The sequence below is a fragment of the Bradyrhizobium sp. 195 genome, from assembly GCF_023101665.1.
Taxonomy (GTDB): domain Bacteria; phylum Pseudomonadota; class Alphaproteobacteria; order Rhizobiales; family Xanthobacteraceae; genus Bradyrhizobium.
The window spans coordinates 6706718-6820933 of record NZ_CP082161.1 but is presented as its reverse complement, the minus strand read 5'-3'; the positions used below and the strand labels follow the sequence as shown (position 1 = coordinate 6820933).

Annotated in this window: 108 protein-coding genes, 1 tRNA gene and 2 pseudogenes (2 of these 111 only partly in view); 61 read left to right on the top strand and 50 right to left on the bottom strand. The window is 63.8% G+C overall.

The features are described 5' to 3' along the window. A protein-coding gene (locus IVB26_RS31810; protein WP_247968968.1) for a L,D-transpeptidase crosses the window boundary here: on the top strand, window positions 1-80 show its 3' end. The gene continues 1477 nt to the left of window position 1, outside the view; 80 of the gene's 1557 nt are visible here — the last part of the coding sequence; its start codon lies beyond the left edge, outside the window; the stop codon is at window positions 78-80. Window positions 81-348: 268 nt separating this feature from the next. On the opposite strand, the gene IVB26_RS31805 is transcribed toward IVB26_RS31810, so the two are convergent. The 3 genes and pseudogenes from IVB26_RS31805 to IVB26_RS31795 all read right to left on the bottom strand — a co-directional run bounded on the left by IVB26_RS31805 (window position 349) and on the right by IVB26_RS31795 (window position 2195). Continuing rightward, a complete protein-coding gene (locus tag IVB26_RS31805) occupies window positions 349-1161 on the bottom strand; it encodes a class I SAM-dependent methyltransferase (RefSeq protein ID WP_247968967.1) in 813 nt (270 codons plus the stop codon). Window positions 1162-1347: 186 nt separating this feature from the next. Then, a pseudogene (locus IVB26_RS31800) lies at window positions 1348-1481 on the bottom strand (VOC family protein); the annotation flags it as partial. 189 nt (window positions 1482-1670) lie between these two features. Beyond that, window positions 1671-2195 carry a MarR family winged helix-turn-helix transcriptional regulator gene (locus IVB26_RS31795; protein WP_247968966.1) on the bottom strand — a complete coding sequence of 175 codons (525 nt, stop codon included), beginning with the start codon at window positions 2193-2195 and terminating at the stop codon, window positions 1671-1673. 92 nt (window positions 2196-2287) lie between these two features. Between IVB26_RS31795 and IVB26_RS31790 the strand changes: the two genes are divergently transcribed. The 5 genes from IVB26_RS31790 (at window position 2288) to IVB26_RS31770 (ending at window position 7375) form a co-directional block, all read left to right on the top strand. Then, window positions 2288-3235 (top strand): alpha/beta fold hydrolase, encoded by a 948-nt coding sequence (locus tag IVB26_RS31790; RefSeq protein ID WP_247968965.1) that lies wholly within the window; start codon window positions 2288-2290, stop codon window positions 3233-3235. Between the two features lie 25 nt (window positions 3236-3260). Further along, window positions 3261-4469: an ABC transporter substrate-binding protein gene (locus IVB26_RS31785; RefSeq protein WP_247968964.1), complete on the top strand. Its 1209-nt coding sequence runs from the start codon at window positions 3261-3263 to the stop codon at window positions 4467-4469. A 79-nt stretch (window positions 4470-4548) separates the two neighbouring features. Next, window positions 4549-5133, top strand: a complete 585-nt coding sequence (locus IVB26_RS31780) for a HutD/Ves family protein (RefSeq protein ID WP_247968963.1) — start codon at window positions 4549-4551, stop codon at window positions 5131-5133. A 115-nt stretch (window positions 5134-5248) separates the two neighbouring features. Then, window positions 5249-6439 (top strand): adenylate/guanylate cyclase domain-containing protein, encoded by a 1191-nt coding sequence (locus tag IVB26_RS31775; protein ID WP_247968962.1) that lies wholly within the window; start codon window positions 5249-5251, stop codon window positions 6437-6439. 141 nt (window positions 6440-6580) lie between these two features. Next, complete coding sequence (locus IVB26_RS31770; protein ID WP_247968961.1) at window positions 6581-7375, top strand: adenylate/guanylate cyclase domain-containing protein; 795 nt, start codon at window positions 6581-6583, stop codon at window positions 7373-7375. Between the two features lie 27 nt (window positions 7376-7402). Here IVB26_RS31770 and IVB26_RS31765 read toward each other — a convergent pair whose 3' ends face one another. Both IVB26_RS31765 and IVB26_RS31760 read right to left on the bottom strand, forming a co-directional pair. Further along, window positions 7403-7678, bottom strand: coding sequence for a hypothetical protein (locus IVB26_RS31765; RefSeq protein WP_247968960.1), 276 nt, complete (start codon window positions 7676-7678; stop codon window positions 7403-7405). Between the two features lie 870 nt (window positions 7679-8548). Further along, entirely contained in the window at window positions 8549-8752 is a 204-nt protein-coding gene (locus IVB26_RS31760; RefSeq protein WP_246931114.1) for a hypothetical protein, read from the bottom strand. Between the two features lie 37 nt (window positions 8753-8789). Between IVB26_RS31760 and IVB26_RS31755 the strand changes: the two genes are divergently transcribed. Beyond that, window positions 8790-9476 (top strand): hypothetical protein, encoded by a 687-nt coding sequence (locus IVB26_RS31755; RefSeq protein WP_247968959.1) that lies wholly within the window; start codon window positions 8790-8792, stop codon window positions 9474-9476. A 39-nt stretch (window positions 9477-9515) separates the two neighbouring features. On the opposite strand, the gene IVB26_RS31750 is transcribed toward IVB26_RS31755, so the two are convergent. The 3 genes from IVB26_RS31750 to IVB26_RS31745 all read right to left on the bottom strand — a co-directional run bounded on the left by IVB26_RS31750 (window position 9516) and on the right by IVB26_RS31745 (window position 10640). After that, window positions 9516-9884 carry a rhodanese-like domain-containing protein gene (locus IVB26_RS31750; protein WP_247968958.1) on the bottom strand — a complete coding sequence of 123 codons (369 nt, stop codon included), beginning with the start codon at window positions 9882-9884 and terminating at the stop codon, window positions 9516-9518. Window positions 9885-9972: 88 nt separating this feature from the next. Beyond that, entirely contained in the window at window positions 9973-10101 is a 129-nt protein-coding gene (locus IVB26_RS43055) for a hypothetical protein (protein WP_007600646.1), read from the bottom strand. A gap of 77 nt (window positions 10102-10178) precedes the next feature. Beyond that, window positions 10179-10640 carry a universal stress protein gene (locus IVB26_RS31745; protein WP_247968957.1) on the bottom strand — a complete coding sequence of 154 codons (462 nt, stop codon included), beginning with the start codon at window positions 10638-10640 and terminating at the stop codon, window positions 10179-10181. 312 nt (window positions 10641-10952) lie between these two features. Here IVB26_RS31745 and ku point away from each other — a divergent pair, with 312 nt between their 5' ends. Then, complete coding sequence (ku, locus tag IVB26_RS31740) at window positions 10953-11879, top strand: non-homologous end joining protein Ku (protein ID WP_247968956.1); 927 nt, start codon at window positions 10953-10955, stop codon at window positions 11877-11879. A gap of 2 nt (window positions 11880-11881) precedes the next feature. After that, window positions 11882-12220 (top strand): hypothetical protein, encoded by a 339-nt coding sequence (locus IVB26_RS31735; RefSeq protein WP_247973323.1) that lies wholly within the window; start codon window positions 11882-11884, stop codon window positions 12218-12220. A 144-nt stretch (window positions 12221-12364) separates the two neighbouring features. Here IVB26_RS31735 and IVB26_RS31730 read toward each other — a convergent pair whose 3' ends face one another. The 8 genes and pseudogenes from IVB26_RS31730 to IVB26_RS31695 all read right to left on the bottom strand — a co-directional run. Then, window positions 12365-12634 (bottom strand): hypothetical protein, encoded by a 270-nt coding sequence (locus tag IVB26_RS31730; protein WP_247968955.1) that lies wholly within the window; start codon window positions 12632-12634, stop codon window positions 12365-12367. Between the two features lie 207 nt (window positions 12635-12841). Continuing rightward, on the bottom strand, window positions 12842-15979 hold the full coding sequence (locus IVB26_RS31725; protein ID WP_247968954.1) for an efflux RND transporter permease subunit: 3138 nt from the start codon (window positions 15977-15979) through the stop codon (window positions 12842-12844). A 256-nt stretch (window positions 15980-16235) separates the two neighbouring features. Next, complete coding sequence (locus IVB26_RS31720) at window positions 16236-17345, bottom strand: efflux RND transporter periplasmic adaptor subunit (protein WP_247968953.1); 1110 nt, start codon at window positions 17343-17345, stop codon at window positions 16236-16238. A 155-nt stretch (window positions 17346-17500) separates the two neighbouring features. Next, window positions 17501-18364 (bottom strand): class I SAM-dependent methyltransferase, encoded by an 864-nt coding sequence (locus IVB26_RS31715; RefSeq protein ID WP_247968952.1) that lies wholly within the window; start codon window positions 18362-18364, stop codon window positions 17501-17503. A gap of 59 nt (window positions 18365-18423) precedes the next feature. Continuing rightward, on the bottom strand, window positions 18424-18960 hold the full coding sequence (locus IVB26_RS31710; RefSeq protein ID WP_247968951.1) for a DUF302 domain-containing protein: 537 nt from the start codon (window positions 18958-18960) through the stop codon (window positions 18424-18426). Window positions 18961-19027: 67 nt separating this feature from the next. Continuing rightward, window positions 19028-19921, bottom strand: coding sequence for an NAD(P)/FAD-dependent oxidoreductase (locus tag IVB26_RS31705; protein ID WP_247968950.1), 894 nt, complete (start codon window positions 19919-19921; stop codon window positions 19028-19030). A 285-nt stretch (window positions 19922-20206) separates the two neighbouring features. Continuing rightward, window positions 20207-21403 carry a multidrug effflux MFS transporter gene (locus tag IVB26_RS31700; protein ID WP_247968949.1) on the bottom strand — a complete coding sequence of 399 codons (1197 nt, stop codon included), beginning with the start codon at window positions 21401-21403 and terminating at the stop codon, window positions 20207-20209. Between the two features lie 60 nt (window positions 21404-21463). Beyond that, window positions 21464-21625 (bottom strand): annotated as a pseudogene (locus IVB26_RS31695) (NAD(P)/FAD-dependent oxidoreductase); the annotation flags it as partial. 109 nt (window positions 21626-21734) lie between these two features. On the opposite strand from IVB26_RS31695, the gene IVB26_RS31690 reads away from it, so the two are divergent. Continuing rightward, window positions 21735-22418 (top strand): TetR/AcrR family transcriptional regulator, encoded by a 684-nt coding sequence (locus IVB26_RS31690; RefSeq protein ID WP_247968948.1) that lies wholly within the window; start codon window positions 21735-21737, stop codon window positions 22416-22418. Between the two features lie 244 nt (window positions 22419-22662). Here IVB26_RS31690 and IVB26_RS31685 read toward each other — a convergent pair whose 3' ends face one another. From IVB26_RS31685 to IVB26_RS31675, 3 genes are all read right to left on the bottom strand, one after another. Next, a complete protein-coding gene (locus tag IVB26_RS31685; protein ID WP_247968947.1) occupies window positions 22663-23430 on the bottom strand; it encodes an LssY C-terminal domain-containing protein in 768 nt (255 codons plus the stop codon). A 124-nt stretch (window positions 23431-23554) separates the two neighbouring features. Beyond that, window positions 23555-24556, bottom strand: a complete 1002-nt coding sequence (locus tag IVB26_RS31680; protein WP_247973322.1) for a SphA family protein — start codon at window positions 24554-24556, stop codon at window positions 23555-23557. A 727-nt stretch (window positions 24557-25283) separates the two neighbouring features. Next, window positions 25284-26393, bottom strand: coding sequence for an HlyD family secretion protein (locus tag IVB26_RS31675; RefSeq protein WP_247968946.1), 1110 nt, complete (start codon window positions 26391-26393; stop codon window positions 25284-25286). Window positions 26394-27002: 609 nt separating this feature from the next. Here IVB26_RS31675 and IVB26_RS31670 point away from each other — a divergent pair. Next, entirely contained in the window at window positions 27003-27995 is a 993-nt protein-coding gene (locus IVB26_RS31670) for a formylglycine-generating enzyme family protein (protein WP_247968945.1), read from the top strand. Next, entirely contained in the window at window positions 27985-30501 is a 2517-nt protein-coding gene (locus IVB26_RS31665) for an arylsulfatase (protein WP_247968944.1), read from the top strand. Before IVB26_RS31670 ends, IVB26_RS31665 begins: the two co-directional genes overlap by 11 nt. A gap of 45 nt (window positions 30502-30546) precedes the next feature. Here the strand turns inward: IVB26_RS31665 and IVB26_RS31660 are convergent, their stop codons facing one another. From IVB26_RS31660 to IVB26_RS31650, 3 genes are all read right to left on the bottom strand, one after another. After that, on the bottom strand, window positions 30547-30693 hold the full coding sequence (locus IVB26_RS31660; RefSeq protein ID WP_247968943.1) for a hypothetical protein: 147 nt from the start codon (window positions 30691-30693) through the stop codon (window positions 30547-30549). Window positions 30694-30986: 293 nt separating this feature from the next. Then, a tRNA-Ile gene (locus IVB26_RS31655) sits at window positions 30987-31062 on the bottom strand. 343 nt (window positions 31063-31405) lie between these two features. Next, the gene (locus IVB26_RS31650) at window positions 31406-32380 is read right to left on the bottom strand and encodes a Bug family tripartite tricarboxylate transporter substrate binding protein (protein WP_247968942.1); all 975 of its coding nucleotides are present in this window, start codon (window positions 32378-32380) and stop codon (window positions 31406-31408) included. A gap of 108 nt (window positions 32381-32488) precedes the next feature. Between IVB26_RS31650 and IVB26_RS31645 the strand changes: the two genes are divergently transcribed. Then, entirely contained in the window at window positions 32489-33451 is a 963-nt protein-coding gene (locus tag IVB26_RS31645; protein ID WP_247968941.1) for a TAXI family TRAP transporter solute-binding subunit, read from the top strand. Window positions 33452-33567: 116 nt separating this feature from the next. Here IVB26_RS31645 and IVB26_RS31640 read toward each other — a convergent pair whose 3' ends face one another. Both IVB26_RS31640 and IVB26_RS31635 read right to left on the bottom strand, forming a co-directional pair. Beyond that, window positions 33568-34782, bottom strand: a complete 1215-nt coding sequence (locus IVB26_RS31640) for an ABC transporter substrate-binding protein (RefSeq protein ID WP_247968940.1) — start codon at window positions 34780-34782, stop codon at window positions 33568-33570. Window positions 34783-34884: 102 nt separating this feature from the next. Then, the gene (locus tag IVB26_RS31635) at window positions 34885-35778 is read right to left on the bottom strand and encodes a helix-turn-helix transcriptional regulator (protein WP_247968939.1); all 894 of its coding nucleotides are present in this window, start codon (window positions 35776-35778) and stop codon (window positions 34885-34887) included. 271 nt (window positions 35779-36049) lie between these two features. Here IVB26_RS31635 and IVB26_RS31630 point away from each other — a divergent pair, with 271 nt between their 5' ends. Genes IVB26_RS31630 through IVB26_RS31620 form a run of 3 tightly spaced genes read left to right on the top strand, consistent with a single transcriptional unit; the run spans window position 36050 to window position 40007 of the window. Further along, complete coding sequence (locus IVB26_RS31630) at window positions 36050-36883, top strand: ABC transporter substrate-binding protein (RefSeq protein ID WP_247968938.1); 834 nt, start codon at window positions 36050-36052, stop codon at window positions 36881-36883. Window positions 36884-36937: 54 nt separating this feature from the next. Then, window positions 36938-38044: a molybdopterin-binding protein gene (locus IVB26_RS31625; protein ID WP_247968937.1), complete on the top strand. Its 1107-nt coding sequence runs from the start codon at window positions 36938-36940 to the stop codon at window positions 38042-38044. A 13-nt stretch (window positions 38045-38057) separates the two neighbouring features. Further along, complete coding sequence (locus IVB26_RS31620) at window positions 38058-40007, top strand: molybdopterin biosynthesis protein (protein WP_247968936.1); 1950 nt, start codon at window positions 38058-38060, stop codon at window positions 40005-40007. A 12-nt stretch (window positions 40008-40019) separates the two neighbouring features. Here IVB26_RS31620 and IVB26_RS31615 read toward each other — a convergent pair whose 3' ends face one another. From IVB26_RS31615 to fdhD, 3 genes are all read right to left on the bottom strand, one after another. After that, window positions 40020-40244 carry a hypothetical protein gene (locus IVB26_RS31615; protein WP_247968935.1) on the bottom strand — a complete coding sequence of 75 codons (225 nt, stop codon included), beginning with the start codon at window positions 40242-40244 and terminating at the stop codon, window positions 40020-40022. A 94-nt stretch (window positions 40245-40338) separates the two neighbouring features. Further along, complete coding sequence (mobA, locus tag IVB26_RS31610; RefSeq protein WP_247968934.1) at window positions 40339-40980, bottom strand: molybdenum cofactor guanylyltransferase MobA; 642 nt, start codon at window positions 40978-40980, stop codon at window positions 40339-40341. Beyond that, window positions 40961-41851, bottom strand: a complete 891-nt coding sequence (gene fdhD, locus IVB26_RS31605) for a formate dehydrogenase accessory sulfurtransferase FdhD (RefSeq protein WP_247973321.1) — start codon at window positions 41849-41851, stop codon at window positions 40961-40963. Before fdhD ends, mobA begins: the two co-directional genes overlap by 20 nt. Before the next feature lie 207 nt (window positions 41852-42058). Here fdhD and mobB point away from each other — a divergent pair, with 207 nt between their 5' ends. From mobB to IVB26_RS31550, 11 genes are all read left to right on the top strand, one after another. Then, window positions 42059-42586 (top strand): molybdopterin-guanine dinucleotide biosynthesis protein B, encoded by a 528-nt coding sequence (gene mobB / locus IVB26_RS31600; RefSeq protein WP_246932157.1) that lies wholly within the window; start codon window positions 42059-42061, stop codon window positions 42584-42586. Window positions 42587-42595: 9 nt separating this feature from the next. Continuing rightward, a complete protein-coding gene (locus IVB26_RS31595; RefSeq protein WP_247968933.1) occupies window positions 42596-43852 on the top strand; it encodes a molybdopterin molybdotransferase MoeA in 1257 nt (418 codons plus the stop codon). A gap of 45 nt (window positions 43853-43897) precedes the next feature. After that, the gene (locus tag IVB26_RS31590; RefSeq protein WP_246923987.1) at window positions 43898-44131 is read left to right on the top strand and encodes a sulfurtransferase TusA family protein; all 234 of its coding nucleotides are present in this window, start codon (window positions 43898-43900) and stop codon (window positions 44129-44131) included. Between the two features lie 127 nt (window positions 44132-44258). Then, window positions 44259-45692: a sigma-54-dependent transcriptional regulator gene (locus IVB26_RS31585; RefSeq protein ID WP_247968932.1), complete on the top strand. Its 1434-nt coding sequence runs from the start codon at window positions 44259-44261 to the stop codon at window positions 45690-45692. Next, window positions 45685-47709: a cache domain-containing protein gene (locus IVB26_RS31580; protein ID WP_247968931.1), complete on the top strand. Its 2025-nt coding sequence runs from the start codon at window positions 45685-45687 to the stop codon at window positions 47707-47709. The genes IVB26_RS31585 and IVB26_RS31580 overlap by 8 nt, the downstream gene beginning before the upstream one ends. 342 nt (window positions 47710-48051) lie before the next feature. Next, window positions 48052-49704 (top strand): OFA family MFS transporter, encoded by a 1653-nt coding sequence (locus IVB26_RS31575; protein WP_246923996.1) that lies wholly within the window; start codon window positions 48052-48054, stop codon window positions 49702-49704. Window positions 49705-49790: 86 nt separating this feature from the next. After that, window positions 49791-50072, top strand: a complete 282-nt coding sequence (locus IVB26_RS31570; RefSeq protein WP_247968930.1) for a hypothetical protein — start codon at window positions 49791-49793, stop codon at window positions 50070-50072. Between the two features lie 279 nt (window positions 50073-50351). Beyond that, entirely contained in the window at window positions 50352-52055 is a 1704-nt protein-coding gene (locus IVB26_RS31565) for an NADH-ubiquinone oxidoreductase-F iron-sulfur binding region domain-containing protein (protein ID WP_247968929.1), read from the top strand. Further along, window positions 52052-54820, top strand: coding sequence for a formate dehydrogenase subunit alpha (gene fdhF, locus IVB26_RS31560; protein ID WP_247968928.1), 2769 nt, complete (start codon window positions 52052-52054; stop codon window positions 54818-54820). The genes IVB26_RS31565 and fdhF overlap by 4 nt, the downstream gene beginning before the upstream one ends. A 212-nt stretch (window positions 54821-55032) precedes the next feature. Beyond that, window positions 55033-55506 carry a Cys-tRNA(Pro) deacylase gene (gene ybaK / locus IVB26_RS31555; protein ID WP_247968927.1) on the top strand — a complete coding sequence of 158 codons (474 nt, stop codon included), beginning with the start codon at window positions 55033-55035 and terminating at the stop codon, window positions 55504-55506. A gap of 18 nt (window positions 55507-55524) precedes the next feature. Next, a complete protein-coding gene (locus IVB26_RS31550; RefSeq protein WP_247968926.1) occupies window positions 55525-56610 on the top strand; it encodes a HupE/UreJ family protein in 1086 nt (361 codons plus the stop codon). Window positions 56611-56618: 8 nt separating this feature from the next. Here the strand turns inward: IVB26_RS31550 and IVB26_RS31545 are convergent, their stop codons facing one another. Further along, window positions 56619-57314 carry a GntR family transcriptional regulator gene (locus IVB26_RS31545; protein WP_247968925.1) on the bottom strand — a complete coding sequence of 232 codons (696 nt, stop codon included), beginning with the start codon at window positions 57312-57314 and terminating at the stop codon, window positions 56619-56621. A gap of 147 nt (window positions 57315-57461) precedes the next feature. On the opposite strand from IVB26_RS31545, the gene tcuA reads away from it, so the two are divergent. From tcuA to IVB26_RS31525, 4 genes are all read left to right on the top strand, one after another. Beyond that, a complete protein-coding gene (gene tcuA / locus IVB26_RS31540) occupies window positions 57462-58853 on the top strand; it encodes an FAD-dependent tricarballylate dehydrogenase TcuA (protein ID WP_247968924.1) in 1392 nt (463 codons plus the stop codon). After that, window positions 58840-59946: a tricarballylate utilization 4Fe-4S protein TcuB gene (gene tcuB, locus IVB26_RS31535; RefSeq protein WP_247968923.1), complete on the top strand. Its 1107-nt coding sequence runs from the start codon at window positions 58840-58842 to the stop codon at window positions 59944-59946. Before tcuA ends, tcuB begins: the two co-directional genes overlap by 14 nt. A 71-nt stretch (window positions 59947-60017) precedes the next feature. Next, the gene (locus tag IVB26_RS31530) at window positions 60018-60176 is read left to right on the top strand and encodes a DUF5993 family protein (protein WP_247968922.1); all 159 of its coding nucleotides are present in this window, start codon (window positions 60018-60020) and stop codon (window positions 60174-60176) included. Between the two features lie 25 nt (window positions 60177-60201). After that, a complete protein-coding gene (locus IVB26_RS31525; RefSeq protein WP_247968921.1) occupies window positions 60202-60753 on the top strand; it encodes a disulfide bond formation protein B in 552 nt (183 codons plus the stop codon). A 44-nt stretch (window positions 60754-60797) separates the two neighbouring features. Here the strand turns inward: IVB26_RS31525 and IVB26_RS31520 are convergent, their stop codons facing one another. Continuing rightward, entirely contained in the window at window positions 60798-64202 is a 3405-nt protein-coding gene (locus IVB26_RS31520) for an acyl-[ACP]--phospholipid O-acyltransferase (RefSeq protein ID WP_247968920.1), read from the bottom strand. A 344-nt stretch (window positions 64203-64546) separates the two neighbouring features. Then, entirely contained in the window at window positions 64547-64813 is a 267-nt protein-coding gene (locus IVB26_RS31515; RefSeq protein ID WP_247968919.1) for a hypothetical protein, read from the bottom strand. A 51-nt stretch (window positions 64814-64864) separates the two neighbouring features. Here IVB26_RS31515 and IVB26_RS31510 point away from each other — a divergent pair, with 51 nt between their 5' ends. Next, window positions 64865-65500: a TetR/AcrR family transcriptional regulator gene (locus IVB26_RS31510; protein WP_247973320.1), complete on the top strand. Its 636-nt coding sequence runs from the start codon at window positions 64865-64867 to the stop codon at window positions 65498-65500. A gap of 10 nt (window positions 65501-65510) precedes the next feature. Here IVB26_RS31510 and IVB26_RS31505 read toward each other — a convergent pair whose 3' ends face one another. Continuing rightward, complete coding sequence (locus IVB26_RS31505; protein WP_247968918.1) at window positions 65511-67601, bottom strand: autotransporter outer membrane beta-barrel domain-containing protein; 2091 nt, start codon at window positions 67599-67601, stop codon at window positions 65511-65513. 61 nt (window positions 67602-67662) lie between these two features. Here IVB26_RS31505 and IVB26_RS31500 point away from each other — a divergent pair, with 61 nt between their 5' ends. Further along, window positions 67663-68244 (top strand): hypothetical protein, encoded by a 582-nt coding sequence (locus tag IVB26_RS31500; protein ID WP_247968917.1) that lies wholly within the window; start codon window positions 67663-67665, stop codon window positions 68242-68244. 120 nt (window positions 68245-68364) lie between these two features. On the opposite strand, the gene IVB26_RS31495 is transcribed toward IVB26_RS31500, so the two are convergent. The 3 genes from IVB26_RS31495 to IVB26_RS31485 form a co-directional block, all read right to left on the bottom strand. Further along, window positions 68365-69678, bottom strand: a complete 1314-nt coding sequence (locus IVB26_RS31495; RefSeq protein ID WP_247968916.1) for a GGDEF domain-containing protein — start codon at window positions 69676-69678, stop codon at window positions 68365-68367. 247 nt (window positions 69679-69925) lie between these two features. Continuing rightward, window positions 69926-71230, bottom strand: coding sequence for a nicotinate phosphoribosyltransferase (pncB, locus tag IVB26_RS31490; protein ID WP_247968915.1), 1305 nt, complete (start codon window positions 71228-71230; stop codon window positions 69926-69928). A 179-nt stretch (window positions 71231-71409) separates the two neighbouring features. After that, entirely contained in the window at window positions 71410-72330 is a 921-nt protein-coding gene (locus IVB26_RS31485) for a LysR family transcriptional regulator (RefSeq protein WP_247968914.1), read from the bottom strand. Between the two features lie 100 nt (window positions 72331-72430). Between IVB26_RS31485 and pcaH the strand changes: the two genes are divergently transcribed. Together pcaH and pcaG are read left to right on the top strand one after the other, a co-directional pair. After that, window positions 72431-73219, top strand: a complete 789-nt coding sequence (pcaH, locus tag IVB26_RS31480; RefSeq protein WP_247968913.1) for a protocatechuate 3,4-dioxygenase subunit beta — start codon at window positions 72431-72433, stop codon at window positions 73217-73219. A gap of 4 nt (window positions 73220-73223) precedes the next feature. Then, window positions 73224-73850 carry a protocatechuate 3,4-dioxygenase subunit alpha gene (pcaG, locus tag IVB26_RS31475; protein WP_247968912.1) on the top strand — a complete coding sequence of 209 codons (627 nt, stop codon included), beginning with the start codon at window positions 73224-73226 and terminating at the stop codon, window positions 73848-73850. Between the two features lie 19 nt (window positions 73851-73869). Here pcaG and IVB26_RS31470 read toward each other — a convergent pair whose 3' ends face one another. After that, window positions 73870-74481 (bottom strand): LabA-like NYN domain-containing protein, encoded by a 612-nt coding sequence (locus IVB26_RS31470; protein ID WP_247968911.1) that lies wholly within the window; start codon window positions 74479-74481, stop codon window positions 73870-73872. A gap of 349 nt (window positions 74482-74830) precedes the next feature. Beyond that, the gene (locus IVB26_RS31465) at window positions 74831-75730 is read right to left on the bottom strand and encodes a helix-turn-helix domain-containing protein (RefSeq protein WP_247968910.1); all 900 of its coding nucleotides are present in this window, start codon (window positions 75728-75730) and stop codon (window positions 74831-74833) included. A gap of 50 nt (window positions 75731-75780) precedes the next feature. On the opposite strand from IVB26_RS31465, the gene pobA reads away from it, so the two are divergent. Beyond that, window positions 75781-76953, top strand: a complete 1173-nt coding sequence (gene pobA / locus IVB26_RS31460; RefSeq protein ID WP_247968909.1) for a 4-hydroxybenzoate 3-monooxygenase — start codon at window positions 75781-75783, stop codon at window positions 76951-76953. A gap of 44 nt (window positions 76954-76997) precedes the next feature. On the opposite strand, the gene IVB26_RS31455 is transcribed toward pobA, so the two are convergent. The 3 genes from IVB26_RS31455 to IVB26_RS31445 form a co-directional block, all read right to left on the bottom strand. Next, window positions 76998-79148, bottom strand: coding sequence for an adenylate/guanylate cyclase domain-containing protein (locus IVB26_RS31455; RefSeq protein WP_247968908.1), 2151 nt, complete (start codon window positions 79146-79148; stop codon window positions 76998-77000). Between the two features lie 19 nt (window positions 79149-79167). Beyond that, window positions 79168-79836 (bottom strand): hypothetical protein, encoded by a 669-nt coding sequence (locus IVB26_RS31450; RefSeq protein WP_247968907.1) that lies wholly within the window; start codon window positions 79834-79836, stop codon window positions 79168-79170. Between the two features lie 102 nt (window positions 79837-79938). Next, entirely contained in the window at window positions 79939-81144 is a 1206-nt protein-coding gene (locus tag IVB26_RS31445; protein WP_247968906.1) for an HD domain-containing phosphohydrolase, read from the bottom strand. Window positions 81145-81393: 249 nt separating this feature from the next. Here IVB26_RS31445 and IVB26_RS31440 point away from each other — a divergent pair, with 249 nt between their 5' ends. The 13 genes from IVB26_RS31440 to IVB26_RS31380 all read left to right on the top strand — a co-directional run bounded on the left by IVB26_RS31440 (window position 81394) and on the right by IVB26_RS31380 (window position 94188). Next, a complete protein-coding gene (locus tag IVB26_RS31440; protein WP_028178231.1) occupies window positions 81394-81717 on the top strand; it encodes an STAS domain-containing protein in 324 nt (107 codons plus the stop codon). Then, window positions 81717-82082, top strand: a complete 366-nt coding sequence (locus IVB26_RS31435; RefSeq protein WP_018317043.1) for a response regulator — start codon at window positions 81717-81719, stop codon at window positions 82080-82082. Before IVB26_RS31440 ends, IVB26_RS31435 begins: the two co-directional genes overlap by 1 nt. Then, the gene (locus IVB26_RS31430) at window positions 82079-84154 is read left to right on the top strand and encodes a chemotaxis protein CheA (protein WP_247968905.1); all 2076 of its coding nucleotides are present in this window, start codon (window positions 82079-82081) and stop codon (window positions 84152-84154) included. The genes IVB26_RS31435 and IVB26_RS31430 overlap by 4 nt, the downstream gene beginning before the upstream one ends. After that, window positions 84154-84615: a chemotaxis protein CheW gene (locus tag IVB26_RS31425; protein ID WP_247968904.1), complete on the top strand. Its 462-nt coding sequence runs from the start codon at window positions 84154-84156 to the stop codon at window positions 84613-84615. Before IVB26_RS31430 ends, IVB26_RS31425 begins: the two co-directional genes overlap by 1 nt. Window positions 84616-84652: 37 nt before the next feature. Next, window positions 84653-86350: a methyl-accepting chemotaxis protein gene (locus IVB26_RS31420; protein WP_247968903.1), complete on the top strand. Its 1698-nt coding sequence runs from the start codon at window positions 84653-84655 to the stop codon at window positions 86348-86350. A gap of 62 nt (window positions 86351-86412) precedes the next feature. Continuing rightward, window positions 86413-86901 carry a chemotaxis protein CheW gene (locus tag IVB26_RS31415; RefSeq protein WP_246932285.1) on the top strand — a complete coding sequence of 163 codons (489 nt, stop codon included), beginning with the start codon at window positions 86413-86415 and terminating at the stop codon, window positions 86899-86901. A gap of 60 nt (window positions 86902-86961) precedes the next feature. After that, window positions 86962-88761, top strand: a complete 1800-nt coding sequence (locus IVB26_RS31410; RefSeq protein WP_247968902.1) for a methyl-accepting chemotaxis protein — start codon at window positions 86962-86964, stop codon at window positions 88759-88761. A gap of 146 nt (window positions 88762-88907) precedes the next feature. Continuing rightward, window positions 88908-89762 (top strand): CheR family methyltransferase, encoded by an 855-nt coding sequence (locus IVB26_RS31405; protein WP_247968901.1) that lies wholly within the window; start codon window positions 88908-88910, stop codon window positions 89760-89762. A gap of 15 nt (window positions 89763-89777) precedes the next feature. Then, window positions 89778-90869, top strand: a complete 1092-nt coding sequence (locus IVB26_RS31400; protein WP_247968900.1) for a protein-glutamate methylesterase/protein-glutamine glutaminase — start codon at window positions 89778-89780, stop codon at window positions 90867-90869. Window positions 90870-90874: 5 nt separating this feature from the next. After that, window positions 90875-92596, top strand: a complete 1722-nt coding sequence (locus IVB26_RS31395) for a chemotaxis protein (protein ID WP_247968899.1) — start codon at window positions 90875-90877, stop codon at window positions 92594-92596. Between the two features lie 150 nt (window positions 92597-92746). After that, complete coding sequence (locus IVB26_RS31390) at window positions 92747-93193, top strand: hypothetical protein (RefSeq protein ID WP_247973319.1); 447 nt, start codon at window positions 92747-92749, stop codon at window positions 93191-93193. 108 nt (window positions 93194-93301) lie between these two features. Beyond that, the gene (locus IVB26_RS31385) at window positions 93302-93583 is read left to right on the top strand and encodes a hypothetical protein (protein WP_309486793.1); all 282 of its coding nucleotides are present in this window, start codon (window positions 93302-93304) and stop codon (window positions 93581-93583) included. A gap of 158 nt (window positions 93584-93741) precedes the next feature. After that, window positions 93742-94188 (top strand): CHRD domain-containing protein, encoded by a 447-nt coding sequence (locus IVB26_RS31380; RefSeq protein WP_247968898.1) that lies wholly within the window; start codon window positions 93742-93744, stop codon window positions 94186-94188. 47 nt (window positions 94189-94235) lie between these two features. On the opposite strand, the gene IVB26_RS31375 is transcribed toward IVB26_RS31380, so the two are convergent. The 3 genes from IVB26_RS31375 to IVB26_RS43050 form a co-directional block, all read right to left on the bottom strand. Beyond that, entirely contained in the window at window positions 94236-94601 is a 366-nt protein-coding gene (locus IVB26_RS31375) for a VanZ family protein (protein ID WP_246921177.1), read from the bottom strand. A 162-nt stretch (window positions 94602-94763) separates the two neighbouring features. Then, entirely contained in the window at window positions 94764-96350 is a 1587-nt protein-coding gene (locus IVB26_RS31370) for an EAL domain-containing protein (protein ID WP_458309296.1), read from the bottom strand. Between the two features lie 866 nt (window positions 96351-97216). Continuing rightward, complete coding sequence (locus IVB26_RS43050) at window positions 97217-97348, bottom strand: hypothetical protein (protein WP_256468928.1); 132 nt, start codon at window positions 97346-97348, stop codon at window positions 97217-97219. Between the two features lie 1081 nt (window positions 97349-98429). On the opposite strand from IVB26_RS43050, the gene IVB26_RS31365 reads away from it, so the two are divergent. The 3 genes from IVB26_RS31365 to IVB26_RS31355 all read left to right on the top strand — a co-directional run bounded on the left by IVB26_RS31365 (window position 98430) and on the right by IVB26_RS31355 (window position 99974). Further along, window positions 98430-98720, top strand: coding sequence for a hypothetical protein (locus tag IVB26_RS31365; protein ID WP_247968896.1), 291 nt, complete (start codon window positions 98430-98432; stop codon window positions 98718-98720). A 42-nt stretch (window positions 98721-98762) separates the two neighbouring features. Then, window positions 98763-99179, top strand: a complete 417-nt coding sequence (locus tag IVB26_RS31360; RefSeq protein ID WP_246921122.1) for a hypothetical protein — start codon at window positions 98763-98765, stop codon at window positions 99177-99179. Between the two features lie 519 nt (window positions 99180-99698). Further along, window positions 99699-99974: a hypothetical protein gene (locus tag IVB26_RS31355; RefSeq protein ID WP_247968895.1), complete on the top strand. Its 276-nt coding sequence runs from the start codon at window positions 99699-99701 to the stop codon at window positions 99972-99974. Between the two features lie 15 nt (window positions 99975-99989). Here IVB26_RS31355 and IVB26_RS31350 read toward each other — a convergent pair whose 3' ends face one another. Further along, window positions 99990-101201 carry a hypothetical protein gene (locus IVB26_RS31350; protein WP_247973318.1) on the bottom strand — a complete coding sequence of 404 codons (1212 nt, stop codon included), beginning with the start codon at window positions 101199-101201 and terminating at the stop codon, window positions 99990-99992. Window positions 101202-101385: 184 nt separating this feature from the next. Here IVB26_RS31350 and IVB26_RS31345 point away from each other — a divergent pair, with 184 nt between their 5' ends. Both IVB26_RS31345 and IVB26_RS31340 read left to right on the top strand, forming a co-directional pair. Further along, window positions 101386-101631 carry a hypothetical protein gene (locus IVB26_RS31345; protein WP_247968894.1) on the top strand — a complete coding sequence of 82 codons (246 nt, stop codon included), beginning with the start codon at window positions 101386-101388 and terminating at the stop codon, window positions 101629-101631. 69 nt (window positions 101632-101700) lie between these two features. Next, complete coding sequence (locus IVB26_RS31340) at window positions 101701-101940, top strand: hypothetical protein (RefSeq protein WP_247968893.1); 240 nt, start codon at window positions 101701-101703, stop codon at window positions 101938-101940. A gap of 33 nt (window positions 101941-101973) precedes the next feature. Here the strand turns inward: IVB26_RS31340 and IVB26_RS31335 are convergent, their stop codons facing one another. Next, window positions 101974-102351, bottom strand: coding sequence for an Ig-like domain-containing protein (locus tag IVB26_RS31335; RefSeq protein WP_247968892.1), 378 nt, complete (start codon window positions 102349-102351; stop codon window positions 101974-101976). A 290-nt stretch (window positions 102352-102641) separates the two neighbouring features. Continuing rightward, on the bottom strand, window positions 102642-103034 hold the full coding sequence (locus IVB26_RS31330) for a hypothetical protein (RefSeq protein ID WP_247968891.1): 393 nt from the start codon (window positions 103032-103034) through the stop codon (window positions 102642-102644). Window positions 103035-103167: 133 nt separating this feature from the next. On the opposite strand from IVB26_RS31330, the gene IVB26_RS31325 reads away from it, so the two are divergent. Further along, on the top strand, window positions 103168-103617 hold the full coding sequence (locus tag IVB26_RS31325; protein ID WP_247968890.1) for a hypothetical protein: 450 nt from the start codon (window positions 103168-103170) through the stop codon (window positions 103615-103617). Between the two features lie 3 nt (window positions 103618-103620). Here IVB26_RS31325 and IVB26_RS31320 read toward each other — a convergent pair whose 3' ends face one another. After that, window positions 103621-104280, bottom strand: a complete 660-nt coding sequence (locus IVB26_RS31320; protein WP_247968889.1) for a hypothetical protein — start codon at window positions 104278-104280, stop codon at window positions 103621-103623. A gap of 61 nt (window positions 104281-104341) precedes the next feature. Further along, window positions 104342-105079: a metallophosphoesterase family protein gene (locus IVB26_RS31315; protein ID WP_247968888.1), complete on the bottom strand. Its 738-nt coding sequence runs from the start codon at window positions 105077-105079 to the stop codon at window positions 104342-104344. A 193-nt stretch (window positions 105080-105272) separates the two neighbouring features. On the opposite strand from IVB26_RS31315, the gene IVB26_RS31310 reads away from it, so the two are divergent. Then, window positions 105273-105899 (top strand): transglutaminase-like cysteine peptidase, encoded by a 627-nt coding sequence (locus IVB26_RS31310; protein WP_247968887.1) that lies wholly within the window; start codon window positions 105273-105275, stop codon window positions 105897-105899. A gap of 12 nt (window positions 105900-105911) precedes the next feature. Here the strand turns inward: IVB26_RS31310 and IVB26_RS31305 are convergent, their stop codons facing one another. The 3 genes from IVB26_RS31305 to IVB26_RS31295 form a co-directional block, all read right to left on the bottom strand. Next, the gene (locus IVB26_RS31305) at window positions 105912-107093 is read right to left on the bottom strand and encodes a hypothetical protein (RefSeq protein ID WP_247968886.1); all 1182 of its coding nucleotides are present in this window, start codon (window positions 107091-107093) and stop codon (window positions 105912-105914) included. Between the two features lie 237 nt (window positions 107094-107330). Then, window positions 107331-107606, bottom strand: a complete 276-nt coding sequence (locus IVB26_RS31300) for a hypothetical protein (protein ID WP_247325186.1) — start codon at window positions 107604-107606, stop codon at window positions 107331-107333. A gap of 74 nt (window positions 107607-107680) precedes the next feature. Then, window positions 107681-108250: a hypothetical protein gene (locus tag IVB26_RS31295; protein ID WP_247968885.1), complete on the bottom strand. Its 570-nt coding sequence runs from the start codon at window positions 108248-108250 to the stop codon at window positions 107681-107683. Between the two features lie 278 nt (window positions 108251-108528). Here IVB26_RS31295 and IVB26_RS31290 point away from each other — a divergent pair, with 278 nt between their 5' ends. The 5 genes from IVB26_RS31290 to IVB26_RS31270 all read left to right on the top strand — a co-directional run. Beyond that, window positions 108529-109731 (top strand): polysaccharide biosynthesis/export family protein, encoded by a 1203-nt coding sequence (locus IVB26_RS31290; protein WP_247968884.1) that lies wholly within the window; start codon window positions 108529-108531, stop codon window positions 109729-109731. 168 nt (window positions 109732-109899) lie between these two features. After that, window positions 109900-110481, top strand: coding sequence for a hypothetical protein (locus IVB26_RS31285; protein ID WP_247968883.1), 582 nt, complete (start codon window positions 109900-109902; stop codon window positions 110479-110481). 82 nt (window positions 110482-110563) lie between these two features. After that, window positions 110564-112012 carry an O-antigen ligase family protein gene (locus tag IVB26_RS31280; RefSeq protein WP_247968882.1) on the top strand — a complete coding sequence of 483 codons (1449 nt, stop codon included), beginning with the start codon at window positions 110564-110566 and terminating at the stop codon, window positions 112010-112012. A 140-nt stretch (window positions 112013-112152) separates the two neighbouring features. Continuing rightward, the gene (locus IVB26_RS31275; protein ID WP_247968881.1) at window positions 112153-112773 is read left to right on the top strand and encodes a hypothetical protein; all 621 of its coding nucleotides are present in this window, start codon (window positions 112153-112155) and stop codon (window positions 112771-112773) included. A 266-nt stretch (window positions 112774-113039) separates the two neighbouring features. Continuing rightward, window positions 113040-114216: the 5' portion of a polysaccharide biosynthesis tyrosine autokinase gene (locus IVB26_RS31270; RefSeq protein ID WP_247968880.1), read on the top strand. It continues 1079 nt past the right edge of the window; 1177 of the gene's 2256 nt are visible here — the first part of the coding sequence; its start codon is at window positions 113040-113042; its stop codon lies beyond the right edge, outside the window.

The window sequence follows — 114216 nt, the reverse complement described above, 5'->3', positions numbered from 1 at the left end:
AGCCGGCCAATCCGCGCCGGCAGCGTGGCCAGTACCAATATTATCAGTCGACGCAGCCGATGCAGCGGAGCTGGTGGTAGGACGCAGGGCGCGCCCGCCGCGGCGCGGCCCAAAGCATGGCGGGACGAGTCCCAATCGTAGCAACGACCGAGGTGCACTCCCTCTCCCGCTTGCGGGAGAGGGTCGGGGAGAGGGGTTGTCCGCAATGGGACAATCCCCAAGAGGAGAAAGCCCTCACCCGCGCGCGGAACGATGCTTCGCATCGCCCGGGGCGCGACCTCTCCCGCAAGCGGGAGAGGTGAACGAGCCGCGACGATCGATTCAAGGTAAAGCCATTCCGCCTGGCAGCTACGGTCGCGCTTCGATCACGATAGCCTGAATCTTGCCTTCCACCGGTCCGGCGCCATGACGCGAACGGATCGTCTCGGCGACGATGTCGGTCGCAGCCTGCAGCTTGCTGGCATCCCTTGCCTCGATCTCGCTGCGCAGCGGCGTGCCCTGGCAGAGGGCGAGCGCGACGTATTCGGGCGACGGCGCGCGACTGATTTCAGATCGCGTCTCGATCGAGATGTCGCGGAAGCCGGCGCGTTCGAGGTCGGTTCTGATGACGGTCTTGTCGTAATAGCCGTGCGGCGTGCGGACCATGAATCGCGGCGGGTCGTCGGGAAACAATTTTTCCAGCGCGATCGTGGCTTCATGCGTGAGCAAATTGTCCTCGATCCGATCCCAGACATTGAATACGAATGTGCCGTCGCGCTTCAGCACGCGCTTGACCTCTCCGTAGGCCTTGACGCGGTCGGGAAAGAACATCGCGCCGAACTGGCAGCAGACCACGTCGAACTCGGCGTCGCCGAAGGGCAGGGCCATTGCGTCCGCCTGGCGCCAGGTGATGCGATCGTCATCCGCCTGGCGCTGTGCGGCGACCGCGAGCATGGGCTCGTTGAGGTCGGTCGCGACATAACGGATGCCGCGCGGCAGCGCCGCCGCCACGGCGCGCGTCACTGCGCCGGTGCCCGCGGCGATCTCGAGCAGCGCGGAGGGAGTGCGGGCGGCGACGCGCCGTGCGATGTCCTCCGCGTAGACGGAGAAGATCATCGGGACGAGATACTCGTCGTAGATTTTCGGAATCGAGCCGGCGAAAACCTTGTCAGTGTCGGACATGTTGCCTCGCTGCAGGTTCGAATGCGGGGCTCACCTTACCATGGATTGCCGTCTACCGCGCCAGCAATGACGTGAACCCCGCCCGTTCCTGCATCGCCTTGCGCGCTCTCGGACAGCATTGGCGAGGTCCGTGATGGCGCCTTACGATTTTGCCCCGCTGACCTCGCGGATCGGCCGCGTGCCGTCCTAGCTCATCGCGGCCTGCCGGACCTTCTCGAAAACGGCCCCTTGGTGCCACTGACGTCAGAGATCTCGATCACCGTGCCCGGATGGGCCTGGGTGTCGAAATAGGCAAAGCGCCCCTTGTCGCCGCCGATCTGGCGTCTCGAAGGATGGCCGCAAGCGAGACACCAGCCATGCTCGTCTTCATATGCGATGGCCCGCCTTGCTCACTTGACCTCAATGCCCGCGTCCGAGATCGTCGACGGCAAGCAGAAGTTCGTCGAGACGCTGCCGAAGCTGAAGGGCGGCAAGGGCGAGTGACGCGTAGTCGGCTCTGTTGCTCCACCTCAGAGTTCGTCGAGCGCGGCCCATTGCGGGACGTGCGCGGCGAGCTTGTCGAGCAGGCGCTCGAATTCGCTGCGTTCGGTGCGCGTGAGGCAGGCCAGCATGGCTTGCTCCCGCTCGCGCAGGGTCGGGATGTATTTTGCGTAGAGCGCGCGGCCGGCCGCCGTCCTGAACAATTGCTGGCGGCGGCTGTCGGTCTTGTCGGCGGCGCGCCGTATCAGCTTCTTCTTCTCCAGCGCGATGATGCCGCGGCTGATATTGGCCTTGAGATGGCCGGAGAATTCGCAGATCTCGCTCGCCGTCACGCCTTCGCGATAATTCAGGAAGATCAGTGTGACGATCTCCGGTCGCGTCAGGTCGAGCTCCATCTCGATCCGTCGAAACGACGGCTCGCGGTAGAAGTTCAGCACGTAGCCCATCCTGTAGGCGATCTGGAGTTCGGTGCCGCCGACCACTGCGGAGAGCGGCTCCCGCTCCGGTGAAACGCTCTTTTGCGTGCCGCGCGTCGACTTTCGAGATAGTCTCATATGTGACTTTCTGGTTGATTCCGGTTCAGCATGATCTTAGCATCGGCGTATGGCCGCAAGAACGGCCGCCGTCGATGGTTGTGGAGGATCGAATGGAGGTGGCGGCCGCCGGCCGGAAGGCGATGGACCGGTCGTGCGAGCGCGAGGTTCGGTGCTTCTATGCGGGAACGCCGGCTCATCCGGTCTATGTCGACCATTTGCAATCGCCGCGGCCTGCCACGGGCAGGGCGCCGGTCGTCATGATCCATGGCGCCGGCCACACCGGGACCTGCTATCTCGCCACGCCGGACGGACGGCCGGGCTGGGCGCCGCGTTTCGCGGCGGCAGGCCGGGACGTGTTCGTGCCGGATTGGCCCGGTCACGGCCGTTCGCCGCAACCGGCGGATTTTCCGCGGCTGGGGACCGCTGACGTCGCGACCTCGCTGCTGGCGCTGATCGAGCAGATCGGCCCTTCCGTGCTGCTGGTGCATTCGGCGAGCGGGCCGATGGCATGGTGGATGGCGGAGCGGCGCCCCGATCTCGTTCGCGCGGTGATCGGCATCGCGCCGGGACCGCCGGCCAACCTGCTGCGCGACCTGCCCGACGATCCCGCGGCGATTCTCGCTCTGCGCGATGACGCCGGCGTCGGTCATCCCGTCTATTCGGATGAGACGAGGCCAGTGCGGCTGACGGCGGAATTCGCTGCGGCCTATTGGGCGGGCACGCCGCGCTTTCCGCAGCGAGCCTTTGAAAACTACTGCCGCTCGTTCGCGCCGGAGAGCGCGCGAATCCTGAATGAGCGCTTCAACATCGGCGGGCGCGGGCTCAGGATCGACGATCCCGAACGTCTGCGTGACACGCCGGTCATGATCGTGACCGGGGACTGCGATCCGCGGCACCCGCGCGACGTCGATGCGGCGACGGCCGGCTATCTCGGCGCGGAGTTCGTCTGGCTTCCGGATCGCGACATCGAGGGGAACGGTCACATGATGATGATCGAGGACAACAGCGACGATCTCGCGGCCCTGATCCTGGCCTGGCTCGACGCCCTCAAGTGCTGAGACCTCGCATCGAAAGGGACGACAGATGAAATGGATTGCGCGCGCTCTGTTGCTGTTTGCGCTTCCCGTGGCCGCACAGGCGCAAGTCAGCGGCGACGTCGTCAAGCTCGGTGTCTTGACCGACATGGCCGGCGTCACCGCCGACATTACCGGCAAGGGCTCCCTGGTCGCCGCGGAGATGGCCGCGGACGAAATCGGCGGCAAGGTCCTGGGCAAGCCGATCCAGATCATCTCGGCCGATCACCAGCACAAGGCCGATGTCGGTACGGCCATTGCGCGCCGCTGGTTTGATGTCGAGGATGTCGATGCGATCGTCGACGTACCCAATTCCGGCGTCGCGCTCGCGGTGCAGGGCCTTGCTCGCGAGAAGAAGCGGATCGTCCTCTATTCCGGTCCCGGCACGACGGCGCTCACCAACGAGCAGTGCTCGCCTTACGGCTTTCACTGGACTTACGACACCTACGCCGTGTCGCACGGCACCGCATCCGCAGTTGTCAAGGCCGGCGGCAGCAGCTGGTTCATCCTGGCCTCGGACTATGCCTTCGGTCATCAGCTCCAGCAGGACGCGACCAGCGTGATTACCTCCTCGGGCGGCAAAGTACTGGGCGCCGTGCGCCATCCGCTCAATACGCCGGATTTTTCATCGTTCCTGCTGAGCGCGCAGTCCTCGGGCGCCAAGGTGATCGGCCTAGCCAATGCCGGGAACGATACGGTCAACGCGATGCGGCAGGCCGGCGAGTTCGGGCTGGTGCAGGGCGGCCAAAACCTCGCCGCACTGATCCTCTTTCTCCAGGATGTGCACGCGCTCGGCCTCAAGGACGCGCAAGGCACCTACCTGACCACGGCGTCCTACTGGGACATGAACGAGGCGACGCGTGCCTGGTCGAAAGCGTTCATGGCGAAGACCGGCATGATGCCGTCGATGCTGCACGCCGGCGTCTACGGCGCGGTGCGTCACTATCTCAAAGCCATCGCCAGCGCCGGCACCGATGACGCTGACCGGGTTGCGGCGGCCATGAAGGCGCTTCCGATCGAGGACGTCTTCTCGGAGGATGCCCGAATCCGCGAGGACGGGCGCGTCATCCGGACCATGTATCTGGTCCGCGTCAAGAAGCCGTCGGATTCGAAATACCCCTGGGACTATTTCGAGATCGTGCGCAAAATTCCGCCCGAAGAGACGGTCTGGCCGCTCGCGGACAGCAAATGTTCGCAGGCCAGTCGCGTGAGCCGCTGAGCCGGACAAACCCGTTGGCAAGCCGGCCGATCCCGCGCATGATGCGCAACCACATGCTTTTCCGGGGGCCTCAAAACACTTGAAAACCACGCTGCTCAAACCTGAAGACTACACCCGCTCGCCCTGGAAGAACGGCGGCGGCATCTTCACCGACATTGCGGGCGCCTGGCGCGAAGATGCGCCGGCGAAGGATTGGAGCAGCCTGCTCTGGCGCTTTGCGAGCACGCCGATCGTGGCGCCCGGTCCGTTCTCCCATATGCCCGGCATCAACCGCTTGCAGATGGTCGTCAATGGCCGCGGGCTGGTGCTGAAGTCGCCCGCGCAGGATTTTGACGAGCGTGAACCTTTTACGACGGTGCGCTTCACCGGCGAGACGGAGATCGTGACCGCACTCGAGGCAGGGCCCGTCGAGGTCGTGAACCTGATGGCGCGGCGCGGGGCTGCCGAGATCGCGCTCGTGGCGCTGCGCGAGCCCGGCGAGCGGCCGCTTGCCGCCGGCACGCATCTGGTTTACGCAGCCCGCGGCGATTGCCGCATTCGCCTCGGGCTTAAGGATTTTTCACTTTCGCACGAAGACACGCTGAAGGTGGAGCTCACCGCGGCCTCAAGGCTCACGCTCGTCTCGGGTCTGGCCGTGCTGGCGTCGATCCGGCTCAGCGGCTAGGCGGCAGCAGCGCCGGTTGCGCGGGTGCGCACGATCCATGCAACTGGCTAGGTTGACGTGGCGGAGCCGGGGCACGATATGTGCAGCGATGCAGACCGCCGCTGAAGGGCAGGATATGAACGCGCCAGACAACAATGCCCCCACGCAAGCAGACGGCGTCGTCGATTGGCTGACCAACGGCACGCGCGACGAGCGCTTCATCGACGACATCTTCGCGCAAATGTGCATCCGCCTCCAGCAGGTGGGCATTCCGCTCAAGCGGTCGACGCTTCACATCCTCATCAATCACCCGCAATGGCTTGGCGCCCGGTTCATCTGGTCCGACGGAATGCGGGAGGCGGAGATTGCACTGGTCGACTACGACGTTCGCGAGCGGTCCGAATATATCGGCAGCGCCGCCAACGAGATGCAGGAGGGCGCGACCGAGGTGCGGGAGAATCTCGAACGGGACCCCTCGCTCGGCCGCAAGCACGCGCTCTACGACGAGATGCGATCGCTGGGCCTTACCGACTATGTGGCATGGCCGCTCTACCATACGCTCGGCAAGCGGCATCTCATCACTTTCGCGACCGACCGGCCCGGCGGCTTCGATCACGCGCATATCGCCGCCCTCAAGAAGCTCCTGCCGGTGCTTTCGCTGGTCAGCGAGATCCGCATCAAGAACCGCTTCGCGCGCACCCTGCTCGAGACCTATGTCGGCTCCCATGCCGCCGAGCTCATCCTGGCAGGCGCGACCCGGCGCGGCACCGGCACGACGGTCCGTGCCGCGATCATGATCTGCGACTTGCGTGATTTCACCAAAATCTCCGACAATTGGCCGCGCGACGACGTCATTGATCTGCTCAACGATTATTTCGACGCGATGTCCGAACCGATCGCGCGGCACGGCGGCGAGATCCTGAAATTCATCGGCGACGGCCTGCTCGCGATCTTTCCGCTTCAAGCGCCCGACGCCTGCGCAAATCTGCTCCATGCCGTGACGGAAGCCCGTCAGGCCATGGCCGCCCTGAATGAAAGAAACAGTGCGACCAGCCGCGCGCCGCTGAACTACGGCATCGGCGTCCATGTCGGCGACGTCATGTACGGCAATATCGGATCAACCAGCCGGCTCGACTTCACCGTGATCGGTCCTGCCGTCAACATGGCCTCCCGCCTCGAAGCCCTCACCAAGCAGTTGGGACGAACGGTGCTGCTGTCACGCGACTTCGCGGAACTGGTGGAGCCGAAGTTCGAGCTGGAGCACGTCGGCAAGCACGAGGTGCGCGGCTTCAGCGATCCGATCGAGCTGTTCGCCTATCAGGGGTGACGCACGTGAAAAGCCGCCCGGCGGCGGCCACGGGCCAAAGGTCAGCCTTCCAGCCGAAGCTTGGCTTGTTGCCAACGCGGGAACGGATGACTACGCTTTGTCCCAGCCAGTCCAGACGTTCCTTCGATCGGCCGCACGTACATGCCCAAATTCCTTCGCATCGGAGTCCATCAGTCGAATGTGTCGGGGTACACGTCGAAGGCGTGGTGCGTCAGGCGGGTTGGCCCGGCGGTCTTCCTGAAGTGGGGCGCCGTGGAGGTTCAGGGCGCCGGCGATGGGCGAAGGGTCTACTGGACACGTCTGCCGCAGGAGAAGACGGTTCGCTGCGGCACCGTGCAACGGGCCCAGGACTATGCCAAGGCCGCGATCGCCCGGCGCCGTAACCATCGCTATGAACCGATGGCCGGATCGATCGTGCTTCAGCGCCGATCGGCCGAGCGCAGCGCCGAGCTCAAGCAGGCGCTGGCCACGATCCTGATCGTCGACATCGTCGGCTCCACCGCAAAAGCCGCAAAGCTCGGCGATGCGCGCTGGACCAAAATCATGGGCCACTATTACGCCGCCGTGCGCAAGGAGCTGAAGAGCTCGCGCGGCAAGGAAGTCGTGACCACGGGCGACGGCATATTGGCGACGTTCAAGGCGCCGGCGGCCGGGGTCGGCTGCGCGACCGCGATCCGCCAGGCGGTGCGTACATTGGGGCTCGACATCAGGGTCGGGCTGCATGCGGGCGAATACAAGGTGAGCGGGGGCGAGATGGTGGGCCTTGCCTTTCACATCGGCACGCGCGTCGCCGCCAAAGCGCGCGCCGGCGAGGTCTTGGTCTCGAGCGCGGTCAGGGACCTGATGGCGCAGTCAGAGATCCGGTTCAGGGATCACGGCGTGCACCAGCTCAAGGGCGTGCCGGCGCGATGGCGCCTGTTCCGGGTGGAGGATTGAGCGGGTTTGAACGCGGCGCCGCGCGCCTTAGCGGGCCGGATCGGTCCGGTCGCATTTCGGGCATCGCCCGTCCGCGGCGATGGCGAGTTGGCGGCCGATCTCTTCCTTCAGAGCGTTGCCGTCGAAAGCCGTGCCGTCACTCGCCAGGATTCGCTTGGCGCGCTCGTAAGCATGGCTCTCGGCGGCGTCGTCGCCCACGCGGATGATGACATCGTCGTGAAAAGGGCAGACCGCGGTGGCGCGCGTCGTCTCGAGCGCGTAGCGCACCAGCGCGGTGAGATCATCGAGATTGGCGGATATCATGGCTGCTCTCCTGATCGAGGCGGTCACGATGGTGGCCTGTGCCCGGCGGCGGGTCGTGCCAACCGTACGGCGCCGTCGGGCCGGTTCCATCGAACCTGCCATCGAAGCCGCTCGTGGCCGGCTCCCTGATCGTGATCGCCTGTCATCGAAGCGGCGCCCGGAGTGCCTAGGAGTCCGGGCTCCGCTTCGTTCGGCACCGGAGCGACAGCGCGCCCGATGCCATCCAGAGCCTAGCGGTTCGCAAACCGTTCGCCTTGACCCATCGCAAACATAGGGAGGGCCCCTAAGGAATCGTCCGCAATTTCGGCGGCGGCGGTTCGGGCGCATGAATCAGGACATGCAGCGCCAGATCCTCTTCAGGTGCCCGCGCACCGGCATGAACGTCCAGCATCGGATCGACGATGAGCGGTCCGAGAGTTCCGGGCCGGCGGATAGTACGTGGCCGTGAGGTGCCCGGCCTGCATGTCGCTGCACTTCGCCAACAGCAACACCGGCAAGCTGCTGGGGGAACGAACCGCGCAACCCGTCGCCATGCCGCGTTCCGCTTGATCGGCCCGCTCGATGTCTTGGACGGCGACAAAAACGAGTTCTCGAATGACGCGACAGGCGACCTCGGCGCTGGTCAGGGGGCGGGACTTTGAGCCGAGGCCGCCATTTGCCGGAATTGTGAAACGCCGGCGCGGCCTAATGCCCGGCAACGTTGCTCCGTTCCTATTCCAGGTTCCTATTCCTGATTCCTATTGTTGGGCGTTGCGCCGGCAGGAGGTGCCTGAAGCACGATCCGGAAAAGTGCGCAGCGCTTCTCCGATACATCATGCTTGAACGAGTAAGCTGAAGCACGACGGCCATTCATTCTCGTCGCATCGCGCCTCACGCCGACCAGCGGTCCTGCTCTTCCTGGTGAGCATGCTCGTTGAGCCGTTCGGCCATCTGGTCCGCAATCTGCTCCGACTCGGCCGAGGCCACTGGCTCGCCCTTGTGAGTCCTGAGCTTGTCCTTGTCGGCTTCGATCGGGAAATCGTCCGGTGTCAGTCCGGTATCCTTGCCGGTGTCCTTGCCGCGATCCTTGTCCATGGCGCGCCTCGCTGTATCCCAATCGGGAAAAACATGCGTGAAGGCTGATCGTTTCAAAGAGGATGAAGCTCCATCGAGAGGCCCAAGCTGGTCTGAAGGCTTGAGCCCCGCCAACTGCTTTGATGACGTCGGAACCGCCTTGCATGTTTTTCCCGGGTCGGAACAGGTGCAGGATTCGCGCGTTCGTTCGGTGAATTTTGGAGACGCGGTCATGCCATCGAACGGAAGCATTTTTTTCGCCGGAGTCGGAACCACCTTCCTGATCCTGGGCGTGGGTTTCGGCAGCGGGCTGATGATGGCGAATTCCGCTCTGAAGGATCCGGGCCGCGCCGAGTCGAGAGCGTCCGCGCAAGCGCCGTCACCTCTTCGCGTGGTCCTGCCGGCCTCAGCCGAGGCGGCCGAACCGAAGGCGCCGCCGCAACAACAAGCCGCATCCGCTCCGGAGGCCGCTGCAACCCCGCCGATGCCGCCCGCAAGGGAGACCCAGGCCTCGCCCGACAAGCGGCAAGCGTCGTCCGACAAGGCAGAGAAAGCCGACACGGGGAAGGCCGAGGCCGACCAACGCGATCGCCGCAAGCGCGCTGCGGAACGGAAGGCAAAGCGGCTCGCTGCCGCAAGGCGCAATTCGCAACCGCAAGCGGAGCAGCGCGCCGAAGCGCCAGTGATGGCATTCGGCGGCGACGAGCCCCGGCAGGGCGGCGCCGTCAACCTGTTCGGAAACTGACCGATTGGACGACTGGTTCGCTCAAGGGAACGATGGCCGCTATTTCTCGACCGCGCCCGTCCAGTCCTTGAAGCCGCCGACATTGTAGACCTTCTCGTAGCCCATATCCTTCAGTAGCTTGCCGGCCAGCGCCGACCTGCCGCCGGACGCGCAGTAAAGGATCACGCTCTTGCTCCTGTCGAACGCCTTGTCGTGATAGGGCGATTCCGGATCCGCGCGAAACTCCAGCATCCCCCGCGACACATGCACTGCGCCTTCGATCTTGCCGCTGGCGGCGACCTCCGGCGCATCACGAACGTCGACCACCAGCGTGTTGCCGCTCTTGATCATCTCCGCCGCCTGTTCCGACGTGATCTTGGGGATCGCTGCGTTGGCGGCTTCGAGCATTTGCTTGACGCTGGTCGGCATTGGGTTTCCTCCGTTGTTGCTCCCGGGGAGGATAGCACATTGGTTCGTGTTGTGCCTCCTCCTGGCTACAGCGGTCATCAACGCAACGTCACCGCACGCCCGTGCCTTTGCAGCGCTGGCACTTCACGACCTTGTCGCCCTTCTTGAGCAAGCCTTTGCCCTCGCAATTCTTGCATTTCTGCTTCTTCTTGATGTTCGGGCCTTTTTCACTGGTCATGAAAGTCTCCTGCCGCCAGGCGGCGTCTGTGCGGGTGCTCGGCGGACCAGCCGAGCGGTGCGAAGTAAGCCCTACACTCATGCCGGCTTCGGCACCACCAGCACCGGCACGCTTCCGTCCACCAGGACCTCGGATGTCTGGCTGCCCAGAAACAGCTTCCTGAGGCCGCGACGCCCATGAGAGGCCATGACGATCAGGTCGCATCCCCTGGACTTGGCCGTTTCGATAATCGCAGTCGCCGGGTGCGCATTCGGAACATGCAGGAGTTCTGCAGGCGTGCCGATCTGCTCCGACATCGCGCGCGCGTCATCGAGCACCTTGCCCGCACGGGCCTTGCAGGCTGCGTCAAAACTGTCGGTCTCTTCCTGGGTCGGAATCCATCCCGAGGCGTGTCCGCTGCCATAGTCGACCGGCAGCGCTTCCGTCACGGTGATGATCGTCAGCCTGGCGTTCAAGGCCTTCGCCAGGGTGATGCCATGCTCGACGCCTTTTCTCGCGACGTCCGATCCATCCGTGCTCAAGAGAATGTTGGCGTACATGCGGGTGGCTCCTTTGTTCGGAGAACAAGGTGATGCCTGGGGAGTATGGGACGATGGGGGCGCTGGGTCCATGATTGCGGTGGGCGCTGCACTTAGTTCTTGAGCTTTCGAAGCCGCATGCGGGCGGCATTAAGTTCACTGTTACCGGAATCTTTAAGCAATGACTGAAGGTCGCGACGCCTGGGCGTTATCCTGTGAGGCGAGATTCGGTCGGTCCGCGGATGTTCTGCCATTTTCTTCACAAGCCATGTCGGAACCCCGGCCCGCCGTTCGTCTTGAATCCGAGACGCCTCGAACCGGAGTTTTGCGTAAATGGCCCCGCGCGCCAATTGGAAAGGCTTCCTGAGACTGTCCCTCGTCACCTGTCCCGTGGCGCTTTATCCGGCCACATCGGAGAGCGAGAAGATTTCATTCAACCAGCTCAACCGGCAGACCGGCCACCGCATCAAATATGTGAAGGTGGACGTGGATACCGGCGACGAGGTGCCGAACGAGGACATCGTCAAGGGCTACGAGCTCGAGAAGGGCCAGTACATCGAGGTCTCAAAGGACGAGCTGGAGGAGATCGCGCTCGAGTCCACCCGCACCATCGAGATCGACGAGTTCGTCGCCAGGTCCGACATCGACCCGCGCTACCTGATCCGCCCCTACTACATCCGGCCGGACGGCAAGGTCGGCCACGACGCCTTCGCGGTGATCCGCGAGACCATCCGCGAGATGGACAAGGTCGCGATCGGGCGTGTGGTGCTGACCAACCGCGAGCATATCATCGCGCTGGAGCCGATGGACAAGGGCCTCGTCGGCACCTTGCTGCGCTACCCCTACGAGGTGCGCAGCGAGCAGGAATATTTCGACGATATCCAGGACGTGAAGGTCACCAAGGACATGCTCGATCTCGCAAGGCACATCGTCAATCAGAAGGCCGGACGCTTTGAGCCGGGCAAGTTCGAGGATCACTATGAGACTGCGCTGGTCGACCTGATCAACCAGAAGCGCGCCGGGAAGATCATCCAGCCGAAGGACCGGCCGAAGGGCGAGAACGTCGTCGACCTCATGGAGGCGCTGCGGCGGAGCGTCGGCAAGGAAGCCGCGCCTGCGAAGGCGGACAAACCCGCCAAGAAGCCGAAGAAGACGGCGGCAGGCCAGAAGGAGATGCTGATGCCGATCGCTGGCAAGAAGCAACCAAAGGAAGCGGCGACGAAAAAGCCGGCCGCGGGGGCGCGGCGGAAGTCGGCTTGAGCGTGAAACATCCGGTGACGCCGGACGGCCGATACTTCGTCGTCCGCGGACGCCTGTGGCGGATGGCGAATCCGCACCTCGGAGAGCGGGAAAAGTCGGAGCTGGTCAAGCGCCTGATGACGGCGAGGCGCGCCGTCCGCGACGCCAAGGCGGCTGCCGATTCCGAGTCAGAAGCGGCGGCCCATCGCGCCGTCGACGACGCGAAGCGCGCCCTCGGCGAGCGCGGCCCGGTGGGGTGGTCGGCCGGCGCTCCCGACCTCAACCGGCACATGGCGAAGAACACGCCCTACGCCGAATGGTATGCCGAGGTGCGGCGGCGAAGAGGTGCCGCCGAGGATTAGCCATCTAATTGGAAGCCGGCGGTCCAGTTTCCACGGACCGTTCAAATACTCCCAGACCAGCAGTCTGCAAACCGCGCCGGCGCGCGGCGCGAATTTGGCTCGAAGCTCGTCGTAAAGACTGCGCGCTGCAGCGGCCGTGCCGCTTCAGCAATCTCCGTCCCGACATTCCGGACACATGTCTCCGATCGAATCCAGGACCTCGCGTATCTCCGCGATCGCTTCGTCCGGAGAAACGCCGGCGGGCGGAACCTCGCGTGCGAGATCGATGGCGCGTGCGCGGGCGTGAGGGTCGGCCCGGTCCTTTGCCCAGCCATGCTCCTCGCATTCGTGGATGGCGCCAGCCTCCTGCAGCACGCTGAGCGCCCATCCGCGCAGCGTGCGGATCGCCGGCCGTCTTTCCTTCGTCATCAGCATCGAAGATCGCTCCTGCCGGGACGAATCCGTTCGCCCGCCTGCTCGTTCCCAGCGGTTAGCACGGGTCAGGGATTCCCAAACGGCAGGGCAGGGCTTGTCCACGTGTTCCGGAGGGCTGTGGAGAATGCGAGGTTTCGGGGCGGCGTCTTCTTTCATGCGGGGGGCGAGGATGCGGTGCAATCAGTGTCGTCCGTCAGGACTCGTCAATCAGCGTTGCTTCTCAGCAAGCGGAATTGCGTGGGGGTCATCACTCCCATGCTGCTGCGCGGCAGGCTGCTCGGGCGTGCCGGCCTCGTCCAGGCTCTTCCTGAACCAGAGGGCGTAGAGGCCGGGCAGGTACAGCAGCGTCAGGAACGTCGCGACGAACAGGCCGCCCATGATGGTGATCGCCATCGGACCCCAGAAGGCCGAGCGCGACAGCGGGATCATGGCGAGGATAGCGGCGAGTGCAGTCAGCACCACCGGACGGGCGCGGCGGACGGTCGCCTCAACGATCGCCTCGCGCCTGGTGAGGCCGTGCGAAACATCGGTCTCAATCTGATCGACCAGGATGACCGTGTTGCGCATGATCATGCCGGCGAGCGCGATCAGGCCGAGCAGCGCCACGAAGCCGAACGGGGCGTTGGCGACGTTGAGCCCGAGGGAAGCGCCGACGATGCCGAGCGGCGCGGTGAGGAACACCAGGATCAGGCGCGAGAAGCTCTGGAGCTGGATCATCAGCAGCGTCAGCATCACCATGACCATCAGCGGGAAGAGGACGAAGATCGAGGCGTTGCCCTTGGCGGATTCCTCGAACGCGCCGCCCGGCTCGATCCGGTAGGCCGGCTCGAGGTGGTCAATGATCGGCTGGAGCTTCGGCGTGATCTGGCTGGTGACATCAGGCGCCTGCACGTCGTCGACGACGTCCGAGCGCACGGTGATGGCCATGTCGCGGTTGCGTCGCCACATAATCGGGTCCTCGTGAGAGTACTCGATCCTGGCGATCTGCTGCAGCGGCACGGCCACGCCATTGCGCGAGGTGATGGTGAGATCACCGACGCCGCCGAGGTCGAGCCGTTCGGACGGAATTGCGCGCGCGACCACGGCCACCTTCTCGATGCCGTCGCGGATGGTCGTAACCTGCGCGCCCGAGATCAGCATCGCGAGCGCCTGTGAGACCTCCTGCGGGGTCAGGCCCATGGCACGGGCACGATCCTGGTCGACGACAAGCTTGAGATAAGGCGACTGCTCGTTCCAGTCGAGCTGGACGTCCTTGACGTTCTTGTTCTGCCGCATGACGTCGCGAACCTGGTAGGCGATCTCGCGCACCTTGTTGGCGTCGGGGCCGATCACACGGAACTGCACGGGGAAGCCGACGGGCGGGCCGAAATTGAAGCGGTCGACGCGCACGCGCGCCTCGGTCAGCATGCCGTCGGCGACCGCGTTCTCGATCTTGGCCTTGACCCGCTCGCGCGCCTCGACGCCCTTGGCGACGATGACGATCTCGGCAAAGGCCTCGTTCGGCAGCTGCGGATTGAGGCCGAGCCAGAAGCGCGGTGAGCCCTGGCCGACATAGGCGGTATAGGTCTCGATGTCCTTGTCGTCCTTGAGCAGCGTCTCTGCCTGCTTCACCGCCTTTTCGGTGACGTTGAAGGCGGTGCCCTCGGGCAGACGCAGTTGGAGGAACAACTCGGGCCGCTCCGACAGTGGGAAGAACTGCTGCTGGACCTGACCGAAGCCGACGACCGAGGCGACGAAGACGCCGACGGTCGCGGCCACCACGGTGATGCGGTGATTGACGCACCATTGCACGACCGCGCGCAAGCCTCTGTACATGCGGGTCTCGTAGACCGCGTGCGGATCGTGGTTCTGATGCACCTTCATCTGGGGCAGCAGCTTGACGCCGATATAGGGCGTGAAGATCACCGCCACGAACCAGGAGGCAACCAGCGCGATCGCCACGATCCAGAAGATGCTGCCGGCGTATTCGCCGACCGCGGAATTGGCAAAGCCGATGGGGAGGAAGCCAGCGGCCGTGACCAGCGTTCCCGTGAGCATCGGAAACGCAGTCGATTCCCAGGCAAATGACGCCGCGCGCATGCGGTCCCAGCCCTGCTCCATCTTCACCACCATCATCTCGACTGCGATGATGGCGTCGTCGACGAGCAGGCCGAGCGCGATGATCAGCGCACCCAGCGTGATGCGGTGCAGGTCGAGCGACATCATGTTCATCACGATGAAGACGATGCCGAGCACCAGCGGCACGGAGAGCGCGACCACGATGCCGGTGCGCCAGCCCAGCGCCAGGAACGAGACGAACAGCACGATGACGAGCGCTTCCATGAACGAATGCACGAACTCGCCGACGGCATGCTCGACCACCTTCGGCTGGTCGGCGATCTGCTTGACGTCGATGCCCTGCGGCACCGCCTTCATGAACTCCGCGGTCGCCTTCTCGACCTCCTTGCCGAGCTCGAGAATGTTGGCGCCTTTGGCGGTGACGAGGCCGATGCCGATCGCGGCCTTGCCTTCCTGGCGGACGACGAAGCTCGGCGGATCGACATAGCCGTGAGTGACGGTGGCGATATCGCCGAGGCGGAACACGCGACCGTTGCTCTCGACCGGGGTTTCGGCGACGGCCTTGGCGCCGTCGAGCGCGCCGGTGACGCGCAGCGGAACGCGCTGCGAGGAGGTCTCGACCGTGCCGGCGGGCGTCACGTTGTTCTGCTTGGCGAGCGAATCGAACAGCGCCTGCGGCGTGATGCCGAGAGTCGCGAGCTTGGCGTGGCTGAACTCGACGAAGATGCGCTCGTCCTGATTGCCGTAGACGTCGACCTTGGTCACCCCCGGCACCTTCAGCAGACGCTGGCGAAAGCCTTCGGAGACTTTCTTGAGCTGGGCATAGTCGGCGCCGTCGCCGGTCATCATGTAGAGGATGGAGTCGACGTCGGAGAACTCGTCATTGACGACTGGCCCGAGGATGCCCGACGGCAGCTGGCCCTGTACGTCGATCAGCTTCTTGCGCAGCAGATAGAAGAGATGGGGCACGTCCTTCGGCGGCGTATCGTCGCGGAAGGTCACCTGGAGCGCGGCGAAGCCCGGCTTGGAATAGGTCTGCACCTTCTCGAAATAAGGCAGCTCCTGGATCTTCTTCTCGATGGGGTCGGCGACCTGGGCCTGCATCTCCTGCGCGGTCGCGCCGGGCCAAAGCACGGAGACGTTGACCACCTTCACCGTGAAGAACGGATCCTCGGCCCGGCCGAGCTTCTCATAGGAGAAGAAGCCGGCGACGCCGAGCATCAGCATCAGGAACAGGACCAGCGTCGGATGGCTGACGGCCCAGGCCGAAAGGTTGAAGCGCTTCATCGCTCTCTCCGAAGACGATCCAGTTGCAAAAAAACGACAGCCACTCTGGTCAAACCGTCGTCGCGAGGCAGCGAAGCAACCCAGGGGGCTGGGCAGGTTCTGGATCGCTTCGCCGCTTCAGCCCAGGCATTTGCGCCGGGGCCCAAACTCTTCTCGCAAGGACGAACTCACTTTTCTTGTCATTCCGGGATGGCCGAAGGACCAGACCCGGAATCTCGAGATTCCGGGTTCGCTTCGTGGCCCGGAATGACGAAAGTTAAAACGACAGTGACGACACGACCCGCACCTTCAGGCTGGGATCGAGCTTCTGCACACCGAGGGCGACGATCTTGGCGCCCTCTTCGACACCACCGGTGATGATGACGTCGCTGCTGTCGTAGGACTTCACCGTCACCTGCTTCAACGTGAGCGCACCGTTGTCGTCGACGACGTAGAAGGACGGCTTGCCGCCTTCATTGAACAGCGCCGACAGCGGCAGCCGCGCGACGCGCTCGGTCGCGGCGTCCGACAGTGTCAGCGTCGCGGTCATGCCGAGCGCCACCTTGTCGTCGGCCTCGGGCAGCGAGAACTTTGCGAGGTAAGTGCGCGTGGCCGGATCGGCCGCCGGCGCGATCTCGCGCAGCTTCGCCGTGTACTTCTTGTCCGGCTCGGACCAGAGAGTGACGCTGGCGACACCCGACTTGGCGCGTCCGACCAGCGTCTCAGGGATCGCGACGACCGCTTCCTTTTCGGCAAAGCGGGCGACGCGGATCGAAGCCTGGCCCGCGGCGACCACCTGGCCGGGCTCGATCAGCGTTGTGGTGACGACGCCCCGGGCGTCGGCAACAAGCGTCGCGTAGGAAAGGGAATTTTTGCTCAGCTCGAGCGCGCGCTCGGCGCGGTTCAGGCGCGCGCGGGCCTCGTCGGCAGCGGCGCGGCTCGAATCCATCTGCGCATCCGTGGTCCAGCCCTTGGCCTTCAGGTCCTTGGCGCGCTGCTCGGCGGCAGCGGCCTGGGCCAGCACGCCGGTAGCGGCGGTCTGCTCAGCGACGGCCTGCTCGGCCTGAAGCTTCAGATCGACTTCATCCAGGGTCGCGAGTGCCTGACCGACTTCGACGGTCTGGCCGACCTCAACGAGGCGTTTTGCAACCTTGCCGGCAACGCGAAAGCCAAGATCGCTCTCGATCCGCGGCCGGATGGTGCCGACGAAGCTGCGCTCCGGCGTCTCGGCATCATAATGCGCGGTTGCGACCAGGACCGGCCGCGGCGGCTCGGTCTTTTCGGCGACGATATCATTGCACCCAGCCAGGGCCGCGGCCATCAGGGCGAGCGACACGCCTGCCAACAGCCTGGAATAGGGAGCGGCATCGATAAGCCGGTGACTCATGTCAGCACCCATCTCTTCTGCGTACCCTGACCGATTGGCCAACTAACTAACTCTCTACTCTCCGAGACCGCCGGCGAATACGCCCTCATCTGGTCCCGCTGACCGGCCAAAGACGCCCCCTCCACCGAGCGGGGCGTCTCCCCTGCTCATCGCTATCAGCTTGCGGGATTGCGCGCCGTGACGATCCACGTCGCGCTGTCGAATATCACCGACCGCTCGCCGGCGCGGCCCGCGAAGGCGGCACGAACCGCAGCCGAGGCGCGGGCGCGGATGTCGTCGGGCTGATCAGCGAGCGCGCGCGACAGCGGGCCGACCTCGAGCGTCATCTTCACCGCGTCGTCGATCGCCGCGTCCCGCGTCGCGCCCTCGCCAAGCGGGACGGAAGCATCGAAGGGCGCGAAAGCGATATCAGTGAAGCCGGCCGCCGTCAGGATCCGAGCCACCCGCCCCGGGTCGCCGAACGAGAATGGACCGGGCGCTTCGGGATCGGGCGGCGCCGTCGGCGGGACGATGCCCTTGATCGCGCCCATCGGCAGGCGCATCCAATCGTTCTCGGCCACGCCGCGCCAGCAGACGAAAGCGACCCGGCCGCCCGGTTGGAGCGCACGGCGCATATGCGCGAACGCCTTTGTCGGATCGTCGAAGAACATCACTCCGAAACGCGAGAACAGGATGTCGAACGCGCCCTCGGGCAGCTCGGCGCTGCTGGCGTCGGCTACCCGGAACAGGGCCGACGTATCGTGTGGCGCACGCGCGCGCGCTCGGCTGATCAGCGGTTCGGAGATATCCACGCCCAGCACTTGGCCCCCCGCGCCGACGCGGGCGGCCAGAGCCAGACTCGATGCGCCCGCGCCGCAGCCGACATCCAGCACGCGCTCGCCCGTCGCGGGCGCGGCGGCTTCGATCGCGGCCTGGCCGAACACCTCCAGCCTGGCGTCGAGCCGGGCCTGGTGGACGACCCAGCGCTCCCCGCTTTGGCCCTTCCAGTCGGTGACCTGATCCGCATTGTACTGTGCCATGCCAGATCCTTGTTCCGATTTGTTCTTCGAATTCATCGCGAGCGGCGTCGAGGGGGCCATCAATTGCCAATGTCCATCAAGATGTTCTGCAATGTCATGTCGAGTTGCTTGGCCACTACGTCGATGCTGGGATCGCCGAACAACGCGAATGTCGAAGAGGGTCGGTCGTATTCGATGATGGCGGTGCCGTCGTCCGCGCCATACAAGACCACGCGTATTGGCGCGTAGAGGCCCGCGGCCAAGTTGTGTTTCGTTATGGACGTGGCCACCAGGAAATTGCCGATCCCATAGGCGACCGCCGGCCGAGGACTGCCTAGTTCCACGGAGAGCCCCACCCCATGTTCAAGCGTGTACATGATCGTCAGGCCCGCAGGCGATGCCTGCCTTTCCAATTCGGCCCGTGCTCCGGCCATGTCCCCTTTTTTGATGAGCGGAACCACGCGGTCGAGAGCCAGGGCCTGCACCCGCGATTCGAGCGCTGCCCTCACATCGCCGAACGACCGCGTGGATCTGATGCGGATGTGCTCCACCGTGAACATTTGTGTCGTGACCCGATCTTCCTTGCGCGCGTCGGCGGATTCCGTAGCTGTTGCCATTGCTGCATTCTCCTTGCCGGTCCGATCGGCGCATGTCGATGAAAACACTCGTCGGTTGAAAGCTTGGTCAAACCACCATCGACTGCTGGGCGAAGATGCCCGCCATCGCGCCCTGCGATGATGCCTGGGTGACCGAGGGCAAGAAGACCGTGGTGAGGTCGCCGGCGGCGTAGATGCCGGGCATGCTGGTTTGGCGGCGCTCGTCGACCTTCAGGGCGATGCCGCCGGGCGTATCGACCGTGGCGAGGCCCAGTGATTCATGCAGGCTAGCGGACGGCTTGGTGCGCGGATGCGCGAACAGGATGTCGACCGCGACATTGGTGTCGGTATCGAGCTTGACGGTGGCGTTATGGCCCCCGTGATGGCCGATCCCGGTGATCCGGCCATCGACGACAGGTATTTTGCGGCGCGCCAGATCGGCCCGGATATCGGGCGGAATGTCGTGACCATCGGCGAAGAGCGTCAACTTGTCGGTCCAATCGAGGAACAGCCTGGCCTGATTGTGCGACTGCGGGCCGGACCAGACGAGGCCCCAATGTCGGCCGGCGACTTCAAAGCCGTCGCAATAGGGGCAGGGCACGATGGACGTGCCCCAGCTTTCGGCGTAGCCCGGCACGTTAGGCATCTGGTCCACGATGCCATAGCTCAGGATCAGGCGGCGCGCTCCAAGGCTTTCGCCATCGCCAGTGAGGATGGAGAATTTGTCGATGTTGCCAGAGATGCTGTCGGCCCTGGCATTGACCAGTCTGACCGTGGGATAACGCGCCAGTTGCTGCCGCGCCTCGGCCAGAATGTCCAATGGTGGCTTATGATCGTGACCGAGCAGACCATGCGAGTGGCCGGCGAAGCGGTTGCGCGGCAGGCCCGTATCTAGAACGGTGACCTTGCGGCGGGCACGGCCGAGTTGCAGGGCGCCGGCGAGACCGGCAAAGCTGCCGCCGATAATGATGACGTCATCCATGGTGATAAGCTCCGTTGGAGGACAGGTTGAAACCTGCCCATTGGCTTGCATATTTCGGACACTGCATGGTATCGTAATTCAGGAATTAGGATACTGTCAAGTACTTGAATTGCGGTGACCGAAAACTGACAGGGCTGGCGCGGCCGGCCCGCCGACGCCGGCGGGCTCGGGAGAAGGCACAATCGTCAAACTGGCGAAGTTTTGCCGCGTTTGCCCGACGCGTAAGCCGGACTTCGCAAAGCTGACGAGCGATTGAAAAGAAACGCGCGCGGAGTCATGCGCCAGTCAAGATCCCGGGCCCCGCGCGTACAGGCCAAGAGCCAGCAGGGAAAACGCGCTCATCACGATGCCCAGCGCCAACATTGCTTCATGTGACACTGCGGCAGCAAGCCATACGCCGATCGCGGCGATCATCATCTGCAAGAAACCCAGCAGCGCCGAGGCGGCGCCGGCCTTCTCCCCGAATGGAGAAAGCGCCCGCGCAGTGGCCAGTGGAATGACAACACCCATCCCGAGAAGAACAACGCACATCGCGGCCAGAAAAGGCAGGAAAGTCGGGCTTATTATCGAGATGAGCAGGATCGCAAGGTTGCTGGCGGCCGCCGCGCACAAGCCGGCCCGGATCGGGCCATCGAGCCCGTAGCGTGGTGCCAATCTCGATGCAAGCATACCCGCGGCGGATACGATGAAGACGGTGCCGGCGAAAAAGAGGCCTAGCTGGATCGGCGTGAAGTGCAGCGCTTCGATGAATAGGCGCGGTGCAGCGGAAAACAATGAGAACATGCCCCCTATGCAGAGGCTCGAGGTGGTCGCGGGAATCGCGAAGCGACGGTCGCCAATCAAGCCGGCATAGGTCCTGCCGATGGCAACTGGGTTGAGCGGCGTGCGGGTTGAATTGTGGGTTTCGCCGAGAACGATGCTGTAGGCAACGGCGCTGACGGCAGCAAAGGCCGCGACCAGCGCGAATTGGGCGCGCCAGCCCAGACTGTGGTCGAGTGCGCCGCCAAGCAGTGGCGAGAACCCGGCAGCAGCGGACATCACCATTATGATGAGCGCCATCGCGCGTGCCAGCGCTGCGCCGCTAAACAAGTCGCGGGCGATGGCGCGAGACAGCACTGCCGTCGCGCAAGCACCTGTTGCCTGCACGACGCGGCCGACAAGGAGATTAGGCAGGTCGGTCGCCAGACCGCACCAGACGCTGCCCGCGAAGAACACGGCAAATCCGATCAGGACCGGCCAACGTCTTCCGTAGCGATCCGAAAGCGGTCCGACCAGGAGCTGGCCCAATCCGAACACCGCAAGAAAAACGGTGATGGCGGACGTGACCGCCGCAGTCGTGACATTCAATGAGATCGCAATGTGCGGCAGAGACGGCAGCAAGATGTTGGTCGCCAGCGTTCCCATCGCGGTGAGGACGGAAAGGACGGCGATGGGCAGGGCGCTGGAGGTGGGCATGCGCAGGGGATTGACCAGGTCAGCCATCGGAGCTTTCCGGTATGAGGGATAGGTACGTTAAGGCGGCGAGTGAGGCGGTGCGCGCCGCGGTGGCTTGTGATCGTGGCCGAGCAGCCCATGCGAGTGGCCGGCGAAGCGGTTGCGCGGCAGGCCGGTATCGAGAACGGTGACCTTGCGGAGGGCACGGCCGAGCTGCAGGGCGCCGAGGAGACCGGCAAAGCTGCCGCCGATGATGATGACGTCATCCATAGGGAGGCTCCGTGGGAGGACAGGAAACCTGCCCATTGGCTTGCCTATTTCGAAAACTTCATGGTATCGTAATTCAGGAATTAGAATACTGTCAAGTACTGGAATTGTGGTGACCGAAAACAGACAGGGACGGCGCGGTCGGCCCGCCAACCAGGCGCTTGGCCAAACGATCGTCGACGCCGCGCGCGAACTCTTTGTGGAGTTGGGTTTTCAAGCGACGACGTTGGACAAGGTCGCCCGGCGGGCGAAGATATCCAAGCTCAGCATCTATCGGCACTTCGAGAACAAGGAGGCGCTGTTCGGCGCGGCCATGGCGGCCGGCTGCCAGCAGTTGTTTGCACCACAGACCCTTCTTGAAGGCGACGGCGGTTCGGTCGAAGACCAGCTCATGGCGGTGGGATCATTACTGCTTCGCACGCTGTTGCGATCAGACGTCCGCAGTGTCGAAGCCATGGTCATGGCCGACAAGACGAGTCAAAACGCGTTAAGCAAGCTCCATTACGAAGGCGGCCCCGCCCATGTCATCGCCCAAATCGAGGCCCTGTTGCGTCAGTTGCACGCGAAAGCGGTTCTGAACGTGCCCGATCCTCTCCGGTCCGCCCGCTTGTTTGCCGCGCTTTTCAAAGGATCCGATCTCCTGACGATCGCACGCTTCGATCAGGCGAGAGCAGAGGACGACAACGAAATCGAATCCTATTGCCGGTCGGCCGTCGCCATGTTCATCGCCGCGCACGGCGGCAACGACCACGCGGGCGGATATTTGCCTGCCCCAAGGTCAAAAAACAAAATTTGAATCGTGCGTGATCGATGTCGTCAAAATAACCGAGACCGGTTTGAAAATCATGGAGGCTGAAGAGCTTCCGATTGGCGACAAGATCGCGGAAAACTACGCTTGTTGAACTATCGGTTGCGATACCGGTCCGCCGATGATTCCCGCGCGCCCACCCGCCCTTGTCAGTCGAGAAAATAGCTCCGCAATCGCAAAGCACCGGCAACCAGGGAAGTTGCGGAAGCCGAATAGTTCGCCTGCGGAACGATCATCGGGCCTGCGAAATCCAGGAAAACGCCGCATCCTTTATCTGAATCAAAGCGGGCGCCGGCAGCATCTTAGTGACTTTCTCTGCTTTCTCCCCTCGACGGACAAGCCTGGCCACCCAGATCTCTCCGTCGGTGTGATAGGGGTCCCCTTCGCCATTCCGGCCGTTGAGTGTGGGGCCGATCCCTCGCATTTGATAAATGCCCGTGACCACCCGCGCCTGGTTGAACTCGCCAATCAACTGGTCTCGCTCTTCATCAATGTTTGGTGCGATCCTATGAGTAATCTGGCCGGTATCGCGGCTCAGTGTGACCCCTTTGTCGAAAGTTGCGGATCCAAGCCAGACGGGACTTCCATCGGTCCCGTTGGTAAGGACTAACCATAGCCGGACGTGTTGGCGGCGGTCAGCGCTCACTCCGTCCGGCTTTTCAAAGGCCAAATCCTCGCGCCGTCCCTCGAAGAAGAGCGGACTGACAGGCGCATCCTTGTAAGGCCGATCAAACAGGACGCTGCCCACGATTTCGGCGCTGGTCCGCAACGTAATCGGGTCTGCGGGAAACCAGGCGGCAACATGAAACGCAGAAATGACGTCTTCACGGCTTCCGACGAGGCCAACGTTAATGGGACCGCCTGGAATTCCCTGCGCCGTCGAAGTCAGCATGGGCAGATGCGAGAGCCCAGGCTCGTGTTCGACCCGCGACCAGGTGGCTGGTAGAACCAGGTAACTAATTATGACGTAGCAAGCGATCACCGCTGCGAAGATCAGCAAATAGCGGCGTCTGCGTACTCCTAGACTCACTCGACCGCCTCCGCACGACGTTTGATCGTGGCGAATAGACGCAAATATCTGCGGGCCCGCGATGGATCACGCCGGCCTCGCTCGGCGCGATTCCCTATTTCGTCACGATCCGTCGTGTCGGCGTCACGGTGCTGGTCGGCGCCATCGGCGAGATCGAGAACGTCAGCCACGTATTCCAGCCTGCTGGCCGGTTCTCCGCAGCGAATTCGCCATATCCTTTCAGATTCAGATAGCCCTGCATGTCGCCAACCGGAAACAGAAATCCGATCTGCGGACCGACGGCAAGGACACGTGAGCGGAAACCACCCAGGATGGGGTGCTGCCCGGAATCGTCGGTGATCTGCTGATACGCATATCCGACGAGTCCGACAAAGAGCTGCTTTGAAAGAAACTGGGAGGCACCCCAGTCGACATGGAAGTCAACGCCGCTCTGGTACTGCGTGTCCGGATTCTTGAAATTGTAGGTGAACCCCGCGACCGCTGAAAATTCGTGTCCCGCCTGCGGATTGAAATAGGTGTAGCCGCCGCCGCCATCGATCGCGCCATGACCGATGCCGAGATTGGCCAGGCGGTTTGGATTGTAGGCCCCGACGGGAATGTCTCCCGTCATATAGGTCATGAAGTTATGGACCCCTTGATTCCATTTCAGTGTCACCTGCGGATAGAGGTCGCCGACGGAGGTGACGGAGTCGCCGATGCTTCCGATGCGCGTGGTCGCAAGCGGTCCGAACCCGGTTGTCAGGGTCCCGCTGAGGTCGGCGGCCGACCGCCCGAACAGGCCCGTGACACCGACAGCCAATTGTCCGCCCAGCACCGGCGTCGCAAAGGTGTAGGTGGGGTTGAGCAGCACCAGATCGGCCTGCGCGTTCAGATGCAGATCCAAGTTGACGTTGACGGCCGCCGGAAATCGGCCGATCTGAATTTCTCTTGACGCGGCCGCGGCGCCGAATGCCGATACGGAGGTGTGATAGTAAACCTCAGCCATTGACCATCCCGGCACCGCGGGCGTTGCGGCAAGGCTGCTGAAGCGTCCGGGAAGCCAGTAGGAAACGCCGCTTTCGTCGGCGTATGCGGCGTCGGATACGGACGAGGACATCACCAAGATTGTGCCGATCACCGAGCAGATCAGCCGACGACCAGAGTTGCGTTCGGGTATGCAGCGCGTCATGTGCTCCCCCAATGTCCGTTCACAACAGTATGTCAGCGAGATTGTGAATGTCTCGCCTTAAAGTGGCTAGCCACGAAATTGCGCCGCCGTGTTGCCTTGGAGGCACGTTATCTGCATCGAGGCGTTCGCATAACTCCCTGTGCAATGTTGCCTGCGTCAAAGCCTGATGCAGTGCGTCGAGCACCGTTCGTCGGCGCTAAAAAAGACGAGCGTCGCGCTTGTGGTGTCCAGTAAAGATTCATTCCCTACGCGCATTGCGCGTGAAACAGTGGCCTGTATGGGCGTTGCTGGTATTCAACCATTCCAACGGCTGCACCTTCGCTGCCATATCCGGAGCGCGGCTGACCCTGTAGGTGGCGTTGCTGCATTTCAGGACCCAGACGGCATGATCGGCCCTTGAGCGCCTTGCATCTCTCGTAGCACCGAGCGCCTTCTCACAGACAAAGCCCTGCGTCCGGATCTGCGCAGCAAGCACCTCCTCGGCATTTCTTCCGCGGCTTTTGCGACGGATACCGTCAGGTCGGTATGAGACACACTTCCTGTCAGGAGCGATGCTGCGAGGAAAACAGCGCCAGCAAACAGATGGACAGGCGTAACGACGTGGCGATCATCGCACTGCATGTAAACCTTCTCCCCGGTTTGAACCTGTCGGTTGCTAGAGATAGGCCGTGTAAGAGCTCACCCATACGAGGATCGAGGCGAGGAGACCGATCACGCCGGCATTGTCGGCAAAGGCGGTGGCGCTGCCGGACATGCCCAGCCGAAGCCCGTCACGATCCATCCCGTCGGGGATAGAGATTTCTGCGGGAAACATCGTTGCGCCGCCGAACGTGTTGGTGCGGGCGAGCGTCCCGGATACGGCGATCTGCCCTTGCCCGATGCCCCTGGGAATGCCGATGATTTTGGCGTGATAAATGCGGCCGGGCACGTTGTCGAAAACGATGTCAACGACGGCACCTTCCTTGATCACCTGGAAGCCGTTTTGAGAGAACACGCCAACAAGCGCGATCTCCTTCTCGACAATGAACGACATCGCCGAGCGCGCCTGCAGCGCCCGGTCGCCGACGGTCAAGGCAACGACGGTGACATAGCCGTCTTCAGGCGCGCGAACCGTTGTCTGCGACAATTCCCAATTTGCGTTCTCGAGTTGCGCCTGAATCTGTGCGACCGTGGTGTTGACACCGCCGATCTCGGAATTCAGCGCAAGCTTGGCGCTCTGCTGGGCCGCTTGCGCAGCCGTGAGCTGCGCCGACACGGTTTCGTACTGAACCTGCTTGTCCTGCGCCTGAAATTGCGTGTTGGCATCGTCGGAGGCCAGCGTCTCAATGTCGGCGAGACGCTTCTTGTTGTAAGCGGCCTGCGCGGTGAGTCCCGCCACATTCGCGCTCGCCTGCTCATAATTCGATTTCAGGATCTCGGTCTGCTGCTTTGCCGCCGCGAGCGAGGCCTGCAATTGCGAGACCTTGTACTGAAACGGCGCCGGGTCGATCTGAAACAGCACGTCATCCTTCTTCACCGGCACGTTCGGCTTGACCGGTATTGCGACAATTTGTCCCGTCACATTCGGAGTCACCTCTACCACGCGGCCGGTCACAGTCACGCGGCCCGACGGCGTGAGATAATTAAAAAGCGCAAGAAACGTCGCGAGAATGAACCCGCCGATCAACAGCGCGATCGTCCCCGACAACCAGCCCCAGCGCACGAGTTTGAATTTCGAGAATACGATCCATAGCGCAACGAGGTAGAGGCACAGAACGATAACCATGGCTGGTCCTCATTCTCTGATTATGCTATCGTGATGCTCGTGGAGGTAGCTGAAGCATCACTCTTCGAGATTCTGTCAGACTACAAGTCCGTCAATTTTAATTCCAGCGCGCGTTTTTGATTCTGCAGACGCCATGCGGTGTTAACTGCAGTCGATGTTGCACGGCCTCTCGCTCGGAAGCGGGAGCACTACGTCGGCGATCGTTGTTTTGCAGCACGTTTTTTGGCAGCAAAGGAATCTATGGTCATGCGCATCACAAGCTTGAATCAGATTCTCGGTGCGGCGGCATATGGCCCCTATGCTGCGCCTTACTACGCACGTCCGGCCTGCGGCTACTATCCGTATCCGCCCTGCTATTGAGAGATCGACGAAAGGAAGGCTTCGAGACGCAGGCATCAGCGCTTGAAGTCGCGTTGCGCGCCTGGATCGCGGACGGCGCAGCGGTGGCTTGATTTAGGTCAACGAATGCGTCCCGCTGCTGGTTCATCCAGCATCGGATGAGGGTTAGGCCAAGTCGTCGGGCGTCGCTTCTCAATGTCTCAGACGAGAGTCGCTTAAGTTTCAGCTCGGACCGGTGACTGGCAATAGGGATGCGTCTTCGGAGAAGTCATGACCCTTGCCAATGCGAATTCGTCATCTGATCAACAGCTGCAGCAGCAGTCTGCCGACGGCGCCATGCTCTACGTTCCCAGCGGCACGTTTCGCATGGGTTCGGATCGACACTATCCCGAGGAAGCGCCCGTTCATCGCGTGACCGTCGATGGATTCTGGATGGACCGCGCGCCCGTGACCAACCGGCAATTCCGGCAGTTCGTTGAAGCAACCGGCCATGTCACTCTTGCCGAAACGGCACCGGACCCGAAGGACTATCCGGGCGCGCTGCCGCATATGCTCAAAGCGGGTTCTCTCGCGTTTGTCGCGCCGGAACGGCGCGTCGATCTGCGCAATTGGGGCGAATGGTGGACGTTCAGGTTTGGCGCCAACTGGCGACAGCCTTACGGACCCGGCAGCTCGATTCGCGGACTGGACGAGCACCCGGTCGTGCATGTCGCCTTTAGGGATGCCGAAGCCTATGCCAGGTGGGCGGGCAAGGAGCTGCCGACTGAGGCCGAGTGGGAATTCGCGGCACGCGGCGGCCTTGACGGAGCCGAGTTCGCCTGGGGCGACATGTTCGCGCCCGGCGGGCGTCAGTTGGCCAACACCTGGCAGGGTGAGTTTCCGCACGAAAATTTGGCGATCGACGGCTATGCAGGCACTTCGCCGGTGACGGCGTTTCCGCCGAACGGTTATGGCCTCTACGACATGATCGGCAATGTCTGGGAGTGGACCACCGATTGGTACACGGCGAAGCACGAAGCCGATGCGCAAAAGGCCTGCTGCATCCCCGAGAATCCGCGCGGTGGTCGCGAAGACCAGAGCTACGACCCGTGCACGCCCGACATCAGGATTCCGCGCAAGGTGCTCAAGGGTGGATCGCATCTGTGCGCTCCCAATTATTGCCGCCGCTACCGGCCGGCGGCACGCCATGCCGAGCCGGTTGATACGTCGACCAGTCACGTTGGATTCCGCTGCATCAAACGGGAGAAACGTCATGAACGATGAACGGAGCAGTTGGCGACCGAGCCCAAAATTGCTGTTGGCCACCGGGCTTGCGACATTGCTCGTCGCTTTGCCGGGGCTTCTCGCTGCGCCGGCGGCGGCGCAACAGATCACCGGCACGCCGGGCACGCCCGGCGCTACGATGACACTCGATGGCAAGCAGCTTCCGCCCGAACCTCCGAAGTTCGGCGGCGTGATCGAGGAAACCGCAAAGGACTCAAAGCCATACTGGCCACCGTCCGTCGTCCCGCCCAAGGGCGCGCCAAACGTGCTGCTGATCATGACCGACGACCAGGGTTACGGTGTGTCCGGCACTTTCGGTGGTGTTGTTCCGACCCCGGCGATGGATCGCGTCGCCAAGGCGGGTCTGCGCTATACACAATTTCACTCGACGGCGCTCTGCTCCCCGACGCGGGCGGCGCTGATCACCGGCCGCAACCACCACTCGGTCGGGTTCGGCGTGATCGGTGAAATGTCGACCGGCTATCCCGGCTACAATTCCGTCATTGGCCAGGAGAGCGCGACGGTCGGGACTATTCTGCGGGACAACGGATTTGCCACCTCGTGGTTCGGCAAGAACCACAACACGCCAACCTATGTGTACAGTTCGGCCGGCCCGTTCGACCAATGGCCGATCGGTATGGGATTTGAATACTTCTACGGCTTCATGGGGGGCGAGACCGATCAGTGGACGCCCTATCTTTTCAAGAACACGACTCAGATTTTTCCGTGGGTTGGCAAGTCCGGCTACAACCTCATCACCGACATGGCGGATGAGGCCATCAACTACATGAACGGCTTGAACGCGTCCGCTCCCGACAAGCCGTTCTTCGTCTATTACGTGCCTGGCGGCACCCATTCGCCGCATCAGCCGAAGAAGGAATGGATCGACAAGTTCAAGGGCAAGTTCGACATGGGCTGGGAGAAGCTGCGCGAGCAGATCTTCGCCAACCAGAAGCGCCTCGGGGTCGTCCCCGCGAACACGGAGCTCACTCCCTGGCCGGATACCCTGCCGAAGTGGGACTCGCTCTCGCTCATCCAGAAGAAGCTGTATGCGCGCGAAGCCGAGGTGTTTGCCGCCTACGCGGCCTACACCGACAATGAGATTGGCCGCGTCATCCAGGCGGTCGAGGATATGGGCAAGCTCGACAACACGCTGATCATCTACATCAGCGGCGACAACGGCACCAGCGCGGAAGGCACGCTCGAGGGCACTCCGAACCAGATGACCGCCTATAACGGCGTTCTGAAACTGCCGGAAGCCGAGCTGATGCTGCACTACGAGAATTGGGGTTCCGACAAGACCTATCCGCATATGTCCGTGGCGTGGTCGTGGGCCTTCGATACGCCGTTCAAGTGGACCAAGCAGGTTGCATCGCATTTCGGTGGGACCCGGCAAGGCATGGCTATCTCATGGCCCGGCCACATCAAGGACGTCGGCGGCATCCGCAGCCAATTTCATCACATTGTCGATATCGTGCCGACGATTCTTGAAGCCACTGGCATTCCCGCACCCGCGACGGTCAATGGCATCAAGCAAAAGCCCATCGAAGGCGTTAGCATGGCCTATACGTTCGACCAGGCCAACGCCAACGCGCCGTCAAAGCGCGACACGCAATACTTCGAGATGTTCGCGAACCGCGGCATCTACCATGATGGCTGGTATGCGTGCACGACGCCGCCCGCTGCCCCCTGGCTTTTGGGAACGGCAAAGCTGCCCGAGATCAGCGAATACAAGTGGGAACTCTACAATATCGCCGAAGACTTTTCGCAAGCCAACGACCTCGCAGCCAGGAATCCCGACAAGCTCAAGGAGCTGCAGGCACTGTTCATGACGGAGGCGGGGAAATACCAGGTCCTGCCGCTGGACAACTCGGTGCTGCCGCGCCTGACTACGCCGCGGCCGAGCGCGACCGCCGGACGAACCGAATTCACCTACAAGGGAGTAAATCCCGGTATCCCCGTCGATAATGCACCCAACATCATGAACAAGAACTACACGATCACTGCCGACATCACCGTCCCGCAAGGCGGGGCTGAGGGAATGATCGTGACGCTCGGCGGCCGCTTCAGCGGCTATGGCCTCTATCTGCTGAAGGGCAAGCCGGTCTTTGTCTACAACATGCTGGATTTGAAGCGATACCGCTGGGAATCGGGCGTAGGTGCGCGGGACTGGTTGGGCACTGCGCTCAAGCCGGGCAAGCACATCATCGCGTTCGATTTCAAATATGACGGCCCGGGTTATGGCAAGGGCGGCGCCGGCGTGCTGTCGGTCGACGGCAAGGAGGTTTCCCGACAATCGATCCCGCACTCGACCTCGTTCATCATGGCGATCGACGAGTCGTTTGACGTCGGCGTGGATACCCGCACCGGAGTGGATGACAGCTACAAGCTGCCGTTCCAATTCACAGGCAAGATCGACAAGCTGACGTTCAAGCTTGGACCGACGCAGGTTTCGAGCGACGAGCATCGAATCATCCAGCACGCCCGCGTCAGAGCAAGCGACTAGTTCGAGCGCCATTGAGTCTGCGGATATTGAAGGATATCCGCAGGCTCATCCGCACCACACCAGGACATCGCCGATTGCCGAGATCTTCGCAGCACGTTGAGAAATCGAATCCGGATGGCTTCCGGCGCCATCGGGCGATTTCGTCCTGATGATGCGGCTGTACTGGCCGAGCGAGAAGAACCCCTCGATCATCAACGGATCGTGGAAGATTCCGCGGTGAAGAAAGCCTCGACGGCTTGAGATTGACAGATACGAACCGGAGGAAGGGACAGTCTTCGCGGAGACAAACCCTTCACCGGCAGCTCGCCTGGCCGCGCACCGCGCGGGATGACCTTTTCTTGCGATCAAGCCAAATTGGCCGGATCGAATGTGAAGCAGTAGTTTACAGTTTGCTGAAGCATGGTTGCGAGCCACGAAGCTAGGCGTTTCTGGTGCGGTGACTCAGCGGTGCAACGAAGCGACACCAATTAAGGCATCGTTTTTTTTGGTGGGCCCGGCAGGACTCGAACCTGCAACCAGACCGTTATGAGCGGCCGGCTCTAACCATTGAGCTACAGGCCCCGCCGCGAGGCGGCCGCTTGGCGCGGCCGGCAACGGTGCGCGGTTCGTTTACAGGGACGGAGGCGGGGGTGCAATGCCGGCTCTGGCGGAGGGGAACGCCGGCGGAGTATTGTTTATGATTTGCGAATACCCGAAATTGGCGATAATGACTGTATACTCCTGTTTTGCCTGACGAAGCAAACGGCCTTACCGAGATCCTGTTTTTCGGCTCCGGTAACCCATTGAAATAACTGGCCTCGTCTACTGTGCATGGGGTTGTTTGCGACTTTTGATGAAAGGGAGCCCTCCCGGACCCCGTCCGATGCGTTGCCGACGAATCGCAAGCTCGTTGCACAGCGACGCGCTAGTCCACCGAGACCCCGGCGAACTCCACGACCTTCTTCCACTTCTCGGTCTCGTCGGAGACCAGCTTGCCGAATTCGGCGGGTGTCATCGGCTTGGGGAGGCCGCCGACTTCGGTGAGGCGGGCGACCAGCTTCGGGTCCTTCAGCGCTTCGCCGACGGCCTTGTTGAGGATCTCGATCACCTCGGGTGGCGTGCCCTTCGGCGCGGAGATGCCGTAGAAGCCGATCGATTCGAAGCCCGGCACGGTCTCGGCGATTGCGGGCACATCGGGCACGCTCGGCCAGCGCTGCGGCGAGGTCACGCCCAGCGCGCGGACATTGCCGCCTTTGGCCTGCTCCAGCGCGGAGGGCAGATTGTCGAAGATCAGCTGCACCTTGTTGGAGATGATGTCGGGGAATGCGATGGCAGATCCGCGATAGGGCACGTGAACCATGTCGCACTTCGTCATCACCTTGAACAGCTCCGCCGACATGTGCACCGAGGTGCCGTTGCCGGACGAAGCAAAGGAGATCTTTCCGGGATTGGCCTTGCAGTAGTCGACGAACTCCTGGACCGTCTTGGCCGGAAACGCATTGGAGACGACCAGCATGTTGGTGAGCTGCATGATGCTGGCCACGGGGGTGGTGTCGCGCAAAAAGTCGAACGGCAGCTTCTTGTAGAGCGAGGTCGAGATCGCGTTGTTGGGCGCGACGAACAGCAGCGTGTAGCCATCCGGCGGCGAGTTGATCGCGGCCGCAGCGGCGATGTTGCCGCCGGAGCCGGTGCGGTTCTCGACGATGAATTGCTGGCCGAGACGATCCGACAGCCACTGCGCCATGATCCGCGCCACGATGTCGACCGGGCCGCCGGCGGAAAAGCCGATCAGCCAGTGCACGGGGCGGTCGGGATAGGCGGCGGAGGCGGGAGGCGTTGCGCTGAAAAGACCTGTGAGGATTGCGAGCCCAAAAATACCCTTACGCAAAATTCGCAACATGACGCCTCCATTGTTCTATTGTCGTTTAAGGGCATGCTTTCACAAAATCGGGCCGCTGCCTACATCGTCACTCAAGTCGGTGTTGACGCAGGTCCGTCAGGGACGACCATGAGATTCGCATCCATCCTCATCGGCGCGGCGCTGCTCCTAGGCCCCGCGGCTGCGCAAACCGGAGGCACGGCCATTTCGACCATCACGATCAGTCTGGGCACCGCGACACCCGGCGGCGGCTTTCCGCTCTATGGCAACGCTTTTGCGGACGTGATGAACGCGGCCGATCCGCAAATCTCCATCGCACCCCGCAACACCAAGGGCAGCAACGAGAACATCCCGCTGCTGGAGAAGGGCGAGCTCGACCTCGCGCTGGTCGCGGGCGAGCCGGCTTATGAAGCCTTTGCCGGCATCGGCCGCGCACCTGTGCGGCTGAAGATCCTCACGGCGATCTATTCCAACCCCGGCATGTTCGTGGTGCGGGCGGACAGTCCCTACAAGACGATCCAGGATCTCGTCGGACAGCGCGTGGCATTCGGCGCCAAAGGCTCGGGCCTTCCGATCCTGGCGCGCTACGTGCTGGATGGACTCGGGTTGAAGCAGGACGAGGATTTCAAGGCCGTCTATCTCGACCGTGCCGGCGACGGCCCCGCGATGGTCGAAGACGGCCGCGTCGCCGCACTCTGGGGCGCCGGCATCGGCTGGCCCGGCTTCGCCGCGGTCGCATCGAGCACGTCAGGCGCGCGCTTCATCGCACCGAGCGCGGAGGAGATCGCGCGCATCCGCGCCAAGCATGCATTCCTGAAGCCGCTGCTGGTGCCGGCGGGCAGCTATCCGACGCAGACCGCGCCGATCGCCTCGCTCGGCTCCTGGAGCTTCGTGCTGACGCGCGAGGATTTGCCGGATGATGTCGCCTATCGCCTGGCGAAGACGCTGCACGGCGTTGAAGCAAATTTCTGCAAGAAGCTCGCCCAGGCCTGCGAGACCACGGCCGCGAACACGGTCGCGGCCGCGCCGAGGCCGGAGCTGATCCATCCCGGCGTGATGAAGTACTTTCGCGAAATCGGCGTGGTGAGGTGACGGTCGCCTGAGGCGACCGTCATTCCGGGGCGGTGCGTAGCACCGAACCCGGAATCTCGAGATTCCGGGTCTGGTCCTTCGGACCATCCCGGAATGACGATCGCCTTAAGCGATCGTCACTTCTTCACCAGCGGACACGCCTGGTCCGGCGGACCGAACGCCTTGTCGCCGGAGATCGTCGTGAGGATCTTGTAATAGTCCCACGGATATTTGCTCTCCTCCGGCGTCTTCACCTGCACCAGCCAGAGATCGTGCACCATCAGATTGTCTTCGCGCAATTTGCCGTTGCGGGCGAAGAAATCCTCGATCGGCTTCTCGCGCATTTTTGCGGCGACCTTGAGCGGATCGTCGGTGCCGCTTTCCTTGATGGCGTTGAGATAGTGCATCACGCTGGAATAGACGCCGGCCTGCCACATCGACGGCATCTTGTTCATCTTGGCGAAATAGCGCTTCGACCATTCGCGGGTCTTGTCATCCATGTCCCAATAGAACGAGGTCGTCAGGAGCAGGCCCTGCGCGGCCTGCAGGCCGAGGCCGTGGATGTCGGTGATCAGCGCCAGCAACGCCGCCATCTGCTGGCCGCCCTTGAACACGCCGAACTCCGAGCCCGTCTTGATCTCGTTCATGTTGTTGGGTGGACCGGCAGCGATGCCGATGATCTTGGCCTTGGACGCCTGCGCCTGCAGCACGAAGGAGGAGAGGTCCGGCGTTGCCAGCGGCGGCCGCACCGAGCCCAGCACCTTGCCGCCATTGGCCGTGACGACCGCGGAGGCGTCGCGCTCCAGCGAATGGCCGAAGGCATAGTCGTCGGTGATGAAGAACCAGCTGTCGCCGCCGCGCTTGACCACCGCATCCGCGGTGCCGACCGCGAGCGCGCGGGTGTCGAACACCCACTGGATCGCATAAGGCGAGCAGAACTTGCCGTGGAAATCGGCGGTGCCGGTCGAGTGGGTGATGAACAGCCGCTTCTTCTCGTTGGCGACGTTCTGCACCGCGAGCCCGACCGCCGAGACCGGCACGTCGACGATCAGATCGACCTGGTCGACGTCGTACCAGCGCCGCGCGATGGTGCCGCCGATGTCGGCCTTGAGCTGATGGTCGCCGATCACGATGCTGATCGGCTTGCCGAGCACGGTGCCGCCGAAATCGTCGATCGCCATCTGCGCCGCCGTCACCGAGCCCTGGCCGGTCGGCGCGGAGGCCGGGCCGTTCATGTCGGTGAGCACGCCGATCTTGACGACGTCGTCGGACACCTGCGCCATTGCGGCACCCGACATCAGCGCCGCCGTCAAGGCGGCCGCGACCGGTAGTCCAAATCTGGTTGGATTCACGCTGTCCTCCCTGGTCCGGCGCGTTGACCGGTGTTGCTTTTTGCCGGGTACGGCCCGGCTGAATTGGTTTCTTTTGCAACTATTTTGGGGCGGGCGTCAATGTCAGGCTGCGAAGCGGATCTGGCCTGCGGATGAGGGATCATAGCCGGTCAGCTCCTCGGCGCGCTGCCGCAGCCGCCGTTCGCCCAGGAAGCGGAGCAGGGCCTGCATAGCGGGGCGGAAATAGCTGCGCTGCCGCATCGCGAGGTCAAAGTTCTCCCAGACCAGCGGCACGAAATCCAGACCAGCCGAGCGCGCGGTGGCGCGGGTCGCAATGCCGCAATCGGCCTGGCCGGCGCGGACCAGTTCGGCAAGGTCCGGACCGGTCAGGCACGGCGCCTCGGCCCGGCGCAAATCCCGTGTCGAAGCGCCCGCGCGCTTCAGCAGCACGTCGAGCAGCATCTGCGCGCCCGTGCCCTGCTGCCGCATCGCCATTTTGGCGCCGCGCGCGAGCACGTCGGTCAGGCCGTGCAGGTGCTTGGGATTGCCTTGCGGCAGCACGAGACCCTGCTCGCGGCGTACGAACGCCACCAGCACCGCATCATGCAGGTCGGGAGCGGCGCGCAGCACTTCGACACTGGCATCGCCGGCGAGATCGTCGGAAGCATCCAGGCCGTGGAAGTGCACCGCCGCCGCCATCACCTCGTTGCGCTGCAGGCGCTCGAGCCCGCGCATGCTGCCCTCGCTCATCGATCCCAGCCCGGACCCGGACTCGCGCAGGCTCCAATCCAGCAGTTCGTCCTGGCTGCCGCCCACGACCGGCGGCGGCTCCGCGATCAGCATGCCGGCCGGACGCGCGAGGCCCGACAGCACCCAGAGATCGAGCTCGTGCCGTGGGAAGAGCCACTTCCCGGTCACCTTGGTGCAGGGGATCGCGCCGGTGGTGACGAGTTCGTAAAGCTTGCGTTCGCCGAGCCGAAGGTAATCGGCGGCTTCGCTGGTCGTCAGGAATTCCATCCTGCATTCCTATGCAAATTCTTGCTTCTTTTTGACGTCTAACGCAGGTGGAATTCTGCATTTCAATTTGTGTCCGCGGGAACCATGCCTGATGATCTCGCTGCTTTGCAACACATCCGCGCGCGCGATTTCTGCTTTGGTGAACGATCTCAAGCGTGCGCGCCTTGCCGAAATTTCCCGACTGCGGAGCACAAGGCAGCAGATGCGTCACGAGTGCGGCGCAATCGCTCGCCATCATCATGGCTACGTCTTGTTCAATGGGAACCCGATCATGGCCGTCCGCCGCCTGTCCGTTGCATTCGCGCTCTTCTGCGGCCTCGCCGCGGGCGTTGCGGCGTCATCCGCGGAGGACCGCGCGATCGTGCTGAGCTCGACCACATCGACGCAGGATTCCGGCCTGCTCGACTATCTGCTGCCGATCTTCCAGGACAAGACCGGCATCGAGGTGACCGTGATCGCGCGGCGTGCCGATGAGGTGCTCAACGGGCCGCGACGGGGCGAAGCCGACGTCGTGCTGATGCACGCGCGGCCGCAGGAGGAGAAATTCGTCGCCGACGGGTTTGGCGTAAAGCGCTTCAACGTGATGTACAACGACTATGTGCTGATCGGGCCGAAGAGCGATCCGGCAGCCGTGAAGGGCAAGGACATCGTGACGGCGCTGAAGGCGATCGAAGCCAAAGGCGCGCCGTTCGTGACGCGCGGCGATCGGTCGGGCACCCACGCCGCGGAGCTCGCGCTCTGGATCGTCGCCGGCATCGACATCGGCGCTGCGAAGGGCGCCTGGTATCGCGAGGTCGGGCAGGGCATGACCTCGGCCCTCGACGCCGCGCGCGCCGCGAATGCCTATGTGCTGTCGGAGCGCGGCAGCTGGATCTCGTTCAGGGATCGCGGAGATCTCGACATTGTGGTCGAAGGCGACCGGCGGCTGCTCAATCAGTACGGCGTGATGCTGGTGAACCCCGAGAAGTTTCCGAACGTGAAGAAGGATCTCGCGCAGACCTTCATCGACTGGCTGACCTCGCCGGAGGGGCAGACGGCGATCGCCGGCTACAAGGTCGACGGACAGCAGCTGTTCTTCCCGAATTCGGACCGGTCGGGCGGTTGAGACCCGCATCGCCGGCGGTTGCCAAAGCGGGCGATGCATGGTCCACCATGGCGCATGACCCAGCGCCTGCCGTCCTCGCTCACCCCGCTCGAGATCGCGCTCGCCGCGTTGCTGAACGGGCTCGAGCCGGTTGCACCGGTGGAGTTGCCACTGACCGACGCGGCCGGTTGCATTGCTGTGGGCACTCCGCTGCTTGCGGCCCATCCGCCGCACGACATTGCCGCCGCGGACGGTTTTGCGCTCTGCGCCAATGATCTCGTCGGCGCGTCCTCCTATTCGCCGCTGCCTTTGACGAAGGTGCCGCAATGGGTCGAAGCCGGCGAAGCGATGCCGGCGGGATGCGACTGTGTGCTCGATGCCGACGCGGTGGAGGTGGCGGGGCCGCTCGCGCAGGTGCTGGCGGAAGGCGTGCCGGGGCAGGACGTCAGGCGCGCCGGGAGCGACATGGCGGAACGCACGCCTGCCGGCGCCGAGGGTTGTCCGGTCGGTGCGGCTGATCTGCTGCTGGCGCGCGTTGCGGGTCTGGAGAAACTCGCCGTGCGCCGGCCCCGGCTGCGCATCGTCAATGTGCCGGGCGCAACGGCAACGATGCACATGATCGCCGGGATCGCGCATGCAGCGGGGCTGGGTGTCGAAACGCGCCAAAGCGGTGCACGCGATCAGGCGTCAATTGCCGAGGTGCTCGATGCGTCCTCTTGTGATCTCCTGCTGACCGTGGGCGGCAGCGGCGTTGGCCACGGGGATGCCTCTGTCATGGCGCTGGCCCAGCGTGGCGAGGTGCTCGCCCATGGCCTTGCGCTTCAGCCCGGACGCACCGCCGCGGTCGGTCGGCTCGGGCGGATTCCCGTGGTTGCCTTGCCCGGCTCGCCCGATCCTGCGCTTGCGGTCTGGCTCGCGCTCGTGCTGCCGCTCGTCGACCATTTGTCCGCGCGCCGGCCCCGCCGACAGATGATCCTGCCGCTTGCGCGCAAAATCGCATCCAGTGTCGGCATCGCTGAAATGGCTCTGCTGTCTCTGGAACATCACGCGTGGATGCCGCTTGCCGTGGGCGAATGGCCGCTCCACGCGATTGCCCGTGCCGATGCATGGCTGCTCATCCCCGCCAGCCACGAGGGATTCGCGGCGGGCACGTCGGTCGATGCCTATCTGATGCGGGCATGATATGGGTTCCGGCATGACGATGATTCCGCGATCGCAAGAGCGCAGCGCGCTCGAACAGGAGCAGTTCCTCAAGATCCTGTCGCGGGAGGAAGCGCTGGCACGCTTCGAGGCGGCACTGTTCCCGCGCCCGATTCCGAGCGAGGTGCGCAAGCTCGCCGATGCACTCGGTGCGGCACTCGCCGAAGACGTCACGGCGCCGATCGATGTTCCCCCGTTTGACCGCTCCAATGTCGACGGCTTTGCCGTGCGTTCGGCGGATGTCGTCGCGGCGGGCGAAGGCAAGCCTGTTCGCCTCGGGCTGAACGGCGAAACCATCCACTGCGGCACCGCGCCGGCACTGCAAGTGGCGGCTGGAACCGCAACGGCGATCGCCACCGGCGGTCCGCTGCCGCGCGGCGCCGATGCCGTCGTCATGGTCGAGCACACCCAACCGGCAGGATCTGATGCGATCGAGATTCGTCGCGCCACGTCTCCGGGGCAGTTCGTCTCCTACGCCGGGTCCGACATCGCGCGAGGCGAAGCGCTGCTGCGCGCCGGCACGCTCATCGGCTCGCGCGAGATCGGCATGCTGGCCGCTTGCGGCATCGCCGAGGTGACTGTGGCGCGCAAGCCGCGTGTGGCCGTCATCTCCACCGGCGACGAATTGGTGCAGCCGGGCCAGCCGCTCGCGCCTGCCGGCATCTACGACACCAATGGTGCGATCGTCACGGCTGCGATCGACGAGAATGGCGGTGAGGCGGTTTTCCACGGCGCCGTTCCCGACGATGAAGCCAAGCTTGAAGCCGCCATGCGCCGCGCGCTGGCGAACGCCGACATGCTGGTGCTGTCTGGCGGTACGTCGAAGGGCGCGGGCGATTTGTCTCACCGCATCATCGGCCGGCTCGGCCAGCCCGGCATCATCGCGCATGGCGTTGCGCTCAAGCCCGGCAAGCCACTGTGCCTTGCGGTGTGCGGCGGCAAGCCGGTGGTGATCCTGCCGGGATTTCCGACCTCGGCGATGTTCACCTTCCACGACATGATCGTGCCGATGCTGCGCAAGATGGCCGGACTGCCGCCGCGCTCCGATGCCAAGGTCAGCGCAACCGTTCCAGTCCGCATCGCTTCCGAGCTCGGCCGCACCGAATTCGTCATGGTCTCGCTGGTCGAGGGCAAGGATCGCCTGATCGCCTATCCCTCCGGCAAGGGCTCCGGCGCAATCACGTCCTTCGCGCAGGCCGACGGCTTTCTGCGCATCGACGCGCTCGCCGACCAGATGCCGGCCGGGACTGAAGCCGAGGTGACGCTGTTCACGCCGCATGTGCGCGTGCCCGATCTCGTCATCGTCGGCAGCCATTGCACCGGCCTCGATCTCGTCACTGCAAAACTCGCGCATGCCGGCCTGACCGTGCGCTCGATCGCGGTCGGCAGCCTCGGCGGACTCGCGGCCGCAAAACGTGGCGAATGCGACCTCGCGCCGATCCATCTGTTCGACGATCAAAGCGAGACCTACAACGCGCCCTATCTTGTCGAGGGGCTCGAACTCGTTCCGGGTTGGCGCCGAATGCAGGGCATTGTCTACCGCAAGGGCGACCGGCGTTTCGAAGGTTTTGGTGCGAAGGACGCCGTTGCCGCGGCGCTCGTTGACCCCGCCTGCATCATGGTCAACCGCAACCAGGGCGCCGGCACGCGCATCTTGATCGATCGGCTGCTCGGCGGCGCGCGCCCGGAAGGCTATTGGAATCAGCCGCGCTCGCATAACGCGGTTGCCGCCGCCGTCGTGCAGCACCGCGCCGACTGGGGCATGACCATTGCGCCGGTCGCCCATGCGGTCGGCCTCGGCTTCATTCCGCTCGCGGAAGAGCATTATGACTTCGCGCTGGTGACCGCGCGCAAGGACCGGCCGGCGGTGCGGGCGTTCCTTGATGCACTCGGCTCGGACGATGCACGCGCCGCGCTGGAGCGGGCTGGATTTCGGCCCGCGTAGATACCAGCCGGGTTATCGATGCGATGCCTGGTCAGCGCCGCTGGCGGCCTGAATGGCGCGCTCCCGCTCCTCGGCTTCGGCCAACGCACGCTGCGCCGCAGGCGGCAGAGGCTTCGGGTCCGGCGGGACCTCGACGGTGTCAGGCTTGCTCAGCTGCTTCGTGCGATCGATTACGTCCGAAACATCGAACGCGAGATCGACAACATCGAAAATGACTTCCAAGAGCGAGTCTGCCATGGCTCATCCGGGGCAACGTCCCAATCATTGGTCGTTCGCTTCCCAGGTCCGGTTCACGGCCGGTCGCTTACGGTCAAGAGCTCCGGGCAACGGCTCAGGATGCGTCGTCCAGCGCCGCCAGCCGCTCGGCTTCGGCGATGTCCTCGACCGTATTGGCATTGAAGAACGGATCGAGCGGCTCGGCTGGCCACGTCACCGTCGCGAGCGGATAGCGCGCGGTCCAGCGGTCGATCTTGCGGAGATCTTCGACGACCAGCGCGTGACGCAGCTCGTCGCGCAGGGCGACGCGCCACAGACCGATCACCGGATGTGACTGGTCGCCTGATGCGGCGACCGCGAGCTGCGCGCTCTCGTGCTCGCGTGCGTCATGCAGGCGGGCCACCAGATCGCGCGGCAGGAACGGGCAATCGCCGGCGGCGCTGAGCACCCATTCGATCTCCGGCCGGTTGGCCGCGGTCCAGTCCAGCGCCGCTAGGATGCCGGCGAGCGGGCCGGGAAAGCCGGGCACGTCGTCGGCGACGACCTGCAGGCCGAAGGCGGCGAAACGTGCGGGATCGCCGTTCGCATTGAGAATCAGCCCGCTGCACTGAGGCGAAAGGCGCGCGATCACGCGCTCCAGAATGGTGCGGCCGCCGATGGTGCGCATCGGCTTGTCGCCGCCGCCCATGCGCCGCGCGAGGCCGCCCGCGAGCAGCACGCCTTGCGTGGCCGGAAAACTAGTCGTCACCACCTTCACCTTTGCGCTTGTGCTTGGCCGATTCGTCCTCGACGTAGGCGAGGTTCTGGTCGTAGACGATGCGCTCCTCGCCCGCGAGGACGATGAAGCGCTTGCCGCGGGTGCGTCCGACCAGCGTCAGTCCGACCTGGCGGGCGAGATCGACACCCCAGGCGGTGAAGCCGGAGCGCGACACCAGGATCGGGATCCCCATGCGGACGGTCTTGATCACCATCTCCGAGGTGAGACGCCCCGTGGTGTAGAGGATCTTGTCGGAGGCATCGACGCCGTGGCGGTACATCCAGCCCGCGATCTTGTCGACCGCGTTGTGCCGGCCGACATCCTCGGTGTAGCAGAGCGGAGTGCCCTCCTTGCACAGCACGCAGCCGTGGATCGCGCCGGCCTCGAGATAGAGCGAGGGCATGGTGTTGATGGTCTGCGTCATCTGGTAGAGCCAGGAGGTGCGCAGCTCCGCCTTCGGCAGTGCGACGCTCTCGACCGCCTCCAGCAGGTCGCCGAAGGCGGTGCCCTGCGCGCAGCCCGAGGTCTGCGTGCGCTTCTTCAGCTTGGCTTCGAAATTGGTGTGGTGTGTGGTGCGCACCACGACCACCTGGAGGTCGTCGTCGTATTCGACCTCGGTGACCGCGTCATTATATTTCAGCATGTTCTGGTTCAGCAAATAGCCGAGCGCCAGATATTCCGGATAGTCGCCGATCGTCATCATGGTGACGATCTCCTGGGCATTCAGGTAGAGCGTCAGCGGCCGCTCCATCGGCACCTTGATCTCGACCCTGGCGCCGGTCTGGTCGGTCCCGGTCACGCTCTGGGTCAGGCGAGGATCGTCTGGATTGGGGACGATCAGGGGCACGGGAGCTTTGTCGATCTTCATCATGGTCACGAGGTTAGCATGACATTCGGCTCAAGCCGATATAAGCATGGCAGCGAATGGGCAAAATGCCTCCGCTCGTCATTGCGAGCGCAGCGAAGCAATCCGGAAAATGCATCCGCGGAGACACTCTGGATTGCTTCGCTGCGCTCGCAATGACGGGGAGGGAGCGGTGGTTCCACCGGCTGGGGAGCCGTAGGAGATCGAACGGTTATGAAAGTTATCGGCCTTGCGGGCTGGAGCGGTGCGGGCAAGACCACGCTGTTGACGCGGCTGATCCCGCATTTCAATGCGCAGGGCCTGCGCGTCTCGGTCATCAAGCATGCGCATCACCAGTTCGACGTCGACGTGCCCGGCAAGGATTCCTGGCGGCATCGCGAGGCCGGCGCGGCCGAAGTGCTGGTTGCTTCGTCAAGCCGCTGGGCCCTGATGCACGAACTGCGCGGCGCCGCGGAGCCGCGGTTGCCGGAACTATTGAGCAAGCTGTCCGCCGTCGATCTCGTCGTGGTCGAGGGTTTCAAGCGCGAGCCGCACCGCAAGATCGAGGTGCATCGCGCGGCCAACGGCAAGCCGTTGCTATACCCCGACGATCCCGGCATTGCCGGGATCGCGACTGACACCGCCATTGACACTGGGCTGCCGACTGTCCATCTCGACGATATCGCGGCGGCTGCGGCATTGCTGCTGCGCGCCGCGATGCCGGTCGAGGAAGCCGTGGCGAAGAGCGCCGCGATACGCTGACGAGGCACCATGGCGCAACTGTCGGACGATTGCTTTGCCTTCGGCGGCCCGATGATGTCGGTGGACGAGGCCGTTGGTCTCATCACGACGCGCGTCAACGCGATCGCCGATCTGGAAACGGTGACGCTCCTCGACGCAGACGGGCGCGTGCTGGCGCGCGACGTCGCGGCGCCGCTGCCGCTGCCGCCCTTCACAAACTCGGCCGTCGACGGCTACGCCGTGCGCAACGCCGATCTTCCCGATGGCGCGGAGCAGGCGTTCCCGCTTGACGGCCGCATCCAGGCCGGCGGGCTTGCACAGGCACCGATCAAGCCCGGCCACACCGCGCGCATTTTCACGGGCGCGCCGATGCCGCCGGGCGCGGAGACCGTCTTCATGCAGGAAGATGTCCGCATCGACGATTCCGGCAGGATCGTGCTGCCGCCGGGGCTGAAGCCTGGAGCCAATGTCCGGCCTGCGGGCGAAGACATCCCCGAGGGCCAGATCGCGCTGCGCGCGGGCCAGCGCTTGCGACCACAGCACGTCGCGCTCGCCGCGGCGTTCGGGCGTGTCAGGCTCGACGTGGTCAGGCGCATTCGCGTTGCGGTGTTCTCGACCGGTGACGAGCTTGCTTCTCCTGGCGAGCCACGCGCCGCCTCGCAGCTGTTCGATTCCAACCGCTTCATGTTGATGGCGATGCTGCGCCGCCTGGACTGCGAGGTCAGCGACCTCGGCATTCTGCGCGACGAGCGTGCTTCGCTCGCGAATGGCTTGAAGCAGGTTGCAGGCCGCCACGATCTGATCCTCACCACGGGCGGCGTCTCGACCGGCGAGGAGGACCACGTCAAGGCGGCGGTCGAAAGCATCGGCTCGCTGGTGCTGTGGCGGATGGCGATCAAGCCCGGCCGGCCCGTGGCGATGGGCATCATCGACGGCACGCCGCTGATCGGATTGCCCGGCAATCCCGTCGCGAGTTTCGTCACGTTTGTCCATGTGGTGCGGCCGACGGTGCTGGCGCTGGCGGGTGGCTTGCCGGAGCCGCTGACGCCCATCCCGGTGCGCGCCGCGTTTACTTACAAGAAGAAGGCGGGCCGGCGTGAATATGTGCGCGCCTCCTTGCGACGCGCGCAGGACGGCGGGCTCGAGGCCATCAAGTTTCCGCGCGAGGGAGCGGGGCTGTTGTCCTCGCTGGTCGAGACCGACGGCCTGGTTGAACTCGGTGAGAGCATCACGGGCGTCGAGCCGGGGCACGGCGTAGGTTTTTTGTCCTATGCCGATCTGCTCTAGAGGCCGTGCGTTGACGCCATCGCTTCGTCTCGCCATGTTGCGCGCATGACCAGAACCACGCTCGATCTCACCGGGTTGAAATGCCCGCTCCCCGCCTTGAAGACGCGCAAGGCCTTAAAGCCTTTGCAACCGGGCGATCAGCTCGAAGTTCACTGCACCGACCCCTTGTCGGTGATTGATATCCCCAATCTGATCCGCGAGACCGGCGACAAGGTCGAGATCACCGAGCGCAACCAGACGCGGATCGTATTCCTGGTCGAAAAGAGCGACGCCCCGTAGAAAGGCGAATGTTCAGGGCGGCGACGCTTGACTATGCTGCGCCCGCGGGGGACACGGCCGGATCTTCGCTGCAATGCGAAAGGCACCGGTTGTTGCGGTGGATGATCTCAAACCTAAGACATCGGGCATGAATTTCTCAACATCGAGGCCAAGCGCTGCCCCAGCTCCGGCGGTGGGCCGCGAGCCTGCCGTCAAGCTCGGCAAAACGGCTGCAGGACCGGAGTTCAGCGCGCTGGCGCAGGCCTCCATCCTGATCGTCGACGACGAGCCGGGCATGCGCAATTTCCTGGTGCGCACGCTCGCGCCGCGCTGCAAGCTGGTGGACGAGGCGGCCGATACCGACCAGGCTTCGCGCAAGCTCGATTCCAACCGCTACGACGTCGTCATTCTCGATAACATCATGCCGGGCAAGAATGGCGTCGATTGGCTCGCCGAGCAGCGCGCCGTCGGTTTTTTCGCCGACGCCATCCTGATCACCGCCTATGCCGACCTCGACACCGCGATCCAGGCCCTGCGCGCCGGTGCAGCCGATTTCGTGCTCAAGCCGTTCCGCTCCAACCAGATCCTCAACGCCGTAGCACGATGCCTCGACCGTGTCCGCCTCCAGCGCGAGAATTTTGTCCTGCGCTATGCTTTGCGCGCTTCGTCCGACCGCACCTTCCTGCGCGACAATCTGATCGGACAGTCGGCAGCAACGCTGCGCGTGCGTGAGACCATCGCACGCGTCGCGCGCCTGCCGACCTCGGTTCTCCTCACCGGCGAATCCGGCACCGGCAAGGAAGTGGCGGCGCGCTCGATCCACTCGCTGTCCGACCGCGCCGACAAGCCATTCGTGCCGGTGAACTGCGCGGCGATCCCGCCCGAGATGATCGAGGCCGAGCTGTTCGGACACATCAAGGGCGCCTTCACCGGCGCCGATTCGGGACGCGAAGGCCTGTTCTTGTATGCGCATGGCGGCACGCTGTTCCTCGACGAGATCGGGGAGCTGCCGCTGCCGATGCAGAGCAAGCTGCTCCGCGTGCTCGAAGACCGCCGCGTCCGCCCGGTTGGCTCCGAGCGCGAAGTTCCGGTCGACTTGCGCTTCATCTTCGCAACCAATGCCGAGCTTCAGAAGGAGGTCGAGAGGGGCCGCTTCCGAGCTGATCTGTTCTACCGGCTCAACGTGATGCAGATCCGGCTGCCGCTCCTGAAGGATCGCGGCGACGACGTGCAGGAGCTTGCCGCCATCTTCATGAGCAAGCTGTCGGTTCAGCTCGGCATGCCGCCGGTGCCGATCGACGCCTCGGTGCGGGCGGCGCTCGCAAGCTATGATTGGCCGGGCAATGTACGCGAGCTGCGCAATTTGATCGAGCGCACGCTGATCCTCGGCGCCTTCCCCGACGATTTCGCAGGTCCCCGCAACGATGGCCAGTCGGCGCCTGCGGACAGTCTCGCGGAGCTCGAGCGCCGTCACATTCTCGGCGTGCTGAAGGAGGTCAATGGCAATCGCGAGGAGGCGGCTCGGCGCCTCGGTATCTCGCGCAAGACCATCGACCGCAAATGCGCGTTGTGGGATGTCTGATGCTGCCGGCCGCAGCGGCGAGCTCGTGCGGGGACGCTCCGTGCGCTTCCGGCTGCTTGCGATCGCGCTGCTGCCGATGCTGGTCATCCTGCCGCTGCTGCTCGGAGTTGCGATCTATCGCTGGAACGCGAAATTCGACGCGACCCTGATCTCCAAGGTGAACGGCGATCTCACCATCGCCCACCAATATCTCGCCCGCATCCTGGAAAAGACCGGCGTCCAGCTCCGGGCGCTCGGCCTGTCGGCCCGCTTCCATGAGGTGCTGGCGCAGGATGCGCGCGGCTCCCTGCGTGATCTGCTCGACGAGACCCGCAAGGAAATCGGTCTCGATTTCCTGTATCTGGCCAACGATCGCGGCGAGGTCCTGGCCTCGTCGCCGCCGCTGCAGCATCAACCGAGAGGTGACTGGCCGATCATCGTGTCAGCGCTATCGGGCCAGGTCCCTGCGACGGGCGTCGACATTTTCGGCAACGACGATCTCGCCGCAATTTCGCCGGCCCTGGCCGAGCGCGCGCGATTGGATCTCGTGCCGACCCCGAACGCGGTGCCGACCGACCGCAGCGCGGAGACGCGCGGCATGGTCGTGCATGCGGCGAGCCGGGCGATGCTACCCGACGGCGGCGCCGCTGCGCTGGTCGGCGGCACACTGCTCAACCAGAACCTCGAATTCATCGACACGATCAACGATCTCGTCTATCGCGCCGCGAGCCTGCCGGAGGGCAGCCAGGGCACCGCGACGCTGTTCCTGGATGACGTGCGGATATCGACCAATGTCCGTCTGTTCGAGGGACGGCGCGCGCTCGGCACGCGCGTGTCGGCGGCGGTGCGCTCGGCCGTGCTGGGCGAGGGGCGCACCTGGCTCGATAGCGCCTTCGTGGTCAATGACTGGTACATCTCCGCCTACGAGCCGCTGGTCGACAGTTACGGCAAGCGGGTCGGCATGCTCTATGTCGGCTTTCTGGAGAAGCCGTTCAGCGAAGCCAAATACCAGACCTTGGGGATCATCATCGCAGCGTTCATTGCGATCACCGCCGCAACCGTGCCGATCTTCCTGCGCTGGGCGACCTCCATCTTCATGCCGCTGGAGCGCGTCACGGCGACGATCACCGAGGTGGAGCGTGGCAACCTCTCCGCCCGCACCAAGATGCCGGTGCTGGGTGACGAGATCGGCCGCGTCGCCGTTCATCTCGACAGCCTGCTCGACCAGATCCAGGAACGCGACCGACAGCTCCGGGAATGGAATGAGGAGCTGAACGTCCGCGTGCGGGAGCGCACGCGGGACCTCGAGCACGCCAATCTCAAGCTCGAGGCAACCACCAAGCAGCTCATCATGTCCGAGAAGCTGGCTGCGATCGGCGAGATCACCGCCGGCGTTGCGCACGAGATCAACAATCCGATCGCGGTGATGCAGGGCAATCTCGACGTCATCCGCAGCGTGTTCGGGGCCGATGCCGACAAGGCGAAGATCGAGTTTCGCCTGCTCGACGAGCAGATTCACCGCATCAGCCAGATCGTGACCAAGCTGTTGCAGTTTGCAAGGCCGGAGGAATATGCCGGCTATGTCGAGCGTCATGCGCCGACGAGCGTGATCTCCGACTGTCTGCCGCTGGTGCAGCATCTCCTGAACAAGACCGAGATCGCCGTGGCCAGGGACGATCGCGCCAACCGGCTCGTGCTGATGAATCGCAACGAGCTGCAGCAGGTCCTCGTCAATCTCATCGTCAACGCCATCCACGCCATGCCGGACGGCGGAACCCTGACGCTTCGCTCCTTCGATGTCGAGCGCGACGGCCGTCAAGGGGTCGCCATTGAGGTCACGGATACCGGCATCGGCATGAGCGCCGAGGTGATCGAAAAGATATTCGACCCCTTCTACACCACGAAACGGCGGCAAGGCACCGGGCTGGGCCTCTCCATCAGCCAGACGCTGATCAAGCGCCAGGGCGGACAGATCACCGCCGAAAGCCGCGTCGGTTCCGGGAGCACCTTCACGGTGTGGCTGCCGGAAGCGAGCTGATGGGACATTTTGTCCGAGGGTTTCAGGACATTCTGTCCGGCGCCGCACATTGCACTGCGGGAAGCCATTGAATCGTCACGATGTGACTTCTGGCACGCGCGTTGCTCTTACCAAGACAGGGTGTTGAGGGGGATGAGGGGCGCGATAGCCGTCACTGCAACGCTGCTTGCAAGGTGAAGGGACATCACCCGCGATCAGCTGCTAGCTCGGCGCATATGACGCGATGCGCACCACACGATTCCGCTTCGGCATGAAGTCCGACCGGTCATGCGCGGCTGTCAAGCACGCACGACTGGTCTCAAACCGATGTGCCGGCAAGGCCGCGCTTGGGAGGTAATGCTTATGACGACTGCCGATACCGTTCTCGCACCGGTTGGTGCTTCCGGCTTTCTCGATCGTGAACGCACGATCGCGACGGCCGGCTTCAATCGCTGGCTGGTGCCGCCGGCGGCGCTGTGCATCCATCTGTGCATCGGCATGGCCTACGGCTTCTCGGTGTTCTGGCTGCCGCTGTCGCGCGCAATCGGCATCAGCGCGCCGAAAGCCTGCCCGGACATGTCGCTGTGGCAGGAATTGTTCACGACCAGCTGCGACTGGAAGGTCGCCAGCATGGGATGGATGTACACCCTGTTCTTCGTGCTGCTCGGTATCGCGGCTGCGGTCTGGGGCGGCTGGCTGGAGCGCGTGGGGCCGCGCAAGGCGGGCTTCGTCTCGGCGCTCTGCTGGTGCGGCGGTCTCTTCCTCGGTGCGATCGGGGTTTACACCCATCAGCTTTGGCTGTTGTGGCTGGGTTCGGGCGTGATCGGCGGTATCGGCCTCGGCCTTGGCTACATCTCCCCGGTGTCGACGCTCGTCAAATGGTTCCCCGATCGCCGCGGCATGGCGACCGGCATGGCCATCATGGGCTTCGGCGGTGGCGCCATGATCGGCGCGCCACTGGCGAACCTCTTGATGAACTATTTCAAGACCCCGACCTCGGTCGGCGTCTGGGAGACCTTCGTCGCGATGGGCGTCATCTACTTCGTGTTCATGATGATCGGCGCGTTCCGCTATCGCCTGCCGCCGCCCGGCTGGCAGCCCGAGGGCTGGACCCCGCCGTCCAAGGCCAACGCGATGATCTCGAAGAACAACGTTCACCTCAACGATGCGCACAAGACGCCGCAGTTCTGGCTGATCTGGTGGGTGCTGTGCCTGAACGTGTCGGCCGGCATCGGCGTGATCGGCATGGCCTCGCCCATGCTGCAGGAGATCTTCGCCGGCAAGCTGATCGGCCTTCCGGACGTCGGCTTCAACGCGCTCGACGCCGGGCAGAAGGCGCAGATTGCCGCGATCGCCGCGGGCTTCGCCGGATTGCTCTCGCTGTTCAACATCGGCGGCCGCTTCTTCTGGGCGTCGCTGTCGGACAAGATCGGGCGCAAGAACACCTACTACACCTTCTTCATCCTCGGCATCGTGCTCTATGCGCTGGCGCCGACCTTTGCGGCGATGGGCTCGAAGCTGCTGTTCGTGCTCGGCTTCGGCATCATCCTGTCGATGTATGGCGGCGGCTTCGCCACCGTGCCGGCCTATCTCGCCGACATGTTCGGCACCCAGTTCGTCGGCGCCATCCATGGGCGGCTGCTGACGGCATGGTCGACGGCGGGCATCATCGGCCCCGTCGTGGTGAACTACATCCGCGAGTTCCAACTCGCGGCCGGCGTACCGCGCGACCAGCTCTACAACACCACGATGTACATTCTGTGCGCCATGCTGATCGCGGGCCTGATCTGCAACTACCTGATCAAGCCGGTCGATTCGAAGTGGCACATGAAGGACGCCGATGTCGCCAAATTGCAGGCGGCGAGCGCCAGCGCTGCAGCCGCGGGGCCGCATGGCTCCTACGGCATCGGCTTTGGCGGGCTCGACGCCAGGGCCGGGCTGTTCTGGGCCTTCGTCGGCATCCCCTTGGCTTGGGGTGTCTGGAAGACGCTGGAAAGCGCGGTCAAGATCTTCTGATCGCACATTCATCGCGAGCGGGAGCGCACCGAGGGCGCGCTCCCGCTGCTCATTTCAATTGTTTCAAGCTTACCCTGGGGGATTCGATGGTTCGTAAACTCGCTTGTGCCGCCGCCATACTGCTCGTCGCCGGCGCCCTGCAATCCGCATCCGCACAGACAGCCGCGGCACCGGCCGTAACGCCGCCCGCCGCGACCGAGGCCAAGCCCGGCAAGATCAAGCTCACCGCGCAGAAGCTCAAGGACATGAAGGTCAAGTGGAGCGGCAACAAGTCGAAGCTCAAGGAGTGCCGCAAGGACGTGAAGGCCAAGGGCCTCGCGGGTGACGATCGCTGGTTCTATATCGAAGAGTGCATGGGCAAAAGCTGACCTGGTCAGCACCGGGGCGTGGAGGGTAAGGCTCGAAGCGCAGCGCGATACGATTTCGCTATCGCAGCATAGGAAGCCTTTATTGATCTCCAGACCAATTCAGGCTTCGTTCTATCGGTTCGCGCCTTGGACGAACGCAAGATCGGGGTCCGCACGGCGATCCAGGGGTTTGCCTTGGGCTGCGCCCAACTGCTTCAGTGAGCAAGATAATTCCCTTGGCATCTGGCATGCCAAGGGCTAGAACTGGACCTGTTCTAAAAGTTAGATCGAGACGAATCGATGAGCCACGACGTGCATAAGGTCCGCCCGTTCGAGCACCCTGGTGAGGGGCGCCGACGCGCTAAGGCCACCCCTAAAGGGCGCCAGGTCGATCCCACCGCCTCGCACGAGATCGAGCAACTGCTCGGCGACAGGCCGCGGCGGCGCGATCTGCTGATCGAATATCTGCACCTGATCCAGGACAAGTATCACCAGATCTCGGCCGCGCATCTCGCCGCGCTTGCCGACGAGATGAAGCTGGCGTTCGCGGAGGTGTTCGAGACCGCGACCTTCTACGCGCATTTCGACGTGGTGAAGGAGGGCGAGCCGGACATCGCCCCGCTGACGATCCGCGTCTGCGATTCGCTGACCTGCGCGATGCTCGGCGGCGAGAAGCTGCTCGAAGACCTGCAGAGCGCGTCCGGTCCCGGCATTCGCGTCGTGCGCGCGCCCTGCGTCGGCCGCTGCGACACCGCGCCGGCGGCCGAGGTCGGGCACAATTTCGTCGACCACGCGACCGTGGCCAACGTCATGGCGGCCGCGAAGGCCGGCGACACCCACGCGCATCTGCCCAACTATGTCGGCTATGAGGCCTATGTTGCCGGTGGCGGCTACAAGCTGCTGGGCCGCCTGCGCTCCGGCGAGCTGTCAAAGGACGACCTTCTGAAGGCGCTCGACGACGCCTCGCTGCGCGGCCTCGGCGGCGCCGGCTTCCCGACAGGACGCAAATGGCGCGCGGTGCTCGGCGAGCCCGGCCCGCGGCTGATGGCGATCAACGGCGACGAGGGCGAGCCAGGTACGTTCAAGGACCGCGTCTACCTCGAAAGCGATCCGCATCGTTTCATCGAGGGCATGCTGATCGGCGCGCATGTGGTGCAGGCCTCCGACGTCTACATCTACCTGCGCGATGAATATCCGGCCTCACGCGAGATCCTGGAGCGCGAGATCGCAAAGCTCCCGCCGGGCGGTCCGACGCTGCACATGCGCCGCGGCGCCGGCGCCTATATCTGCGGTGAGGAATCCTCGCTGCTCGAAAGCATCGAGGGCAAGCGCGGCCTGCCCCGGCACAAGCCGCCCTATCCGTTCCAGGTCGGCCTGTTCGGCCTGCCGACGCTGATCAACAACATCGAGACGCTGTGGTGGGTGCGCGACATCGTCGAGAAGGGCGCCGACTGGTGGAAGGGCAACGGCCGTCACGAGCGCAACGGCCTGCGCAGCTTCTCGGTCTCGGGCCGCGTCAAGAACCCCGGCATGAAGCTGGCGCCCGCGGGCATCACCGTCCGCGAGCTGATCGACGAATATTGCGGCGGCATGGCCGATGGCCATCAGTTCTATGCGTACCTTCCGGGCGGCGCGTCCGGCGGCATTCTGCCGGCGTCGATGGACGACATTCCGCTCGATTTCGGCACGCTGGAGAAATACGGCTGCTTCATCGGATCGGCCGCGATCGTGATCCTGTCCCAGAAGGACAGCGTGCGCGCGGCGGCGTTGAACCTGATGAAGTTCTTCGAGGACGAGAGCTGCGGCCAGTGCACACCGTGCCGCGTCGGGACCCAGAAGGCGGCGCTGCTGATGCAGAAGCCGGTCTGGAACCGCGCTCTCCTGGAAGAATTGAGCCAGGCGATGCGCGATGCCTCGATCTGCGGGCTCGGACAGGCGGCATCGAATCCGCTCTCCACCGTGATCAAATATTTCCCTGACGAGTTCAAGGAAGCGGCTGAATGACCAAGATTACGTTCGAGCTCGACGGCAAGCAGGTCGAAGCCAATGCCGGCGAGACCATCTGGCAGGTCGCAAAGCGCCAGGGCCGCGACATCCCGCATCTGTGCTATTCGCCGGCGCCCGACTATCGCCCCGACGGCAATTGCCGCGCCTGCATGGTCGAGATCGAGGGCGAGCGTGTGCTCGCCGCATCCTGCAAGCGCACGCCGTCGGTCGGCATGAAGGTGAAGACCGAGAGCGCGCGTGCGGTGTCGGCGCAGAAGATGGTGATGGAGTTGCTCGTCGCCGACCAGCCGGCGCGCGAGACCAGCCACGATCCGGATTCGAAGTTCTGGCACTGGGCCGAGACCACAGGCGTCACAGAGAGCCGCTTCCCCGCCGCCGAGCGCTGGGCGACCGACGCCAGCCATCCGGCGATGCGCGTCAATCTCGACGCCTGCATCCAGTGCGGCCTGTGCGTGCGCGCCTGCCGCGAGGTCCAGGTCAACGACGTCATCGGTATGGCCTACCGTAATCACGGCTCGAAGATCGTGTTCGACTTCGACGATCCCATGGGCGAGTCCACTTGCGTCGCCTGCGGCGAATGCGTGCAGGCCTGTCCGACCGGCGCGTTGATGCCGGCCGTGATGCTCGACGAGAAGCAGACCCGCGTGACTTACGCGGACAAGAAGGTCGACTCGCTCTGCCCGTTCTGCGGCGTCGGCTGCCAGGTGACCTACGAGGTCAAGGACGAGAAGGTGATCTATGCGGAAGGGCGCGACGGCCCAGCCAACCGCAATCGTCTTTGCGTCAAGGGGCGCTTCGGCTTCGACTACATCCACCACCCGCATCGCCTGACCAAGCCGCTGGTTCGGCTGCCGAATGCGAAGAAGGATTCCAACGACCAGGTCGATCCGGCCAACCCCTTCACCCATTTCCGCGAGGCAAGCTGGGAAGAAGCGCTCGACATCGCCGCCAAGGGCCTCGTCAAGATCCGCGACGAGAAGGGCGTGAAGGCCCTGGCGGGCTTCGGCTCGGCCAAGGGCTCGAACGAAGAGGCTTATCTGTTCCAGAAGCTGGTGCGCACCGGTTTCGGCTCGAACAATGTCGACCATTGCACGCGGCTGTGCCACGCCTCCTCAGTCGCGGCGCTGTTCGAAGGCCTGAGCTCAGGCGCGGTGTCGGCACCGTTCTCGGCGGCGATGGATGCCGAGGTCATCATCGTGATCGGCGCCAACCCGACCGTGAACCATCCGGTCGCCGCGACGTTCATCAAGAACGCGGTCAAGCAGAACGGCGCAAAGCTGTTCGTGATGGATCCGCGCCGGCAGACGCTGTCGCGCCACGCGACCAAGCATCTGCAGTTCAAGCCCGGCTCCGACGTCGCGATGCTGAACGCGATGATCAATACGATCATCACGGAAGGCTTGACCGACGACCAGTACATCGCCGGCTACACCGAAGGCTTCGAGGACCTCAAGGAGAAGATCAAGGAGTTCACGCCGGAGAAGATGGAGGCGATCTGCGGCATCCCGGCGCAGACCCTGCGCGAGGTGGCGCGAACCTACGCCCGCGCAAAATCGTCGATCATCTTCTGGGGCATGGGCATCAGCCAGCACGTCCACGGCACCGACAATGCGCGCTGCCTGATCGCGCTGGCGCTGATCACCGGCCAGGTCGGCCGGCCCGGCACGGGCCTGCATCCGCTGCGCGGCCAGAACAACGTGCAAGGAGCGTCCGACGCCGGCCTGATCCCGATGTTCCTGCCGGACTATCAGCCGGTCAGCCGCGACGATCTGCGCGGTGCCTTCGAAAAGCTCTGGCATCAGGATCTCGATCCCGTCCGCGGCCTGACCGTGGTCGAGATCATGAACGCGATCCATGCCGGCGAGATCACGGGCATGTATATCGAGGGCGAGAACCCCGCGATGTCCGACCCCGATCTGCAGCATGCGCGCCAGGCACTTGCCATGCTTGATCATCTCGTGGTGCAGGATCTCTTCGTCACCGAGACCGCGTTCCACGCCGACGTGATCCTGCCGGCTTCGGCCTTCGCCGAGAAGGATGGCTCCTTCACCAACACCGATCGCCGCGTGCAGCTCGCGCGTCAGGTGATCAAGCCGCCCGGCGATGCGCGGCAGGATCTCTGGATCATCCAGGAGATCGGCAAGCGCATGGGTCTGCCGTGGAATTATTCCGGTCCCGGCGACGTCTTCACCGAGATGGCTGAGCTGATGCCGTCGCTGAAGAACATCACCTGGGAGCGGCTGGTGCGCGAAGGCGCGGTCACCTATCCCGTCGACGATCCGAACAAGCCCGGCAACGAGATCATCTTCACGACCGGCTTCCCGACCGCGAGCGGCCGCGGCAAGATCGTTCCGGCCAAGGTCATCCCGCCGGACGAGATTCCGGACGCCGAATACCCGATGGTGCTCTCGACCGGCCGCGTGCTGGAGCATTGGCACACCGGCTCGATGACCCGCCGCGCCCAGGTGCTCGACCAGATCGAGCCGGAGGCGGTCGCGTTCATGTCGCCGAAGGACATGCGCAAGAAGAAGCTGGTGCCCGGCGATTTCATCCGTCTGGAGACCCGCCGCGGCGCCGTCGAGGTCAAGGTGCGCTCCGACCGCGACGTGCCGGAGAACATGGTATTCATGCCGTTCTGCTACGCGGAGGCGGCCGCGAATCTCTTGACCAACCCGGCGCTCGATCCGTTCGGCAAGATCCCGGAATTCAAGTTCTGCGCGGCCAGGGCCGAGCGCGCGGAGATGCGGGACGCGGCGGAGTAGGGGCAGGCTTCGTCTCGGGTACGACACTTGCCACACAAGCTGCTGTCATGCCCCGCGAAGGCGGGGCATCCAGTACGCTGCGGCCCATCGATTCAATCACCACCGTCTCGGAGTACTGGATCGCCCGGTCAAGCCGGGCGATGACAGTGATTGTGGTGCCAGCTTGTGCCACACCGCTTCGTTCCTCGCAACGACGGTGGTAGACATGGCGCATGTCCAAAGTCACCCCCGCCACCCGAGCGCTCACGGCCGCCGGTATTGCCTTCACCGTCCATGCCTACGACTACGATCCTGACGCCGACAGTATCGGCCTTCAGGCCGCCGCCGCGCTCGGCGAGGACCCGGCGCGCGTCCTCAAGACGCTGATGGCGCTGGTGGACAGCAAGCCGGTCTGCGTCGTCGTCCCATCCGATCAGGAAGTCTCGATGAAGAAGCTGGCAGCGGCCGCGGGCGGCAAGTCGGCGCAGATGATGAAGCCGCCCGAGGCCGAGCGCGTCACCGGATACAAGGTCGGAGGCATCAGCCCGTTCGGACAGCGCAAGCAGGTCGGCACCGTGATCGAACAGAGCGCGCTCGCGCACGACCAGGTCTATCTCAATGGCGGTCAGCGCGGATTGCAGGTGCGGCTGAGACCGGCTGATGTGAAGGGCCTCTTGAAGGCGGTCGTGGCGGATGTGCTGGCGTGACGGCAATGGGGTGGGACCATGAGGTGGCCGCGGCTGCTGTGGCTTGCGGTTCTGCTCGGCATCGGTCTTCCGGCTGAGGCGCATCAGGTCAACCTCGTCACGGCGCGCGTGGCGCTGAGCCCCGATCGCACGGTGAGGGTGGAGCTCGGATTGAAGGGCGGCGATGTCGACCGCCTGATCGGTACGAAGACCTATGATTTGAGACGGGACGCGGTCGATCCCGCGGCGGTCGAAGCGGCCGGAGCAGCCATCCTCGCCTATATGCGCGCGCACTTGGCCGTAACGGGCGGAGCCAAGGCCTGTCCGGCCGGAGATGCAGCGATCCTGGCCGACGGCGACGGCATCATCTATCGCAACAGCTTTGCCTGCGCCGAGGCCGGCGGCGACATCATCTATCGCTCCACCGTGCTGACCGAAAAGGATCCGGCCGCGCGCCAAGTCGTCCTGATCGCGCAGGGCAGGTCGGAGACCCAAGCCTTGCTCGATGCCGGCAACATTACAGTAACACTCTCAAACGCGCCGCCGTCGCTGTGGTCGACCATGCAGCGCTATGGCCTCACCGGCATCGAGCACATCTTCCTCGGCTACGATCACGTCGCATTCCTGATAGCCGTGGTGTTGTGGGCCAGACAGCTCCTTCCCGTCGTCAAGATCGTGACGGCCTTCACCATCGCCCATTCGATCACCTTGTCGCTGGCCGCGCTGAACCTCCTCGTCATCCCAAGCCGCATTGTGGAGCCTGCGATCGCGGCCTCGATCGTCTTCGTGGCCGTGGAGAATTTCTTCTCACGCGATGTCGACAAGCGCTGGCGCATGGCCTTTCTGTTCGGACTGATCCACGGCTTTGGCTTCGCCGGAGCGCTTCGCGAGATCGGCCTGCCACCAAACGCAGCAGTACCGGCGCTCGCCGCCTTCAACATCGGCGTGGAGATCGGGCAGATTGCGATCGTCGCGGTCGCGCTGCCGGCGCTCGGCTTCCTGGACCGGCTGACCACGACCGACCGGACCGGGCCGGTGAGGGCGGCGAGACTGGTCTACATGGTGTCGGCGGTGATCAGTCTGCTCGGCGGCTATTGGCTGCTGGTGCGCATTTTGGAGGCTTAGCCACCGGCCTATTGCTTCTGCAGCAGCTTGAGCCGACAGCGCAGCGCCTCGCGGATATGCGCGCGCGCGAGCTGCTCCGCCTCATCGCCTTTGCGTGCGGCGATGGCGTCGATGATGGCTTGATGCTCGGCGTGGCTGGTCGAGGGGCGGCCCGATACGGTGAATGTGGTCGGACCGAGCAGGGCGATCCAGTCCTGCAATTCGCGGGAGGCATTGTCGAGATAGCGGTTGCGCGCGGCGCGGCAGATCGCCTCGTGGAAGGCGCGATTGAGCCTTGCCCTTGCTCTCGCCATCTCGGCTGCGTCGGTCTCCGACGCCTCGACAAAAGCCTGCTCGATATCCCTGATGGCATCGATCTCGGGGGCGGAGGCGTGCTCGGCGGCGAGGCGCGCGGCGGCGCCTTCCATGATCTCGCGCATGGCGTAGAGTTCGAGCACCTCGGAGATGTCGAGATTGCGCACGATCAGGCCGCGGCCGCCGGCGGGCTCGACGAAGCCGCGCGCGGCGAGCCGGCCGAACGCTTCGCGGACCGGTGTGCGGCTGACTTTCAGCCGTTGGGCGACCTCTTCCTCCCGCAGGCGGTCGCCGGCGCGGTAGCTGCCGGCCTGGAGCGCTTCGCACAGCGAGCGGAAGACGGCTTCGCCCAACGCGACGCCGGCGCCACGCGCGATCGATCCGTCTGCTTTTGCCGGACGTCTGGCCATTGTCCCTCGAGGCGCATCCTGCCCATGCGAAGACGCGCTTGCGTCACCTCTGTATATCTTTGTATACAAAGGTACGCAATGGTGGGTGAGGCTGACCGACGCCGCCACCAAGGCATGTCTCTGACTTCGTCGCATCGGACGGAAGGCATGGGTAGCAAATACGACGTGCTGGTGATCGGCGGTGGCAACGCGGCGCTGTGCGCGGCGATCGCGGCGCGGCGCGGCGGAGCGTCGGTGCTGGTGTTGGAGGGAGCGCCAAAGTTCTATCGCGGCGGCAACACCCGGCACACCCGCAACATGCGCTGCGCCCATGACGCGGCGACCGAAATCCTGACCGGCCCTTACACCGAAGAGGAATTCTGGGAGGATTTGCTGCGCGTCACTGGCGGGCAAACCGACGAAGTGCTGGCGCGCCACATGATCCGCGAGTCCAAGGACATCCTGAACTGGATCGTGGAGCAGGGCGTGCGCTGGCAGCCCTCGCTCGGCGGCACGCTCAGCCTCGGCCGCACCAACTCCTTCTTCCTCGGCGGCGGTCGCGCGATGCTGAACGCGCTCTATCTCACCGCGGAACGGCTCGGCGTCGAGGTCGAATATGATGCCGAGGTCACCGATCTCGTGATCGAGGACGGCATGTTCCTCGCAGCGCGCCTGAAGCGGCCGATCAAGGGCGCAACCGAGATCCGCGCCACCTCGCTGGTCGCGGCGGCCGGCGGGTTCGAGGCCAACATCGAATGGCTCAAGCAATATTGGGGCGAGGCCGCCGACAATTTCCTGATCCGCGGCACGCCCTATAACCGCGGCTCGATCCTGAAGATGCTGCTCGACAAGGGCGTGCAGGAGGTCGGCGATCCCACCCAGTGCCACGCCGTCGCGATCGACGCCCGCGCGCCGAAGTTCGACGGCGGCATCATCACCCGGCACGATTCCGTCGTGTTCGGCATCGTCGTCAACAAGCACTCACAGCGCTTCTACGACGAGGGCGAGGACATCTGGCCGAAGCGCTACGCGATCTGGGGCCGGCTGGTTGCAGCGCAGCCAGACCAGATTGCCCACATCATCTTCGATTCCACCGTCGTCACCAGTTTCATGCCGACGCTGTTCCCGCCGATTGCAGGGCAGACCATCGCGGAGCTCGCCGGCAAGCTTGAGCTCGATCCGGCCGCGCTGGAAAAGACAATCACCGAGTTCAACGCCGCGGTGCGGCCCGGCACCTTCGATCACACAATTCTGGATGACTGCGTGACCGAGGGCATAACGCCACCCAAGACGCACTGGGCGCGCAAAATCGAGACGCCGCCTTATCTCGCCTATCCGGTGCGGCCGGGCATCACCTTCACCTATCTCGGCACGCGCGTAACCCAGGAGGCGCGCATGCTGATGGCTGACGGCAAACCGTCGGCCAACATGTTCGCGGCCGGCGAGATCATGGCCGGCAACGTGCTGGGCAAGGGCTACGCCGCCGGCATGGGCATGACCATCGGCAGCGTGTTCGGACGGATCGCAGGACGGGAAGCGGCGAGACATGCACGGAACTAGAATCCTGGACGAGGCCGACCGTCTGATGACGGTCTGCAACTCCTGCCGTTATTGCGAGGGCCTCTGCGCGGTGTTTCCGGCGATGGAAATGCGCCGCGCCTTCTCCGACGGTGATCTCAACTATCTCGCCAACCTCTGCCATGCCTGCGGCGCCTGCTATGTCGACTGCCAGTTCTCGCCGCCGCACGAGTTCAACGTCAACGTTCCGAAGACGCTGGCTATTGCGCGCGCCGAGTCCTATGCGGCCTATGCCTGGCCGCGGACTCTGTCAGGCACATTCGCGCGCAACGGCCTCGTCATCAGCATCGTCGCCGCGCTCAGCATGGCCGCCTTCATTCTCGGCTTCGCCGCCTTCAACGACCGCAGCGTGCTGTTCGGCGTGCACACCGGCCCCGGCGCGTTCTACAGGCTGATGCCGCACAACGCGATGGCCGCGCTGTTCAGTGCCATCTTCCTTTATGCGATCCTCGCACTCGTCATGAGCGTGCGCGCCTTCTGGCGCGACATCGGTCCGCCGATCGGGAGTCGCGCCGACGGCGGTTCGATCCTTCAGGCGATCCGCGATGCCGCCGAGCTGCGCTATCTCCATGGCGGCGGTGTCGGCTGCTACAATGAGGACGACAAGCCGACCGACCGGCGCAAGCTTTATCACCACCTGACCTTCTACGGCTTCCTGCTCTGTTTTGCCGCGACGTCGGTCGCTACGCTGTATCATTATCTGCTCGGCCGCGAGGCGCCATATCCGTGGTGGGACCTGCCGGTGGTGCTGGGCACGCTCGGCGGCATCGGTCTCATCATCGGACCGATCGGCTTGTTCATGGCCAAGATGCGGCGCGATCCCGCGTTGCTCGACGAGTCCCGCTACGGCATGGATGTCGGCTTCATCGCCATGCTGTTCCTGACCGGCTTCACCGGCATGCTGCTTCTGCTCCTGCGCGAGACCGCTGCCATGGGTCCGCTACTGGCGCTGCATCTCGGCACGGTGTTCGCGCTGTTCGCCAGCATGCCCTATGGCAAGTTCGTGCACGGCATCTACCGTTTCGCGGCGCTGGTGCGTTACGCGCAGGAGCGGCGCAGCGAAGCCGGGTCTTGAGGGGCGCGCCGCGCTGGATTATCCCTTGGGCTCGTTCGCGCGATGCGCGAATCGATCGGGAGCCCGGGCTCATGTACATGTTTTTGCCGTTCCTGCTGGCGCTCGCAGCCTGCGCCTGCGTCTGGCGTTCGCGCGCGGGACTTGGCTATGCGCTCTGGAGCGTGACAATCGTCGTGACCGTCGCCTGGTTCTTCCACCACGCTACCGATCCCCTCAAGTTCTCGTTCTGACGGTGCCGAGATGAGAACGACAGAGATGAACGGGCGGCAGTCGGCCGGCGCGGTCCTGAATCTGCTCGGGTTGCTCGGGATCTCGTTGATCCTGGCAGTCGCATTTTTCTATCAGCTTGCGCTTGGCGAATTGCCCTGTCCGCTGTGCCTGCTGCAGCGGGCCGGGTTCATCGCGGTTGGCATGGGGTTCCTATTCAATCTGCGCCTCGGCGAGCGACCGTCACACTACGCGATGATCCTGATGTCCAGCCTAGTTACCGGATTCATCTCGATGCGGCAGGTGTCGCTGCATCTTGCGCCGGGCGATCCCGGATACGGCTCGGCGTTGTTCGGGCTGCATTTCTACACCTGGGCGCTCGTCGCCGCGGTCGGTATCGTTTGCTATGTCGCGCTTGTCTTCGTGGTGAAGGACATGACTGGCGCGCGGGACAAGGACGGGCCGCTGGGCGGAGCAGCATCGAACGCTGTGTTCGCGATTTTCGCGTTGCTGGTCGCCGCAAATCTCCTGTCCACCGTGCTGGAGTGCGGCGCGGGTCAGTGCGACGCCAACCCGGTCCGCTATCTCCTGCTCAAGTGAGGAGACCGCCGCACCGGCATTGGCCGGTGCGGCGGTCGTGAGCCTTACGCCACCTCGCGCTCCGGCGGGGACGCCTGCTCGCGGGCCAACGTCGTTGCGGTGACATAGTCGGTCTTGCCGGTGCCGAGCAGCGGCACCTTGTCGACCACCATGATCGCGGCGGGAACGGTCAGCTCGGACGCGCCGATCGACTTGGCTTGGGTCTGCATCGCGCTACGCTCGGCGTTCTTCTCCGTCGTCAGCAGCACGATGCGCTCGCCCTTGCGCGGATCGGGGATCGACACGGCGACCGATGCGGCCTGCGGCCACAGTGTCGTCGCGATGTTCTCGACCGCGGAGAGCGAGACCATTTCGCCTGCGATCTTGGCAAAGCGCTTGGCGCGGCCTTTGATGGTGATGAAGCCGGCCGCGTCGATCGCGACGATGTCGCCAGTATCGTGCCAGCCCTCGGCGAGCACTTCGAGCACGCCGGGATTTTCGGCACGCAGATATCCGAGCATCACGTTTGGCCCGCGCACGGAGAGGCGCCCACCTTCCTCGATGCCTGGGACCGGATCGAGGCGGCATTCCATCAGCGGCGACAGGCGGCCGACGGTGCCGGGGCGGTTGGCCATCGGCGTGTTCATCGCCAGCACCGGCGCCGTCTCGGTGACGCCATAGCCTTCGAGGATGCGGATGCCGTAGCGCTCCATGAACACCTGGCGGGTACGATCCTTGACGGCTTCGGCGCCCGCGATCACGAGGCGCAGCGTGCGGAAGTCGTAGGCATGCGCCGAGCGGGCGTAGCCGGTGAGGAACGTATCGGTGCCGAACAGGATCGTCGCGCCGGTCTGGTAGATCAGCTCGGGCACGATCCGGTAATGCAGCGGCGAGGGGTACATGTAGATCGGAATGCCCGCCAACAGCGGCATCATCATTCCGCCGGTGAGCCCGAAGGAGTGGAACACCGGCAGCACGTTGAACACCTTGTCATTGGCGTTGGCGTCGACCCGCGCCAGCGCCTGCGCCGCGTTGGCGAGGATGTTGCGGTGGGACAGCACCACGCCTTTGGGCGTGCCTTCCGAGCCCGAGGTGAACAGCACCACGGCCGGATCGTTGGCCTGGCGGGTGACGCGCGGCGTCGTGCCTGCGAGCAGACCCTTGATCTTGTCGGCCGTGCCGATCGAGGCACGGACGTCCTCGAGATAGACGACGCGGGCCTCAGCGGAGATCGCGGTCATCAGCTTGTCGAGCTTGCCCTTCTCGATGAACGCCTTCGAGGTCAGGACGGTCTTGACCTGCGCGGCCTTCATGGCGGCGAGGACGTTGACCGGACCGGCCGAGAAGTTGAGCATCGCCGGCACCCGGCCGATGTTCTGCAGCGCCATGAAGACGACGGCGACGCCAGCGGAATTCGGCAGCAGCACGCCGACATTTTCGCCGACAGCGGTGCCGCTCTCGAGCTTGCGGCTCAGGACCTGCGCGCCGAGGATCAGCTTGCGGTAGGTCAGCTTGGTGCCAAGCGCATCCTCGATGATGACCTTGCCGGTGTCGCGATCGCGATAGGCGTGTCCGAGGGCTTCGAACAGCGTGTGATCGAGCATGGCGTTCTTGACCATCGCATCGATCATCACGTCCTGGAGCGCGGCGCCCGCGGCGTTGCGGCGCGCCTTGCCCTTCAGCGCCGGATCGACCGGCAGCTTGACGGGCGGCAGGATGGTGACCGTCACCCGCGGAAACCACGAGCGCTTGATCTGGCTGGAGTTGAGATAGCTGAGATGCGAGCGCTGCGCGCCCTCGATGCGGACCGGCACCACGACGGCGTCGGCCTTGTCCGCGATCATCGCGGTGCCGTCATAGACCTTCATCAGCGATCCGGAGACGGTGATGCGTCCCTCCGGGAAGATCACGACGGGCTCGCCGGCGGCGACGAGCTTGATCAAGTCACGCGCGGCCAGCGGCTTGCTCGGGTCCATGGTGTAGTGCTTGACCACGCGCAGGAACGGCTTGGCCCACCAGGCCTTGGCGATGCCGGTATCGACCGCGAAGCTGGCCTCGATCGGCAGCACGGCGTGCAGCAGCGGGCCGTCGATCAGGCTGACATGGTTGGGCGCGATCAGCATCCGCGTGCCCGCAGGCGGAAGATTCTCGAGCCCACGCACTTCGGTGCGGAATAGCGCACGGAACAGCAGCCCGCCAAAGTCGCGCACGCCCTCCTTGCCCCATTTCGTCAGCACGAACCACACCGCGCCGAAGCTGGCGACGCCGAGGCCGAAGAAGATCCAGCCGATATGGAGGCCAGCCGCCTGCAGCAATGCGACGAACAGCGAGCCAACCACCATGAAGGCGGCCTGCAGCACGTTGCCAGCGGCAATGATGCGCGCGCGCTCGGATGGCGCCGACCAGGCCTGAACAGCTGCAAAGGACGGCACGACAAACAAGCCGCCGCCGAATGCGAAGGCGACGAAATCGACCAGCATGCGCAGGCCGGCGAACGACGTTGCGAAACCGGCCGCGGTGATGTCCTGCCCCTTGGCGGTCACGCCGATGGCCCAGGCGAGATCAAGGCCGGAGCATCCCATGATGATGGCGCCGATCGGGACGAGCGCGAGGTTCGGGCGAACATGGCTCAGGCTGGCGGCGAACAGCGAACCGATGGCGATGCCGATCGCGAAGATCGCAAGGCACAGTGTCACCACGCCTTCGGTGCCGCCCACGACATCCTTGACCAGCGCCGGCAGCAGCGACAGCACGATCGCGCCGACCAGCCAGAACCAGGAGACGATCACGGTGCCGTCCCACAGCCGGTGGTCGGCATGCAACGTCCTGAGCAGGCCGAGCGTCGAGGTCCAGGGATTGGCGTTGACGGGCAGATCGGGCGCGGATGGCGTCGTCTGCGGAATGCGGGCCGCGAAAGCCCATGACAACAGCGCCAGCGCGACCACGGCCGAGGCGACCCAGCCCATATGCGCGGAGCCGGCCACGAACTGGCCGCCGGCGACGGTGCCGAGCAGGATGGCCATGAAGGTCGCGCCTTCAACCAGCGCGTTGCCGGTCGCGAGTTCGCCGAGCTCGAGCTGGTCCGGCAGCATGGCATATTTCACGGGGCCGAACAGGGCGGCGATGGTGCCGAACAGCGCGAGCGCTGCGAACAGCAGCGGCACCGAATGCAGGAAGAAGCCGGCCGCAGCGAAGCAGGCGGCGAAGATCTCCGCAAATTTGAGCCGCCTTGCGACGACGGATTTGACGTATTTGTCGGCGAGCTGGCCGCCGAGCCCGGACAGGATGAAATAGGGGAAGATGAAGACGGCGCCGGCCACCGTCACCAGGGCATCGCCGTGGCCGGTCGCGGCACTGTAAAGCAGGATGATGACGAGTGCGTTCTTGAGCACGTTGTCATTGAGCGCCGAGAAAAATTGCGCCCAGAACAGTGGCGCAAAGCGGCGTGACGACATCAATTCCCTGATCATGACTAGTCCTGTTTTGGAAAAGCAGCCTGAGGTTTCTACGTGGTCTGAGAAGCGTCACGACCGGAAGTGAATCGGGGGAACGATTGCACGGCGACGATGTCGCCGGTCTGCTCAGTCCCCTCGGTTCCCCCGATCCTGTTGGTCTCCACCTGGTCTCGTTAGGTTCGCAAATATCTGATCGCGACCGCATCAGCCGCGCTTACCCGGATATGGCCCGGGCGATGAGGAAACCTGAGCCGGCTCATTGAAGCCAGCGGGATCGCCCGCGATTGTCCGGAATGGTGAGTCGTTCGTTGCATCCAAATCCGGAATTCCGGCCGAACCGGAGGAGCCGGCTGCGCGCCTCAGGTGAGATGGGTGAGGTGGCGAAAGGGCGAGAAGCGGCCGAGCAGGCTGAACCGGCGGCCCTCCTGACGCGCCCGGGCGCGGCTTGCCCGCCACATCCGGAAGGTCGCGCGCCGTTCGGTGAGCACGCCGGCGATGTCGCAGGCATTGGCGATGCGATCGATCGGGGTCATCGCGAATCGCAGCAAGGTCCGGCCAAAGCCGGTCACGAGAGCAGCGGCGTCATCGAGGAAGGTGGCGGCGATATCAACAGCGAGGGTTTGCATTTTGCAGGTCTCCGGGTTAATTTGAACAATGTTCACATGAGTAGCTCGAAAATGAACAATGTTCAAGAAGAATCGCTGCGAGATCAGAAAAAAAATCGGCGCCGGGTCCAGATCCTGGAGATCGCCCGCAGCATCATCGCGACTAAAGGTCTGAAATCATTGAAGGTTCGTGACGTCGCCGAAGCCGTCGGCTGTTCCGTAGGCAGCGTCTATAACGAGTTCGGCGACTTCGACGGGGTGATCCTGACCGTCAATCGGGAGACCGTTCAGGCACTCACGGCCCGGCTCGGCGGGGTTCCGGCGGAGGATCCCGTTCGCCAGCTCTACGGGCTTGCGGCGACCTATCTCGACTTCTTCGCCGAGCACGCCAATCTGCTGCGCTCCCTGTTCGAGCACCGGATGGAGGACGATCGTCCTTATCCCGATGACATCCTGCAGATGGTGATGGATGCCTTCGCGCTGATGCATCCACCCCTGGTGCGGCTATTGCCGGATGCTGATGACGTGAAGATCGCGCTGCTGTCGCGCACCTTGTTCTCTGCCGTACACGGAATCATCTCGCTCGGCCTCGAGGAGCGGATGGTGGCCGTGCCGCCGCAGATGCTGCGTCAGCAGGTCGAACAATTTGTCGACACGCATCTCGCCGGGCTCGGCATTCTGCCGGTGGGCGCACGGCCATCTCGATGAGGCGCCGCCGCTACCAAGCGTATCGCAGGCTCGCGGTGCCCGAATAAGTGGTGCTGCGGGCCGCGAACTCACCGTCGAACTTGGCCGACAGGGCAACACCGTTCGAAAACTTCAGCTCGGCGCCGGCAGATGCGAGCGCGGCGTCTTTCGCCGGCGTCGCGCCATTAACGATAAAGCTGGCGCCGGGCAGCGCCTGGAACGCCGCATTGAGCGTCGGATCGCTCACCCAATCATGTGCCCAGGCCGCGCGACCGCGCAACGTCAGGACCGCATTCGGCGAGACCGGCGTCGCCCGATCGAAGCGCGCGCCAAGTTCGCTTCGCGTGTCGGAGGCCGTGCGTCCCCGATAGGTCAGGCCGAAGCCGCTGCCGGCCCGGTCAGTCTCGCTATAAGTCGGCGTGCGAAACGCCTGCGTCTGCGCTGCGGCGTATGGCGTGAAGCCGCCGATCGGCGTCGCGAAGCGATAGCCGCCCTCGATGCGGCCGCCGACGGTTTGCGCCTCGAACTTCGCGGTGAGCTGGTTGCCGAACGGTGCGAAGCGGTCTGTCGACATCCAATGATTGGCAACGGCGAGCGAGGCGGCGAAATAGGCCGGACCCGTGCGGACCGCGGTGTAGACGCCGGCCTGCAACGCCTCGCTCTTGCCGCCGCCGATGGCCTGCGCGAGGTCCCATCTGGTGCCGCCGCCGGAGAGCGCGAAGCCGACGATCGCGTCGCGGCTGAAATGATAGTCGGCGCCGGCCGCGACGCCGCCTGCGCGTGCGCTGAGGTCGTGGCTGCCGATCACGACCGGATCGCCGCTGGTGCGGTTGGTGCCGCCGAACGCGGCGCCCCAGGCCGTCCAGCGCTCCGCAAAGGCCGGCGCCTTGGTGGCCGGCGCACCCAGCACCTTGTTGTAGGCGAGGGCGATATCGTCCGGCAACGCTGCGCGCTCTCGGCTGAAGCCGAATGCCGTGCCGCCGGCGTCGACGCCGCCACCGCCGCGTCCGTTGACGAACGGATCGAGCATCAGGCCGAGGAATTGACCGGTGAACTGGAAGGCTCCCTGTCGCGCGCCGGTAGCGACTTCCCCAGAGAGTTGGTCCAGACTGTAACGGAGCTGGGCGTCGCTCTGGCCTGCGAAAGCTGAGAGGAAGGGCAGATTGGGGCCGAATGCACTCAGTGCGCCCGCCACGGCCTTCTGATTCTGCGTCTGGGCGACGGTGGGGAACGCGCTGTTGTTGTAGTTGAGCGTCAGGAAGACGGCGAGCCCGTCAGAGCTGAGGGCGGAGGTGAAAAACTGCGGATTGTATCCGCTGAGCGTTACGCCTGCGAAGGATCCGGTGACGCCGGTCGTCGTGCTGAGGATCGTATATTGCGTCGATGGGCTGTAGGCGCCGGCAAGCGTGGTGACGGCGACGGTGCCGCCGTTCAACGTCGCCGTCACGGCGAGAATCTTGTCGGATTGGCCGGCCGCGTTGACGGAGATCGCGTAGGTCGAACCGGCGTTGAATGTGGCATTGCCGTAGGCCGTGAGCGAACCCAAATTGCCGGGTGCGACCGTGCCGCCCGACAGCACGGTGAGATCGCCGATGGCGCCGTTGCCGCCGAGGGTACCGCCGCTGACAGTCGTCGCAACGTTAGGCATCGCGCCGTTGACGATGAGGTTGCCGGCCTGGACATTCATGGTCGCGGTTTCCGTCGTCGAGCCCGTCAGCGTCCAGGTCGAGCTTCCCGTCTTTTCCAGCGCCTCGAATTCCCGGAACTGCAAGGCGGCGCCGAACGTGTCGAGGTCGAACGTGCTATTGGCCGTTCCACCCAAGCGCAGTGTGTCCGTTCCGTTGCCGCCCAGGACCCGGCCCGTAATGTTCGACCCGGCACGGAGTTCGAAGACGTCGCTGCCGTCCTTGAGATCGACGGCCGTGCTGGCGCCGGTCACGATCGTGCCGGAATTGATGACGGTGTCCTGATTGGCCGAACCCAGGATTGCGAGGCCCGAAGCACTCGAAACCGTGCCCGCGTTGTTGATGGTGTTGCCGTCAGCGGCGCTGTTGAGGTCGATGGCCGCACCACTGCCGGAAAAGACGAGGCCGCCCGACAGGATGTTCACCTGATTGTTCATCGCCCCGGCTCCGATGCCGACCCCACTGGTTATGGGCGCGAGGCTTCCAACGGTACCTCCGATGACGACAATGTTGTTGCTTGAATTGGACAGGACGACCCCTGTCGTGCCGATGGCCGATGATCCGACCACAGCACCGGCGTCGATCGTGATGGAGTTGTTGTTGCTGCCGCTGACCAATGCAATGCCGTCGCTGTTGGCGGACGCGATCGACGCGTTGCCGGAAACGTTGATCGCGCCATTGGATGCCGCTTCGAAGGCGACGCTCGCAAAGGTGGGATCGTTCACGGAAGTTGCGGTGCCATCGCCGATATTGACGGTCACACCGCTGACCACTGGCGCCGTCTTGACTTGTGTGTTGCCTGCCCCGGTGCAGGTGATTGAATCGCCCGAATGGAGTGACGTTTGCGAACCAGCTCCGGTAACGACACAGGCCGCCGCCGCGGGAGTGGTGAACCACGGCAGCGCGGTACCTGCAGCAAGAGCGCTGATCGCGGTGCTCAAGAGCACATGTCGTCGGCGCGTCTTTGCACGACGAATATCCGGCGAGGTCATCCAACTATTCCAAGGCACTGCAAACTCCTTCGACGATGCGGACGGAATCCGGCCGCAACGGTGGGCAGTTGCCATGCTTAGTGATTGAGGCCTTGGCCTTCTTGGACCAGCGCGCAAAGCGAAGTGTCGAAATGCGAAAGACGCAACGTTTTCGGAGCTAATGTGACCAGGGCACCACAACCGGGCCGTTTACGCGGCTCGTCGGCTATCAGCCTCGCGCTGCGACGGCTTCGCGGGGCCGGGCGGCGACGGCGATGACGTCCAGTCTGCCGCCGTCGACCTGAACGCGGTTGCGACCCTTTTCCTTGGCGCGATAGCAGGCGGCATCGGCGCGCCGCATCGCGTCCTCAAGCGTGGTTTTGCCGTCGGCGATGCAGGCGACACCGATGCTGGCGGTCACCGCAAAGCAGCGATCGTCCCAGGCGAAGTTGAGCAGCTCCAGCGATCGCCGCAGCCGTTCGGCGATATCGACTGCAGTCGCGGGCGAGCATTGCGGCAGGATCAGCCCGAATTCGTCGCCGCCGAGCCGGGCCACGAGGTCACGCGGACGCCGATCCTGTTGCAGGAGACGGGAGACCTGGCAGAGCAGGCGGTCACCGGCAAGGTGTCCGCAGGTGTCGTTGACGTTCTTGAATTGGTCGAGGTCGAGCAGGACCAGGCCCAGCGGACCCGTCGCAGCATTGTCCAGCTCGCCTTGCAGACGTGCCTCGAAGGCGCGGCGGTTGGACAGGCCGGTCAGCCAGTCGTGCGATGCCTGCCAGGCCAGGCGTTCCTTCTCGCCATGCAGGGCGTCCTCGAACGCCTGTCGTTGCAGGACCAATCGCCTGGTGTGCCAGATCAGGAGCAGGATCAGCGTGACGGCGGTGACGATGTTGATGCAGGTCAGCGTCAGCTTGATGGCGCGGGAGCCTTCGCCGAGGACGGTGGAGAACCGCTTGGCATGCACCGTGAACTGGGTGTTGAGCTCGGAGAGCCGCGACGACAGGATTTGCAGGCGATTTATATCTCGAACAGGGCCGTTCTCCAGCTCGGACCGGATGACTTCACCGAACACGCTCAGCTCGAGCAGCATGGGGTCGGTAGCGGTCCACTCGCGGATCGCTTCCTGGAGGAAGCTGACGCGGTTGAAATAGCGAAACAGCCAGATCAATCCAGGAACGTCGTCTGGATGATTGCCGCCTTGCAGGAAGCCGATGCGCGCGGCCTCGACGTCGACCGGATCTCGCTCCATCGCCCAGCGCGCGAACTCGTCGCCGATGGGAACGGCGAGCGAGGCCTGGTATTGCGTGAACTGGCTGGCGTCGCCCGAATGCAGATAGAGATTGAGGAAATAGACGGCATTCTTCTGCGAGCGGGACCACATCGCTTCGCCCGCGACATAGGCGCGAACCGACGACATCACCTCGAGACTGAATCCCGCGATTGCCGCCTGGAGCACGACGACCATCACGAAAGGCGAGACGAGCTTGATGACGTGAAGGAAGCTGTGTTCCTTCATCGACGTCGCTGTTCTGCGAAACACCCTGCGTTCCCCAAATCGCGCAACGACCCCAGCGGAAGCGCTGCGCCTGCAACGCGAAGTAGAGGAGATGGTTGCTTAACTCGCTCTGAAAAGCGCGCAGGACTGCGTCGCAGGGTGAAGGCACTGTGACGTGAATATTCGCAGATCGCTTCAAATGCCGCTGAATCGGAACTGGTGTGGCATCGGCGAACCCATGCTTCGGGTTTGTCGTGCGCGGTTTACTTGAGGAAGAGAGTTGGGTCCGCGGCTAGACCAGCACCGGCTTGCGCACGCGGCCAGCGTCGCCGAACACGCGCAGGTAACGCTCGATCTCCGAGGGCATGCCGGTCGCCTTCTCCGGATTGTCGGAGAGCTTGACGGCGGGACGGCCGTCGACCGACGACACCTTGCAGACCAGCGAGATCGGATCGAGATTGAACGAGCCATCCGGCGTGCAGCCGACGAAATCATTGGTGAGGTTGGTGCCCCAGCCGAAGGAGAGCCGCACCCGGCCGGCAAAGTGATGATAGGTCTCCTCGATCGAGCCGACATCCATCGCGTCGGAAAAGACGAGCAGCTTGTCCCTGGGGTTGCGGCCCTTCTTCTGCCACCAGGCGACGATCTCCTCGCCGGCCTGGATCGGCGGCGCGCTGTCGGGACGGAAGCCGGTCCAGTCGGCGACCCATTCCGGCGCATCGCGCAGGAAGGCCTTGGTGCCGAAGGCATCGGGTAATGCAATCAGGAGGTTGCCGCCATAGGTCTGGCGCCACTGGTCGAGAATGCGATAGGGCGCCCAGCGCAATTCCTCGTCGTCCTTGGCGAGCGCGGCCGCGACCATCGGCAGCTCATGCGCATTGGTGCCGATGGCCTCGAGATCGTTGTCCATCGCGAGCAGCACGTTGGAGGTGCCGATGAAGGACGAGCCCAGGCCTTCCTTCACCGCCTCCACGCACCAGCGCTGCCAGAGGAAGCCGTGACGGCGGCGGGTGCCGAAGTCGGACAGGCGCAGGTTCTCCAGCTCGCGAAGACGCTCCACCTTGGTCCAGAGCTTGGCCTTGGCGCGCGCATAGAGCACGTCGAGCTCGAAGCGGCCGCGGCCCTTGATCGCCGCACGGGAGCGCAGCTCGTTGAGGATTGCGAGCGCCGGAATCTCCCACATCGTGGTGTGGGTCCACGGCCCGTGGAAATGCAGTTCGTACTGGCCCTCGACCTTGCGCAGCTCATACTCGGGAAGGCGGAATTCAGCCAGCCAGCGGATGAAGTCCGCCGAGAACATGTGGGTCTTGCCGTAGAAGGTGTTACCGGCAAGCCAGATCAGCTCTTTCTTGGTGAAGCGGATGGTGCGGGCGTGGTCGAGCTGGGCGCGCAACTCGCCCTCGTCGATGATCTCGGCGAGCCGGACGTGGCGCGAGCGGTTGATGACCGAGAAGGTCACCTGTTGCTTCGGGTAGGCCTCCCGAATCATCTGCAACATCAATAGCTTGTAGAAATCGGTATCAAGCAGGCTGCGGATGATGGGATCCAGCCGCCAGCTGTGATTGTAGGTTCGGCTCGCAATGTCGGTCACTGTCATGGGGGGATTTTAGCGTGGCTCCCTTTGCGCAACCAGTGGGTTTGGCGAGGGGCAGGTCACCGGCCCCGCGCCCGCGGGGCCGCGGTCCCGGAGGTATCTTGAGGCGGCAGCGATGATTGCAACGTGTCAAGCTGTCCGCGGGCGTGACGCGGCGGCCGTACAATTCGGTGGAGTCCTGTTCAGCCGCCCGCCGCCGTCGCCGCGACACTCTCGAGCTGGCTCCTGACCCAACGATGGGCCGGGTCTTTCTGATAGCGCTGGTGCCAGACCATGAACATCGGCAGCTCGGCCAGCGTCCGCGTGCGGGACGCCAGCGGAATCCGCGTTTGCGCGAAACCGCGCATGACCCCAGACGCCAGCAGGCTCGGCATGCTCGCCAGCATCTGCGAGCCGCGAAGGAAGGACGGCACCCCGGAAAAGCTCGGCACCGAGATCGCGATGTCGCGGTGAAGACCGTTGGCCGCCAGCCGGCGGTCGAAGTCGAGCCGCTCATTGTCGGTGTAGACGACAGTGATGTGTCGCGCCGCGAGATAGGCACCGCGGCCGGTCGGCGCGCTGCGCATCTTGGGATCGAAGTAACAGACGTAATGATCGCTCAAAAGGCGTTTCTGCACGATATCGACACCGGATGGCGGCAGCGGCGTGATCAGGAGATCACAGCGGTTTTCGCGCAGCATCGCAGGCGAGGGCGACTGCGAGGGGATCACGCGCAAATTCAGGCCCTTCACTTGCGCGGCGACGTGATCGAAGAACCGCGGCAGCAGCAGGTCGCGCTGGAAGTCGTTGGCGGCGATCGTCAGCGAAAGCTGCGCACGAGCCGGCTCGAACGTGACGCCGCCGGCAAAGCTCCGCATCTCGTCGATCAGCGCCCGTGCCTTCGCGGCGAGGGCCTGCGCATGCGCGGTGGCGACGATGCCGCGGCCGGATTTCGCGAATAGCGGATCGCCTGCGATCCGCCGCAGCTTGTTCAGCCCGTGACTGACCGCCGATTGCGTCAGCCCGAGCCTTGTTGCCGCCGCGGTGACCGATCCCTCCTCCAGCACGGCAAGGAACAGTTCGAGCGCGTGGCCGTCGAGGGCCAAATGATCGATTTCTTTCATGCAATATATTATAATCGATCTATTTATCCGGGGAATAGACCGCGCCATGATCTCCCGATAAGCCGCGCGTCCGGACCCGGGCGCCCCAGGGAGAGACACGATGAATGCCCAGGCGTCAGCCTTGCGGGATCCCCGCCTCAACAGTCCCGAGCCTTTTACGCCTCCGCTCGGCGATGGCGGCTTCTTCCAGCGCGACCGCTCCATCCATCCGCCCGCGCATGCGCCGGGCTACAAATCCTCGGTGCTGCGCTCGCCGCGCCAAGCGTTGCTGTCGCTGGAGAACTCGGTTTCGGAGATCACAGGGCCGGTGTTCGGCCATAACGATCTCGGCTCGCTCGACAACGATCTGATCCGCAACTACGCCAAGGACGGCGATCCCGTCGGCGAGCGCATCATCGTCCACGGCCGCGTGCTGGACGAAACCGGTCGCGGCGTGCCGAACACGCTGGTCGAGTTCTGGCAGGCCAATGCCGGTGGCCGCTACCGGCACAAGAAGGACACGTATCTGGCGCCGATCGATCCGAATTTCGGCGGCTGTGGCCGCGCGCTGACGGACGACACCGGCTATTACTATTTCCGCACCGTGAAGCCGGGGCCCTATCCCTGGCGCAACTACGTCAACAGCTGGCGGCCCGCCCACATCCATTTCTCGGTGTTCGGTTCGGGCTTTGCGCAGCGGCTGATCACGCAGATGTATTTCGAGGGCGATCCTCTGATCCCGGTTTGCCCGATCCTGACGACGATTCCCGACAAGGACGCGCTCGACCGCCTGGTCGCACCGCTCGACCTTAACGCCTCGACGCCGTTCGACTCGCTTGCCTACCGCTTCGACATCGTCCTGCGCGGCCAGCGCTCCACCTACTTTGAAAATCGCACCGCGGGGAACTGAGCAAATGCCGCAGCCGCTCAACTATCTCAAGGAAACGGCGTCGCAGACCGCCGGTCCCTACGTCCATATCGGCCTGATCCCCGCGATGGCGGGATTCGACATCTTCGAGAAGAATTTTTCCAACGTGCTGGTGACGCCGAACACGCAGGGCGAGCGCATCACGCTGGAAGGCAAGGTGCTCGACGGCAGCGGCACGCCGCTGCGCGACGTGCTGCTGGAAATCTGGCAGGCCAATGCGAGCGGCCGCTACAATCATCCGGCCGATCGCTCGGCCGGTGCGCTGGAGCAGGAGTTTCGCGGCTGGGGCCGCGCCGGCTCCCACTTCGAGAGCGGTCTCGTGACCTTCGAGACCATCAAGCCCGGTGCGATCATCGACAAAGCGGGACGGACATGCGCGCCGCACGTCAATGTCTGGATCGTCGCGCGCGGCATCAACATCGGCCTCAACACGCGGCTTTATTTCTCGGATGAAGAGGCCGCCAACGCCGCCGACCCCGTGCTCAACCTGATCGAACAGCCGTCCCGGCGCTCGACCCTGATCGCAAAGCGCGGCGAGCGTGCCGGCAAGGTCGTGTATTCCTTTACGATCAATTTGCAGGGGCCGGAGGAGACGGTATTTTTCGACGTATGAGGAGCCGGCCGTCCCGGGATCACTCCACCGGGTCGCCGCGATTGATGGCTCCGCGTGCGAGGAATTGCGATGTCTGACGCATCTCGCGCGATCCCGGTCGTTCGGTCGGGTCGCGCCCCACTTTTTGTTTCAGGTCTGCCAAATCGATGAAGACGTCCGCCTGTCGGCGCAGGTCGTCGGCAACCATGGGGGGCTGAGTAGAGAGTGTGGAGACGACCGTCACGCGGACACCGCGGCGCTGCAGGGACTCCACCAGCGAACGAAAATCCCCATCGCCCGAGAACAACACGATCTGATCCACATGCTCGGCGAGTTCCATCGCGCTTACGGCGAGGTCGACATCCATGCGGCCCTTCACCTTGCGGCGACCGGTACCGGCGTCGATGAACTCCTTGGTGAGCTTAGTGACGACGGTATATCCGTTATAGTCGAGCCAGTCGATCAAGGGACGGATTGACGAATACTCCTGATCCTCGATGACGGTCGTGTAGTAGAAGGCCCGCAACAGCGTACCTCGGCTCTGGAATTCACCGAGCAGACGCCTGTAATCGATGTCGAAACCCAGCGCCTTGGAGGTGGCATAGAGATTGGAGCCATCGATAAAGAGCGCGATCTTCCCAATCGAAGACATTGTTGAAAATCCCCACTTCCGCGCGAAAGCCGGACGGTTCGGCCGAAATGGCGCAGTGCGTCGGCCGGAAAAACAATGACGGCGCGGATGGCTTTGCTAAAAAAGCGGCGCAGACGACCGGACAGGGTTGGCCGCCTTGCGCCAAGGTTAGGGAGGTTCCATGCCACCAGCGCCAGCGCGCCGAATGCAGCCACGTTAAGGCGAGCGCATTCCCTGCGCAATTGTACGGAGGTAAAGGGGCTCCATCCAAAGGATGGGATCCTCTATACGAAGGTAAGTGGTGATGAGAGCCCAACGCCGTTCGCGGTGTGGCTTCGACCATGGCGCCCTTGGTCTTTGGTCCGATGCATCAGCCTTCGTCGCCATGGAGCTGCGCGCGGAACGCGCGCGGCGATATTCCCGTGGCTGCGGCGTAGACCCGGCTGAAATAGGCGGGGTCCTCGAAACCGAGCGTGTAGGCGATCGTCGAGACCGGCAAATTGGTGTAGACGAGGTTGCGCCGCGCCTCCCGGATCAGCCGGTTGAGGATGAGGTGCGAGGCGGTGTCACCGGTCGCCGCCCGTGTGATCCGGTTGAGATGCGTCGGCGTCACCGCCAGCGCCTCGGCATAGTCCGCGACGCTCCAGCGTTCCAGATGATGCTGCTCCAGGAGCGCCTCGAAGCGGCGGAACAGGCCCGATTCGACCGCGCCGTTGCCGCCGTTCTCGCTCGTGAGCGCGCGTGCCACCAGTCCGATCATGGCGGACGACAACGCGCGCAGCACATGCGCGCGACCGAAATCGCGCGCGGCGTGTTCGGCGAAGATCTGCTTCATGATGGTGCGGATCTGCGGTGTGCCGCGCACCACGGCCGAGCGCGACAGCGCACCGCGCAATCCCTCGGCGGCGAGCAGCGCCTCGTCCAGAATCTCCGCGGCGATGGTCAGCACCCATCCTTGCGTATCGGGCACGAAGCGGAAGCCGTGGACGTGGCCGACGGGTACGTTGACGATCTGCATCGGCCTCAAGGGCACCACCCGCCCGTCGAGCGTCGCCTCGCCGCCGCCGCGCTCGATCAGCAGCACCTGGTGCAGCCGGGCGTGGCGGTGCACCGCCAGGGTCCAGTCGTGCAGCACCGAGCGGGACGCGATGGTCTCGCAATGCACAACGTCGGGCAAGTCGCCGGACTCGCCGAACAGATTATAGATCCGGATCGCCGGGGCTGTGCGCTTCATGTTCGAATAGTACAAGACAATGGCGAAACCCTCCATCGGTCTGCGGCGTCAAATCTGTAAAAAAGTGCCGACGGGAGGATGCAAAAATGAAGGTTCAGGTCTGTATCATCGGCGGCGGGCCGTCCGGGCTGCTGTTGTCCCAGCTGCTGCACCTGAAGGGCATCGACACAATCGTGCTGGAGAAATACAGCCGCGACCACGTGCTCGCCCGCATCCGCGCCGGCGTGCTCGAGCACGGCTTCGCCAAGTTGATGCGCGAGGCGCAGTGCGGCGAGCGGATGGACCGCGAGGGCGAGATCCATACCGGCTTCGAGATCGCCCATGACGGCGTGCTGTCCCAGATCGACCTGCACAAGCATTCCGGCGGCAATTCGGTGCTGGTCTACGGCCAGACCGAGCTGACGCGCGACCTCTATGAGGCGCGCGACCGTCTCGGCGGCAAGGTCGTGCACGATGCGCAGGACGTGACGCCGCATGATCTGACGTCGGATCGGCCCTACGTGACCTATCGATCGAACGGCGAGACCGTCCGCGTCGATTGCGACTACGTCGTCGGCGCCGACGGCTTCCACGGCGTCAGCCGCAAATCGATCCCGAAGGACGTGCTGCGGGAATATGAAAAGGTTTATCCGTTCGGCTGGCTGGGCGTGCTGTCGCGAACGAAACCGGTGTCGCCGGAGCTGATCTATGTGAAGCACGAGCGCGGCTTTGCGCTCTGTTCGCTGCGCTCGCAGGTGCTCAGCCGCTACTACATCCAGGTGCCGCTGACCGACAAGGTCGACGACTGGAGCGACGATGCGTTCTGGGCCGAGCTGAAGCGCCGACTTCCGGACGCGGTCGCCGGCAACCTGATCACGGGACCGTCGATCGAGAAGAGCATCGCGCCTCTGCGCAGCTTCGTCGCCGAACCGATGAGCTATGGCCGGCTGTTCCTCGCCGGCGATGCCGCTCACATCGTGCCGCCGACAGGCGCGCGCGGGCTGAACAGCGCCGCGTCCGACATCTACTATCTCTATCACGCCTTGCTCGCGCATTATCAGAGCGGCGATGATACCGGCCTTGCAGGCTATTCCGCCAAGGCACTGGCGCGGATCTGGAAGGCGCAGCGCTTCTCCTGGTGGATGACGATGCTCCTGCATCGCTTCCCCGACCGGCTCGCATACGAGGATCGGCTGCAGCAGACGGAGCTGGAATACCTACTCTCGTCCGAGACGGCGCAGCGCCAGCTCGCGGAGAACTACGTGGGACTGCCGTTTTAGGGTGGCGTGATCTCGCAGCACGTGAAGCGGCGCATTGCCGGCCGCTACTTCCCTTCCAGCGCGTGGACGGGTGTCCAATCGGACGGCGGCGGATCTGCGATGAGCGCTCGCGCGCGGTCGGCAAACCGCGCCGATGCCGGATCGATCTCTGCGACACGCCGGAACGCATCGGACGCCTTCGCGAAATCCCGCGCGCGCCAGCAGGCGAGCCCCTCCGCATATGCGGCGGCGACCTTGGCTTGGTCGGCGCTCTCCGCGCCCATGTCCGCCAATGGCTCAAACACCTTGATGGCCTCGCCGCGGCCCTGCACCCTGATCGCGTCGAGCTCGCGCCAGGCGAAACTATCGCCGGCCTGCACCATCGTCGTTTCGGAGGCCATGATCGCGGTGCCGTAATATTTGTTGGCGCCCTCGAGCCGTGAGGCGACGTTCACAGTGTCGCTCATCACGGTATAGTTGAAGCGGCGGCGCGAGCCGATATTGCCGACCACGGCTTCGCCGCTGTTGAGACCGATGCGATGCGACAGGCCGTGCCCGGCGAAAGCGGGATTGCCGGCATTGAGCTCCACAAGCCTCGTATGGCACTTCAGTGCGGCGCGAACCGCGTTGCGAGCGTGTGCGGGATCGTCGGCCGGCGCGCCGAACATGGCGACGATGGAATCGCCGATATATTTGTCGACGTAACCGCCATGGCTTTCGATGATGTCGGTCATGGCGGACAGATATTCGTTCATCAGCGTCACCAACTCGCCCGGTGTCATGGTTTCGGCAATGGACGAGAAACCGCTGAGGTCGGAAAAGAACATGGTGACGTTGCGCATTTCGCCGCCGAGCGCCGGCATCTTGCCGGAGGTGACCATGGTCTCGATGACCTCCGGCGCGAGGTAAAAGGCGAAGCTCTTGCGCAGGAAGCGCTCGTCGCGATCGGCCAGCACGAATCTGTAGCCGGTCATGATCGCGAGCGCGGCAAGGCCGGCGAGTGCCGGCTCCGTCAACGGCAATGCCAAGGCATGAACGAACGCGCTGACGGCCACGGCAGCGTAAATGGCAGTGAGAGCGAACCAGGCGACCAGCGCTCCGCTCGGCGCAAGCATGCAGGCGGCGCAAGCGATGACGAGCGCAAACGCGATCGTGAGAATGGTCCGCGCGGGGAAGCCAAGCTCGGTCAGGGCATCGCGCTCGATCAGGTTGCGAACAGCGGTGGCGTGCACGAACACGCCGGCGATGTCGCTGCGGGCGCGTTGCATGGCGCGCTCCGGCGCGGGCAGGGCGCATCGCGCCGCCGGCGCGCCGTCATAGCCGCCGGACAGGCGCATCGATGTGAGCTTGCGATCCTCGAAATTGAGGACCGTGCCGAGCAGCACGACTTTGCCCTCGAAGGCGCGGCGGAAGAATTCGCGATCGCCTTTTTCGACGCAGGCGCGCAGATCGGCGAAGGAGAAGGTCGGGACATCGCGGCCCAGCCCTCGAAAGTTGAGCGTCACGGTATTCGGAAACGCGCTCGGGATTGCATAGCCGGACAATTCGGTCGAGCCAGACGGCGCGATCCCGGGCTTTGCACCAAGCGCACGCGCCGCGAGCTCGACCGCCATTGCGGGCACCGGTTTGCCCTCGATTGAGAAGCTCAGCGGCATGCGCCGGATCACGTCATCGGCGTCGGTATGCACGTTGAGCGCGCGGATGCTGTTGCGCACCGCGACTTGCTGTGCGCGATAGGGGACTTCCGGATGGTCGTTGCTCAGGATATCGCCGAGCACCAATTTGCCGCTGTCGGAGATCTGCCGCAATGCGATCAGGTAGTCCCGGTCGAAGCCCTTCATGCGGCTGCCGACCGAGGTGTCGCCGAAGGGAATCTCCGACTGCTCAATCGAGCTCGGAAAGATGACGTCGAAGCCGATCACCTTGGCGCCACCCTCGGTGATGCTCCCGAGCACGCGGCCGATCTCGCGCGTCCAGGTCTGCGTCGGCGATCCCTTGAAGGGCGGGGTGTCGTAGGTCTCGCCGTCGATGGCCACGACGACGACCGGCGAATTGGCGGGATCGCGGCGGTCGCCAATGACCTTGCCGCGCAGTGCCGTGAGAATGTCGAGCGAGAGGCCTTGGAGCGTCTGGAGCGGCGGAGACATGAAAATTGCGCCCGCGAGGAGCGCAATCAGGATAGCTGCAACGATGTCCCGTCCCCCGATCCGCCGCATCGCCCCGTCGCTAGGCCACTTATTCGAGCCGCAGCAGGCGGCCGATGATCGGGGTCGGTGACGAGGTGGCACTGGCGTCGACCAGGAAGGTGTAACGCTTGGCGCCGAGGCTTGCGAGATAGCTGCCGCCCGGGGTCAGCGATTTCCCGGCCTTGGCGAAATCATAAAACTTGCCGCGGATCATGATGTCGTTCTTGAGCGGTATGCTGATCGTGGCTTCCTTGCCGTCGGTGCGCTCGATCACCAGCGTGCTCCCGCTCTTGGCCTGGACCAGCGGCGCGACGCCGTAGATCGTCGGCAGCTTGGACGGAGTGCCCTTGGCATCGGACCGCATGGTCCGGAACGTGGTCGCGGCACTCTGATTCGCCTCGCGCTCGGAGAGCTGCGCCGCCTTGGTATCACAGGGCACCTTGGCGCGCTGCACGTCGCCGAGCTGCACGGTGCTTTGCTCGGCGCCGACCAACACGACGCCCTCGCTGATCGTCTCGCGCAGGCAGGATTTGAGGTAGCTGAGCGTAATGCTCGCTTTGGGCCCGAGCTTGATGATCTTGCCGGGCGCGACATAGTCCATGAATTCGACGCCGTCGACCTTGCCTTGCACATCCTCGACGATCGCGGCCGGCGTCTCCGCCAAGGCGGGGGCCGCAAAACAGAACGCGCCGACAACGGCGCCGATCAGGCTTCTCATGGGTATGCTCATTCAATTCGACCGATAATTTGCTGGTCCCCGTCCCGGTGCGACTTTTAGCACCGGAGCGCCCAGGTAAGTGTGACCAGAATCACGCTTTGACTATTGGTGCACTCTAGCAGGAAGTGGTTCAAACCCACCATCGGCGACAAAGGGGTGCCAAGCCGTTGGCCGGACGACGATATCAGGTGGCGCGGCAAATTCGGGCGAACGGCCTTCGGCCGCACACTCTGTGATTGGAGCGAGAGGAGCCTCGGCTTTGAGGAACGGCGTCGCCTGTCCCCCGGCGGCGATATCGAGGACCTCGTCCCAGCGCGACAAAAAGGCCTCGACGCAGGCCGGATCGAACTGCCGGCCCTTGTTCTCGACCAAATAGTTGCGCGCCACCTCGATCGGCATCGGCTCTTTATATGGTCGTCGTGTCGTCAGCGCGTCGAAGACGTCAGCGACCGCGACCACGCGTGCGGCCATTGGAATCTCGTCAGCCTTGAGACCGCTGGGATAGCCCGCGCCGTCCCAGCGCTCATGATGGCCTGCGGCAATTTGCGCACCGAGCTGGATCAGCTCGCAGGTTGAGTCCGCCAAAATCTTCTCGCCGATCGTCGCATGGGTCCGGATCACCGCCATCTCCTGGTCGGTCAGCTTGCCGGGCTTGAGCAGGATATTGTCGGGAATGGCGACCTTGCCGACGTCGTGCAGGGGAGCGGCCAGATAAATGTCGCGGCAGAGCCGGGCCGGCAGGCCGAGCTGCTCGGCGATGATGCGGCTGTACCGGGCGACCCGCAGCGTGTGCTCGCCGGTGTCGTTGTCGCGATATTCGACCGCAAGCGCGAGCCGCAGGATGATCTCCTCCTCGCGCTCGCCGAGCTTTCGTGTGGCTGCTGCGACTTCGCTCGCCAGGTGCGCCGCGCGATCGCTGAGCTTGCGCACGGCTGCACCAAGCTGAATCAAATTCCGCAGCCGCACCGTCATCTCGACGCTCTTCGGCTGCTTGGGCAGGAAATCGGTTGCACCGGCCTGCAGCGCTTCCATCTTGACGTCATCGGTCTGTCGCGACGTGATCATCGCGATCGGAATATCGGCGCAGCCAGGAAGCCTGCGGAAGGTGCGGATAAAGCTGATGCCGTCCATATGCGGCATCTCGTAGTTGACCAGCACGAGATCGAAGGCGCGCTCCCGTGCGCAAGTCAGCGCTTCCACGGGATCAAGGAAGGTGGTGGCCTCGACCAGACCTTCAGCCTCGATGTGACGTTTCAGGAAGTTGAGGACAGAGCGGCTGTCGTCAACCAGGAGCGCTTGGGTCAGCATCGGCAGCCGGGGCTCTCTTCGCTGGCAAAGGCACGGACCCAAGCCCATAACCCGAGCGAATTTAACGCGAAGCAAATGCGCCGCGGGCGCCGCATTGCGGATGTGATCTCAGTAGGCTGTGCACGCCTGCATACAGTTGCGCGAATTCCGGCGAAATGTGACCCGTAGTTGTACGGATGCTCGCGTTAGGAGTTTACTCATTGGATTCACGTCAAACGAGTATCGGAATATAGCAAAGGCGGGGCAGCGATGGCGCTCAATCCGACGGAGCCGAAGTGGTCGTTGCGGTTACCCGCCGATTGCAGCATCGCGGCCATTCGCAACGTCTATGAGCTCATCCGCGAGGCGTTCGGCCGCCAGGAGCGGCTCGAGATCGACTGTTCGAGCGTCGACAAGGCCGACGTGACGTCGATCCAGCTTCTGCTGTCGACCGCCAAGACGGGCGAGGCCCAAGGCCGCCCGGTGGTCCTGACCTCCTTCTCCCAGTCTCTTCGCAACACCCTTCGCCGTGCCGGCTTCGCCAGCGAGGCGATGATCGATCAGCATTTCCCGCAAAAGAAAGATGGCACCTAATGGCCACGATTCTGACCGTCGACGATTCGCCCAGCATTCGGCAGATGATCAAGGTTGTGCTCGAGCCGGCCGGTCACAGCGTGATCGAGGCCGGCGACGGCGCGCAAGGGCTCGCCAAGGCGCAGGCCGGCAAGCTCGACCTCGTGATCACCGACCTGAATATGCCCGTCATGAACGGGCTGGAGTTGATCCGGGCGCTGCGCAAGCTGCCGAGCGCGGTCGGCATGCCCATCGTGTTCCTGACGACCGAATCCAACGACACGGTGAAGCAGGAAGCCAAGAGCGCCGGCGCCACCGGCTGGATCACCAAACCCTTCAAGCCTGAGCAGTTGCTCGCCGTGGTCGGCAAGCTGGTGCGCGCATGAGCGCAATGGACCCGACCGAGGTCTTTCGTCAGGAAGCCAGCGAGCTCTTCGAAGTTCTTGAAGGGGCCTTGCTCGACCTCGGCCAGCGTCCCGACGATCGCGAACTGGTCGATTCCGCCTTCCGCGCCCTGCATACCATCAAGGGTTCGGGCGCCATGTTCGGCTTCGACAAGGTCGCCTCCTTTACCCACGAATTCGAGACCGCTTTCGACCGCGTCCGCAAGGGCGAGATCAAGCCGACCCAGGAGCTGATCTCGGTCGCGCTCGCCGCCAAGGACTACATCCGCGCGTTGATCGAAGATCCCCAGTCGACCGACGACATCATCGGCGAGGCCATCCTCGACGATCTCAAGCGCTTCGTATCATTCGACCAGCCTGGCGCTCCGGTCGTCGAGATCGCCGAGGCGCCGCCGCTGGTTCCTAGCGAGAGCAAGCAAGCCGGCTGGCACCTGCATCTCGAATTTGAATCGCACATCCTGCGCAACGGCTCGAACCCGCTCGATCTCCTGGAAGATCTCTGCAAGCTCGGCCCCTGCTTCGTCGTTCCGATCACCGACGGCATCCCGTTCCTCGATGAGATGGAGCCGGAAGACTGCTATTTGAAGTGGGACGTCAAGCTGCACGCGGTCTGCGACAAGGACGCGATCGACGACGTCTTCATGTTCGTCCAGGACGAAATGAAGCTGACGCTCTCGCCCTTGGCGCATGTCGACGCGCCCGCGCCTGCGCCGCTGTTCCAGCTTCTCGACGAAGAGCCGGCCCCGGTGGTCGAAATGCCTGCGCCGGTGGTCGAGGCTGCTGCCGCGCCCTTCGCCGAGCAGCCCGTCGCAAAGGCGGAGCCGAAATCCGAATCGAGGCTTGAACCGAAGCCCGAGGCCAAGCGTGACGATCGCGGCATTGCCACCGTTCGCGTTCAGGCCGAGCGCCTCGATGAGCTGATGGACCGCGTCGGCGAACTCGTCATCGCACAGGCGCGGCTGACCCAGCTCGCTGCCTCCGGCTCCGACCTCTCGATCAAGATGATCGCCGAGGAGATCGAGCGCCTGGCCTCCTCCTTGCGCGATACCACGATGGGCGCACGCATGGTGCCGATCGGTTCGCTGTTCGGCCGTTTCCGCCGCCTCGTGCATGATCTGTCGCGCGATCTGTCGAAGCCTGTCGAATTCGTCACCTCGGGCGAGGATACCGAGCTCGACAAGACCATGATCGAGTGCCTGGCAGATCCGCTGGTGCATCTGATCCGCAATTCCGTCGACCACGGCATCGAAGACACCGCCACGCGCGCTGCCAACGGCAAGACCGAGCAAGGCCGGATCGAGCTCGCCGCCGTGCATTCGGGCGCGCAGGTGCTCGTCACCGTGAAGGACAATGGCGGCGGCCTCAACACCGCGCGCATCCGTGCGAAGGCGGAAGAGCAGGGGCTGATCGCGGCCGGAGCCGTGCTCACCGATCATGAGATCCATCAATTTCTGTTTCATCCCGGCTTCTCGACCGCGCAGACCATCTCGGCGCTGTCCGGCCGCGGCGTCGGCATGGACGTGGTCAAGCGTACCATCGAGAACATGCGTGGCTCGATCGACCTGTCGACCCGGCCGGGGCAGGGCACCACGGTGACGCTGCGCCTGCCGCTGACGCTTGCGATCATCGAAGGCCTGCTGATCCGCGTCGGCGAAGGCCGCTACATCATTCCGCTGTCCGCAGTGGAGGAATGTATCGAGCTGACCGCCGAGGACGAGCGCTCCCGCGGCCGCAATTTCCTCAACGTGCGCGGCAACCTCGTGCCCTTCCTCCGGCTGCGCGAGATCATGACCGCATCGGGCACGCCCGACCGGCACCAGAAGACGATCATCATCTCGACCGGCGAGACCCATGTCGGGCTCGTCGCCGACCAGATCATCGGTAACCACCAGACCGTGATCAAGTCGCTTTCCAAGCTGCATTCGGACGTCACGATGTTCTCCGGCGCGACCATCCTGGGTGACGGCACGGCGGCGTTGATCCTCGACGTCGCGCAGCTTGTCGCGCTGGCGCAGTCGAAGGTCGAGAAGCAGCATATCAGCGAGGCGGCGTGATGAACGGTGGTTTGGCTGGCGAACGTCAGGCCGACGCGATGCAGGTCGTGATGATCGGCCTTGGCGAGGAGAAGTTCGCGCTCGACGCGGGCCTCGTGCGCGAGATCATCGATCCCGTCCCGGTGACCAAGGTCGCGGGTGCGCGCGCCTTCGTTCCCAGCGTGATCAACGTGCGCGGCAACGTCATTCCGCTCGCCGATCTGCGCATCCGCTTCGGCATGCCGCAGCTCGATGATTCTGCCGATACGCGCATCGTGGTCATCGAAATCGAGCTCGACGGCGAGCCGGTCCTGGTCGGCGTCACCGCCGACAAGGTCTACGAGGTCACCGAGATCTCCCAGGCCGACGTGCAGCAAACACCGCGGGTCGGCATGCACTGGAAGCCGGAGTTCATTTGCTTCATTGCGAAGTGGCGTGAAGAGTTCGTCATCGTTCCGAACATGGAACGCATTCTGAACTGAAATGAGGTCTCGGGCGAGACCGGGGTAGGGGCTGGAAATGAGATTCACCGTCAAGGCAAAGCTTGCCAGTGCGTTCGGCGTGATCATCGTGTTGTCCGGGGTCGCGGGCGGTGTGGCCTACATGAAGCTCGGCGACATGATGGCGACTGCCGACAGCATGGTCCTGCGCGCAAACCGGATGGAGAAGGCGACGCAGATCGAAAAGGACATCCTGCTCCAGCTGCGCGCCGAGAAGAATTCGATTCTCGGAACGGAAGCCCAGGCCGAGCAGTTTGCGGCGGATGCGGCCAGGCTTCGCGAGGAGGCGACGAAGACCAGGGATGAGGTCTACGCGCTCGCGAGCGAAGCGGGCAGGAAGCTGCTGGACAGCTTTGCGGCGACCTACGCCAGGATGAATGCGTATCAGGAAGAGACGATCAGGCTGGCCAAGACGGACAAGTCGAAGGCCATGGAGCGCTCGATGGGTGACGGCCGCAAGGTCGTTGCAGACGCGATGGAATCCATGGGCGCCTATGTCGCCAATACGAAGAGGCAGATGGCCGAGCAGGCCGTCCAATCCAAGGCAGAGGGGCACCAGGCGCAATTCCTGCTGATGGCGCTGATCGGCATCTCCCTGGCGGTTGCGGTCGGGGCGGCGCTCTGGATCTCGATCTCGATCAGTCGGTCGCTCGGCCGGGCGGTCGGTCTTGCCGGATCGGTCGCCGAGGGCGATCTCAGCCGGACCATTCCTTCCGCCAGCAACGACGAGATTGGCGATCTCGTCAGGTCCTTGAATACAATGGTCGAGAAGCTCCGGCAGATCGTCGCCGAAGCGCTCACCGCGGCGCAGAACGTCTCCGCCGGCAGCCAGGAGCTCTCCGCGAGTTCGGAGCAACTTTCGCAGGGCGCCACCGAACAAGCCTCCTCGGCCGAGGAAGCCTCGTCTTCGATGGAGGAGATGGCTTCGAACGTGAAGCAGAACGCCGACAACGCCAACCAAACCGAGAAGATCGCCGCGCAATCGGCGAGGGACGCCGAATCCAGCGGTGCCGCCGTGGGCCGTGCCGTCGAAGCGATGCAGACGATCGCCGAGAAGATCACGATCGTGCAGGAGATCGCACGGCAAACCGACCTGCTTGCGCTCAACGCGGCGGTCGAGGCCGCGCGCGCCGGCGAGCATGGCAAGGGCTTTGCGGTCGTCGCCTCCGAAGTCCGCAAGCTTGCCGAACGCAGCCAGGCTGCCGCCGCCGAGATCGGAACGCTCTCGACCGAGACCGTGAAGGTCGCCCGCGAAGCCGGCGAGATGCTGTCCAAGCTCGTGCCCGATATCAAGAAGACCGCCGAGCTGGTGCAGGAGATCACCGCGGCTTGCCGCGAGCAGGACGTCGGATCGGCCCAGATCAACCAGGCGATCCAGCAGCTCGACAAGGTCGGCCAGCAGAATGCCAGCGCCTCCGAGCAGGTGTCTTCGACATCGGAAGAACTCGCTTCCCAGGCCGAGCAGCTCCAGTCGACCATCTCGTTCTTCCGGATCGAGCAGGCGGGCCGCGGCGAGGGCTCCGCGCCCGCGCCGATCGACCGCGCCGTCGGCCAGCTTCGCGCCAAGGCTGCGCACATGGCGGCTGTCGATCGCGGCCCGAAGACGCCGACGCCTGTCCGCAAGCCGGCACGTGCGATGAAGGTCGCCGGTGGCGGGGGCTTCGCCTTCGACATGCATGACGGCGAAGACGACCGCGACGCCGAATTCCAACGCTGATCAACCGGTCCGGCCTCGCGCCGGACCGCTCATTTCCAAATCTTCGGAACCCGGACTGCATCATGGCCGCAACTTCGCAATATCTGACGCTCGGGCTCGCCGGCGAGACGTTCGGCATCAGCATCCGCAACGTCCGCGAAATTCTCGACATGCGGCCGATCTCGCGGCTTCCGCACGCGCCGGACTTTCTGCTCGGCATGATCGACGTGCGCGGCAGCGGCTATCCGATCGTCGATCTCAGGAAGAAGCTCGGCCTGCCGACCGTTGCCGCCACGGAAGCGACCCGCATCATCATTCTCGACGTCCCGATGAAGGATCGCCTGGTCGGCGTGGGCTTCGTCGCCGACTGCGTGTTCGAGGTCACCGACATCGACGAGCAGGCGATCGAGCCGATTCCCGAGGTTGGCGGTAAGTGGCAGTCAGACTACGCCGCCGGCATCGGCCGCAAGGGCGAGAAGTTCGTCGTAATCTTCGATCTCGCCAAGCTGATGGCGAACGACAAGATTCCGGAAGGACGCGACGCCGGCACGGATGCGCCTCGCGCCGCCTGAGTTTGTAAGAGTGAAGCGTGGACACGCGTAACCACCCCAATTCGAAACAACGAGACTGACATGAGATTCACCGTCAAAGCCAAGCTTGCCAGCGCCTTCGGCCTGGTCATCCTTCTGTTCATTGTGGCAGGCGCCGTAAGCTATATGAAGTTGGCCGACATGGCCGCGACCGCAGATTCCATGGTGCTTCGGGCCAAGCGGATGGAGAAGGCATCCGAAGTCGAGAAGATCATTTGGCAGCAGGTCAGGGCGGAAAAGAACGCAATCCTGGGAACGCCAAGCGAAGCCGACGAATTCGCGATGAACGCCGCCAAGCTCCGCGAGGAAGCAACGAGGATCAAGGACGAGGTCCACTCGCTCGCGAGCGAGGGTGGCAAGAAACTGCTCGACAACTTTACGAGTGCCTACGCCAGGATGAACGTCTACCAGGAAGAGACGATCAGGCTGGCAAAGACGGACAAGACCAAGGCCACGGAGCGCTCGATGGGCGACGGGCGCAAGGTGGTCGCAGACGCGACGGAGGCGATGGGAGCCTATGTCGCGAATACGAAGAGGCAAATGGCCGAGCAGGCTGTGCAGTCCAACGAAGACAGCCGCCGCGCCCAGTTGATTCTCATCGTCCTCGTCGTCGTATCGCTCATCGTTGCCGCGATTAGCGCGGTCTGGATCTCGATCAACATCAGCCGGTCGCTCGCCAAGGCCGTCGATCTTGCGGATGCCGTCGCGATCGGCGATCTCAGCCACAAGATCGATGCTTCCAGCAACGACGAGATCGGCGATCTCGTCAAATCCCTGAACGCGATGACCGCCAATCTGAACGCCACTGCGGCCGTCGCCAACGAGATCGCGCAGGGCAATCTCACGGTCGAGGCCAAGCCGCTGTCGGACAAGGACACGCTCGGCCTCGCGCTCCAGCGCATGGTGGAGAAGCTTCGCCAGATCGTGTCGGAAGCCCTGACGGCGGCGCAGAACGTCTCGGCCGGCAGCCAGGAGCTCTCGGCCAGCGCCGAGCAGCTGTCGCAGGGCGCGACCGAGCAGGCCTCGTCCGCCGAGGAAGCCTCCTCCTCGATGGAGGAGATGGCTTCGAACGTGAAGCAGAACGCCGACAACGCCAACCAGACCGAGAAGATCGCCGCGCAGTCGGCCAAGGATGCCGAGGCCAGCGGTGCTGCGGTCGGCCGGGCGGTCAATGCGATGCAGACCATCGCCGAGAAGATCACGATCGTGCAGGAGATCGCGCGCCAGACCGATCTGCTCGCGCTCAACGCCGCGGTCGAGGCCGCCCGCGCCGGCGAGCACGGCAAGGGCTTTGCGGTGGTCGCCTCCGAAGTGCGCAAGCTTGCCGAGCGCAGCCAGGCCGCCGCCGCCGAGATCGGCACGCTCTCGGTCGACACCGTGAAGGTGGCGCAGGAGGCCGGCGCGATGCTCTCCAAGCTCGTTCCGGATATCAAGAAGACCGCCGAGCTGGTCGAGGAAATCACCGCGGCCTGCCGCGAGCAGGACGTCGGCTCGGCCCAGATCAACCAGGCGATCCAGCAGCTCGACAAGGTGGGCCAGCAGAACGCCAGTGCCTCCGAGCAGGTGTCCTCGACCTCGGAGGAGCTCGCTTCGCAGGCCGAACAGCTCCAGTCCACCATCGCCTATTTCCGCATCGAGCAAGGCGGAACGGGCCATGCGGCTGCGCCGATCGACCGGGCGATCAATCAGTTGCGGACCAAGGCGGCGACGATGGCGGCCGCCGAGCGGCCGGCCAAGAGGCCGCAAGGCAAGCCGGTGCGCGCCCTGAAGGTTGCTGGTGGTGGCTTCGCCTTCGACATGCATGACGGCGAGGATGATCGAGACGCCGATTTCCAGCGCTAGGACTCCTCGGAACTCTTGCGGACCGGCCCGCCCTGAGGCGGTGAACCGGTTCGCTTTCAACGGTTACGTCAAGGCTTAGGATCGAAGATGGCCCGTACGGCCCGGCATTCAGTACAGGTGGCCATCCCGGATCGGAGCGGGCGGCCATGATGCCCGCCGTGCAGGATACCGCCGTGCATCTGTCGGACCGCCACTTCCGGACCATCGCCCAATTGATCGAGGGCCAGGTCGGCATCAAGCTGCCGCAGGGCAAGCGGCTGATGCTGGAGGGGCGGCTGCACAAGCGCGTGCGCGCGCTCAACTTTTCCGGCCTCAACGAATATGTCGAGAACCTGTTCGAGGCGGATCATTTCGATACCGAGCTCACCCATCTCATCGATGTGGTGACGACCAACAAGACCGATTTCTTCCGCGAGCCGCAGCACTTCACTTTCCTGCAGGATATCGCGATCCCCGCTTTGCTCAAATCGCATGGCCGTAAGAGTGCGAACCTCAAGATCTGGAGCTCGGCGAGCTCCACGGGCATGGAAGCCTATACGACAGCGATGGTGCTGGACGACATGACGCGGAACGGCTCACGTTTCCAGTACCGCATTCTCGGGACCGACATCTCGACCGCGGTGCTGCGCCTGGCCAAGACGGCGATCTACACCCGCGACGTGCTCGCGCCAGTGCCGGAGCAATTCGCGAAACGATATTTTTGGTCGTCGCGGGACAAGTCGCGCGGTGAGGTGCGGGTCGTGCCGGAATTGCGGAAAATGGTGCATTTCATGAGGATGAACCTCATGGACAAATCCTACCCCGTCGATCGTGACGTCGATATCATCTTCTGCCGCAACGTCCTGATCTATTTCGAGCGCGAGACCCAGCGCAAGGTGGTCGAGCAATTGTGCAGCCATTTGCGTCCGGGCGGCTATCTGCTGGTCGGACATTCGGAATCGATGATTCACAGTGCCGTGCCTGGGCTGAAGCAAGTTCAGCCAACCATTTTCCAGGTCTAGCCGGAGCGCAACGAGATGCCGAGGGAGAAAGTTCGCGTGCTGATCGTGGACGATTCGGCGTCGGTTCGCCAAATCCTGCAGACGATCCTCAACGACGACCCTGAGATCGAGGTGATGGGAGCGGCTGCCGATCCGTTCGCGGCGGCGCGACGCCTCCAGAACGAGATCCCCGACGTCATGATCCTCGACCTGGAAATGCCGCGCATGGACGGCATGACGTTCCTGCGCAAGATCATGGCGCAGCGCCCAATCCCCGTGATTATCTGCTCTTCGTTGACCGAAGAGGGCTCGAACGTGATGTTCGAGGCGTTCGAGGCCGGCGCGGTCGACATCGTGCCGAAACCGAAGATCGACACGCGGCAGGCGCTGCTCGAATGCTCGACGCGGCTGCGCGAGGCCGTGAAGTCGGCGGCGCGCGCGCGGGTTCGTCCGCGTTCCGAGCGACGGGCGATCGAGAAGAAGCTGACGGCCGACGCGATCATCCCGCCGCCGGTGCAGGGCAGGGTTCGGCCGACGACGGAACGCATCGTCTGCGTCGGTGCGTCGACGGGCGGCACCGAAGCGCTCAACGATGTCCTCGAAATGCTGCCGCCACACTGTCCGCCGATCGTCATCGTCCAGCACATGCCGGCAGGCTTCACCGCGGCCTTTGCCAGACGTCTCGACACCGTCTGTCAGATCAGGGTCAAGGAGGCCGAGGACGGTGAGCCCGTGCTTCCGGGCTGCGCCTATATCGCCCCAGGCGCCCGCCACATGCTGCTCCAGCGCATCGGCCTGCGCTACCAGATCGCGATCAAGGACGGCCCGCCAGTGTCGCGGCATCGCCCCTCCGTCGACGTGTTGTTCCGCTCGGCGGCCCAGCACGCCGGCGCCAACGCGCTCGGCGTCATCATGACCGGCATGGGCGACGACGGCGCGCGCGGGATGCTGGAGATGCGCAAGCTCGGCGCCTCGACACGGGCGCAGGACGAGGAGAGCTGCGTGGTGTTCGGCATGCCCAAGGAAGCTATCGCTCATGGCGGTGTCGAGAAGGTCGTTTCGCTGCATCAGATCCCGCGCGAGATCATGCTCTGGTATCAGGCCGGGCACGCCGCGGTGGCAGGTTGATGGCCATGTCTCCCGTTCCGGCCGACACGCTCGCTGAAGCAATTGCCGCGATCGAGGACGTCTCCTCGCGGATCGAGGACGTCTTCGCGCGCGTGGGTGGCGAACTCGGACGCGGTCACCTCATTTTCAAGGAGCTGAACCAGGGTCTCGCGACGCTCTCGGGCGAGCTCTCCGGCGCGGAGATCGAGGGCGCTGCAACGGCGCTGCAGGAGATCGCCGCGCGGCTGAGCGAGCTGGCGCAGACGCTGCCGGCGGAGAGCGCCCTCTTGGAGACGATCGGCAAGAGCACGGCAGAGGCGTCTTCGCTGCTCAAGCCGCTGTTCAAGCACATCCAGATGATCACCATCATCGCGCGCAGCGCGCGGATCGAGGCGGCCTCGCTCGAGGGCGACCGCGAGGGCTTTCTCGCCTTCACCCAGGAAGCCTATGATCTCGGCAGGTCGGTGCAGCGCTCGATCGAAGGCTGCGCCCGGGACCAGCAGCGCCTGTCCGAGGCGGTCGCCTCCGCCTCCGGCCGGCAGAAGGAGTTCGAGAGCCGTTATCGGGCTCAACTGATGTCGGAGAGCGCCGAACTCGGCGCGGCCTATTCCGGATTGCGCGATCAGCGCAGCAAGAGCAGCCATCTGGCCGATCGCGCCAGTTCCAGCACCAGGAAGATCGCCGAGGCGGTCGGCAGCGCGATCATCTCGCTGCAGGCAGGCGACAGCACGCGGCAGCGCCTCGAACACGTGTCGCACGGCCTCAACCTTGCGTTGGAATCGGCGTCAAGCCTCGTCCCCGAACCGGTCCCGGGCGATCACGGCATGCGCGCGATCTGCCAGTTGCAGGCGGCACAGCTAAGGGATGCCCAGCGCGAGTTCGGCGGCGACGTCGGCCAGATCGTCGGCGCGCTGACCGCCATCCTGCACGATGCAGTCAGCGTCGTCGGCCACGGTCGTACGCTGTTTGGCGGCGAGGAGGACGGCTCGTCGTCGTTCCTGACACGCATCAAGCAGACGCTGGCGCACGCGTCGACCCTGATCGGCACCTGCGAGAGTGCGGGCCGCGCGGTCGACGAGGCGCTCGCGATCGTCGAGGACACGCTGGCAAAATTTCGCCAGGCAATCGCCGGGCTTGCCGAGGCGACGGTCGATATCACGCTGATCGGAATGAATGCCGGCCTCAAGGCAAGCCATCTCGGCAGCCGCGGCAGCGCCTTCGTCGTCATCGCCAACGAGCTCAAGGCGACTGCCGACCAGGTCTCAGCGGGGGCCGGGCGCCTGAGGCCCGTGCTCGACGGCATCGAGCGCTCGGCCGGCGAGCTGAAGCAGCTTCGCGTCCAGGGTGATCCCACCCAGCTCGCCAAGCTCGAGCCGCAGATCCTTCTGGCGCTGCGCGAGGTCGAGGCCGGCAATGAACGGCTCGGCAAGTTGATGAGCCGGCTCGTGGACGAAGGCGCGGAATTCGAGCGGCTGATGAATTCGGCCCAGGGCCTGATGACCGCGCTCGGCGAAAGCTCGGCGGCCTTGCCGGCGGTCGCGATGCGGCTCGAGACTGCGGGCGCGCAGCGGCTACAGGTGGAGGTGCAGGATCAGGCGATACTCGACGATCTCTTCGCGCGCTACACGATGGAGCGTGAACGGGATGTTCATCGCGACGTCCTGCAAACACTCGGACTGGCGTCGATCGTCGCCACGCGCCGGGTCGAGGCGGTCGAGACCGCAGATGACGGCATAGAATTGTTCTAACGGTGCCGCCGATGTCGCCTCGTGCGGCGATGGCAATTTGACGGGTTGGTTTTGCAGGGCGTTAACCGTGGCGGAATGCTCGCCGCATCGGTCATTGCCGCGCCCCAGAGTTGGTTGCAAATACCAGTGAATTTTACGGCGGATGTTTCCATCATGAGAGACGGCAAATACGCGGCCTGGTTCAGGACCCCGCGCGCCCAGGGCACGGGCGTCGTGCATCTGGCGGAAGGACGGATCTCCGGCAGCGACAGCTTCTTCACCTATGGCGGCTCCTATCGGTTCGATGACGAGCAGCGCTTCACGGCTGTCCTGACCACGCGGCGGTATGCCGACGGCCCGCCGACGGTGTTCGGGCTTGACGAGGTCCAGGTCAATCTCTCGGGCGTGTGCAACGGTGCGATGGCGACCTGCTCGGGAACGGCGAGGGAAGCGCCCGACGTGATGTTCGAGGTGACGCTGATCTACAGCCAGGAAGACGCGCCGGCTGTGGAAACGCGAGGCGCCGTCGTGAAGCTCAATGACAAATTGCCCAAAGGCCTCGACAGCCGTTCGCGGCCGCGCCATTTCCCTCCATCTTCCAGGCCTCCCGTATCTTAGTCTTGCGTTGACGCTATCGCTGTGAAGCGGGCTGCGACCGCGGCGCGGCAACGGTGCATTCAGGCGCGGACAGCTAGGATGAGGGCGCTGTAAAATACGGACGAGAACATGCCTCAGATCTGGATGACCTACGACGAACTGGCGACCCTCAGCGGCTGCACGCCGGCAGAAGCCAGATTGCGGGCGCTGCACTTGTCGCTTGACCGCCGCAAGAGCCGCGACGGCGCAACGCGCGTCAAGCTCGATCTGGCGCTGACGGCCAAGTTCTTCGCATCAATCCGCGAAGCGGATTTCGATCTCGACGGCGCCATCGAGGCGCTGCAGAGCACGCATAGGCAAATGGCCGAACTCCTGGCACCGACCGGGTTCCGCGAGCGCGGCGCAGCTTAGCCCGTTTCGCCTCACACCCTTGGGCTCGCCGCTCCAGGCGCCGCCGATGGGATCCCCGATAGCTTTTCGCGAATCAGGCATAGACTGGTCTTCCGGAATTAAAGCCGGAGGCCGGGGTTTCACCCGCAACGGGTCCTGAAGACCGGTAGGAGAATGCCATGAGGAAAGCCAAATATCGGGTCGGCGTGACGATGTTGGGAGCGGCGATGCTCGGCGGGCTGCTGATCGTCACAGCCGCGCCGTCACGTGCGGAGGTCGTCAAGCTGCAGGCCGACCTCAAGGGCAGCAACGAAGTGCCTCCGAACAACTCCTCCGGTTCAGGCAAGGCCGAGGCTGCGTTCGACACCCAGACGAAAGTCCTGACCTATACGGTCACGTATGCAGGCCTGACTGGTCCCGCGATGGGAGCTCATTTTCATGGTCCCGGTGAAGCCGGCAAGAATGCCGGCATCGCTTTGCCGTTCAAGACGGTCCAAAGCCCCATCCAGGGCAGTGCCACGCTCACGGACGCTCAGGCCGCGGACCTGCTGGCCGGGAAGTGGTACGCGAACATACATACCGCCGCGAACCCAGGCGGTGAACTGCGCGGGCAGATGATGAAGTAAGGGGACATGTCCCGTAGGCGCTGGAAAAATTTTCAGCGCCGTGAGCTTCAGGTTGGCGGCCGGGGCAGGAAGGCCAGGATCGTCTGGGCGAGGATGACACCGACGGTGCCTCCCGCGGCCTTTTGCAGCACGTCCAGGAAGCCGGGGTCACGATCGGGTGTCAGCGTTTGCAGGACTTCCAGCCCCATTGCGACTGCCACGACAAGCGAGCACGCCAAAGCGAGCCGGCCGGGCAACAGAAAGGCCAGCAGGAAGCCCAACAGGCCATAGGCGCTGAAGCGCTCGATCACCACGATCCAGTAGGCCTCGTGATGCCCCATGAGCGCCGGCCTTCCCGCCAGCCTTGCCAAGGTGGCATAGGCGATGAGGGCGAGGCAGATTCCTGCGGCTGCGATGAGGTGATTTCGACGCATGGTCCACCATAGCCACTTGGGTCCATTCCGCTTCGAAAGACGAGAATATCGTTAAAACGCCTAGTCGTTCTCCCTAGGCGCGGACCGTCCAAAACCTGGCCGCGATCGGGGCCCGGGAGGCGCTCCGTCAGCGAGCAAAGGGATGCCGTCCGGCGGAGATGGTCAGGCTACCAGGACATCGCCGGCCGGCGCCGGGCTTGCGGAGCGGCGGCGTGAATCGAGGAGCTCGCTGAATTTCGCAAACGGGAGCGGTGCGGCGACGAGATAGCCCTGTCCTTCCTCGACGCCGGACGCGATCAAGGCACGGCGCTGCTCCTCAGTCTCGATTCCTTCCGCGACGACAGTCATTCGGAAGTCCTTGGCGAGCGCGACCAACATCTCGACGATCGTTGTGGTCGATGCATCCACGGTGATGGTGTCGACGAAGAATTTGTCGATCTTGATCGTGTTGGCGCCGAGCCCTTTCAGCCGCGACAGCCCGCTATGGCCAACGCCGACGTCGTCGATGGCGACGCGGAAGCCATGGTCACGCAACTCGGTCACGATTGCTGCGGCGCGCGCGAGATCGTCGAGCTCGTCGCGCTCGGTGACCTCGACCACGACCTGGCGTGCGGAGACTCTGGCCGTCAGAACCGTGCGACGCAGCGTTTCAATGAAGCCGGCACTCAGCAGGTGCTTGGGCACGACGTTCAGCGACATCTTGAAGGTCTTGTCCGCCCTCAGGACGGGACGCAGGTCGGAGAGCGCCGATCTCAGGATCTGCCAGGTCATCACCTGGATGCGCCCGCTGGATTCGGCCAGCGGAATGAAGTTCATCGGCGGCACCACCGAGCCGTCCCGACGAACCCAGCGCGCCAGAATCTCGCAGCCCGTGATCTTGCCCGTCCTGAGGTCGAAGATGGGTTGGTAGTACGGCTTGAATTCGCCGGCCGCGAGCCCGCGATCGAGATCGGCGACCGGCCCTTCCATCCGCCGGCTGCGTGCCAGCAGGACGCCGAAAAGGATACCAAGTCCCAGGGACACTGCGAGCGCCGGCCAATAAGCCTCGCTGTTCCAGTTCGAAAGGACCGCCTGTTCGAGCCGGATCGTGGCATGAAGCGGGAAGCGCGTGGAATGCCTGTCGAAGCTGATCGGCCCTCGCAGGGGCCTGTCGGCATCGAGCCGGAAATCGCCGAGCTTCTCGCCATTGCTCAAGGCGAGGATGACCTCGCTGTGCGCGCGCAGCTCGGCGGGCATGAGATCGAACAGATTGGCATTGATGCCGACGATCGCGACCAGCGCGGAGCTGCGATTGACGTCCCTGAGCACGCCCAATGCGTCGCCGCCGAATTGCTCCACGCGGAACAGCGAGAGCTCCTTGTCGTGCGAGGACAGCATGTCGTGGCGACCTGCCCATCCCTTGTCGAACTCGAGCGTCTCGGAATAGGCCGAGCAGATCACCGATCCGTCCGGATTGACGAGACGGACGTCCTTGATGGCCGAGCGCTGGTAGACCTGGAGCCGGATGGCTTGAAGCGCCGCCGGCGCGCAGCTGGCAAGATCACGCTTCGCGAGATCGTCCAGGCTGGCCGCGGCAAAATCGACCGCAAGTTCGGAGCGGCGCAGAACGACCTCGGTCAGCTCGTTGAGCTGGTGCGCCTGCTGGTGGCGAATGACGGCCTCTGCCGCCAAATGGCCCGCCAGGGCGAACGCCATCGTGCTCGCAAGCACGAGCGCCACAAACGGAAGGTTCGGTCGCTGGTGTCTCATCCGGTCCGGGCGGAATTCAGGAGAGGCTCGGTGACTGATCTTGGTGACTGATCTTGGTGACTGATCTTCGGAATTGATCCTAGCCAGCGGGGGCTAAGATAGGGTTTAACGGGCGGACGGTCCGGAAGGGCTACGAGCGGTTGCCTGACTGATGGTCGCGCGGCCCAAGCATGGAAAGTTGAGCAGTATGATCAGGACGTTAAGCCTCCTCCTCCTGTCGTTCGTCGTCGGAAGCTCCGCGGCCTGGGCGCAGGGAACCAAAGACCAGCCATCGGGCACTCAGCCCACCTCCCGCAGCGGCACGGCGACGAACTCCGGCTCGGACAGCATGGGTGGTGCTTTCAAGGGAACGGGGACGCCCAATTACGGAACCAGCCCCGGAATGGGCTCCCAGAAGAAGACGCGCAATTAACGCCTGATCTGGAGAAGGCGCGGCGGTTTTCCGAACAGCCCACGCTTAAACAAGAATCTAACGCGCGATGACGATTCAACCTAATCGCATCGCGTTTTAGACTGAACGAGCGGACGGTCCGTGGACGCATCGATCGATGCTCACCGACCGAGGCGATGGCGGAGGGGAATTGCCTCTGCAGAAGATAGGCTCGGCCTATGGACGTGGGGCGCGGCGGGATGGCGGGTGGCCCGCAACCGAAGCACCACGAAAGCGATGTTGATCGCCAGCCAAACCAGCATTGCGGAAATCACAAAATGGACCACGGCCAGACCTCGCGGCAAAGTCTGGATCAACATCTCGTGGTTGCTTTGGTTCCGTCCTGCAAGACGAAAAGCTGCAGGGGCTTCGGAGAGAAATGTTGCCGCCATGGCGGACAAAGACAGCTGTCGTCCGCGACGAGCTGTTTCCAGGACTAGCTCTTCTTGCCGGTCTTCGGCTTCAGCGAAAGGCCAAGCCGCAAGGCCATGCGCTTGATCGCATCAGGCGAGCGTCCGAGAACTTTCGCCGCCTCTTCCAGCGAAGCCGAAGACTTGGCCAACTCCATGAGCCGGCGATCTTCCTTAAACGACCAGGGCTTGCGCGCCATAACCGAAATGATCCTCTCGTCGACACAACGACAAAGCCGCCAAGCGACCCATGTTCGCTCGACGGCTTCGCTTGGGTGGGCCAGGCTTGGGGAGCCCGGTGCGAAGATGGATATGCGATCGGTTAGACTTCGCAACAAACAACGCGGATTAAGCTAACCTGGCAACCTTACCGCGATGAAATCGGCACGCGGCGCTCCGTATAACCACGGTGTTTTCGCGCGACGTGATGAGATGAGGCCTGATCGCTGCAACGACGGAGGTGCACTTCCTCTCCCGCAAGCGGGAGAGGTGAACGGCCCGCGGCAATCAGGCGCTCCACGAGCAGCCGTGCCAATCAAGGTTTGGCGCGCCAAATGAACCAGGGTTCATGGCGTCGGCTTGTCGAGTTCTGGTAAAAAGAACCATCGCCTCTTTCCGCGCCTTATGCCCTCGCGCGCCGACCAATCTTCAAGCACCACGTTGCACAAACTTCATCTTCGTCTGACAAAAGTTTCAGCGGTACCGATCTTGAAGTCGACACAACGAAAAGATGAAATGAGCGCGGGAGGAACGTTCCGGCAAACGTGGGAACATTCCGGATGCTAGCTTTTTTGGTTTTGATTTCGATTTTCGCAGCGGGCTTTTGCTGCGGCTATGGTGTAAGGGCGTGGCGTTCGCGGAAGCGATCGGCGCGATATCGTCTTTACGCACCCTATACCCCCGCCGCGATGGAGCCCGGCCGAACCCAGCGGCCCTCGTCATCGTAGAACGCGAGCGCCCCAACTCAATCGTCGGGGCGAAATCGAAATAACCATGTGTGGTTAGGTTAACTCGTCGCCGACCTTGAGCGCTTTGGAAAGGCAGCCTAAGACCGATCAATTCATGACGAGCATTTGGCCGCCTCGATTTCCGGGGCGCGCAGATAGGCATAGATGACGTATCTCATTGCGTTGCTGGGCGCGACGACTTGCGCCCTCATTTTGATCGCGTTTGTTTGCACCTATGGCCGGCATCTGAAGGACCTTCCGGGTCCTTGGATCATGAACGAGGGTCATTCAAATGATTGATCAACGCCACAACGCGCCCCGCAGGTACTTCGTTGATGCGCAAGGGCATCGTGTTCTGATCGGCCTGTCGCTGGGGGAGACGGCGGAATTCGAAGCGCTGGATGTCGCGGTGGCGCAGGCGCTGCAAATCGTGGCCGAAACCGGCACGGGCAAGGGAGCCGCCGCGGTTGACGACGTTCGATGGCTTGAGCTTTATTCCAAGCACGAAGGAGCTTGGCGGGTGTGGATCGCACGAAGCCAGGCGGAACGGACGCAGGATTCAGGCTTTGTTAACTATGTCTGACCGATGGTAGCGGCTTAGATCTCGAAAATGGGGATGGCCCACATGTTTCAGCTATTCCTGAGAGCACGCGCGCACAACCTGCTCGGCTCCCGCCGAGAGGACAAGGGCTTCAAAGCCCGCTCCGTCGAGCGTGATGCGGAGACCGACCGTGCGAGGATCGGCGCCGTCCTCGCGGCAATCGAAACAGCATTGCAGGAGGCGGAGAGGGAGCAGGCCGGCCTCAACCGGCGTGTTGACGATGCCCTCGCGCGTGCGTCCGTCACCTTCGGAAACGGCACCGATGAATATCTCGAGCGGGAGCCGCTCGATAATCATCATCAGGATCTTTTTGCAGCCGACATCTCCAACGGCCAGCGCCGCCTCAAGGAATTGGCAAGCAGCATTGCTCACCTGAAGTTCGTCAAGACCGCAATGCTGACGCGCTTTCCGGATTTCAAGCCGCCGCAGCTCAACAGCTAAGGCGGAATGGCTTTAGGTAGAATCGATTGCCGCGGGTTGTTCACCTCTCCCGCTTGCGGGAGAGGTCGGCGCGAAGCGCCGGGTGAGGGCTTTCTCGTCTTGGGGATTATCCCATTGAGGATACACCCTCTCCCCAACCCTCTCCCGCAAGCGGGAGAGGGAGTGCACCTGTCGTTGCCGCGATCTAGCTTCATCCCAACATGCTTTAGTATTGAGGATCTTGCTGCGCGCTCTGCCATCCTTCGAGACGCCCGCCGTTGGCGGGCCCTCAGGATGAGGACCGCCGCACTGCGCTAGTTTCAACGAGAACCTATGCCGCTTAGCCTCATCCTGAGGAGGCGCGCAAGCGTCGTCTCGAAGGACGAGGCGTGCGCTCAGGCCGCAGTCAAGAATCATATACAATAGCCCTGCCGCACACGGGGCAGACCGCGTGGCAATTCCGCGCCGGATTGCCGTTTGGTGCCTCGATCCTTTTTGCTATGGTTCCGGCAACCGTTCACGAATTGAAGGAGCAAAGAGGTGCCGGTCAAAAATTTGCGGACATTGGTTGGGTTGGCGGCTGCTTTGACACTGGCTGTGCCGGCAACGGCTTCAGCCATCACGGTCGAAGTGGCGCGCGCATGCGAAGCGGCGGTGGCGAAGGCCTTTCCGCCCAGGCAAATCGGCAACCCGGCGGCCGGTAGCGCCAAGGGAACGGCCAAGGATCAGCGCGAATACTTCAAAAAATGCGTCGCGAACAACGGCAAGGTCGACGAGGCGCCGGCGGAGGCGAAGGACAGCAAGCCCGCCAAATAGGAAATCGGGGCTCGGCTAGCGTCGGGGCGGCGGACAGGGCGAGTAGAACGCGCCGTTCGCCGCGTTGATGCGTTCGACGCATTGATTGGGATCGGTGATCGTTCCGGCCACCGTGAAGTCGTAACCCATGCCCTTGACCACCACGATGTAACGACCAGGAGCGAGCGTAAAGCCGTCTTGCTCTGGTTGAAGCAATAGCATCCTCGACTGATCGTCGATCGGGCCTACCTTGTAGGGGTAGGACATGCTGCGGATGACCCAGGAATCGCCGGCGCTGACCATGGCCGCTTTCCCGCTGGCATCGACGCCCATCGCGCGGGAGACTTTCGCGATCACCCGAACTTCGGTCCCGCTTGCATCGATACCCCCATCGGGCCTGAACACGATGAATTTGACGTCGCCGTCCGCCAATGTCGTCGCGCTCGGCGTGCTGATGGCTGCGGAGATCGCGACGCGGCGGTCCGGAATCTTGCCCGGCACCGACTTGAGCTCATGGAGCTGGCCCTCGCTCAGGGCATAGACTCCAAACGTCGTCGGCAGGGGCATCGAGGGTTGTGCAGGTTGCGCCGGCTCTTTCTGGCTATCCGGCGTCCGTTCAGCAGTTTCGCCCCCCGTGGGAGGCGGGCTGGCGGTCGGCTGAGTTTCCGGGCTGTTCGGTGCTCGCTCGGGCGGCCGCGCCATCTGCGTCAATGCGGTCAGTTGCGTCTTCAGCTTAGGCCAATAGACAGCCACGATCGCGGCCCCGCCAATGAGCAGGAGGATGGCGGTCAATCGAACCAGAGATTTGAAGACGCCCTTCCGTTTGGTTTGGTCGAGCGAAGCTGGCGGCGCGGCTGGGGGGCGCTGCGCTCCCGTGTCCTTCGGAGTGGGCGTCGCAGCCGATAGCGGTGACGACATCGGAACAGGCGGGGGAGTGGCAGCTGTGGGGACCGGAGCGGCGCTTGCCGCGACGAGTTTTTGCGGTTCCGACGCGGCGCTGCGCTCGAAGGAACGCTCGACCTCCTTGATGGCACGTTCGAGAACTTGCTGAAGCTCGCGAGATTCCCGCACATCGGCGTGCGTGAATTGCTCCAGAAGCTTGACGCGCGCGAGCTCGTAGACGATCTCCCGCATCTGCCGGGGATCGTCGGATACGGCGCGGATTCGGCTCGACAGGAGACGGATAAACCCGGCTTTGATCTGTTGCGTCGAGGGAGCGTTGGCCGCAGTTTCACCGGAGTCGGTCATCAAGGCCGATCAAGTAGCCCGAATGAGGCTGTTTCGCTAGGTTTTTTCACCCCGTATCCTTCGGCTACGGCGGCTCGCTCTGATGGATCCGGCCTGCAAAGGTCCTGCGCAATTGTCTCGAAGAGCTTGCTTTTGGGCGGAAACCTGTGACATTTCGCCAAGCTCCTCATTCCGGTGTTTGACCATGCGCGGCGTTTTGACAGCAATCACATTCTTGGCCTTCCTGGTTCAGCCGGCGTCTGCACAAGGAATCAAGGACCAGGCCAACACCACCAGCTCCAGCATCATCACGACGCCGACGAAGAAGGCGCAGACCAATCAGACGGCCTCGCGACCGACCGCCGTTCGGAACCTCTCGGGCAGGCTGCCCGCTGGAAAGTCGGCTCAAGGCGTCTGGCGCGATGGCAAGCTGGTTGCCGTTCCCCGCTGAGGCTGCGACCCAACGAAGCGTGAAGGAACCGTGATCACCTCCCTGACGTTCATGCTCGGGAGATATCGTATGAAACGACCAGTTCTGATCGCCATTGCGTTGCTTGTGCCCGCCGCTGCCTGGGCTCAGGGCGTCAACGATCCTTCGACGCCCAACCGCAACGTGACCATCGTCAATCCGTCGCAGCCCGCGCGCCCCAACGCGACGCCCAATATCCCGAGCCGGATCGAGCCGCCCGTGACGAGGGGCGGATACGCCCGCCCCTATCATGGGAATAGAACCCGGGGCAGTGGCTCGAGCCGCCGTTAGTCGCGCTGAACACCCGCCAAGACGCAGGGCCGGCTATTGTGGATTGACCTCGACCTCCAGTGTCGATGTCCCCGCAACCTGACGGTTCTTGCCCGAGATCAGCAGCGTGAACTTGTCGCTGCCGGCAGCCTCGGCTTCTGCCGAATAGCGGAAGCCGGACCCAACCACCGCCAATTGTCCCCGTGATGGTCCGCTCACGACCGATACCTTGAAGATCTGCATGTACGACCAGCGCAGTCCCTGGATGCACTCCGCGCCAGGCGCGATCGACATCGTCCATTTCACCGTATCGTGCGACAACGCGAACGGCGTCCGTTCCTTGATGCAGAGTGGGCTGGCGTGCGCCGCAGGGCCGGACACGACAGAAGCCGCGATGGCAGCACCTAACAGCAATGTCGGTCGTGTACGCATTCTCGGCAGTTCCGCGAAGGGATGTCGCAAGCTAGCAGCAATGATCTGACGAGGCCTTAGGGCAGAGCTGCAGCCCTCGAGTCGATCCTGTGACGGGGATCTCAGGTCCATCACATCATCCGTCGGCCTCTGTGGACCATGCCATCCTGCGCCTGGTTTGCCCGACGAGTCAATCCGAATTTCGGAAAAGGCGTAAGTAGTTGATCTCGCTGATGTCGGCTACTGTGCATGGGGTTGTTTTTCGATTTTTTGCGGGACGGCCCCCCGACGGCGCCAAGCCAGGTGTCCGATTACTGCCCGTTCGGTGTCATCCCGCCGCCGGCAGGGAAATTGCTTGATTTGAGCGTCATGCCGCTAACGCGGAAACGGACATTTCCAGCCAGGTACAGATAGTCCGAGGTGGTGCTGCCAACCGTGCGGACCTCGACGTAAGTCAACGTGATCGAGCCGACGCTCGGCGTCACCTGCGTGATGTCGACGTAGCGAGCGCCGGGAAAAAGCTTCTGATCGAGGCCGTAGAAGATCTTCTCGCGCTCGGACCACAGCACGAAGTGCCCGCCGGTCTTCTGATCGACCGCTTCATATTGAGTATGGATGACTTGCGGGTATTCGATCTGACCGGGTCTCGCCGGCTGCACGCCAAGAAGGATGATCAAAACCAGAAAAGCGACAATGCGAACCACGGGCTAAAATCCTTGGAGCTAAAGCGGAAATCTTGCCCGCGAATTCGCTTCCTTGCAATTGGCAAAGATATAGACTGAAGCGACCAGAGTTTCCGGCCCATCGTCCCTATGATGTGTCTTTGGAGTGATCAACGTGCGAACCGTTCGACATGACCAATTGTCAGATGACGGACGGCGGCTTGGGGCGCTGTCTCGGACGGTCATCATTGTCGCCGGTACGCTCGGTCTTGGTCTCGCCAGTGCGCCCCTGTGTCTCGCTCAGACCGAGCCGGAGCCCTCGCTCAACGACTATCTTCCACCAAGCGAGCCGGAGGTCACGCGCGACGAATGGCGGCAGCGGATCGAGGACGCACGTCGGCGGGCCAAGGAGGCCTCGCGCGAGCGGCGCGAACACCCCGAACTCTACAAGCCGATGCCGGAGGATCCGGACCTCGTCGCGACCGAACGTCTCCTCCGCGACGATAGCCTGCAACGAGGCGACATCGTCACGACCAAGAAGGGCATGTTCGTCTACCAGGGCCGATCCGACCAACCGCGCCGCGATCAGGACTTTGTGCCGGTCAATCCGAAATCGGTGCGCTGAAGTTCAGTACCGTCGCAGGATCTCGTTGAATTTGGGATCGGTGATCTTCGTGGTCTCGAGCAGCAGCGACTTGCCTTGCGGAGTTGCCTGCACGTAGGCCGCGATCAGCAGCGGCTCGTAACGAGAGCGGTTGGCAAGCGCCGACCGGATGTCGGATTGCGCCAGCAGCTTGATCTCCTCGTCCGTTGCGGCTGCGCTCGAGGTCACGGTCTGGACGCGAGCGAAGGCAACGTCGATCGGCACCGATCCGGTCAAGTAGGACATCTTCACCGCAGGCGTGGCCGTTTCGCCGGACTGGGCCTGCAGCGTGCCGAGCGTGAGCCAGAGCGCGGGCCTGATCGGCGAGACTTTCAAGGCTGCGACGACTGCGGCTTGGGCGGCCTTGTTCTCGCTGGCCCTTTCGCCCGCTTCGGCTGACGGGCGGTGAAGAACGTCAGCGGCCATTGCCGCCGCGTAATTCGCGAGCAGATCCCCCTCTAGCGACAACGATGCCAAAACACCGCCGGCCAGCTTGGCCTTGTCGGGTGGAATCTCGCCAGAGAACAAATCGCTCGCGCGGAAGTTCGGTCGTATGAGATCGCCGTAGAATTCCATGCCGGCATGAAGCGCCAGCACGATCGCAGTGGAGATGCCGATGACGCGAAGCAGGATCATGCGGTTCATGTTGAAATCGGCGAGGCCTGTGAGGGCGGAGCGAACGCGGGATTGAAAGGAAAGTGGGATCTTAAATGGCCATCAGACTATCGCCTTGGATCGTCAACAGCGTCAAGTTTCCGGTCGCATAGGCGCCGGTGTCGATGTTGATGCGGTTCGGGCGAATATCGGGCACGCTGACGGGCGTATGACCGTGGACGATATATTTCCCGAAGCGCTCTTCGGAGGCGAGGAATTCCTCGCGGATCCAGAGCAGATCCTCATCCTTCTGGCGCTCGAGCGCGACACCAGGCTTGACGCCGGCATGGACGAAGAAGAAGTCGCCGCAGGTAAAGGACGAGGGCAATTGCTTGAGGAAGGCGAGGTGCTCCGGCGGCAGCGCGCGCTTCAGTCCTTCGATCAGCTCGACCTGTTGCTCCGCGGACGGATTCATGGTCGGCGTGACGCCGTAGGAGACCAGCGTCAAGAGGCCGCCATAGTGGCGCCACTCCTGCAAGCGGGCGGGGTCCTTGAGCACCTCGAGCAGGAAGACCTCGTGGTTGCCCTTGAGGCAAACCGTCTCGTGCGTTTTCGAGCGTTCGATCAACAGATCAAGAACGGCACGTGAGTCCGGGCCGCGGTCGACATAGTCGCCGAGAAAGACCTGAATGGCCCGCCCGGGAGCGGAGCGGGCAAGATCGGCGTCGATCACGGTTAACAGCGATTGAAGCAAATCGGCGCGGCCGTGCACGTCGCCGATGGCATAGACGCGAACGCCGTCGGGAAGCCGCGGCTTGGTCTTCTTTCGAAAGCGTCTGGAAAGGCCCATCAGGTCGGTCGAATCGCTTCTAGCGTCACGCGCGGAACGTCGTGACCGCTCTTAGCAGAACAAGTCACACATCGGTATTCTTAATTGTTTCCGACCGATGAGCCCGCATTTTGATTAAAGGATCGCGCGGCCTTTGAGCCGTATTTCAAGACGTCTCGCGTAGCGTCTCCTCAACAAGAACGGGGAGCGCGACATGCGCAAAGTTGTAAAGTTCCTGGTGGCCGTGGCCGCCATCGTCGTTGCTGCAGGGGTGCAGCAGCGCGCTGAAGCCGCTTTCGTCGGTGCGCCCTTGGGGCTGCGCGGTGCGATCCAGTACATCAAGTTCGACCAGCCGACGCTGGCGCCGATGGCGTTCACGCTGTTCTGCCTGAAGTACAAGGACGAGTGCAAGCCGCGGCCGCAGCACATCGTGTTCAGGGGCGGTCGGCTGAAGCTCACGGCCGAGCGGCTGGCGCAAATGCAAGAGGTCAACCAGCGCGTCAATACCGCCATCCGTCCCGAGGCAAATCTGGAAGGGCTGCGCGGCGAGAAATGGCTGCTGCATCCGGCGAGCGGCGACTGCAACGATTACGCTGTGACAAAACGCCACGAGTTGATCGCCAACGGCTTTCCGGCGCGTTCGGTGCTGCTCAGCGAGGTCGTGACAACCTGGGGCGAGCATCATCTCGTGGTCGTGGTCCGCACCTTCACCGGCGATCTCGTGCTGGACAATCTCTCCGGCCACATCCTGCCGTGGTCGAAGAAGCCCTATCGCTGGGTCCGCATCCAGTCGCCCAAGAACCCGAACTACTGGGCCTCGCTCGGCGACCGCGCGGTCTGATGGATCGGTGCTCTATCGTGACGAGGATTGGCTGACGCTCTGCGACAGCCCCAATCCCACGATCACCGAAAGACACAGGATTGCTGCCGGGCGCAGCAGCCCTGGACCTGCGAAGCTCTGAACCAGCGCAAAGAGAACACAGGCCGCGGCTGCCGCGGGGAAGAACGAGTCGCGTCCGCGCTGCAGAGCGCCGAAGAACAGGCGCGCCAGGGCGATCAGGCTCACCGCAATCATGGCAGCCAGGCCGATCCATCCCATCTCTGCAAAGATGGCCATCGCCGTGGAGGGCGCCGTCAAAATAGCTCCAGCATCGCTGTGATAGATCCTGCCGACCGCGGCGAAGGTCCCGGCGCCGGCGCCGAACCAACGCGTGTCGGCCAACATCCGCTCGAGGGCGGCCTTCGTTTCGGTCCCCATCTCCGGGACGAGCCGCAGGAGGACCGGTCCGGAGCTCTTCTCAAAGAGAAAGGTCAGGACGATCCCTGCGCCGATCAGAGCTGCCAGCGAGAGCGCGCCCACTGCCAATGGCGAAAGGTCGAGCCTGCGAATGACGAGGATCAGCAGGATCAGCACGATGCCGAAGCTTGCTGCGATCGCGCTGTTCGTGCCTGAGAGGCCGAAGATCGCAAGCGCGCTGACCAGCGCGCCCACGAGGCCCAAAAGACCAAGCACGATCGAGCGAAGGAGCGAATGACGCGTTTCAGCCCGTTCGGCAGCGAGCTGCATGACCGCCAGGTTCAGGATGAGGCCGAAGCCGGCCAGGGTTGTTGCCAGCTCGGACGTTGCGGCAGCCTCGGTAACCGCTGGCGACAGCCGATGCAGATCCAAGGTCAAGGCGGAAACTGCCGTGACACCACCGAGGACGAAGAGGACCAGCTCGGCGCGGCTACGGTCGCGGACCACCAGGATGGTAACGCCGAGCAACGCGATCGCCGCGAGCGCCTGGAACAGCGCGTTCAGCGTCAGGCCGACGTCGGCAGAGATCGGTCCCATGGGCAGGCCGCCCAGGGCATCACGGGTGCTCGGCCAGATCGGGTGCGCCCAGTTCAGCGGAAGCGGGGCAAGCTGGACCGCGATGCAAAGCGGAATGGCGATCAGAAGCCATCGGCCCCAGGACAGTGCGCGCACATAGTGCTCGTAATCGGCTTTGCGCGCAGCCGAAGCGGCCGCGAGCAAGCTCAGCGCTGCGGCCATCATCCCGAGTTGCGCACCGACCTTGGCGCCGGCGATTTCGAGAGCGGAAGCTGAGACGATTGAAACGATGAGGGCAAAATAAGCGAGGGACAAACGGCGCGCTCGAACGGAATCCTGAAACGGTCAGGTCACCATACAAGCCGTCGTTTGGTTTTCAAACAGAGGTCTGTCTCGGACCAACAGCTTGACCGTGAGCCGCGCGTAGGCGCGAGCTCGCCGCAGGGGTGATCGGCGCGATCAGCGGGTGGCCTTGATCGGGCGACCGAAGACGCGCCCGGCACGTGCGGCGGCAAGGCCAAAGCGCGCGCCCGACCCAAAGAGATAGCCGCCCTGGAGGGCGATAGCTGCGAGTGCCACGCCTTTCAGGCTATCGAGCACGGCGACATCGACCATCAGCCCGACCGGGACGGCGGCAAGCACCATGACGAGGGTCAATGGCAAGAGCACCAGGACGCGAAAGCGTTGGCCCAGCACGGCACCTACCAGAAAGCTGAAAATCAAAAGCGCGGTCATCCGAAACACTCCGTGCTTCGGACCCTAGGTTCCCCACCCTAAAAAGACCCTTAAGTCGTATGGCTAAATTTGGCCTATTGGCTGCAATTTGCCAGCAGCGAATGATAGGCCTCCCGCAAGCCGTTCAGCGCCACCATACCCTTGATCTCGCTGTCGCTTTCCCGGACTACCACGGACAGCGAGGGCGTCGTCTGCCATTTGCCGGCGGCAAAGGCCGAGACCTCGTCGGGCAGCAGTACGGCGGCGCCGGCGGCAGCCATGCTGGCGTCAAAGGTCAGAGTGCCGCCGTTGCTCGCGGCGATGGTGACCTTGGGGTGGCTCCGCGGCGGAAAGGGCCGGATCAAAGCCACCAGCACGTCAATCTTGCCCTTCGGTGCGCAGCGCACGATGAGGCCGGCAAAGTCCGGGTCGGATTGGGTCGTGTCCGCGGTCTTCGTGATGGCCGCGAAGCTTTCGTCCTTGGCCCCCTGGGTGCGGCTGAACTTCCAAACGGAGGAGAGGGCTGGGGTGGCCACCTCAACGATGGCTGCCCCCTGGCACGAGGATCGCGCGCTGCCAGCGCAGGGGGTCACAGAGCCCCATGGGCGATCAGCGGCGCCAAGGAGGGCGCCTGCCAACAGCGGGACAAGAAGGAAGCCGGACAATGGGAGTTCCTAGCCTTAACGGCCCAGACTTAGCAGAGCGGAGAGAGGTCAAGAAGCCTCGCGCTCGACACAGGGAGCCCTTGAGTTGGGCGGTTTGCTCGCCGACCGGGCACACGAAATACAACAAATAGTCACAAAGGGTTAAACCAAGCCCTAAAGAGTGGCCCGCACGCAACAGTAGCCAACGGATCGCTCCGTTAACCTTCGGGAACCCTTGTCGCACCACCCCCTAGGCCGTACCAATCAGGGGCTAATAGGGGACTCCTGGGGCGCGATTCATGCATTCCTTTGCCAAGTCATATTTATTGAAGCCGGCGTTTCTAGTGGCTGCGTTGTCGCTTGGAGCCTGTTCGACCAATCCCGGCTCGGGTCCGTTGACGGACGACGTTAACAACAAGATTCAGACTGAAAACGCACCGGCCTATGAGCTGGTGCCGCTCAATCCGGCCACGGTGAAGATCCTGCACACCCATGAGCCCAAGGGACTCGCGGGGGCGTTCACGGACAAGCGGCCGCCGGCCAGCATCGTATTCGGCATCGGCGACGTCGTCAGCGTCACCATCTTCGAAGCCGCGGCAGGCGGTCTGTTCATCCCGGCGGAAGCCGGCGTCCGCCCGGGCAACTATGTGACAATCCCGGATCAGTCGGTCGACAATGACGGCTTCATCACCGTGCCCTATGCCGGCCAGATCAAGGCCGCGGGCATGACGGCGGTGCAAATCCAGCGTGCGATCATCGAGAAGATCGGCAACCGCGCCATCGAGCCGCAGGCCGTGGTGTCGATGTCCTCGCAGCGAACCCAGCTCATCAGCGTGCTCGGCGAAGTCAATTCGCCGGCGCGTTATCCGGCGAGCGCGGCGGGTGCCAAGGACAAGGTGCTCGACGCGATCACCCGCGCCGGTGGTATCAAGGGCCAGGGCTTCGAGACCTGGGTCATGCTGGAGCGTGGCGGACGACGGGCCACCGTACCGTTCGAAAATCTCGTGATGGCGCCGGAGAACAACGTCTATGTTCGTCCCGACGACAGCATCTACGTCTATCGCGAGCAGCAGAAGTTCCTGGCGTTCGGCGCCAGCGGCCAGAGCGGCGAGTTCAACTTCGATGCCTGGCGCATCAACCTCGGCGAAGCCGTCGGCAAGTCCGGTGGTCTTTTGGATGGTCAGGCCGATCCGGCTTCCGTCTATCTCTATCGCCGCGAGCCGCGCGATGTCGCGGCCCAGCTTGGCGTCGACGTGAGCAAGTACACGACCGAGACGATCCCGGTCATCTTCAACGTGAACTTCCGCGATCCGGGCGGCTTCTTCCTCGCCACCAAGGTCATGATGAAGAATGGCGACGTGATCTATGTCTCGAACTCGCGCAACGTCGAAGTTGCCAAGTTCCTGAACTACATGCGTGTGATCATGGCGACCGGCAGCGATGCCGTGAACCTCTCCAACGACGCCCTGATCTTCCGCAACAACGTCAAGCTGGCGCCGTAAGACGCCGACTTGATCGACCAAAGCGATGGCACCGGGGCTTTGTCCCGGTGCCATTTTCGTTTAGATCGAAGCGGTTCTGCTGCGGCTACGAGTTCGGGATAGGATCAAGGCGCCACTGAGCATGGCGCGCCGGTCATCGGGCACCCCGCACTGTTGCAAGGGGGCTTCATGCGCTTTCGAACATCCTGGCGTCTTCTCGCTCTCGCTCCGCTCGCCTTCGGGCTTGCTCCGGTCGGGACGGCTTTCGGCGCTGCTGCGGAGCTGGGCGTCCGCCATCGCATCGACGTGATGGTCTCCGCCGAGCCTGATGCGCTAATCTTGTCGCGCCTCAAGGGAGCCAAGGGCGAGCTTTCGTTCACGATCCGGCTGTCGGCGAATTCCAAGGAGAGCAAGTTCTTCGGGATGCTGCGCCCATCCTTTCCCGATATCGTCGTTCCCGATGGCGCGGGCAAACCGCTGGTCGGGCAGACCAAGCTGTGGGAGGAGGATGTCTGCCATCAGCGCCGCGGCCTGCCCAAGGTCACCGTGACCCAGCTCGGCGGGCATTTTGCGGAAGGCGAGGGACGGATCGAGATTTCCGCCATCAACCGGCACATCGGCCTTCTCGTCCCGCCCGACGAATTAACCCCTGGAATAAAACTCGATCAGGGCAGTGATGGCTTTGGACTATTCTACGCTTTCCGGGCGCAGACCCGGAACAGCCGCCTCAACGTCGATCTGAAGATCTATCCGATCGATTGCTTCCTCTAAGCTCAAGCAAAGCTCGCAAGACACCACGATGCGCCTTTGGCCTCCCGACATAGACTGGTCCAGGATTCGTTGGTCATGGAGCTTGCCCGCGACCTTCATCCTGTTCTTCGTGGTCGCCGGCGCGCCGTTCCCGTTCGGCTCGACCAATGATCTGTCGATCGCGTTCTGGTGCCTGTGTCTCGGGCTAGCGGTGATCTTCGCGCCGACGCGCGATCTGCGCCGGCCGCATCTGTGGCTGCTCGCCGGCATCGGCGTGATCGTTGCGGCCTACGCCTTCGTGCTGCACGAGCAGCTCTCCGACCATCCCTGGGTCGCGCCATTCCAGCCGATCTGGAAGCAGGCCTCGCATCTGCTCGGCGTGCCGATCGCCCCTTCCGCTTCCATCGTCAAGAACGAGGCGTTCTTCGCGCTCGGCGCGCCGCTCGCCAACATCCTCGCCATCATCCTTGGCATCACCGTCGGCGCCGATCGCGACCGCGCACGCCGCCTGCTGTGGGTAATCGCGATCTCGGGCGCGCTCTACGCCCTCTACGGCGTGCTCTCGTTCCTGATCGAGCCCACCATGATCCTGTGGCGGGACAAGACGGCGTATCTCGGCAGCGTCACCGGCACCTTCATCAACCGCAACACGGCGGCGGCTTATTTCGGGTCCTGCGCGGTGATCTGGATGCTGCTGATCCTGGAAGATGTCCGCCGCCGGCTGCCGGAGCGGCACGTCGAATGGCGGCGTCTGTCGCTCGATCTGCGCGCGATCCCGCCAAAAGAGATCCTGCCGCAGCTCGGCTGCCTCCTGATCTGCCTGATGGCGATGTTCATGACGACCTCGCGCGCCGGCGTCGGGCTGTCGCTGTTGGCGATGATCGTCGCGTTCACGCTGTTCCTGCGCAAGGACCTGCCGCCGCGCACCGGCATCTGGATCTCGCTCGGCGCGGGCCTCGCCGTCGCGCTGGGCCTCTTGCAACTGCTGGGCGGCCGGGTCTCCAGCCGCTTCGACAGCCAGGGCCTGGTCGACGAGGGCCGCATCGAGGCCTGGAAATCGACGCTTCGGATCATCGGCGACAATCCCTGGTTCGGCACCGGCATGGGCACCTTCCAATGGGCCTTCCCGCCGTACCGCAGCCCCAACATCTCGATTCGCGGCGTCTGGGATGCCGCGCATTCGACGCCGCTGGAGCTTGCCTCCGAGGTGGGCATTCCCACGGCGCTGCTGGTGGCGCTCGCTTGGGCGATCATGCTGCTGGTCCTGGCCAGGGGCGTGTTCGGACGCCGGCGCGATGCCATCATTCCGCTGGCCGCGGTGGCGACCGCCACGCTGTCGCTGCTGCATTCGAGCCTGGACTTCACGCTGCAGGTGCCCGGCTACAGCATTCCATTCTTTGCGCTTTTCGGCGCCGGCCTGGCGCAGTCGTTCCGCACCAAGGAGAGCCGCGCCATGGCGGAGGCGGGCACCACCAGCCGGCGAGGCGAGGGCCGTCCGACAACCCTAGGCGCCGCCCCGCGCCGGGTGCCCAAGCTTCATAAAAGTGTCTAGATTTGAAGCAGTTGCGTCGTTTACGAAGTCTTTAGAATAAGTGGACAGCTCTTTTCTCTTCGGTTAGGTTCCGCACTGCACAGCCATTTGCCCGGGCCGAGGAAGCACATCGGGGCAGCTGATTTTTTGGAGGTTGATTTATGAGCGTTATCAGGATTGCGCTTCGCATGGCTGCCGCCGCGGCCCTCGCCGCGACGATCACCTCGGCCGCCAGCGCCGCCGTTTACCCGCCGCAGCGCCAGCTGCCGGCCACCGTCATTACCGAGTTCAAGGCTTCGCCGAGCAGCCTGTTGCAGCAATATCCGACCGGCGGCCCGCAGCTGATCTCGCGCGTGCGCGATCTCGGCGCCTCCGATCCGACCACGCTCCCGGGCCTGATCGCGCTGCTGAAGGATCCCGCGACCACCAAGGACCAGATGCGCGCGATCGTCGGCGGCCTCGCCCAGGTGGCCCGCCTGGCCGCGTCGAGCGACCAGGCTTTCGCCAATGAGATCCAGGCCGCGATCGCCAACACCGGCAACGCCGACGTGATCGCCGCCTACCAGGCCGCGACCGGCGACGTCGCGATCGCCGCGACCGGTGGCGCGGGCGGCGGTGGCGGTGGATCCGGCGCCGGCGGGCCGACTGGCAACGGTGGTTTTGCCAACGGCGGACCGGGCGGCACCCTCGGCACCTTTGGCGGCCTGCACTACGCGACGCAGGTCAGCCCGAACGCGAGCAACGGCGTCACCGGCACGACCAACGCTGTTAGTCCGCGCTGACTGTGAACCGGCCCTCGAGGCTGACCCAGGACACTCACGGCAGCGGCGCCAGCGGGCGCCGCTTTGCTTTTGCGCCGTTAAGCTTTCTGCAAAATGTCGCGCAACAGATGCTGTGCACTGCATCGACCGCGTTCAATTGCGGGGAAGATCGTGCTAGTGTTGCGCAGCGCGGTCCTTTGGCATCGGGTTTGCTCCCGATAGCCACCAGGCCTTTGGCCAGCATTGATCCCAAGACGATAGATCGATCCATTTTCAGGAATTGCTAGATGTTGCAGGTGAACAAGCCGACCTCGGAGATCAACCGTGATTTCGCTGAGGCCGACGGCTCGACGTCGCAGACGCTGACCTCCTATATCGAGATCGTCCGCCGCCAGTTCCCGACCATGGTCGCGATCGTCTCGGCCTGCGTGATCCTGGCTTTGCTCTATCTCTTCACCGCCGCGCCGCAATTCACCTCCACCGCCTCGATGGTGATCGATACCCGCAAGGTGCAGCTGTTCCAGCAGCAATCCGTGCTCGGCGACATCGCGATCGACTCCGCCACCGTGGAAACCCAGGTCGAGATCCTGAAGTCCGAGAACATCAGCCTTGCCGTGATTCGCGACCTGCACCTGATTGATGACCCTGACTTCATAGGCAACGGCGGCGGCGCACTTGGAGCAGTAGTAGATTTTGTCGGAACCCTTTTTTCTGACGGGCGCGCACCTTCCGAGTTCGAGTTGACCCGCAAGGCGCTGGAGCGGTTTGAGAAGAGCCGCACCATCAAACGTCTCGGCCTCACCTATGTAATGGAGATCGGATTCACCTCGAAGGATCCGCAGAAGGCCGCAAAGATCGCTAACGCGATTGCGGACGCCTATATCGTCGACCAGCTTGAGGCAAAGTATCAGGCAACCCGCCGTGCCAGCGTCTGGCTGCAGGACCGCATCAAGGAGCTGCGCACCCAGGCCTCCGCCGCTCAGAAGGCGGTAGTTGATTTCAAGACTGCCAACAACATCATTGACACCGGCGGCCGTCTGATGAACGAGCAGCAACTCGCCGAGGTGAACAGCCAGCTCGTGCTGGCGCATGCGGGGACTGCCGAGGCCAAGGCGCGGCTCGACCGCATGAACAACATCCTTAAGCAGGACATTCCAGATGCCAATGTTGCCGACGCACTGAAGAACGACACTATCGTCAAGCTCCGGGCGCAATATGTCGACATGGCCTCAAAGGAATCGATCTGGTCGGCCAAATATGGTCATGACCATCTTGCTGCGGTGAACCTGCGCAGTCAGATGGCAGAAATTAAGAAGAACATCCAGGACGAGCTGAAGCGCATCCAGGAATCCTACAAGAGTGAATACGACATTGCTGTGACCCGCGAGGAGGCGATCAAATCGAGCCTCGCGAATGCCGTTTCGGAATCGCAGCTGACCAACCAGGCGCAGGTACAACTGCGCG

Coding starts and splice junctions, on each gene's coding strand:
- IVB26_RS31520 (WP_247968920.1), bottom strand. CDS start 64,202: ATGATCAGGGAATTGATGTCGTCACGCCGCTTTGCGCCACTGTTCTGG.
- IVB26_RS31775 (WP_247968962.1), top strand. CDS start 5,249: ATGAACGCGCCAGACAACAATGCCCCCACGCAAGCAGACGGCGTCGTC.
- IVB26_RS31675 (WP_247968946.1), bottom strand. CDS start 26,393: ATGGTTATCGTTCTGTGCCTCTACCTCGTTGCGCTATGGATCGTATTC.
- IVB26_RS31470 (WP_247968911.1), bottom strand. CDS start 74,481: ATGTCTTCGATTGGGAAGATCGCGCTCTTTATCGATGGCTCCAATCTC.
- IVB26_RS31375 (WP_246921177.1), bottom strand. CDS start 94,601: ATGCGTCGAAATCACCTCATCGCAGCCGCAGGAATCTGCCTCGCCCTC.
- IVB26_RS31710 (WP_247968951.1), bottom strand. CDS start 18,960: ATGGCAACAGCTACGGAATCCGCCGACGCGCGCAAGGAAGATCGGGTC.
- IVB26_RS31290 (WP_247968884.1), top strand. CDS start 108,529: ATGCATTCCTTTGCCAAGTCATATTTATTGAAGCCGGCGTTTCTAGTG.
- IVB26_RS31425 (WP_247968904.1), top strand. CDS start 84,154: ATGAACGGTGGTTTGGCTGGCGAACGTCAGGCCGACGCGATGCAGGTC.
- tcuB (WP_247968923.1), top strand. CDS start 58,840: ATGCACGGAACTAGAATCCTGGACGAGGCCGACCGTCTGATGACGGTC.
- IVB26_RS31370 (WP_458309296.1), bottom strand. CDS start 96,350: ATGAGACACCAGCGACCGAACCTTCCGTTTGTGGCGCTCGTGCTTGCG.
- IVB26_RS31790 (WP_247968965.1), top strand. CDS start 2,288: ATGGAGGTGGCGGCCGCCGGCCGGAAGGCGATGGACCGGTCGTGCGAG.
- IVB26_RS31305 (WP_247968886.1), bottom strand. CDS start 107,093: ATGGCCGCAGCGCTGAGCTTGCTCGCGGCCGCTTCGGCTGCGCGCAAA.
- pncB (WP_247968915.1), bottom strand. CDS start 71,230: ATGACAGTGACCGACATTGCGAGCCGAACCTACAATCACAGCTGGCGG.
- IVB26_RS31455 (WP_247968908.1), bottom strand. CDS start 79,148: ATGCGGCGGATCGGGGGACGGGACATCGTTGCAGCTATCCTGATTGCG.
- IVB26_RS31805 (WP_247968967.1), bottom strand. CDS start 1,161: ATGTCCGACACTGACAAGGTTTTCGCCGGCTCGATTCCGAAAATCTAC.
- IVB26_RS43055 (WP_007600646.1), bottom strand. CDS start 10,101: ATGACCAGTGAAAAAGGCCCGAACATCAAGAAGAAGCAGAAATGCAAG.
- IVB26_RS31670 (WP_247968945.1), top strand. CDS start 27,003: ATGACCCTTGCCAATGCGAATTCGTCATCTGATCAACAGCTGCAGCAG.
- IVB26_RS31515 (WP_247968919.1), bottom strand. CDS start 64,813: ATGCAAACCCTCGCTGTTGATATCGCCGCCACCTTCCTCGATGACGCC.
- IVB26_RS31405 (WP_247968901.1), top strand. CDS start 88,908: ATGATGCCCGCCGTGCAGGATACCGCCGTGCATCTGTCGGACCGCCAC.
- IVB26_RS31715 (WP_247968952.1), bottom strand. CDS start 18,364: ATGGCACAGTACAATGCGGATCAGGTCACCGACTGGAAGGGCCAAAGC.
- pcaH (WP_247968913.1), top strand. CDS start 72,431: ATGAATGCCCAGGCGTCAGCCTTGCGGGATCCCCGCCTCAACAGTCCC.
- IVB26_RS31730 (WP_247968955.1), bottom strand. CDS start 12,634: ATGCTGATGACGAAGGAAAGACGGCCGGCGATCCGCACGCTGCGCGGA.
- IVB26_RS43050 (WP_256468928.1), bottom strand. CDS start 97,348: ATGGAGTTGGCCAAGTCTTCGGCTTCGCTGGAAGAGGCGGCGAAAGTT.
- IVB26_RS31315 (WP_247968888.1), bottom strand. CDS start 105,079: ATGGGCCTTTCCAGACGCTTTCGAAAGAAGACCAAGCCGCGGCTTCCC.
- IVB26_RS31700 (WP_247968949.1), bottom strand. CDS start 21,403: ATGGCTGACCTGGTCAATCCCCTGCGCATGCCCACCTCCAGCGCCCTG.
- IVB26_RS31545 (WP_247968925.1), bottom strand. CDS start 57,314: ATGGCCAGACGTCCGGCAAAAGCAGACGGATCGATCGCGCGTGGCGCC.
- IVB26_RS31445 (WP_247968906.1), bottom strand. CDS start 81,144: ATGCTGACCCAAGCGCTCCTGGTTGACGACAGCCGCTCTGTCCTCAAC.
- IVB26_RS31340 (WP_247968893.1), top strand. CDS start 101,701: ATGAAACGACCAGTTCTGATCGCCATTGCGTTGCTTGTGCCCGCCGCT.
- IVB26_RS31745 (WP_247968957.1), bottom strand. CDS start 10,640: ATGTACGCCAACATTCTCTTGAGCACGGATGGATCGGACGTCGCGAGA.
- IVB26_RS31485 (WP_247968914.1), bottom strand. CDS start 72,330: ATGAAAGAAATCGATCATTTGGCCCTCGACGGCCACGCGCTCGAACTG.
- IVB26_RS31760 (WP_246931114.1), bottom strand. CDS start 8,752: ATGGACAAGGATCGCGGCAAGGACACCGGCAAGGATACCGGACTGACA.
- IVB26_RS31465 (WP_247968910.1), bottom strand. CDS start 75,730: ATGGAGGGTTTCGCCATTGTCTTGTACTATTCGAACATGAAGCGCACA.
- IVB26_RS31590 (WP_246923987.1), top strand. CDS start 43,898: ATGACCAGAACCACGCTCGATCTCACCGGGTTGAAATGCCCGCTCCCC.
- pobA (WP_247968909.1), top strand. CDS start 75,781: ATGAAGGTTCAGGTCTGTATCATCGGCGGCGGGCCGTCCGGGCTGCTG.
- IVB26_RS31415 (WP_246932285.1), top strand. CDS start 86,413: ATGGCCGCAACTTCGCAATATCTGACGCTCGGGCTCGCCGGCGAGACG.
- IVB26_RS31650 (WP_247968942.1), bottom strand. CDS start 32,380: ATGTTGCGAATTTTGCGTAAGGGTATTTTTGGGCTCGCAATCCTCACA.
- IVB26_RS31770 (WP_247968961.1), top strand. CDS start 6,581: ATGCCCAAATTCCTTCGCATCGGAGTCCATCAGTCGAATGTGTCGGGG.
- IVB26_RS31440 (WP_028178231.1), top strand. CDS start 81,394: ATGGCGCTCAATCCGACGGAGCCGAAGTGGTCGTTGCGGTTACCCGCC.
- IVB26_RS31310 (WP_247968887.1), top strand. CDS start 105,273: ATGCGCAAAGTTGTAAAGTTCCTGGTGGCCGTGGCCGCCATCGTCGTT.
- IVB26_RS31400 (WP_247968900.1), top strand. CDS start 89,778: ATGCCGAGGGAGAAAGTTCGCGTGCTGATCGTGGACGATTCGGCGTCG.
- IVB26_RS31765 (WP_247968960.1), bottom strand. CDS start 7,678: ATGATATCCGCCAATCTCGATGATCTCACCGCGCTGGTGCGCTACGCG.
- IVB26_RS31350 (WP_247973318.1), bottom strand. CDS start 101,201: ATGACCGACTCCGGTGAAACTGCGGCCAACGCTCCCTCGACGCAACAG.
- IVB26_RS31630 (WP_247968938.1), top strand. CDS start 36,050: ATGGCCGTCCGCCGCCTGTCCGTTGCATTCGCGCTCTTCTGCGGCCTC.
- IVB26_RS31335 (WP_247968892.1), bottom strand. CDS start 102,351: ATGCGTACACGACCGACATTGCTGTTAGGTGCTGCCATCGCGGCTTCT.
- IVB26_RS31645 (WP_247968941.1), top strand. CDS start 32,489: ATGAGATTCGCATCCATCCTCATCGGCGCGGCGCTGCTCCTAGGCCCC.
- IVB26_RS31385 (WP_309486793.1), top strand. CDS start 93,302: ATGCCTCAGATCTGGATGACCTACGACGAACTGGCGACCCTCAGCGGC.
- IVB26_RS31705 (WP_247968950.1), bottom strand. CDS start 19,921: ATGGATGACGTCATCATTATCGGCGGCAGCTTTGCCGGTCTCGCCGGC.
- fdhD (WP_247973321.1), bottom strand. CDS start 41,851: ATGATGAAGATCGACAAAGCTCCCGTGCCCCTGATCGTCCCCAATCCA.
- IVB26_RS31320 (WP_247968889.1), bottom strand. CDS start 104,280: ATGAACCGCATGATCCTGCTTCGCGTCATCGGCATCTCCACTGCGATC.
- IVB26_RS31575 (WP_246923996.1), top strand. CDS start 48,052: ATGACGACTGCCGATACCGTTCTCGCACCGGTTGGTGCTTCCGGCTTT.
- pcaG (WP_247968912.1), top strand. CDS start 73,224: ATGCCGCAGCCGCTCAACTATCTCAAGGAAACGGCGTCGCAGACCGCC.
- IVB26_RS31450 (WP_247968907.1), bottom strand. CDS start 79,836: ATGAGAAGCCTGATCGGCGCCGTTGTCGGCGCGTTCTGTTTTGCGGCC.
- IVB26_RS31550 (WP_247968926.1), top strand. CDS start 55,525: ATGAGGTGGCCGCGGCTGCTGTGGCTTGCGGTTCTGCTCGGCATCGGT.
- IVB26_RS31360 (WP_246921122.1), top strand. CDS start 98,763: ATGTTTCAGCTATTCCTGAGAGCACGCGCGCACAACCTGCTCGGCTCC.
- IVB26_RS31365 (WP_247968896.1), top strand. CDS start 98,430: ATGATTGATCAACGCCACAACGCGCCCCGCAGGTACTTCGTTGATGCG.
- IVB26_RS31435 (WP_018317043.1), top strand. CDS start 81,717: ATGGCCACGATTCTGACCGTCGACGATTCGCCCAGCATTCGGCAGATG.
- IVB26_RS31785 (WP_247968964.1), top strand. CDS start 3,261: ATGAAATGGATTGCGCGCGCTCTGTTGCTGTTTGCGCTTCCCGTGGCC.
- ybaK (WP_247968927.1), top strand. CDS start 55,033: ATGTCCAAAGTCACCCCCGCCACCCGAGCGCTCACGGCCGCCGGTATT.
- IVB26_RS31275 (WP_247968881.1), top strand. CDS start 112,153: ATGAGCGTTATCAGGATTGCGCTTCGCATGGCTGCCGCCGCGGCCCTC.
- IVB26_RS31625 (WP_247968937.1), top strand. CDS start 36,938: ATGACCCAGCGCCTGCCGTCCTCGCTCACCCCGCTCGAGATCGCGCTC.
- IVB26_RS31410 (WP_247968902.1), top strand. CDS start 86,962: ATGAGATTCACCGTCAAAGCCAAGCTTGCCAGCGCCTTCGGCCTGGTC.
- IVB26_RS31585 (WP_247968932.1), top strand. CDS start 44,259: ATGAATTTCTCAACATCGAGGCCAAGCGCTGCCCCAGCTCCGGCGGTG.
- IVB26_RS31510 (WP_247973320.1), top strand. CDS start 64,865: ATGAACAATGTTCAAGAAGAATCGCTGCGAGATCAGAAAAAAAATCGG.
- IVB26_RS31565 (WP_247968929.1), top strand. CDS start 50,352: ATGAGCCACGACGTGCATAAGGTCCGCCCGTTCGAGCACCCTGGTGAG.
- mobB (WP_246932157.1), top strand. CDS start 42,059: ATGAAAGTTATCGGCCTTGCGGGCTGGAGCGGTGCGGGCAAGACCACG.
- IVB26_RS31500 (WP_247968917.1), top strand. CDS start 67,663: ATGACGACAATGTTGTTGCTTGAATTGGACAGGACGACCCCTGTCGTG.
- IVB26_RS31660 (WP_247968943.1), bottom strand. CDS start 30,693: ATGATCGAGGGGTTCTTCTCGCTCGGCCAGTACAGCCGCATCATCAGG.
- IVB26_RS31635 (WP_247968939.1), bottom strand. CDS start 35,778: ATGGAATTCCTGACGACCAGCGAAGCCGCCGATTACCTTCGGCTCGGC.
- IVB26_RS31570 (WP_247968930.1), top strand. CDS start 49,791: ATGGTTCGTAAACTCGCTTGTGCCGCCGCCATACTGCTCGTCGCCGGC.
- ku (WP_247968956.1), top strand. CDS start 10,953: ATGGCCCCGCGCGCCAATTGGAAAGGCTTCCTGAGACTGTCCCTCGTC.
- IVB26_RS31615 (WP_247968935.1), bottom strand. CDS start 40,244: ATGGCAGACTCGCTCTTGGAAGTCATTTTCGATGTTGTCGATCTCGCG.
- IVB26_RS31380 (WP_247968898.1), top strand. CDS start 93,742: ATGAGGAAAGCCAAATATCGGGTCGGCGTGACGATGTTGGGAGCGGCG.
- IVB26_RS31530 (WP_247968922.1), top strand. CDS start 60,018: ATGTACATGTTTTTGCCGTTCCTGCTGGCGCTCGCAGCCTGCGCCTGC.
- IVB26_RS31725 (WP_247968954.1), bottom strand. CDS start 15,979: ATGAAGCGCTTCAACCTTTCGGCCTGGGCCGTCAGCCATCCGACGCTG.
- tcuA (WP_247968924.1), top strand. CDS start 57,462: ATGGGTAGCAAATACGACGTGCTGGTGATCGGCGGTGGCAACGCGGCG.
- IVB26_RS31300 (WP_247325186.1), bottom strand. CDS start 107,606: ATGACCGCGCTTTTGATTTTCAGCTTTCTGGTAGGTGCCGTGCTGGGC.
- IVB26_RS31580 (WP_247968931.1), top strand. CDS start 45,685: ATGTCTGATGCTGCCGGCCGCAGCGGCGAGCTCGTGCGGGGACGCTCC.
- IVB26_RS31795 (WP_247968966.1), bottom strand. CDS start 2,195: ATGAGACTATCTCGAAAGTCGACGCGCGGCACGCAAAAGAGCGTTTCA.
- IVB26_RS31620 (WP_247968936.1), top strand. CDS start 38,058: ATGACGATGATTCCGCGATCGCAAGAGCGCAGCGCGCTCGAACAGGAG.
- IVB26_RS31665 (WP_247968944.1), top strand. CDS start 27,985: ATGAACGATGAACGGAGCAGTTGGCGACCGAGCCCAAAATTGCTGTTG.
- IVB26_RS31525 (WP_247968921.1), top strand. CDS start 60,202: ATGAACGGGCGGCAGTCGGCCGGCGCGGTCCTGAATCTGCTCGGGTTG.
- IVB26_RS31285 (WP_247968883.1), top strand. CDS start 109,900: ATGCGCTTTCGAACATCCTGGCGTCTTCTCGCTCTCGCTCCGCTCGCC.
- fdhF (WP_247968928.1), top strand. CDS start 52,052: ATGACCAAGATTACGTTCGAGCTCGACGGCAAGCAGGTCGAAGCCAAT.
- IVB26_RS31505 (WP_247968918.1), bottom strand. CDS start 67,601: ATGAACAATCAGGTGAACATCCTGTCGGGCGGCCTCGTCTTTTCCGGC.
- IVB26_RS31720 (WP_247968953.1), bottom strand. CDS start 17,345: ATGAGTCACCGGCTTATCGATGCCGCTCCCTATTCCAGGCTGTTGGCA.
- IVB26_RS31680 (WP_247973322.1), bottom strand. CDS start 24,556: ATGTCCTCGTCCGTATCCGACGCCGCATACGCCGACGAAAGCGGCGTT.
- IVB26_RS31345 (WP_247968894.1), top strand. CDS start 101,386: ATGCGCGGCGTTTTGACAGCAATCACATTCTTGGCCTTCCTGGTTCAG.
- IVB26_RS31595 (WP_247968933.1), top strand. CDS start 42,596: ATGGCGCAACTGTCGGACGATTGCTTTGCCTTCGGCGGCCCGATGATG.
- IVB26_RS31395 (WP_247968899.1), top strand. CDS start 90,875: ATGTCTCCCGTTCCGGCCGACACGCTCGCTGAAGCAATTGCCGCGATC.
- IVB26_RS31430 (WP_247968905.1), top strand. CDS start 82,079: ATGAGCGCAATGGACCCGACCGAGGTCTTTCGTCAGGAAGCCAGCGAG.
- IVB26_RS31750 (WP_247968958.1), bottom strand. CDS start 9,884: ATGCCGACCAGCGTCAAGCAAATGCTCGAAGCCGCCAACGCAGCGATC.
- IVB26_RS31420 (WP_247968903.1), top strand. CDS start 84,653: ATGAGATTCACCGTCAAGGCAAAGCTTGCCAGTGCGTTCGGCGTGATC.